The sequence below is a fragment of the Parapedobacter sp. GCM10030251 genome (genome assembly GCF_042666505.1).
Lineage (GTDB): Bacteria > Bacteroidota > Bacteroidia > Sphingobacteriales > Sphingobacteriaceae > Parapedobacter.
The window spans coordinates 461,374-576,716 of the sequence record NZ_JBHTDN010000002.1; the positions used below are offsets into that span (position 1 = coordinate 461,374).

Here is a 115,343-nt window from a genome sequence, read left to right on the forward strand (position 1 = left end):
ACCGAACCACGTGCGAATGGTTAGGGTTTATTATTTGTTAAATTTGGCATCCTAAGCATTTACGAAAATACAGGTTTAAATTGTTGGAATACCTACCCAAAACGGGTGGTTTTCGAAAATGCTTAATATTTGTTAATAAGTTCCGTCCGGGAATTGATCTGCAGCTTACTGTAGATATTACGGATATGGAACTTTACCGTATCAATACTTATAAAAAGACGCTCAGCGACCGTTTTATATGACGCGCCGTGCTGGAGCATTGATATGATTTCGATTTCCCGCGCTGTTAACTGATCAACTTCCCTGGGTTCCACCTTATCCAACAAGGGATTAAAATATCCAATAACCATTCGGGCGACCAGCGGACTCATGACCGAGCCCCCATTCATCACTTCAATAAGCTGTTCTTCTATTTTGGGTAGCGGGGTATCCTTGAGCAGGTAACCGGAAGCCCCCGCGCACAGCGCCTGAAAGATTGTCTCTTTATCTTCGAACACGGTGAACATAACCACCTGGGTCAAGTAGGATTTACGCTTAACATGCCAGGTCGCCTCGATGCCGGATTTACCCGGAAGGCCAATATCGCAAAGGACAAGGTCTAAACGTTGATCTTTCCATGAACTGATAAACTCTTCGGTTGAAGTTGCGGTAAACAAAGGCTCAAATTGGGAGGTTGCGCCAAAATACCCCTCCAACGCTTTCAAAATAATGGGATTATCTTCAATTATAGCCAGCTTAAATTGATTGCTTTTCATAAATTAACGTAAATATTATCCCGTGGTCAGGAACGGTGTTTTCACAGATGGCTGTAAAGATAGTTGATTTCGACAATGATTATCCCACCCTTTTGGTGTAGTTTTAAAAAAGAATCCATTCATTTCGTTCGCACCTCATCGATTAAAGCCCATAAATGGGTTGCATAATGTGCTTATCAGCGCGGAACTTAAAGAGGTTTCCGTTGGGAACCAGCATTGTATTCGCTGGTAACTAATCGCAGGGTAGACACAACGTGCTTTTCATTGGTAGATGCGCCCAAAGATAGAAAATTCGCGAACAGACTTGAAACTATCTTCAAATTAATATAGGCTTTTACCACGGATGAGTAAATCCTGCCGCTCCCGGTGGCAAACCGCATAAGAAAATCCTTTTTGCAACGCAAAAGCTCCATATTCACCTTCTTTATTCAACGCTAAGAACCCCACCTGTATCTGCTTGGCCATATCCGGCTTTTTTTTGGCAATCCGGACGACGGCCTCGCGGCAGGCTTCTTCCGGGGGATATCCCTGCCGCATGAGTTCAACAACCAAAAAACTGCCGACCGTACGAATCACTTCTTCACCAACTCCGGTTGCCGTAGCGCCCCCGACTTCATTATCTACATACAGCCCAGCTCCGATAATGGGACTATCGCCAATCCGACCGCGCATCTTAAATGCCATCCCGCTGGTTGTACAGGCGCCGGATAAATTGCCCGTTGCGTCCAATGCCAACATTCCGATGGTATCATGGTTGTATTCATTTCCCGGCAGTCTCTCGGTGGTAAACGATGTATTTTCGATATTGATAATCGGTTGGTATTTTTTTTCTTTTAACCATTCCTTCCATGCTTTCTCTGCCTCAGGCGTCAACAAATTTTCTCGTTTGAACCCGTTATCGAGAGCAAATTGCAAGGCTCCTTCGCCAACCAGCATAACATGGGGTGTCTTTTCCATCACCAACCGCGCTACGGAAATGGGATGGGCGATGTATTCCAATGCCGCAACGGAACCACAATTCCCCTGCTCGTCCATGATACATGCATCCAACGTTACATGACCATCCCTGTCGGGATATCCACCTTTCCCTACTGTAACGTTTTTTAGGTCGGCTTCGGGCACACGCACACCTGCTTCCACGGCATCGAGTGACCTCCCGCCGTTTTTAAGCACCTTCCACGCCGCCCGATTCGCCGCTACACCAAAATCCCACGTAGCGATGACAACGGGCTTATTTGCCGTTCCGATGTCGGTGTTTTTATCGTCCGGGACAGGCACCCGTCCACGCAGAGAAAGTGCAGATACACCGGCGGCGCCCGATAGGATAAATTTTCGTCTGCTGATCATAATTTCAACTAATTGGCTGATGTGATAAATGTATTCATTGCAAGGTACTGATTTATATCCTATCTTAGGCAGAAAGTTACCCAGACATGAGATTCCTGCTGTTATCCCTATTTTGTTTGACCCTAAGTATGGCAAGCTGGGCGGAAAGCCGTTTGCCGGATTCTGCCGAATACAAACGGATTTTCGATCTTGCTGAACAAACCATCCGGCACGTTATCCCCGACAAACGTACTGCTGTTTTCGAGTTAACGCGCGCTAGCGGCGCCTCCCCTTTATATCGCGTAATCACCACCGAAACAGAAGCTCAAACGTATTTCACCCGATTGTTGGCTAAACACCATATCCCACATACAAAAGTAGCGATAAATCTACTGCCCGATAGCAGCGTGGGAGGAAAAGTTACCGGGATCGTAAATCTTTCCGTGGCCAATCTTCGCGTATCCCCCAGCAATCAAGCGGAACTGGCGTCTCAGGTACTGTTGGGAACGCAACTCGATCTCCTTCAATATAGAGATGGTTATTATCGTGTAAGGACACCAGAAGGTTATATCGCCTGGGTCAGCGAGTCATCGGTTTCGCCCAAGTCTGCTTCCACGCTAGCGCAATGGCAAACAGGCGACAAAATAATAGTTACGGCCGATTTTGGACATGCGTACAGTCAACCTGACGAGCAATCTTTGCGGGTTTCAGATCTGGTTATGGGCAACCTCCTGAATGTGCTGGGTACGTCTGGTGAATTTATTCACGTTTTGTATCCGGACGGGCGAGACGGCTTTATCAAAAGCCAAAACGTGCAGCCGTTTACCACTTGGCTTAACACGCGCCGGCTAACAGCGGAAAATGTGCTCAAAACCGCTAAAACCATGATGGGATTACCTTATCTTTGGGGTGGCACTTCGGTAAAGGGCGTGGATTGCAGCGGCTTTACCAAAACGGCCTTTTATATGAACGGACTCATCATTCCCCGCGATGCATCGCAACAGGTACTCGCCGGTCAACCGATCGATATTTTATCCGACGACACCTTGAACGTTGAAAAGGCGCTACGGAATTTGATCCCCGGCGATTTGCTTTTTTTTGCTTCGGGCACGGGCCGCTCCTCTGATGCCCGGGTCACCCATGTAGCGTTGTATCTGGGTAACGGCGAATTCATTCATGCCGCAGGCATGGTACAGATCAACAGCATGGTATCCGGCTCCGCAAATTATGGCGCACTTGATACCCGTACGCTGATAGCTGCCCGCCGATATATCGGACAACCGGATTCCGCGCTTCAACCCATGGACCAGCACCCGTTTTATACCTCTTTAGGCCGACATTAATAAAAATGAATGCAATTATGACTGTCCGTAATTTCGGAAAATTCACCCTGCGTTTCAGACCCTATACGTTGGAACTCCGACACGTATTTACCGTTTCTACCGCTTCGCGCACGACAACCCCGGCGGTTCTGGCTGAACTCGAATTTGAGGGAGTGACGGGATATGGAGAAGCCGCCATGCCTCCTTATTTGGGCGAATCTGAAGCCAGTGTACTGAAATTCCTGAACCAAGTGGACTTTTCCGGCTTCGACGATCCATTCCTTACTGCTGATATACTTCACTATATCGACGGCATCGCTCCGAAAAACACGGCCGCCAAAGCTGCCATAGATATCGCATTGCATGACCTGCTCGGAAAAATAATGAATCGCCCCTGGCATCGCATTTGGGGGTTCAATCCCGCCAGCACGCCGTATACTTCTTATACCATCGGTATTGATACGGCCGAAATGGTCAGGCAAAAGGTACGTGAGGCAGCACCTTATAAGTTATTAAAAGTAAAATTGGGTCTGGATACCGACAAGATGATGATTGAAACGATCCGGGAAGTAACCGATAAACCGTTGTGTGCCGACGTAAATCAAGGATGGAGGCATCGGGAAGAAGCGCTCGAAATGGCGCACTGGCTATCCGAACGAGGTGTCGTTTTCCTTGAACAGCCTATGCCCAAGGAGCAAGTGGATGACAACGCGTGGCTCACGGAGAACAGTCCCATTCCGACGGTTGCCGACGAAGCCGTACAGCGGCTTTCCGATGTCCGGAAAGCATTCGGTGTCTACAACGGTATCAACATCAAACTGATGAAATGTACCGGTATGCGGGAAGCGCATCAAATGGTCGAATTGGCGCGTGCACTGGACATGAAGGTAATGCTCGGCTGCATGACGGAAACGTCGTGCGCAATTTCCGCGGCGGCACAGTTGGCGCCGATTGTCGATTGGGCAGACCTGGACGGTGCATTATTGATCGGAAACGATGCCTTTCAAGGCATGGAGGTCGTTGATGGGAAAATTACGTTGCCAAACCGACCTGGCATCGGAGCGGTTCCTTTATCAGCCGCTCACCAAACCCAGTAATAACGCCGGCCCCGCCTCCCAGAATGGACGGGGCCGACGTCGGAAACCTACGGAGCGGCTACGGTTTCAGCCTCTGCTAATGCTTTGGTAGTCAAATAGTATTTAGCCAACATGTTGGGCACCTCCCATTCAGGCATCGTGCCTGATTGCAGGAAGTCGAGGTATTTCTCGGTCACCTGAGCAAAATGCTCTTCATGAGAGGTCACCAACGACGGATCTACACTGATCCGGTAACGTCCCGCTGCTACCTGTTCAGATTTCAATCCAGCATAAGAACTGCCCAATTGCTCGATGGCTTTAGCAAGCGCTGCTTCAAAGGCTTGCGCATCTCGCTCCCCGGTCGATTCTACATACAATACGGGTTTGTATTGCTCTTCTGCGCCCTGTTGGACAATGAGGTTTGCATATTTTCCGCGCATGATGGAATAATGGAGATCCCCGGCTCCCTTGGGGGCTTCGAAATTCCAGATCACCGATACTTTGGCATGTGTGCCTTTCAATGTATAATTAATTTCACCGTTGGCAAATACGGCGAGATTTCCCTGATTATCCACAGACCCCGAGAGAAACTCAGGAAATTCCCGGAGATTTGTTGACCGCTCGAATTGAGCCGCCGTAACGGTCGTAGGCCAACGTTTTGCGCCAACCAACTGAATGTCCTTTTCGTAATCGATGACTTGATCCGGAAAGCATTCCCACTGTACCATATCCACCAGGTGCGTTGTCACGTCGACGATGCCTTCTCCCTGTTGTTTCGTGTCATAAAACCATGCCGGGCGGGAAAGGGGTTTACCCGACACTTCTTTGAAAAAATGGTGTACGCTTTCTTTCGTGATCGCGGGATTATCAGCACTCCCCGTTACCAGTCCGCCGAAAAAATCAGGCAGTTGCGAAAAGGCCTTCTGAAGCATGGTATTGATCTCGTACCGCTCAGTCATGATGTCGTAAAGCAACACTCCTTTCTCGGATGCGGTTGAAAATGCCTGTTTCAACTTCGGAAACCCGTCGGCGTCAATAATCATTGGCTTATCAGCCAGTACGTTCAGTCCTGCGTCCAGGGATTGCGTGATATAGTCGATTTTATGCTGGTTGTTGCCTGCCAATACTACCACGTTACCCTTTCGTTCCTCCAGCATTTTCTCAAGGAAATCATTTCCCTTATACACCTTTTCTTCCCACGACGTAGGATTGTCCGTCCGTGTATTATATTGGTCGATGAGTGCTAAATACGCGTCGATTTCCGGCCCTTCTGGCGCGTAGACGTGCACGACACTATCTACCTGCGGATACATGGTTTTTTGCACCAGCGCCGCATGGAAATGGCCCGGTGCCACGGTAATCAATTGGACATCCTTTTTTTGCATAGGTTCTTTTGCTGGATTACATGCCGCGAGGCAAGCGACGGTTGCTAACGTAATCAGGCTTTTTTGCTTATTCATTTATTTTCTGTTTTGTTTATAGTGCTATTCCGTTACGTATCCTCGCGAAACTTGTCTTCAAAACCGGCGAAACGGATCGTACAATCTACCCCGGCATTCACATACCCATGCGGCCCAAGGTGTGCCCGGCAACCGGGCATAACGCTCCAAAGGATAAGGAAAATGCCATCACAACGGTCTTCAACATGGTTAATGCAGACTTACCCTACGTATTCCAGCAATAAAGGTATTAAATCCTAGCGGATAACGGAATTAACTGATCGCTCTTTCTTTACCTAATTCCGCATATTCAGGGATTTAGCCCCCATTCAACCGTTATACTAAAATATGTAATTCTTTAAGTTTTGGGGTTGCTTCTGGGCCGACAGGTCGATCAGGTATCCATTGATAACCGCATACGCCGGCTTTCCGTCGCGGGCCAGAAAAAAATTGGCAGCACTTCCCAAGCTCGGGCTTGCGGCGAGAGGCTTCCGTTGGTAAAACATGATCAACGGGAGCTGATGATGACGGTTTTCGGGCATCTTGGCCACTTGAACGGCGTGATACCCCTGACGCAAAAAGTCCATCGCCTGCTCAGGAGAAATCTCGTCCACGCTATTGACTATCCGGGGATGGATCCGGCCTTGCATGAAATGGTACCCTTCCGCGTCCAATTCGTCATATCCGTAAACCTCCTGCAGATCGCCGACATCCGCAATGTGGGATTGCACGTAGTAGTTGCGGTCGTCCGTCTGTTCATTCCGATTGACGGACAGGTCTATTTTATAGTCTATTGAATCTCGCGAAACCCCTACGTGCCGCAAAACTACGTCTGAAAGCTGCGAGGCACTGAAAGGTATGCCCTCGTATTCAGCAATGCTGTATTGATGGAAGCTTCCCTGAGCGATCTCTATCAGTGAATTAAGGATGATTATAAAATTAAGTTTCCGGATGAACTGCTTTTCGGGGTCTCCCCGGTAACCTCCCGATTCGATCAAAACGGTGCTCGCTCCCCAGCTTTGAAAATTATCACCGAAACTACGGGGCGAATACGTGTCGTCATACTTGGCCACGCCGTTCGGTATATACCCCTGTAAGAGACGGTTAATCCCGGCAGCAATTTTCATGGCATCGGCACGCACCTCGTTGATTTCCCGTTTTTCGTTGTAAGCAGGCGCTAGCAATGCAATGGTTGCTGGATTGGGCGTGCCGGGTACATTATAATAAATATTCATGTCGTGCAGATTGAACCCGTAATCGGGTTGCACGGTTTTGGCAGCCTGAATCAGCAGCCGTCCCTCCACTGTTGCACCTGCCCGCGCATCGCGGTTCAGATCAATGTCCATAGCATTGCGACGTGTATATACGTCTGCGCCATCAGGATTGAGCATCGGGATAAAATACAGGCTTGTCTCCGTTTTCAGCAGGCTGCGTATGCTATCCATACCATCGCCCTCACCTTCCAGGAAGTTGAAAAGATCCATCAACGCCATGGTTGCCGTCGGCTCATTGCCATGCATTTGGGACCATAGCATCACTTTCTTGGCCCCCCTTCCGTACGTTAATTGATAGATGGGCTTTTTCAGTACCGAGACTCCCAACTGAGTTACGTCAAAGATTCCTGTTCCCTTGCGTTTGAGAATGAGGGGCTCGATATCCGCGTGTTTGAAGCGCCGATGGGCAATGGTAGGTTCACGATATATTTCGAAGGCGCCGTTCAGGGCCGTCGTATCGGGCACATAGCTTATGCGGCCCTGCCCACTGCCCTGGCAGGCCGTAGCGGCCAAGATGACCGCAATTATATAAGCGAACGGCTTCATGTCCTCTTGAAAATGGGTTCGACTACACGGATACTGCCTTCTGTCGCATTGATACGCACCCTTGCCCCAACGGGGAGCATAAATTGTTCATCGATGTGCCCGATCAGTGCTCCCTGGAAAGCTGGTATCCCCAGTGGCCTGATGTAATCATGCAATATCTGTTCCACGGTTAACGAGTTCGCCGGACTTTTGGGTTTACAGTCTGAACATTTGCCAAAAACAAATCCTTTGATTTTTTTTAGAGCGCCTGTCAACGCCAATTGACTGAACATCCGATCGATGCGATAAGGTTCTTCACCAATCTCTTCCAGGAAAAGAATACCACCCTCGAAATCAGGAAAATAGCGGGATCCGGCAATACCGGTTAATACCGTGAGGTTCCCCCCAAAAAGTTTGCCTTCGGCCGTCCCTCCGGTTATCGTCTTGACAGGCGAACGGTCGGCCGTATACGTGGGCAGCTTGCCTTCGTAAAACAATTCCTCGAATTGCCGGATGACCATGGGCGTCCAATGGCTGTTTGCCACCGCTCCATGGAAAGTAATCAATCCGGTTTGCGTATAGATAGCTTGATGAAAGGCCGTGATATCACTATATCCAAGAAAGATCTTGGGGTTCCGTGCAATCAATGGGTAGTTCAATCGATCGAGCAATCTCGCAGCTCCCGACCCACCGCGTAGGCATACAATGGCCTTTACATCCGGATCGGCAAACATATGCTCGATGTCCGAGAGCCGCTCCGCATCCGTTCCCGCCAAATGCCCGTATCTTTTCCCAACATTTGCTCCCCACTTAATGCGGAGACCCAAGCGGGAGAAATTTTCATCAGCAAGCTCATAACCCTTTTCGTCTACCAACGGCGATGATGGCGTAATGACGCCAACCGTATCCCCTCTCCGGATGAGTGATGGGAAAATCGTTACGTGCCCCTGAGCGCGGTTATCCAACCTCGTTGTCGTTGACAAAGGCAATGCCGCCATTCCCAAGCCGAAAGTCTTGATGAATGTCCGTTTGTTCATACTACCCAATGTTTTATCGATTAAATATCAGTCGTTGCGCATTGCCGTCTTCGACAATCCTGCCATCCGAATACACACGACGTCCTGACACGAAGGTATGCATAACCGTTGAGGCGAATGTATGTCCCTCGAAAGGCGACCACCCGCACTTGGATAAAATATTACCTCGTTCTACCCGGTACGGCTTGTTCAGATCGACCAGCACCAGATCTGCCCAGTACCCTTCGCGGATAAACCCTCTGCGGTCGAGCTGAAAACAAATGGCTGTATTGTGCGCGGTCTTTTGTACCAATTGCTCAAGCGAAAGTTTCCCTGCATGATGCATATCCAATAGGGCTTGTAACGCATGTTGTACCAGCGGGCCGCCTGACGGTGCCTGTACGTACGGTTGCGTTTTTTCGGCTAAAGTGTGGGGCGCATGATCGGTGGCGATGACGTCGATACGCCCGTCGAACACGGCCTGCAACACCCCGTCACGGTCCTCCTTCGTTTTTACCGCAGGATTCCACTTGATGAGATTGCCCTTTTCCGCGTAGTCTTTGTCACTGAACCACAGGTGGTGGATACATGCTTCGGCGGTAATGCGTTTATCCTGCAGCGGAACGTCACGCTCGAATAACGCCGTTTCCCGCGCCGTTGAAATGTGAAGAACATGAAGGCGGGAACCATGTTTCCTGGCCAGGGCGACGGCCCGGGAAGACGAGATGTAACAGGCCTCCGCCGAACGGATTAAGGGGTGCATATCCGCGGTCAGCGCGTCGCCGTACGTCTCCTGGTACCGAGTTAGATTCTGCCGGATCGTTGCCTCGTCTTCGCAGTGGGTAGCGATGAGCATCGGTGAATTGGAAAATAGGCTTTCCAGGGTCCGCTCGTCATCCACTAACATATTACCCGTGGAAGATCCCATAAACACTTTAATGCCACATACATCGTGGGGATTGGTTCGCAGCACCTCCTCTAGATTATCGTTGGCTGCCCCCATATAGAACGAATAATTGGCCAGCGATTGGTTTGCGGCAATGTCGTATTTATCCTGCAAAAGCCGCTGCGTAAGTGTATTCGGAACGGTATTGGGCATCTCCATAAAAGAAGTGGTACCGCCCGCTACTGCCGCGCGGCTTTCGTGCCAGATATCCGCTTTATGGGTTAATCCGGGTTCACGAAAATGCACCTGATCATCGATCAAGCCGGGCAATAGGTGTAAGCCTTCCGCATTAACTTCGGTATCGGCAGGTACAGAAATCTGAGGAGCTATCTTTTCAATCCATCCGTTGGAAATCAAAACGTCAGCAACAGTTATCCGCCCTTCGTTAACAATGGTAGCGGCCTTAATAAGGGTAGTCGGCATGCCTTTGGTTTTTCAGCAAATTTACATCAAGTTTTCGTAAACTGCATACAGACGCATGAAAATGTATATAGGACATAACACGGACCTTGCTGCGGCCGATGTTGGCCGCAGCAAGGGTTTAAGACTATGCGTTGTACGACGGGAAATAACCGCCCCCCTTATAAGGGCAGGTTTGCCATAAACTGCACATTAAGTGCTCCGATATCCAACCCTACCATAAACGAAGGCATTGTCGGTGCAAATACCCAGGCACTGTTCCTGAGGTAGACGTACCCTCTTCGATACGGGTCATAATACGTACGATATCTCGGAAAATAAACGTATTCGGTATGTCTATGAAACCGGCGCCCGTAATACCAATCATCGTGATCACGGTAGCGGAGTCCTTTTGCCTTGACGTATCGCTTATACGCCCGATCACGTGCTTCATAATATTTGCGATACGAATGATCGTGCTTCGCATAGTTATGATATGCCTTTTCACGTTTTTTATGAAACTTTACGTATTCCTTCCTTTCCTTATCCCGATGTCCCTTACCCCGCTTTTGGGCATTGGCGTCGACCGAGGAACCTAACACAAATACAAGGGCGGCGATACAAATCAATAACTTTTTCATGGCATTCATCTACTATGTATAACATACGATTCAACTTCTATCAGTAGGACAGCAGAAGTTATGCCAAGGTTTAAAATCAATTCTTCAACAACCGTTGGATTTCGTCCAGTTTCATCAGCGCTTCCACCGGAGTGAGGGTATTCACGTCAAGGTTATTGAGCATATCCCGTATTTTCACGAGAATCGGGTCATCAATGGAAAACATCTGCAATTGATAAGCCTGCTTCTGAATTTTCTTGATACTGTCTTTTATGCGCTCTCCGCCCGTGCGTTCCTGTTCCAATCGCTTAAGGATTTCGTTAGCCCGCTGGAGTAACTTAGGCGGCATACCCGCTAATTTGGCCACATGGATACCAAAGCTATGCTCGCTTCCGCCCGGCACCAGTTTACGCAAGAATATGACCTTATTATTGACTTCTTTAACAGACACATTGAAATTCTTAACTCTGGGGAACGACGTTGCCAGCTCGTTCAGTTCGTGATAATGCGTAGCAAACAAGGTTTTAGCTCGGGCGGTTGGGTGGTTATGGAGGAATTCGGCGATGGCCCAGGCGATCGATATGCCGTCGTACGTACTGGTACCCCGTCCAATTTCGTCCAACAAGATCAGGCTTCTTTCGGAGAGGTTGTTCATGATACTGGCCGTTTCATTCATTTCCACCATAAAAGTGGATTCGCCCGACGATAAGTTGTCAGATGCCCCTACGCGGGTGAATATCTTATCAACCAGTCCGATAGACGCCTCTTTAGCAGGAACGAAGCATCCGATCTGCGCCATGAGGACAATCAGTCCGGTTTGACGCAATAACGCAGACTTACCGGCCATATTGGGGCCGGTAATAATTATAATCTGTTGGTTATCGTTATCCAGGAAAACATCATTGGTAATATAATCCTCGTCGACGGGCAGGTTTTGTTCAATTACCGGATGACGCCCCCCTTTTATATCAATCGTTTTTCCAGTGGTTACTTCCGGCCGTACATAATGATTTTTTTCAGCAATAAACGCGAAGTTGAGCAACACATCCAGTTGGGCAATCAACTGTGCGTTGAGTTGTACCGGTTTGATATACTCGGCAACAGCCGCAAGTAATTCCGCGTACAGCCGCGTTTCTAATGCTTGTATTTTTTCTTCAGCACCGAGTATCTGTTCTTCGTACTCCTTAAGTTCTTCGGTAATGTATCGCTCAGCATTGACCAGCGTCTGCTTACGTATCCATTCGGTAGGAACTTTGTCCTTATGCGCGTTGGTTACCTCCAGGTAATAACCGAACACATTATTGAATGCAATTTTGAGCGACGGGATACCCGTGGCCTCCGATTCGCGCTTTTGAATTTCAAGCAGGTAATCTTTGCCGCCATAGGCCACTTTCCGAAGTTTGTCCAGTTCTTCATTTACCCCCGCAGCTATTACATTGCCCTTGGTGATCGATACGGGCGGATCGGGAGTTAAGAACGTATCGATTTGTTCGCGGATTGGGATACATAAATCCAATTTCTCAGCGATCCTTCGCAGCGATTCTGTGTCGGTTTGACCGGTAAGTATTTTCAATTTCTCGATTGCCTGCAGCGCTCGTTTTAGCTGAACAATCTCTCTAGGATTCGCTTTCTGCAGGCCGACTTTGCTGATCAGGCGTTCCAGATCTCCGATTTGCTTAATTTCGCGGACCAGTTCGTCACGCAATTCCCGATGCGTATTAAAATATTCCACCACATCCAGTCGCTCGTTGATAGCGGACTGATCTTTCAAAGGCATGACCAGCCAGCGTTTAAGCAGGCGGGCACCCATTGGAGAGGCCGTTTGGTCCAGTACATCGGCTAATGTCACGGCATTTTCATTGGCCGATCCGATCAATTCCAGATTACGGATGGTAAACCTGTCGAGCCACATGTACCGGTCTTCTTCGATGCGCGAAATGTTGGAGATGTGCTGTAAGTTGCGATGCTCGGTTTCATTGAGGTAATGCAACGCCACCCCGGCCGCGATACTTCCCAGGGGAAGACGGTCAATGCCAAATCCTTTCAACGATTTGACCTCGAAATGCTTGAGCAGGGTTTCAATGGCATAGTCGCCCGTATACGGCCATTCGTCGAGTGTATACGTATAAAAATGGGTTCCGTAGTGTTCCACAAACATCTTATAGTGACGTTTGCCCATAATTACCTCGGTCGGTTTGAATCCTTGCAAAAGTTTGTCAATGTAGGTCAGGCTGCCCTGCGACACCAAAAACTCGCCTGTAGAGATATCGAGAAAGGCGATACCCACCTGCTGTTTATCAAAAAAGACGGATGCCAGGTAATTGTTTGACTTTTGTGGAACGATGTTGTCGTTATAGGATACCCCAGGTGTTACCAGTTCGGTTACCCCGCGTTTTACGATGGTTTTTGTTGTCTTGGGATCTTCCAGCTGATCACATATCGCTACGCGCTGTCCGGCGCGCACCAGCTTGGGAAGATACGTTTCCAGTGAATGGTGCGGAAAACCCGCCAAAGCGGTTTCGGATTCGCTGCCATTACCCCGTTTGGTAAGCACAATTCCCAATATCCCCGCAGCCTTTACCGCGTCCTCTCCAAATGTCTCGTAAAAATCGCCCACACGGAAGAGCAATAACGCTCCAGGGTATTTCACCTTGATGCTGTTATATTGCTGCATCAATGGGGTCTCTTTCTTTGCTGCCTTTGCCAACGTAGGTATTTTTTGCGTGGCGGTAAAAATAGGATTATTGGGGCGCTTTGACAAGTTTCTATTTGTATATTCGCGTCACGAAAACTATGGCAGCCAAGCAAAAACGCAACAAAAAGACTAAACGATTATTCCGGTTCGTTCCCACAGTCAGGAATGTTTACCTGCGTTGGGCGCTGCGCGTTGTTGTTGCATTTTTTGCGATCACCATCACATGGGTGGCTTTACTGCGCTTCATCAATCCCCCTATCACCTGGTTGATGGTGCAGCGAGGGTTTGAGCGCAAAGGCGAGGGTAAAGAATGGAAAATCACAAAAAAGTGGGTACGGTATGAAGACCTTTCAGACAACCTCAAGCGTGCCGCGATTGCCGGCGAGGATGCCCGTTTCATGGATCATTGGGGACTCGACCGGGAAGCGATTGCGGATGCCTACCAACGCAACAAGGATGGGGGCAGGTTACGCGGTGGCAGCACCATCAGTCAGCAAACGGCCAAGAATGTATTTCTCTGGCCCAGGCGTTCGTGGGTCCGGAAAGGTTTCGAAACCTATTTCACGTTGCTGATTGAATTATTTTGGGGCAAAAAGCGAATTCTTGAGGTATACCTCAATGTCATTGAAACCGGCGATGGCTTATATGGTGCGGAGGCTGCGACGCAGCATTATTTTGGCAAATCTGCGCGAAGTTTGACGAAGCGACAAGCGGCTTTATTAGTTGCAGTGCTACCTAATCCACGTCGTTGGTCGCCCGCAAAGCCTACTGGTTTCATCAATCGTAAGGCCAATACCATTGTCAGGTATATGGGGTATAGTGAAATTCCGCAGGGAAAATGAAGGTTGAAAGTGAAAGTTAAAAATTGCGTATTAAAACTCTCAAATCAACTCAATTTCAACCTTCAATTCAAAAACACCTTTGCGTGCCAGCTTTCCCGTAGAGGGACTTCCCAAGCGGTTTTCAATTCCGGATATGAGGCGATCAGGTTATTGAATACCAAGGTGCCGTCCGTCACTTCGCCAGCCGCTATTAATCGCTCAAACTCCTCGCGCGGGACGACCTTAACACCATCGCCATCCCGGTAAGCTACCTGCATGCGATCAAAAAGGTTTAACCCGGTTTCCATTTCAATTTCTTTCAGCAAATGTACGGACTTATCAATGGAGCAGCCTGTGGGAGGAGCCACGCCGTCATCAACCATCAAGATAATAAACCGGTTATGCCGGATTTCCGCTTTTGCCGCCAACGCCTTGCCGTGTGCCTTCCACTGTGAAGTAAAGCCGCTCAATTTATCCAATATATGTTCTTTCTCGCCTTCGGTCAGTTCCCGATCTGCTTGATATATCCAAATACGTTCCATATAATAACAAAATTACAGAAATTTTAAGGGAACACGGTAAAGTACACGATGGATTTCTGTTTTCACTCGCGAGGTGGTTGCGAGCTACCAGCTTCCTCAACTCCCGTAGTATGGAGAGATCATCAGATAAACAATAACCCCCGTTACGGCGACATATAACCAAAGGGGAAATGTAATCTTGGCCAGTTTCCGATGCTTGGCAAAATTCCCCGAAAGCCCCCGTACAAACGTGACCAATACAAAAGGAATAATCACGATGGACAGCAGGATATGGGTTATTAAAATAAAGAAATAAACATACCGGACGGTTCCCGTTCCTCCGAACGGAGTAGACTCGGCGGTCATGTGGTAGGCGACATACATGATCAAAAAGGCAGCCGAGCAGCCTATGCAGATCTTCACCAGGGTTTCATGCAACTTCCGGTTTCCTTTGCGGATCGCAAGCACTGCCCATATAAGCAACACGGCAGTCACGCCGTTGATCGTCGCATAGATAGGCGGCAGAAAGGTAAGGGGCTTCACATCGTATCCGAGATCCCGCAGGTTCACTCCGAATAAAATCGCTACCACGAGTGGTATGGCAATCGAAAGAACAACAATCCACTTGTTAAATTTCCGTTCAATCAAATCCGGATCCCCTTGCATTTCAAACCTCCTGTTTATCGCCTTCAAATTTTCGTCTTTATATTTTCGCTGCTTACTTGTACGGGCTTTTCTCGCGGATTTCTTCCACCAATAGCAGCTTCAGCTCATCAATCAACCGGTTCACTTCATTTCTATGGTTAACGTCATAGTAGCCACGGATGTGCCTTTTGGAATCCACCAGTATCAGGGAAGAGCTATGGATAAAGCCCGCCGTCCTTGTTGTATCTTGTATGGCATCGACCAAAAAACCGTTGCGTGCGACGTCGTATACATCATCACTGCCTGCCGTCAAAAAGGACCACTTCTTGGATTCAGGGCGGTACGCTTTCGCATAGTTATCCAGTACCTCTGGCGAGTCGTAAGCGGTATCTACCGTAATCGTATAGAAGTTGACCAATCCATTGTCTATGAAGCGCTCCGCCACGCGATTCATTTCATCATTCATGTGTTTGCAGAAGGTCTCGCAACGGGTATAGAAAAAATTAACTACCGCTACCGATGTGTCATTTGCCAACACATCAACTTGCCGTCCTTGCTGATCGGTCAGCGAAAAAGGCTTGATTTGATGAAAAAGCGTATCAGGTACTTTCTTACCCATACGGTTGCTATAGGTACCGGTCAGAATCTTCTCTCCGTAGATTGGCAGGCTTTTATAGCGGTTTTCGCCTTTTCTTTCCAATAAATAATATAAAAATCCTGGCAGTATTAAAATAACAGCCAGGATAATAATCTTTTTTAACCCGTTGGTTTGCCTGATGGTTTCCATTAGGAGTTAGGCCAGAAAGGGAATGGATTAAAATGTCCTTTCATATAGGTGCCTTCCGTAAGCATCAATGCAATGAAATAAATGACGAAAAGGAATACGACGGTAACCGACATAATAAATCCAAATGTCTCGAATTTAAGGTGCATGAAATAGGCAACGATGTAATACGCTTTAAGCAACGTCAGCAGGATATAAACAATGTTTACGCCCAGTCCTTTGCTGATAACCCCACCATGTACTAAAACCAGCGCGATAAAAAACTCCAGCGCGGTAATAGCGAGCAGATAAAAGAAAACCCGCCATATTTTACCTTTTGACATACCTTCGTGGTGTTGCCCTTCTTCGTGTCCTACTGTATGATCGTGATGTTGAGAAGCCATAACTAACTATTATGTTTTAAATCGACTAAACCAAATAAAAGAATGTAAATACAAATACCCATACAAGATCCACAAAGTGCCAGTAAAGCCCCACCTTTTCGACCATCAGGTAAGAACCGCGGCGCTCAAATGTGTTGGCCAGCACCATTCCCAGTACAATAATGTTGAGCAGGATCCCTACCGAAACGTGGAATCCGTGAAACCCGGTGATGGTGAAGAAAAGATTCGCAAACTGCAATGCAGAAACCTCGGAAATTTCTCTGGAGAAATACGGCGCAAGGGTAACCTCCGGGGATACGCCTTCCTGGAAAGGAATGCTACCCCACCAGAATCCCTGATGGTGCAAGTGCGTCCACTCTAAAGCCTGGCAGCCGACGAACATCAGACCGCCAATAATGGTAGCGATCATCCAATTGACCACTTCCTTTTTAGCATTGCGGTGTCCTGCCTCGACTGCAAGCACCATGGTCACCGAACTCATGATCAGGATAAAGGTCATGATTCCCACAAAGACCAACGGATATCCATGATCCGCCACGAATGGTATGGATTGGAATACCTTATCGGGATCCGGCCAGGTAAGGTGGGCAAAACGCTGCGTACCATAATAAATTAGGAACGCGGAAAACGTAAAAGCATCTGAAGTAAGAAAAAACCACATCATGATTTTGCCATACTCCACATTGAAAGGCGATCGACCCCCGTTCCACCGTCCGGTTTTTACCTTATCCAATTGCGTTACAGTTGTACTCATTGTTCAGTGTTATTGATTCAAAAGTAAAAAAACATAAATATAAATCCATAGAATGCCCAGAAAATGCCAAAACAATGTGGCCAAGTCCATCCGGAAAATGTTGTTCACCTGGGGAATATTGCGAATACGTCCTACTAACGCCCTGACCAATACCAAAATACCTGCTACAATGTGTGCCAGGTGCATCCCAGTAAATACATAAATGAATGACTGGGAAGCATTACTGTTTACAAAGACAATTCCCCGGTCATTAAGTATTCCCCAAGCGTGAACTTGCATCGCAAAAAATCCCAGTCCCAACAAGATGGTAACACCAAGCAGGGCTTTTTGCCGACCAAATAACGTCTGTTTTGCTGCAGCATAAGCCAGTTGCATCGTCACACTGCTCAGCACGATTAAAATTGTGCTGTAAATAAAGGCGTCGGGTAGTAGCGTCTTTATGCCACGATCCACACCGCCCGCCGTGTATACGATAAACCCACTTGATAGGGCTGCAAACATCATGAACATGCCGATCATGCCCAGCCAAAGGTTGAACTTCTTTGCTTTCTGCTGAGTCAGATCCTCTTTATTTTGCGTATATTGTGCCATGGCGATCATAACGCATTAAAATCAAATAGTAATATTAACTGGATCAACGGCAGGTAAAAAAACGAGGTAAACATCACTTTACGTGCTGCTGCCAAATCACGCTGTAAAAATAATTTCAATCCGTACCAGCTGAACAAAAGTCCGCCCGCAACAGAAACCAGTGATACCACGATCCCCCCAAAGCCGAAATAATAAGGCAACAAACTTACGGGTACCATCAAAAGTGTTGACAAAAGCACCAGGAATGCGGACACCTTATCACGCTTCATAGTGGGCAACAAGCGAAATCCCGCCCGTTTGTAATCCTCGTCCAGCACCCAAGCGATGCCCCAAAAATGCGGAAATTGCCAGATAAACTGGATCAAGAACAACACCAGGGGAATGACGATAATAGCCGCGGCGTTTTGTTGGCTATAGAAAGCCAGGTCGTTTTGACTGAATGCCGCATAGTAACCGATCATCGGCGGCAGAGCACCCGGAAACGCGCCGACGAATACCGCTATCGGCGACTTCCGTTTAAGCGGTGTGTAAATAAACGCATACAATAATATAGAGAATACAGATAACAACCCCGCAACGAAATTGAGCGTCACCAATGTATAAGTACCTGCAATCCCCATCAGCAAGCTCAGTACCAGCGCCTGTCCGGTGGTCATGCGGCCTGCCGGAATCGGCCGGTCCGCTGTTCGTTTCATCAACTTATCCAGATCGCGCTCTATGATCTCGTTAAACCCGTTTGCAGATCCGGTAACCAAAAATCCACCCGCCGTCAAAATGAGCCAATGAAGCCAATTGATATCCCCTTGCTGCTTACTACCGATCAGGAAAGCGATCGAAGCCGAAAGTACGACGGTCATTGTGAGCCGGATTTTCACCAGCTGCTTAAGATCCGCCATAAATGACGTAAATTCACCCCACACATGCCCCTTACTTGACTTGTGCACGGCGACATTCCCCCCTACTTTTCCAGACGATATATTCTGATTCGATATTTTCATTTACTAACCTTCCCTTATCAAATTTACTTCCACGTCACCTTCCCTAACAAAAGCATCAAATAATATTGCGTGCCAAACAACAAACTTGCTAACACCAAGTGTACCGTCTGCGCAAACGGAGGGACATCAAAATATCCCAGCACACCTGCGCTTATCATCTGCAATAGGAGCAGCAGCAACAACAGGTTGGTAAACCGACTTTGATGTGTACTGGGAGCAAATCGTGAACGGACGACGAAGAAAAGCAGCACAATCACGACTGCCGATATCAACGCCAACGTACGATGCATGTCAAACACCCCACTCAGCTGTTCCAACCACTGGCTCCGATCCAATCCGCGGGTTGGATCCGAAATCAAATCAATTTCCTCCCGAACCCCGGTACCGACACCCACCTGAACAACGATCAGGAGCAGTGAAATAGCCGCCAACCACTTTATTCCGCTTGAGGTGTGGTTGATTAGCAGGTCCTTGTCGCGCAACGAACGCGCTTTGAAATACGTATAAATACTGATTCCAACAATAACCAGCGCTAACAACATGTGCACCGTAATGATCCAAGGCATTAAATTGGTAGACACCACGATCGATCCTAGCCACGCCTGATACCCAACAGCCACCACATTAACGACACTCCATATAAAAATGGATCGTTTTGTTTTAAAGAACGTTACCGAAAAAATGGCGCAGCCTAAAATCAACACGCCTGTAACGGCCCCTACTAGCCGATTGACGTATTCCGTCCATGTTTTCGCTGCATTAAACTCTTCATGCTGAAGAATGCTTTCGTCATGTCGTATGCGATCCGCCAGTTCCGTCTGTCCAAATCGTTCCAGCGTGGCCGCAAACCGTTCATTCTTCGCTTTTCTTCCAGCAATGTACTTTTCTTCATAGCCCGGAGGTAACTGGGAAGCATCTGTAGGCGGCACCAACCGATCAAAGCACTTGGGCCAATCCGGACATCCCATACCTGATCCGGTGCTGCGTACAACTCCACCTGCCAGTATCAACACAAACAACGAAACGATCGTGATCTTGTTGACCCATAAAAACCTCTTCTCAGCAGGCGGAAACATCCGTTATTACTCCTTCTCTCTTTCGGGCTCGACGCTGGCACTATTCGCCAACTCCCACTCCCGCTGTATACGTTCGGCTTCCACGTTCCCCTCAAAATCGTGCGGAAGGTTCGAACTCATTGTCTCCGAAAATGGAACTGTCTGCGGAATAAAATCCTCGTGATGTCCAGGCTTGCTATAGTCATACGGCCAACGATAAACGGTCGGAATCTCACCCGGCCAGTTTCCATGGATGTGTTTCACCGGTGTAGTCCACTCCAAAGTATTCGAGCCCCAAGGGTTTTGGGTAGCCACTTTACCGGTACGCATCGAAGCGAAGAAATTCCAAATGAAGGCAATCTGTCCTAAGCCGGCAATGATAGCTGACCAAGTAACGAACACATTCACCGATATCCACTTTTCCATAAACGGAAATTCGGTGAAAGCGTAATAGCGGCGGGGAACCCCGTCGATTCCCATAAAGTGCATGGGGAAGAACACAAAGTATGCCCCGACAAAGGTGAGCCAAAAATGCAGGTACCCCAATTTCTCGTTCATCATCCGGCCAAACATTTTGGGATACCAATGGTATACCCCGCAAAGCATTCCGAATATGGACGCCGATCCCATTACCAAGTGGAAGTGGGCTACGACAAAATAGGTGTCGTGCAGATTGATATCCAACGCCGAGTTACCTAAATAAAGGCCTGTTAATCCACCGGAGATGAAAAAGGAAACCATGCCGATGGCAAAAAGCATGGCGGGTGTAAACCGGATATTTCCGCGCCATAACGTCGCCAAATAGTTAAACGACTTCACAGCAGAGGGAACTGCGATAATCAAGGTGGTAATCATAAACACCCCGCCCAAAAAGGGATTCATGCCCGTTACAAACATGTGGTGCCCCCAAACGATAAACGAAAGTACAGTAATACCGATCAGTGAATACACCATGGCGTGATAACCAAAGATGGGCTTACGTGAATTGGTAGAGATTACCTCTGACGTAAGGCCGAGTGCCGGCATCAATACGATGTATACCTCGGGGTGTCCCAAAAACCAGAACAAGTGTTGGAACAAAATCGGGCTTCCTCCCTCGTTGGGTAAGATCTGCCCCTGTACGACCAAGTCTGACAAATAAAAGCTGGTGCCGAAACTCCGGTCAAAAATGAGGAGTACCACGGCCGACACCAAAACGGGGAATGACAAAAGACCTACGATAGCCGTCAGAAACAATGCCCATATGGTCAATGGCATTTTCCACAGATCCATACCTTTGGTCCGCATGTTCAATACCGTACTGACATAGTTCGTACCCCCGAGTACCTGAGAGGCAATGAACAACACCATACTGATCAACCACAGCGTCATACCCAACCCAGAGCCGCTGATGGCCTTCGGTACCGCCGACAGGGGTGGATAAATGGTCCAACCCGCACTTGCCGGACCGCTTTCAATAAAGAAAGAGGAAATCATAATAACACAAGCCGCAAAGAAAAACCAGTACGACAGCATGTTCATAAAGGGTGACGCCATATCCCTCGCCCCTAATTGATAAGGGATCAATAGATTGGCAAATGTACCGCTAAGTCCGGCAGTTAGCACGAAAAAGACCATAATGGTACCATGTATGGTAACCAATGCCAGGAAAAACTCCGGATTGATACGACCACCTTCGGCCCATTTTCCCAGAAAGACCTCCAAAATGGGGAATTCTTTGTCGGGCCACGCAAGCTGGATCCGAAACAAAATTGATAAGATCATGGCGAAAACCGCCATGACAATACCGGTAATCAAAAACTGCTTAGCAATCATTTTGTGATCCTGACTAAACACATATTTAGTCCAAAATGATTCATGGTGATGCCCATGGTCACCATGGTGATCCACATTATGCGTACCTACGCTTGCTATACTTGACATATCTGTGTATTAAATACGTTATTCCTCAATCCCTATTCTTGTACGTTCGCCACGTTTGCCAGCAACTTATCGGCAGTAGACTTTTCGTCTGCCGCTTGCGACACTTTAAATTCCTTCCTCAGATCTTCTGTAAAGAAATAGGGCTGTTCGTTAAGCCACGCTTGATATTCTTCTTCCGTCACGATCCGAACTTTTTTCTGCATATTGTAATGCCCCCCACCGCAAATCTTCGCGCAAAGCATCACATAATCGTAGTTATAGTCACCCAACCGATCGCGCATCTCTTCCGTTGTGACGGTCGGTGTAAACTGAAAATACGTTTTCATACCCGGCACCGCATTCATCTGTACACGGAAATCCGGCATATAAAAGCTATGCAAAATATCTTTTGAACCAATCTGTACACGTACCGGCTTATTTACCGGCAGCACGATTTCGGATCCCAATTGGTCATCCCAGTTCTTCTTGTCATTAAAATCCATACCCAGGCTATTCAAGGGCGTTGTGAGTCGGTAATTACGTTCACCCAATTGACCGTCCCGACCCGGATACCGAACCGTCCACGTAAATTGCTCCCCTACCACCTCAATATGCAGTGCATTTTTCTGGTCCTCTTCCGGCACGTTGGTGATCCCCCGCCAGGTAAAAAATCCAAACAACACCAAAACTGTCAAAACAATGGCAGGCGTAATCGTCCAGATTTTTTCGATCGTGTTGTTATGCGGGTAAAAGTACGCTTTCCGTGTAGGACGAGCGCGGTATAAGTAGGCAAAAGAAAAAAGGCCGATGTGCATAACCACCAATACGATCGTACAGATGATGGTCGTAATGATGAACATGGTGTCAATGTCTTTACCATGCTCCGTGACGGCTTCGCGAAACGACTGGCCACCATGGTGTACGTAAGACCAATACACACCATACAACCCCAATATCAACGCGACTAAAAACAGTACGGCATTGAAGTTAGATAAATAATACGTAGTGTCCTTACCATTCATCCGCCTGGTCAGCTCATACACCTGCAGAATCTTGCCAATCACACCCACCAGCACACATATCAAAAAGATCAACAATACCCCATAAAAGAAATTCTTGTAGACCTGCGGATCGATGTTCACCCCAGCATCTGCTTCGGCCGTTGATTCAGCCGCGGGTTTGTCCGCTTTCGCAGCGGGCACAGATGCCGTCACCGTGTCGGGCGAAACCGGTGCAACCTCACGGGCACCGGCCGTATCCGTCGCAGTGGTATCCGCCGTCACCGCCGTTGCCGTATCGAGTTCCTGAGCAAAGGCGTGGCCAACCAGCGTGATTCCCACAACGAATGCTAGTATCAAAACTGTTTTAAACTTACTACTTTTTATAAAGCCCATCTCTATTTATAACGATTATCCGTGTTTTAATATTACCCATCAACCTATCACCTTAAATCTGGTGATGCAAACTCTCTTCGAGGAAAGGATGTTTGTTAGGGGCCAAAGCATGCTTACTTAATTTATTAAGCACCAAGAATGCAAACAACCCTACAAAACCAAGCGCCGTTCCCACTTCAATCCATCCAAATCCGCGATGCGTTTCAACGGTTCCGGGCATGACCATAATGTAATAATCCAGCCAATGGCCCAGCAACAACAATACGCACACAAAGGCCAATACTTTGCTATTCCGAACAAAATCCCTGTTAACCAAGATCAAGACAGGCGCCACGAAATTAATCACCACATTTATCCAAAACCAAGGCTTATATTCGGGCTCCCAACGCTTATAGAAATAAACGGTTTCCTCTGGAATATTGGCATACCAAATCAACATAAACTGGGCAAACCATACGTACGTCCAAAAAATCGAAAACCCGAAAATTAATTTCCCTAAGTCATGCAGGTGATTTTCATTCACCCAAGACATATAGCCTGATCTTTTTAACAGAATAATAATCAGGGTGATCACACAAAGTCCACTCACCCACATCGCTGCGAAATTGTACCAGCCAAACATGGTAGAGAACCAATGAGCTTCCAACGACATGATGGTATCAAACGACCAAATGGGCGTAGTAAATCCGAAGATCACCAAAAACAGCGCAGACAATTTAAAGCTCTTTTTGTAGGAATTAAGTCCGCCGTCGAGATCCTCCTGATAAGAATACTTAGCCAGCAGCCAAGAGCAAATACTGTATGCTCCCATAAATACAACCTGGCGGATCAAAAACCCGGGCGCGTTCAAGAAAGCGGATTTACCGGCCACCAATGCATCATAATTAGGGCTATTCGGGTCGGTAAGCCCTTCTGCATACCAATGGTGATACAAGTTATGTGAAAACAATCCCGTTGCGGTGATCACCAATAGAATCAACGATGCGATCGGCAGTACACTCGCCATGGCCTGTGGAATCCGGATCATACCTGACGACCAACCTGACTGGGTTACATATTGTATGGCCAAAAAGAAACCGCCCGCTGCACACACACAAGTGAAATAATACCCCATCAGCAATAGATTTGCGTAGGTCCGCTCCACCACAATGTGGTCGCTGGAAAGCAAGCCTATGGCGATTGCCACAACACCTACGGCTAAAGCAACCAGGCTCAATACCTTCGCTTTCCCCGTGAACGTAAATTGCTCGCTGAAGTTATAATCGTGATGATGACTATGATTTCCCATTTAATATAGCTGATATAATATTAATTCTTTTGTAATTCCCTAACATACATAACCACTTTCCAACGTTCCTCGGGTGACAGCTGTGATGCGTGGGACCCCATCATGTTCAATCCATAGGTGATCGTATGGTAAATCTTTCCGTCGGTCAAATCAGCCATTCGTCCACCCCGTGATGAGTTAATCGAATCGGATCGCGCATACGAAGGCGGAGGAGGATAATTCTCTAGCTGCCGTGATTCCGCCTCCAACGTCCGATCTTTGGTAATGGGACCATCGCCGTGTCCTTCAGGCCCATGGCAAACTGCACAATATACCTGGTACAATGCCTTACCTTGTGCAAGGGTTTCTTCCGTGCGCGCAAGTGGATTAACCAGCTCGGCCCCAGCCCGTTCGTAATCGGCGTTGCTTGCGGAATAGGGAAAGCGTTCAAACCCTACCGGAACTGTGCCGGCGGGCGGTATCTGAGCCGTTTTTCCATCCTTGAAATTTGCATTCGGCTGATCGGGATTGTAACCGATAGGATCATACATATTTCGTGAAAACTCCCAGCCCCTGCTACGCGTGGTCTGATCACCGCACGAAGCAACTACGGCCGCAATTGCAACCGCTGTGCCCACAGCGCCAAGAAGTTTGATCTTATTCATAGCTAACATATTTTCGTTCATTGTACTTCACTTCTACAGCGCCTGCTTCTTTCAACAACGACTCGATCTTCGCGTGGTCGGTGTTGTCGTTCGCGTCGACAGCCAGGATAAACCGGTCGTCAGTTGCACGCAAGTCCATTACCCGGGGCGCACGCCCTGGAAACAGGTGATTGCGATAGAAAAACGTAGCCACCATACCCAATGCCGTGATTAGAATGGTACATTCAAATGTCACCGGCACGAAATCCGGCAATGGCAATGCAGGCTTTCCACCAATATTCATCGGCCAATCGTAAAACATCGTATAATACAAAAGGCTAAATCCCAATGATCCTCCTAACAACCCGAAACAAAATGCGGCAATGGGAAGGCGGGAAGGCTTTACGCCCAACTTTGCTTCGATACCGTGAATGGGCATCGGCGTAAAACAATCATAAATGCTGACGTTATTGGCCTGTAGCCGGTCGATCCCGTCCATCAGTTCGTCCGGATCTGCAAAACTTCCGATGATATACTTGAAATTACTCATTGCTACTTAACTTCTAATTCCTTGATTTCCTTTTCCGTCACCGAATCGTATTTGGTCAGTGAATTTCTAAAGAATTCCACCTGCTCTTTATCGAGATGCCCTTCCTTGATCAGTTTGGTTTTCTGCTGTAAACTGGCGCTCTTCAACAACAATTTCACCTCGGCGATCGCAATACCGGGCAAGAACCGCAGGAACAGCAGGAATAACGTGAAGAACAGGCCGATAGATCCGACAAACACGCCAACGTCTGTCCAAGTCGGATAAAACATGGCCCAGCTGGATGGAATGTAATCGCGATGGAGCGAGGTTACGATAATCACGAAACGTTCAAACCACATCCCGATATTCACCACGATGGACAACACCCACGAAATCGGAATACTCGTGCGTATCTTCTTAAACCAAAACAACTGAGGTGAAATTACGTTACAGGTCATCATCGTCCAGTAGGCCCACCAGTAGGGACCTGCAATCCGGTTAGCAAAGGCGTACATTTCGTATTCAGATCCCGAATACCACGCGATGAACAATTCTGTCAGATAAGCGATCCCCACAATAGAACCCGTAACCATGATGATTTTATTCATGGATTCGATGTGGAACATCGTAATATAGTTCTCGAAATTCAATACCTTACGCATCACTAACAAGAGGGTCTGCACCATGGCAAATCCGGAGAAAATAGCTCCTGCAACAAAGTAAGGCGGGAAGATGGTCGTATGCCATCCCGGAATTACGGACGTTGCAAAGTCCATGGATACGATGGTGTGCACCGAAAGTACCAGCGGTGTAGAAATACCTGCGAGAATCAAGGAAACAATCTCAAATCGCTGCCAAGTCTTTACCGAACCATTCCATCCAAAAGATAAAATGGAATAAATACGCCGCTTCAATCCGGCTGCCCGGTCACGTACCGAAGCAATATCCGGCAACAGGCCGCAGTACCAAAAAACCAATGAAACGGTAAAATAAGTCGAAATTGCAAAAGCATCCCATACCAACGGTGAATTGAAGTTTACCCAAAGGGAACCGAACTGGTTGGGCAACGGGAAAATCCAATACGCCAGCCAGGGGCGGCCCATGTGAGCAACTACATACGTAGCCGCACAGATTACGGCAAAAATCGTCATGGCCTCTGCCGAACGGTTAATGGAATTCCGCCAGTTTTGCCGGAACAACAATAACACGGCAGAGATCAGCGTACCGGCGTGACCGATACCTACCCACCACACAAAGTCCGTGATATCCCACGCCCAACCTACCGTTTTATTGAGCCCCCAAGCGCCAATACCTGTCCAAAATGTGTAACCCACACTAAACACCCAGAGCAATGCGCCCAGTGCTGCCAAGGTAAATCCGATCCACCATGCCCTGTTGGGTTTATTTTCTACCGGAAGCAGGATATCATCGGTTACCTTTGCATAGGTGATGTCCTTACCGGTTACCAGGGGTTCTCTTAATATTGATTCGTTATGCGATGACATAGTCTATTTTTTCAAGAATTGATTAAGCCTCAAACGTATTTCTCACCTTCGTCATGTAACCAATACCAGGCTGCACATTGATTTCTTCCAATACATAATACACCCGTTCATTCTTCAATGCTTTGGACACCTCCGAATTCGGATCATTGGCATCGCCAAAGATGATTGCGTTAGCCGAACATGCCGAGCTGCAAGCTAGGGTAATATCCCCATCCTTCAGCGGACGTTTCTCGATCTTGGCTTTCAACTTGCCCGCTTGAATACGCTGAATGCACATGGAGCATTTTTCCATCACTCCGCGTGAGCGGGAAACCACATCCGGATTCAGTACCAATTGGGTAAACTCGTTATTCAGGTAATTGTCGAACCGTGAATCGTTCCAATAGTTAAACCAGTTGAACCGGCGCACTTTGTACGGACAGTTATTGGCACAGTAACGGGTACCGAAGCAACGATTGTATGCCATGTGGTTCAATCCCTCTGACGAGTGTACCGTAGCCAGTACCGGACAAACCGTTTCACAAGGCGCATGTTCGCAATGCTGGCACATCATGGGCTGGTGTACGACCGACACGCTTTCCATATCGTCAAGATCCCTGATCTCGTCTTCCTTGGTATACGAGTTACCGTTCTGCTCGATTGCATAATAGCGGTCTATCCGCAACCAATGCATCTCGCGGCGGCGGCGCACTTCGTCACGACCCACGACAGGTATGTTATTCTCAATGTTACAAGCCACGATACAGGAACCACAACCCGTACAAGCATTCAGGTCGATGGCCATTACCCACTTGTGACCGGGCTGCTCGTATTTATTCCAAAGGTCGTAGGTTTTGTGCGAATCTGTCCATCTGCCTGCATTGTGACCTGGGTTCTCCTTGTACTTCGCAAACGTAGTTTCGCGGATAACGTTCCGGCCCTCTATGGTGTGGTGGGTTTGTGTCTGTGCCAATTCATAGGTACCTCCCGCTTTGGAAAGCTTGGCAGTTGTATTAAATTGCAGGGTACCGTTTACCAATTTTGCGAATGGATACGCATTTTTCCCGACGCCGTTTCCGGCTTTGCCCACTTTTGTACGGCCATAGCCCAACGCGATAGAAACAGTTCCCATCGCCTGACCCGGCTGCATGAGTACGGGAAGGGTAATTTTATAGCCGTTATCGTCCGCCACTTCGACCAAGCTATTCTCACCCAAGCCGAGCGATTCGGCAAACTTTGGATTTAACGCAGCGTAATTATCCCATGTCACCTTGGAAACCGGATCGGGCAATTCATGCAGGTAGGCGTTGTTACCTTGTTTACCGTCTTTAAGCGCTACGCTTTGATACAGCTGCACTTCAACATCCTTGGCCAGCGCTTTGCTTTGGGAAGTAATTGCATTCGCTATTGCGCCGAGCGTTGAAAAATCGAAACTATAGGCCGTTGCAGGTTGATCGCCTTTAAATTCAAATCCGGTTTGCAACACATCCTTCCACGTTTTGCTGCTGCCAACGAGAAGCTGTTGCTCCCAGTTGTTCTTTACAAACGTGTAGTAGTCGGTCTTCTCGCCCGCCCACAACAGTAAGCTGTGCTCGGCTTGACGGGTGTTATACACGGGATTTATGGTCGGTTGTACAATCGTATAATAACCTCCACGTGGATTTGCATCGCCCCAGGACTCCAAAAAATTATGGCTTGGTGCGATGGCATCAAGTTCCGACGCCGTTTCATCTTCCCGGTCGGAAAACGACAGCTTGAATTTGATCTTACCCAACGCCTCTTTCACAGCAGCCACGTTGGGGTAGCTATATAACGGGTTGCTATCCAAAAATAACGCCGCGTCTACATCGCCGCGGTTTGCCTCGGCCAAGAATGCTGCGAACGCTTCGTCGTCCCCTTTATATTGATAAGATGGATTATCCAGGTCAATGGTACTACCGTAGCTTTGCAACGCCACGTTAATGGCATTTGTCAACGTCTGCATTGCGACGTCGTTAGCCCCTGTAACCACCACCGCGCGCCCACGTGCTTGTTGCAGTTCCTGAACAACAAGCTTCAAAGCGGTCTGTGCTTTCTGATTTGCATTGAGCGCACCCGGCAAATTGCTGCCCGTGATCGCATTGTAAAGGGCAATCAGTAACGGCCCTTCCTCAGACGGTTTAATGGCCACACGCACATCCGCATTGGTGCCTGTAAGGCTCATTCCACCTTCAAATTGAATGTGGCGCGACATCTTACCTTTTTGAAGGCTTTTGTAGTCGCGATTGCCAATGTATTGCTGGGTATGTTCCTCACCGCTTAACCAAGTACCCAAGAAATCGGCAGCAACGCTGACAATGACATCCGCATTGTCAAAACGGTAGTGGGGCACAACGGCTTTACCAAAGCTATTCTGATTGGCTTTGATGATACCGCTATAAGACACCGTATCCACCTCAATTAAACGGGCGTTCGGATACTTTTGGGTAAAGCGTGCGATTGCCGCGATTGCTGAAGGACTATTGATGGTCGACGAAATGATCCGGATTTGCTTTCCAGCGGCTTGCGCTGCATCCAGGGCGGTAACCACATGCGTGTCCAACTCGTCCCAGGAAATATCAGCGCCGTTAAATTTCGGCCCTTTCAGTTTGGAGGTGTCGTAAAGGTCCAATACCGAGGCTTGCGCGGAAGCATCCGTACCGCAGTTCAATCCTACGGCCGAGGGGTTAGCCTCCAACAGGATGGGGCGGCCTTCGCGCGTCCTGACCAATACGCTCTGCCCTTTGAAACTGGACGCATAGAAGTTGGGGATTCCCGGTGTTATTTCCTCCGGCTTAATCAGGTAAGGAACCGCTTTGTGTACAGGAGTACGTTCGCAGGCTGCCAAAGTCACGGCCCCCAAACCAAACCCCAACGCTTTCAGGAAATCCCTGCGGGGCGTCCTGGTACTCAAGCCAGCTTCGTTCAAAACATCTTCTACGGGAATCGGTTCGGCAAATTCACCTTTGCTTTTTTCTACAAAAGCCGGTGTCTGTTGCAATTCTTCCAAACCCTTCCAATATTTCTTATTGCTATCCATTTAAGCTATATCTAAGTATTGCGTATGTCTGTATAACGTATTTAATTAATAGTGGCATTTGCCGCATTCAAGTCCACCCAGCATAGCTGCGGTTACTTTCTCACCCTTCTTCAACTTCTCGTGTGCCGCGATCAGCTGATCGTAATAAGCGTTACCTTCGTGGTTAACCTCTGTTTTCTGGTGGCAATCCACACACCACTTCATCGTAAGCGGTGAGTATTGGTATACTTCGGCCATGGTTTCAATAGGCCCGTGGCAAGTTTGGCATTCTACACCGGCTACCACGACGTGCTGCGAGTGATTGAAGTAAGCAAAATCAGGCAAATTGTGGATCCGTACCCATTCGATCGGACGTTGATTCGGGCCGTACTCCATGGTTTCCGGATTATAATCCAGTGCGCGGTAAATCTTCGCGATTTCCGGAGATAACTCGCCATCGTATTTATCGCTGGCTGTAATCGCCTTATGGCAGTTCATACACACGTTGGCCGATGGTATAGAAGCGTTTTTGGATTTATACGCTCCACCATGGCAATACTGGCATTCGATCTGGTTAACGCCGGCATGCAATTGGTGAGAGAATTTAATGGGTTGTACCGGCTGATAACCTTCGTGCACCCCCACATTCCAAAGGGTTTTCCAACCCGCTGACCCAAGGAAAATGGCCACCATCAATACGGTAAAAAATACCAGCTTTTTGTTCTTCGCAAGTTTCTTTAATTTGCCGAGGTAATCCTTGCCCGCTGTGTCAGCGCTTACAGGTTCAGGGATCAAGTCCTTATTGTTCGCTATGACACGTTCCAACGTCCGGATTACCCGGTTTAGCACGAGAATTACAAGAAACGCCAATGCAATCACGGCTACCAAGCCAATGATCATGAAATTGTTGGCATCGCCACTTCCAGCCGCTGCTCCGCTACCGCCACCACCGGTCGTTCCTCCACCTGCATCACCAGCGGCTTTCTTTTCCTCCTCCGATTTTATATAAGCTAAAATGCTTTTGATCTGGCCCTCTTGAAGCTGCGGAAATGCCGTCATCGCTGCTGATGGGTACTGGGCGTCCAATTCCAGGGCTGTGGGATCACCCGAAGCGATCATCGCGGGTGCATTGTGAATCCATTTCAGCAACCAAGCTTCGTCGCGCCGCTCGTTTACTCCCGCCAGTTCAGGTCCCAAGAATTTACCGAACACTTTATGGCAAGAGGAACAATTCGCTTTGAAAATTGCTTCCCCTTCTTTCGCATCCTGAGCTTGCAACGAAGAAACCGCAAGCAACAACACCAACGCAACGGATATCGGCCTGACAACTCTTCCAAAAACTAATGAGATATTTCTCATATCGAGCACTTTATACAAATTATGATAAACGTAAAAAAATGGGTTTTATGAATCAACGGAACTACACCCTTTTAACAATGCCACAAAAGTATAACTTATTGCCGTATCGGTGACAATTGGATGACCGAATTTAATAATTTATAATCGTTCTAAATTGAAGAAAAGACGCGATTCCAGAACGTATGACGTATTTTATGACAAATGCCAATCCCGTATGTTTTCCCAAATCGCTTTTTTAAATTTTGTTTTTTAATTTTTAATTTTTATACATGGAAACAGATTCAATGGAAGCCCCTCACTCAAGAAAAGCATTCTTGAAAACTTTTTTCCATTTTTAGTGTATATCAGGCATAGACGGGTTGCTGGCAATCTGGAAAGAGACTATGATGATGGACACCGTAAAATACAATGAACTGACACCGGAAGAAGCGTATGTTATCATCCATAAAGGCACCGAAAGACCTTTTACCGGAACGCTACTTAGCAATAAATCCCAGGGGATTTATGTATGCAAACGGTGTGACAATCCGCTCTTCCGTTCGGAAGACAAGTTTGAATCCCATTGTGGCTGGCCGAGCTTCGACGATCAAATTGAGGGCGCTATCACACGTGTGCCAGACCTTGATGGGCGACGCATAGAGATTGTCTGCGCGAATTGCGGCGGACACTTGGGACATGTATTCCTCGGTGAACGATTTACCCCCAAGAATACGCGTCACTGTGTCAATTCCCTGTCACTGAAATTTGTTCCAACGAAGACTCCCGAATAATCAATTTTGAAGGCAATATCACCTGTTTCGTTTCTTTACCTTTCCCTTCCAGCTGATTCAGCAACGTGTTGATCAACTCGTCGGCAATGGCTTCGATGGGCTGTGATACCGCGGTAATCGTCGGCGTAAACAATTTAAAAAGCGTATGGTCATCGTAAGAAACCACTCCGGGCATGGGTAGATTACGCTGTTTAAGCGCTTTTAGTCCCCCTATCGCCAGGTAATTAGTTGCGAAAAAAATTGCATCCGGCTGCTGATCCTCCAAAAACGTTTGGAAATCTTGAATCACCGCCTGCTCATCGTCGCCCATATTCACTTTCTTGACGTAGGGTTGCAATTGATAGGTGTCTATTGCCCGCATGTAGCCGTTCATGCGATCCCGCATCTGGGTCTGCGACGAATAGAGCGTAACGAGCGCAATCCGCTTGTACCCCCGCTGGGCGAGATGTGCAGTTGCATCATACGCCCCTTTTACGTTGTCAGAAATTACATAATTCGCATTTAACCCCGGGATATAACGATCAAATAACACCAGGGGTAAATGACTGGCAAGCAACGACTCCACGGTATCCCTTACCCCCTCCGAGGGCGTGATGATATACCCATCCACGTGACGATCCCGAAAAAGTTCGATGAGCTCAACGGTTTTCCCGGGTTGATTATCGGTACTGCAATACAAAATCCGATAACCTTTGGCGTACGCCTTTGCCTCAATTAGCCGGGCGATATTGGCGAAAAACGGATTGGAAATATCTTCAATAACCAACCCGATAATCTTGGTTTTCCCAGTACGTAAACTCTTAGCCAGTTCATTGGGTTTGTAGCCGACCTTTTTGACGTAATCCAGTACGCGTTTGGTTAACCCGTCGCTAATACGTTTCTCCTTAGCCTTCCCGTTGAGGATGAATGACACCGTTGTGACCGATACGCCGAGATCCCTCGCAATGTCACTGATCAGTATTTTTTTCTTCATATTTTTTGTTTCAGCGTGCAGTAATCGATCACCAGTTTTTTGACTCTTTAGCAAAACCTGCGTCCAACTTTAGCAAAAACCGCTTTATGTTTAGCATCAGGCACAAACGTATGGATTTTTTGGTTAAGCTGAAATAATAAATTAGCTTTACTGCAAATTACGCGAATGCTCAACTGAATTGATTATGCTAATACGTTTAAGCGCTTTTGCGGTATGGATAGGGTTTAGTCTGTCTACCCAAGCTCAGGACTCGTTAATTTCCCAGGTGGATCCATTTGTCGGCACAGGAGGCCATGGCCACACATTTCCGGGGGCCACGGTTCCATTCGGTATGGTACAATTGAGCCCTGATAACGGCCGTGGCGGCTGGGATTGGTGCAGTGGATACCATTATAGCGACAGCCTCATCGCAGGGTTCAGTCATATGCACTTAAGCGGTACCGGCATCGGCGATTGGCTGGATATTTCGGTATTGCCATTGACCGAGCCGCTTGACGACACGACACAGCGCGTCGCGCTGCATTTCAGCCACGATAACGAACGAGCCTCTCCAGGCTACTACGAAGTTTTACTGAGTAACGGCGTCAATGCCGAACTGACCGCCTCCGAACGGTGTGGATATCATCGGTATACGTATCCGCGTGGCAGCACACGGATCATCCGATTTGACCTGGGTTTCCATGTCAATTGGGATACTCCCACAGAAACACACATCAGCATATTGAACGATAGCACCCTGATTGGGTATCGGTATTCCACCGGATGGGCGAATGTCCAACGTGTCTATTTTGCCGCTCGTACCTCCGCACCGATTGTACGAAGCATCCTTAACGACGGCCAATCGGCTTCGGATATGAGCGACATGGTGGAAACTTATGACCCAGGGAAGGGCGCCTCTATTCAACTTTTCTTTGACGGGAATACCCACCAAACCATTGAAATGAAGGTCGCCCTATCCATGACCGGCTATGACAAGGCTCTCGGAGCATTGCGTGAAATCCCATCGTGGAGTTTCAACAGCGTCAAAAAAGCAGCCGAAGACCAATGGGAAAAAGAATTGCAAAAGATCAAAATCCACACGTCCGATGATCGATTAAAGCGCATTTTTTATACGGCTTTGTATCACACGGCCATCGCCCCGACCCTTTATTCGGATGCCGATGGAGCCTATCAAAATGCCCATGGAAATCTGCAGACAATGCCTGAAGGAACCCATCGGTATACGTTGTTCTCGCTTTGGGACACGTTCCGCGCCCTGAAGCCGCTTTTCACCATTACACAGCCCGAACGTTATACCGACATGCTCAACAGCATGCTGGCGTTTTATGACGAAAACGGATTGCTTCCAGTATGGGATCTCAGCACCTGGGAAACCAATACCATGACCGGGTACCACGCTATTCCGGTACTGGCCGACGCTATCCTCAAAGACTGGCCCGGACTGGACGCCGAGCGCGCCTATGAGGCCATGCAAAAAAGCGCCTACCAAGACATCCGCGGCGTACCGGATTACATCGAATACGGCTACCTTCCGCACGACAAAGCCGGCGGCAGCGTCACGATAACGCTGGAATATGCGTTTGATGACTGGTGCATCGCACAGGTAGCCAAGAAACTGGGCAAGACCGCGGACTACGCTACGTTCATGAACCGTTCGCAGTCTTACGCCAACCTCTTCGATGGCCAAACGGGTTTCATGCGTGCAAAAAACAGCGATGGGCAGTTTGTGGAGCCATTTGATCCGTTTTGGTCGGAACATGACTTTGACAAAAGCCAATACATTGAAGGCAACGCCTGGCAGCATTCGTTTTTTGTACCTCATGATGTACGTGGCCTCGCCAAGCTGCATGGTGGCAACGAAGGGTTAAGCAGTAAGCTGGACGAGCTATTCTCCGCACCGTCGGAGATGACCGGAGAAAACATTTCACCAGATGCGAGTGGCTTCATCGGCCAGTATGCCCACGGCAACGAACCAAGCCACCACATTGCTTATATGTATAGCTATATCGGTGAAGCCTGGAAAACGCAGGAACGGGTACGCCAGATCGTCGATTCGATGTATTACGACGGACCGGACGGGTATGCAGGAAACGAGGACGCCGGGCAGATGAGCGCCTGGGCCGTGTGGAGCATTGCCGGACTCTACCCGGCAAACCCCGCCAGCGGCGAATATGTGTTTGGAAGCCCGTCTGCCGATGAAACCGTGTTCTCCATGCCAAACGGAAAGACTTTCACCATCAAGGCGCAAAACAACAGCGAAAAAAACGTGTATATCCAATCCGCGACGCTGAACGGCAGGCCATATGAGCGCACCTATGTCACGCACGATGATCTATTGAAAGGCGGCGAGCTGGTGTTCAAAATGGGGCCAAAGCCAAGCAAACGTTTGGGGCAAAAACCGGAAACCTGGCCCGGTAGCGATCAAAACCGGTACCCAAATCCGGCTTCTAGATAACTCTGACTCGGCGAGCCGGATCCCAGCAACAACGCCTGGTAAGCAATGTTGAGCTCAAACCGCTGGTTAAATGCATAGCCGATGACCGGATTCAGCGCAACTCCAAAACGGCGATGCAGCCCATTGTAGGCGCCACCTGCATTAAACTCCAGGTACGCAGCATTGTTAGTTATGGGCGCAGTTGCGGCAGATCGCCAGCCTTTGTCAAACAGATTGACCCGATATCCCACCATGAGATACACAGAACTGATGTTATCGTATTTTCCGTTGTCAAAAGCTGTGAAGAAAGGTCCATCTGCCGGGCCGGTATGGGTGGCCTTTGCGGAAAAAAGGAAACGGTCGCCGCTGGCATGATTTGTAGGCAATAACCATTTAAAATGACCGCTGAGCCCTAAACGGTAATTTTCCGTATGATAATGCCCCAAAAGTCCGATAGCAAATCGGTGGCTGGGGTCTTGCTTATCTTGCGCAAACAAGAGAGACTGGGCCAACATCGCACCGGCCCCGATTAATATTGCTTTCATATTAGACATTTTTGTTAGAACTAGACGACGGCACGCCCGTCGTATTAAAAACTAACAAAAAAAAAATGCCCTGGTTTTCAGGACATTTTTTTATAATGCTTAGAAAGCCGTTAAGCCTCTTTCTTTTCCGGTTTGGGCAGCAATACTTTCCGCGAGAGCTTCAGCTTGCCCTGCTTGTCGATATCGAGCAGTTTTACCGTTACGAGATCTCCCACGTTGAAGATACCATCCATGGTTTCAAACCGTTTCCAATCAATTTCAGAAATATGAAGCAATCCGTCCTTGCCGGGGATAATTTCGATGAATGCACCAAACGGCATGATCGATTTCACCTTACCCTCGTAAACCTCGCCCACTTCCGGCTTAGCGGCAATGGCCTTGATCCGCCGTACCGCATCGTCGATCGAAGCCTTGTTCTCCGCAAACACCTGCACGACGCCTTTGTTATCTACTTCTTCAATGGCGATCGTCGCTCCGGTCTCACGTTGCATCTCCTGGATAATTTTTCCACCCGGCCCGATAACTGCACCAATAAACTCCTTATCGATTGTAAAACTCACAATACGTGGCGCATGGGGTTTGTAATCAGCTCTTGGCTCTGCGAGCGTATTCTTCATCTCGTTAAGAATATGCAAACGAGCTTCCTTCGCCTGTTCCAACGCTTGGGTAAGTACTTCCCATTTCAGCCCGTTTATCTTCAGGTCCATCTGGCAACCCACGATACCCTTTTCGGTACCCGTCACCTTAAAATCCATATCCCCAAGATGATCTTCGTCCCCCAGAATATCGCTCAATATCGCATACTTGTTGGTCTTTTCATCAGTAATCAGGCCCATTGCAATACCTGATACAGGTGCCTTGATCTTCACCCCAGCATCCATCAAAGCCAATGTACCGGCACATACCGTAGCCATTGACGATGACCCGTTGGACTCAAGGATATCCGAAACAACCCGAATGGTGTAGGGGTTTTCTTCACCGGATGGCAATACTTGTTTCAACGAACGCATGGCCAAATTTCCATGTCCCACTTCGCGTCGACCCGGGCCCCGGTTTGGGCGCACTTCCCCCGTGGAAAACGCCGGGAAGTTATAATGCAGGATAAATTTATTGTATCCGTGGATAAATGCTCCGTCGATCATCTGTTCGTCGTCCTTGGCCCCTAACGTTACAGAGGTTAGCGACTGCGTTTCACCGCGCGTAAATACAGCAGATCCGTGAGCTGCGGGCAGATAATCCACTTCACTCCAGATCGGGCGCACGGTACGTACGTCCCGTCCATCCAACCGGATACCTTCATTCAAAATCAGATTCCGCACCGCTTCATACTGCACATCGTGGTAATATTTTTTTATCAGGAATGCGGTATCATCGTCGATCTCGGTCTCGCCAAATGTCGTCTCGACGAATGCTTCCCCGATTTGTTTGAACTGTTCACTCCGATCATGTTTTGCTGAAGCTGATTTAGCCACTGCATAAACCTGGTCATAGGTCGCCGCAAAAATCTGGTCGCGCAACTCGGGATTGCTCGGCTCGTGGCTGTATTCACGTTTTGCTGTCTTGCCTACCAACTGTGCAAGCTCTACTTGAGCCTGCACCTGCTTTTTAATGGCTTCGTGTGCAAACTCAATGGCTTCTACCATTTCAGCCTCTGATATTTCTTTGGCCTCGCCTTCGACCATCACGATGTCGTTGGCAGAACCCGCTACAATGAATTCGAGCGTTGCCTGCTCCAACTCACTTAATAGGGGATTGATAACCAGTTGCCCATTGACTTTTGCCACCCGCACTTCCGAAATCGGCCCGTTAAAAGGAATATCCGATACAGCAATGGCTGCGGACGCCGCCAAACCCGCCAGCGCGTCGGGCATGATTTCCTTATCTGCCGATATCAAGCTAATCATCACCTGTGTATCTGCATGATAGTCGTCAGGGAATAGCGGACGCAAGGCGCGGTCTACCAAGCGTGAAATCAGGATTTCATAATCGGATAGACGTGCTTCCCGACGCAAAAATCCACCCGGAATACGTCCGGTAGCTGCATATTTCTCTTGGTAATCAACCGAAAGCGGCAAAAAATCCGTTCCGGGTTTGGCTTCCTGTGCAGAAACCACCGTAGCAAGCAACATCGTCTTTCCCTGCTTCACTACCACCGAACCGTCCGCCTGTTTGGCCAATTTTCCGGTGGAAATCTCGATCTGGCGACCCGCGCCCATATCGATTGTTGTTTTGATCTCGTTGTAACTCATTTGTTGTTTCATTCGATGTGCTGTTTCGTCTTCTTAAAGCACATCATTGTATAAGACTTTTATTTTGGCACAAACTTAGATAAACGTCACAGCATATGCAAGTCTTATAAAAACCGCAACCCGGCGTTTATCGATATGAAACCCACCATGTCAGCACCTAACCCAAAAGGTGATGGGAACGCAGGTTCCATGAGGCCTTTAAACTAATTATTCACGAGTGAAAAGCAATAAAAATAAAAAGCCATCCGTCTACTGGCGGATGGCTTCATTGAAAATTTTACGTGAAAGCTATTTTATGATATCACGCAAGCCCAAGGCCTTGATAATCGCGCGGTAACGCTCGATATCCTTGTTGTAAAGGTATTTCAACAAGGAGCGGCGTTTGCCGACCAGCTTTTGCAAAGAACGTTGCGTAGCAAAGTCTTTCCGGTTTGATTTCAAATGCTCCGTCAGGTGAGCAATCCGTCTGGTGAACAAAGCCACCTGGCCTTCCGCGGAACCGGTATTGGTTGCCGCTCCGGCAAATTCAGCGAAGATATCCGCTTTGTACTCTTTACTTAAATACATTACTTGAATAATATTAAAGCGTTTAAACTAATTAACGGGCGCAAAGATACGTTAATTTCCAACAACTTCCAAAGTGATAGCTATTTTCTCTGTAGGGAGCGCCTGCTTCCGTGCTGCATCCCGCTTCGGATCTGGAACTAGATAGCACTGCGTTCGCAGTTACACCTTGATATAAATCCCCTTACGATCCAGCACATAACCGATGCTCCAGCAGATTCCCAGAAACACCAAGGCATAACAAAAAGACCCGATTTCGGGAGGCCCAGGTGCTTTTGCACACACTTCAGTATAAAACCATCTCAATGGTGTGGTATACAGTGGATCGCCCGCCTCTCCCACACCGGCTTCGATACGGAATAAGCCCAGAAGCCGGGGCAATATGCCACTTAACACAAAAATAAACAGCGGGTTCTTCCCAAATACGTCAAAAAAACGTGTCACTGAGTTACGTATATTCAATACCTCAATAAACCAGATCGCTACGCCCAAAACAAACAACGCCAACCCCGACGTATACAGTACGTAGGAACTGGTCCATATTTTCTTATTGATCGGAAATGCCAGCCCCCAAAACAACCCGCCGATATACAACAGCACCGCGATTGCGAACAACCCGGCCAGCATTTTATAAATCGGCACATCCAAAACCGGCAATTTTGGCCACAACCACCCTACCTGTCCATGTGTCCGGATGTAACTGCCCATCAGGTATCCAATTACCACTTGGACGATCGCAGGAAGGGTACTCATGAGCCCTTCCGGATCAAAGGGCACGCCCTCTCCCCTATACATATGCGCAACCCCGAGTATCCGTTTGTCAATAGCTGTACCGAACCACCCCGCTAAGCTATACGGATCGTCGCCACCAAATACGACATATAGCATCCAATATACCAGCAAAATCAGGATGGAAACCGCAATTATCCACTTTTCCCGAAGGTAATAAACCAAAATAGATGCAAAGCAATAGGCCAGTGCGATCCGTTGCAGCACACCGAGAATCCGAATGCCGCGGTCGGGATTTTCGGGATTTACCCAATGTTTGAATACCAAGGAATCCCCGTGCCGCTGCACAAAAGGCCACCAGTTGAGAAACAGCCCGATTCCAAAAATCAGCACGGTCCGTTTCCCTATTTTTTTCCAGAAAGCGGCATCGCCGGATTCGCGCAAGCGGGGCATGACAAAAGCCATCGCGTTTCCCACCGCGAATAAGAAAAACGGAAATACCAGATCGGTAGGCGTGCAGCCGTGCCACCGGGCATGCGCCAGCGGCGAAAACAAGTGCGACCAACTACCCGGATTGTTTACCAAAATCATCAATGCGACTGTTGCGCCACGAAATACATCAAGCGAGTAGTACCGTTTGTTCATCTCTCTGTCAATGGATACCACCAATAAATAACCTTGTTTTGTAAGAAAGCCGCACTTTGCCGTCCTCCTGATATAGATTGAACATCTTCGTTATTTCTTCCAGCAGTTCTTCGTAAACAGGCGACGTTTCCCCGGGCATAAATGAATAAGAAAGCATCCGCCCGCGCAGTTGCTCGAACGTCAGATCATCCGCATGTTCAAAAACCCGATATTCCGGTGAGTCCGGCGCAAAAAAAGACAATACTTCTTCAGTATCCATCCGCCGTTGGCTTAAGCTTAGGTAATCCATTCCATACGTACGAATCAATGACTCATACGCCTGCTCAAATGAACTATCGGTATTGCGCAAATTCCATACAACCGCCACCAAGAGATTATGCCGTCCGATACGTTGGAATTCTGCCTTCGTTTTCGTGAGATCGAACCAGTGAAAAGCCTGTGCCGAAACGATGAGGTCTATCGACTGACTAGGCAACCCCGTGGATTCAGCGGTTCCGTTTACAAAAACACAATTTTTAAATCCGCTAAGCCTCCGCCGTGCCAACCGGCTCATTGCACGGTTGGGTTCCACAACAAACACGGGATTTCCCCACTGTGCAATCTGTTCCGTAAATATCCCTGTTCCTGCCGCGATATCCGCCACCGTCTTCCCTGGATCAGGCGCGATAGACGCTTTAAGAAAAGCCACTAACTCAGGCGGGTAATGTGGCCGGAACCGATCATAAAGCGCCGCCTTATGCGAAAACCGACTAACGCTATCCCTTGACATAAAAGCGGATTGGGTTCAGTATGTTGACTTTGGTAAGGACTTTCCCATTCATTGGAGTAAAAATAGCATAAATATTTTAAATTGCACATATATCCGAATTATACCCCTTGTCTACCGCTTCTTAGGGGGCGGAGATTCCCTATAAGAACATGGGAGGTACCGGGAAGGGACGTCGAAGGTACAACGGCCCACGTACGGAGTTGAACGGACTTTTAACGGACTTTTAACGGGGTTTGAAAATGTACGGGAGATTTTTGTCTAGGTTGTCAGCCATTACTCAACGAGGTTCCGATAAATTATACTTACAAAGGTACCAAATCATACCATACGATTCCAATCAAATTGGACAATAGATTAATATATTAATAATCAATTATTTAAAAAATCTTAATAATTATTTTTAAAAAGTACTTGCATATATTAATAATTGTTTATTAAGTTTGCCTAAACGATGAATTATTAACCTTTTGCAGAACAGATTGTGAAATACGAACGGCAGGATTTACTTAAATTATCCGTGTTTAAGCTACTTTATTATAACGGTCCTTTATCGCTAGCTGAATTGAGCGCCTATACTAACAAAAGTGTCCCTAACATCACGAGTATTATCAACAACCTCGTGAAAGAAGGGTATGCAGTGCAGCACGGGTTAGCACCCTCCACCGGGGGGCGCAGACCGATCAAATACAAGCTCAATAGCAAGAAGAAGCAATACATTCTAGCGGTAGCGATGGATCAATTTGTTAGTCGGATCGTTGCTTATAACCTTGCCAACGAAATCGTAAGTCCCGAGGTGTCAATTGTGTTGCCCCTAAAAGACAATGATGCGGCACTTGATCAACTTTGCCAATTCATTCATACTTATACTGCAAAAGCCGGTATTAAACACGAGCATGTACTCGGCATTGGCATCGGGATGCCCGGATTTATCGATGTAGAAAAGGGAATCAATGCCTCGTTCCTTCCTACCGATACCAAAGAATTGGGACTCCGTGACAAACTGACGGAGTCGTTGGAATTGCCTGTCTATATCGAAAACGATTCCAGTGTAATTGCCATTTCTGAATTACATTTTGGCGCCGCCCGCGGACTGAAAGACGTCATGGTGGTGAACATGGGATGGGGCATTGGATTGGGAATGATTGTCAACGGCACCCTCTTTCGAGGCCACAATGGGTATGCCGGAGAGTTCAGCCACATCCCGCTATCGCACACCAACAAACTTTGCTCCTGTGGCAAACGCGGCTGCCTGGAGGTAGATGCATCACTTTTAGTAGCCGTAGAAAACGCCAAACAGGCGATGGAGGAAGGAACGACTTCCAATTTGCAAAAACTATTTTCCGAGAAGCAAAAAGCGGAGGGCGACCTGCTTATTGAAGCTGCTCAAATGGGCGACCAACTTGCTGTGGAGTGCCTTTCTGATGCAGCATTCATGGTAGGAAAAGGCATTGCCACCCTGATCCACATTATGAATCCGGAACGAGTTGTGCTCAGCGGCCGGGGCGCCGCAGCCGGCAAATTATTGCTAGCGCCCGTGCAACGCGCTATCAACGAATTTTGCATTCCGAAACTTGCCGAACAAACGGACGTCGCTATTTCAAATTTAGGTTATCAGGCTGAACTACTGGGCGCCGCGAGCCTGGTAATCGAAAATTGTGAATTACACAAAAAAGCTCTTTCCAAACTCGAAAATTAACAGGATTTTTAACTAAAACCTCAAAAGTACATTTCACTAACCGAACACGCATTTTCGTTATTCGGCATCAGCCCAATAACCTGACATTTCAATTCAATTAATCTAATTACTGGACTTAACCAATTTACAACATGAGAACTTTGTACATGAAATGCTGCATGGTAACCTATGCACTGCTGGGGGCGGTGCTGGGCGTGTATGCACAGACAACCGTCACAGGAACCGTAACGGATGTCAACGGACCACTCGCCGCGGTAACGGTACAAGTACAAGGCACCAGTCGCGGCACACAGACCGATGCCGACGGACATTATTCGATCGAAGCCTCTACCGGAGAAACCCTTCAATTCAGTGCACTGGGATACGTTACGCAGTCTGTAGCCGTAGGCACATCCAACGTCGTTAGCGTTACACTCGAAGTGACCAGCGGTGAAATCGGTGAAGTGGTGGTTACGGCGATGGGTATCCGCCGGGAAAGCAGGTCCCTAGGGTATTCGGTCCAAAAAGTTGGCGGACAAGATATCACAAATGCCAATGCACCAACAGTAGCAACCGGATTGATGGGTAAGGTTGCGGGCCTGAACATCAGTGTCCCCAACGGTATCGAAGGTGGCTCGCAGCGAATTGTTATTCGGGGAAACACGTCTATTTCTGGAAATAACCAGCCACTGTACGTCATCGACGGCATGCCAATGGATAATAGCCAAATCGCCAGCAGTGGCAACGACATTAACAAGGTTGCGGGATCATATCAGGATTGGGGATCAATCTTGAATTTTATCAATCCGGACGACGTGGAAGAAATCAGCGTGTTGAAAGGTCCGACCGCGGCAGCCTTATATGGTGCGCGGGGCGGAAACGGCGTGGTACTAATCACAACAAAAAAGGGTAAGCTGAAAGATGGCTTGGGCATAGACTACAGCTATTCCATGCGGTCGAACCAACCGTTCAGGTTCCAAGAGATGCAAAACGTGTATGGTTTCGGAGGTGCTATCGCACTTTATTCCGCCACCCCCACCTTACCGACTACAGCAACCGGCCAACTGAGATACCCGGGGCAAGATCCATGGGCAGGCTCGGGTATCGAGGATCAACGATGGCTAAGCCAAGGCGCTGTACCTGGCGGGAGAAACACCTGGGACTACTTTAGCTGGTATGGCACTGGCGCTTCCTGGGGCGCAAAGATGGAAAACCAGCAAGTACTCTGGTGGGACGGCACCTTACGGAGTTATTCACCACAACCCGACAATATCCAATCGTTCTACCGGACGGGAAACACGCAAACACATAATGTAGCGTTTAGCGGCGCGAATGACCTCGGCAGCATCCGTGTTTCATACACCCGACAAAATAACACCGCGATCATCCCCAACAGCAACTTCAATAACAACACGTTCAACCTGGGTAGTAGCATTAAGATATCAAAAAAAGTGACAGCAGATATTACCACAAGCTACATTAACTACAATCGGCACAATTCACCCAACGTGGGTGACAGTAACAATTCATGGGGAAAATTCGCCACGTATGGTATGTCTCGCGATTATCAAAACATTGAACAGGATCTTTATCGAAACCCAGATGGAAGCCGGAACCTCCTTGATGGATCTGTTTATTCCTTGGGATATCCTTATGGTCAATACGGTCGCGATATCTATTGGAATACCTATATGAATAACCAAATATTGAACAGAGACCAGTTGTTGGGAACAATCAAATTGAACGTCGAGCTAACCAATTGGCTTACGGTCATGGGGCGCGCTTCTGGTAATTTTTCGTCAGACGAACTGGAAAAGAAGAATTATCCCACCGACCTCGAAGGGGTAAACGGGAAATATGGACATGAACTGTACAAAACCACCGATAGAAACCTCGAATTCTTAGCAACGGCACATCAGGACAATATCAATGGCTCTCTTTTTAGTGGCAGTTTCTCAGTTGGCGGTAGTGCCTGGAATACGAATTACAGGGCAGTACAGGGCTGGAATGACGGACCATTTAATATCCCATTCCTATTTTTTCTAAAAAACATCAATCGCCCCAATGTGAATGCGACTGATTTCCTACCTAATGAAGACAGGGCTCACCAAAAGATAAATTCACTATTCGGGATTGCCAATATTTCATACTCCGACTACCTATTCCTCGAATTGACAGGGCGGAATGACTGGTCTTCCACACTACCTACCGGCACAAATAGTTATTTCTATCCTGCGGCGTCATTGAGTTATGTGTTTTCTGAAAACTTGACAAATAAACCGTCTTGGCTCGATTATGGCAAATTGAGAGTTGCTTATGCGGGAAGCGCTAGCGGAACCTCTCCTTACCAGACCACTTACATTTTTGATTCAGGCACGTTCGGCGGTCAGTCAACTAGAAAGATCCCTGAAAAACTGCTTCCGCTGGATTTACTCAAACCACAACGTTCGAATTCCTATGAGTTAGGTACCGACCTGAGTTTCCTTCAAAACAAATTTGGGCTGACGTTTACATTCTATCAAGTAAACTCAACCTCACAGATTATAGACCTCAATGTTGCTCCTTCCTCCGGCGTAAAAAGCGTTCGAACAAACTCTGGCGAGCTCTTAAATCGAGGATTTGAATTCACAGTACGGGCCACCCCAATCAGATCTGACAATTTTTCTTGGGACTTAACATTGAACGGCGCACATAACAACAACAAACTCATCAACTTAGCCACAGGCATTGATGAATACTACTTGGATGAGATGTTCGGCAACAACGGAGTAACCATGAAAGTTAAAGCAGGTGACGAATACGGCACAATCTACGGGCATGATTTTACCTACAAAGATGGCCAACGTGTCGTAGAACGCGTATTAGATGGCAACGGCAATATCGCCGGAACCCGTTATGTGGTGACGTCCGAGCAAGTTGCAATTGGCAATGCAACACCCAAGTTAACGGGAGGACTTGGAACCAACCTCCGCTACAAAAACTTCTCGTTATACGGCTTGCTCGATTTTAAATGGGGTGGAGATATTTGGAGCGGAAGCTACTCGACAGCTATGGGCAACGGCTTAGCGCCAGCAACATTATATGAAAGGGAAGGAAACGGGCTTCCGTACACCTATCCAGACGGAACAACAGCAAATCATGGCGTCGTCCTCGATGGTGTGTTTGTGGATGGAGAAACTGGTGAAGTCGTTGGCGAAAACACTGATGTAGTTCATTACATGTGGAAATACGCCGGCTCCTACGCAGCATGGTCTAGTATCAACATGCCGAGGAGCTTAGCTGTACTAGAAAATTCTTGGCTCAAGCTGCGGGAAATCCGATTATCGTACCAAGTCCCTCCTTCTGTTATCAAGAATACTAAATTTATACAAGGATTGAATCTATCGCTGATAGGCCGCGATCTATTTTACTTGTACACCAGTTTACCTGATCAATTAAATCCCGAAGCGATAAACGGCATCGGAAATGCACAAGGCATTGAGTTTGGTGCTTTACCCAGTGTACGTTCGTTTGGTTTCAGCGTCAGTGCATCGTTCTAAATTATAGTGTCATGAAAAAGGTAATAACAAAATATACTACATATCTCCTTCTCGGCTGCATCATATCGGCCATTTCATCTTCCTGCACTAAGGATTTTGAAGAAATCAATAAACCATGGAAGGAAGACCAGGCAGCTAATATTAATAATATGTTCAATGGCGTTGTTGCCAGCCTCGAACTAACGTGGAATGAACAAAGTGTAGCAAACTCATGGATCTATCCGATCACACAATTAGCGACTGTCGTTGGTTCTTCGGGCTACCGGATGGAGGCTGCGAGTAATGATTTATGGAATAATTACTATCGAACTTTAATCAGTATTCGGAAAATTGAAAAAGATATCGACGCGTCACCGGATGTAGCAAAGTTGCAACATATAAAGAGTATGCTTACAATCTTAAAAGCATACAAAACATTCAAAATAACCGATATTTTCGGCGATATTCCCTTTTCCGAGGCCGGACGAGCTGACGAAGGGAGTAGCTACTATGCCGTAAAATTTGATAAGCAAGAAGAGATCTATACCATGCTGCTAACAGCGCTGAAAGAATCCGTTGCCACATTGTCGACAGGCGGCGACCAAATCAGTTTGGGTTCATCTCAAACATTATTTAACAACGACATCGCTATGTGGCGTAAATTCGGGAACTCTCTCCGACTACGTTATGCAATGCGCATAAGTGAAGTAAACCCATCACTGGCAAGCGAGCATATCCAAGAGGCACTCACACTCCCGCTATTGGAAAACACTGAACATGTTGGCGTCTCACCGGCTGCACAAGGTTTCACTGGCGAAGGCAGGGAATGGTCGTTCAACTCCGGTTTGTATCTTCGTATGGGATCTACCGCTTGGCAACTGATGAGCGACAACAATGACACTGACGGAAGCGGAATATTCGATCAACGCGCCCGAATTTTCTTCGAGACCAACGTAAACAATCAGTGGATTCCCAAAGAGCAAAACTTAAGTGCTTCAGATGGTGGTGAGCCTTACAATGTTAGGCGAGACGACAACTGGAACAACAAGGGGGCGGGCAATTTACTATCAAACTTCAACTACTATTTCGGGCGAGACAAAAATATACCCGAGCTGATTATAACTGCCGCCGAGGTATACTTCCTGAAAGCGGAAGCGGCAGTGCGCGGTATCGGAGGAACTGCTAACATGGCCAATGCCAAAACCAACTACGATGCCGGCGTCCGCTCTTCGGTCAATTTTTGGACAACCATGGCGATGAACAGTAACGTGTGGGTAGTGAATAAACCTTCGGCCCTACCTACCACCGAACAGCTCTCCTGGATAACAACAAATCCCAAAGTAGCCTTCTCGACCGACCTTTCTGAATCTGCAGCATTATCATTGATTTATGCACAAGCATGGCTTGATCTGTTCAGACAGCCTTATGAAGCATGGGCATTGCAACGAAGAACCGACCAAACCCCCAAATCTGAGATATCAGATAACCTATGGCAGAATGAATATGGCAATTACCTGCGTCTTAACTACGCCGATGCAGAGTATCAATACAACCGCGACAATGTTAGCGCTATAACGGGAGATAAATCCGCCCAAGACTGGATGGCGACCCGTGTATGGTGGGACGTAAATTAGTCTGCGGCATAAGCCGGGTATCGAACGGGCAGGAGGAATATCGTATTCTTCCTGCCAGTTTTTTTAAGATCGATGTTTCGGAATCTATGCGAAGCGCAGGTCTTGCCAACGCGTAAACTACTCATTAGGTACTCCTTCGTCCAAAACACAAATAATATTAAGGTTTTTCTCACGTCAAGTCAGGCCCCTATTTATGTATCCGTGATTGTAGACCCCCTGTTTTCTCCGGGATTTCATGTTGATTAATATGGACAGTATGTTGATTGTGAATTATTGCATTGGCCGCAAATTACCTAATGAATAGCAATAGACTGCTCTCAAGTAAACGAAACCCCACCCTCATCCTGCTGAAAAGCGGATCAAGGGCCGTTATGAACCACACCCTATCCAAATATATAATTTTATCTGAAAATCAGATAATTAAAATGTCTTAATATTTTTTTTTAAAAAGTTTTTCAACAGAACACATCTTTTTATTAAGTTTGTACTGATAAATATTATTAAGGTACTTAGCCCTGATAGTTAACCAATTTGAAACCTCCCATCAAATTTGAGTGGCAGGTGAATTAACGTTAAAAAAAGTAATTTATGAAGCGGCAAATATGATATTGCTAACTGCCCAACTTATATAATTGACAAGTGCAACATTAAACACCCGAAAATATCATTTAAAAACAAAAGTATGGAAATTAAACTTTTACAAAAACGATGTGCCACCATGTTGTTTACTTGGTGCATTGCTATTGCATCTTTTGCTCAAGGAACCTTAACCGGTACCGTTACAGACGGCACTCAACCGCTCCCTGGCGTCAGTGTCACGGTAAAAGGCACTAACCGCGGAACGGCCACAAATGGGGAAGGTAAATTCACGATAAGTGCCGCAACAGGTGAAATTATTTTGTTTAGCATGATTGGCTACACCTCAAAAGAGGTCGAGATCGTTTCTCAACGAAACATCGATGTCGTTTTGGAATTGGCCACGGGAAATCTCGAAGAAGTAGTTGTCACCGGGCTTGGTGAGTCTAGGGAACGACGACAGCTTGGATATTCGATGACACAAATTTCAGGCGAGGACATTGCCAAGACAAATGCCATTAATCCAATCGCGGCCTTGCAAGGGATGGTTCCAGGAATGCAGGTCAACGTCGGCACTGGTGGACCTCAAGCCACTCCCCGATTTCTCATCAGAGGAGCTGGTTCATTGGACCCTTATGGAAATACACCACTCATCGTAGTGGATGGAATCATAATGGATGATGATGTAGTTCTTCCAAATCGAGGCAGCGAGCAAGATTTTGGTAATATTCTGAAAAATTTCAACTTGGATGACATTGAATCCATATCAGTGCTTAACGGTGGTTCAGTAACTGCACTGTATGGGAGCCGAGCCAGTAATGGCGTGATATTAATTACGACAAAAAAGGGGTACTCCCAAAGGGGAATTGGCGTGTCGTTCACCCATACCCAAGGATTTGACGATCCCTATGCCACCGTGGACTTTCAAGACAAATATGGAACGGGCCAACTCCCGACTCAAACGTATCAAACCGACAACGAAGGCATTGAAATACTCCCCAGCAATCTCTTCGGCTGGAGTTTTGGCCCTGCTTTTGACGGCCGTAGAATTAAAGATCCTGCTGGTCATGAAATGCTATTTCAGCCCAACAATGACATCTTGGATCTATACGAAACCGGCCGTTACGTTAATTCCAACCTTGCGCTTTCAGGTGGAAACGAGCAAACTACCTTCCGGGTCTCGTATTCAAATTCCTATTCCAAAGGTGTCATTCCTAAAAATCGATTTGACAGAAATAGTATTGCGCTGCGCGCAACTCACCGGATCCGTAATGCAGTAATTCTTGACGCCGGTGCAACTTATGTTGGCAGTGACAGCTTTAATCCAAATCGCTCCGGCGGTGGCAACAACCTGATGTATGGGTTGACTTGGGGCATGCCCCGCGAATATGATTTATTGTATTGGAAAGATCAGTACCTTGATCCGGTAAATGGGGGGACAAGTGATCTCGACCCAACGGCTTCGCAGGGGGTGTTCTTTACCCTATATGAGCAGCAACAAAGGCAAAAGGAGGAGAATTTTAGAGGTAGCATCAATGCGCGAATCAACTTTACAGATTGGATTCAGCTCGAAAACAACTTCAGCGTTAATTTGCTGACGGTGGGAAATGAGCAAAAAAACCGGGGGCAGAACGATGGATTTAATGGAGGAAGCTATAGTACAGATCAATTCCGCATATTGCAAAGCCGCTATCGAAGCAATCTAAACCTAACCAAAAAATACGGAGATTACGAAGTATTGATTCAAGGCGGTGCGGAATTAAACCGCTCAGAAGCAAAGGGACTTAATGCATGGACAAATGGCATGCGTATCCCCGATATCTTTAGGCTGTCAAACTCAACGAATGCTATTGGTTTCTCAGAAAGAAAGCCTTCTATTGCTCAAAGCTTCTCTCTTTTCTTTCAAGGAGCATTAACCTATAAAAATTGGCTCACGCTCAACCTTTATGGTCGCAATGATTGGGATTCAACCTTGTTATATCCAGATGCAAGCGGAACTTATCAATATTTCTATCCGGGCATGGACCTTGCTTGGACTTTCCATGAAGCGCTTCGCCTACCTTCAACGGTATTTGATTTCGCAAAATTACGTTTCTCCTATAACCAAGTTGGAAAGGGAACCGATCCTTATCGCGCAATGACCGGCTATTATTTACCTCAAGGCAATTATATAAGTGCCGAACACGGAGAAATTACGCGCTACGGGTTTGATTCGAATAATCTGGGAAATAGGAATCTTGTTCCTGAGCGAAGCTCAACCTGGGAAGCGGGTACCGAAATGAAATTGCTCCGTAATCGCCTAGGTCTCGATTTTACATTCTATCAAAAAAACACAAAAGACCAAATTATTAATTTACCAGTTGCGCAGGAATCTGGTGTCAGCAACGCTTTAATTAACAGTGGACATATTCGAAACCAGGGTATCGAAGCCCGCCTCTACGGCACTCCCATAGAGAAGAATTACTTTTCTTGGAATGTCGCGTTAAATTATACGCGTAATCGAAGTAAAATTATTGATCTGGCTCCGGGAGTTACCGTCGCAGGGTTGGAAGGTGATGATGGCATCCGGGCCATCGCAGAAATCGGCGGAGAGTATGGCATCATGGTGGCACCTTATGGGCATGCAAGGTTTCAAGCACGTGACACAGAGGGAAACCCTATCGACCATCCGAGCAATGGCAAATTTGTCATGTCACCAACCGCAACAGGCGCCTATTACCTCCGATCTCAAAACTATGCACACGGATTAGAACGTGAAGTTAAAATCGGATCAACAATGCCTAAATTCCTAGGCAGCTTGGTTAATACATTTAATTATAAAAACTTTGCATTAAGCTTTATGCTTGATGCAAAATTTGGTGGATATGTTTGGTCACCAACCTACCATTATGGTTCTCAAACGGGCCAAATAGCCAGTACATTATGGGGAAGAAAGGGAGAAGAAGGGGGCATAAGTTTTACCGACGCTAACGGAAATGAGGCTTGGGGACTTATTCCTGATGGAGTTTTCGCTCAGGGAACGATAATAAATGGACAAGATGTTAGCGGGTTAACCTATCAGGAAACGGTCGACTTGGGATTAAAAAACCCGATGCCAACCTGGGCCTTTTATAACAATTCATTTAATTGGGCAAACGGAATCCGTGAGAGGGCTGCATTTGAATCGTCTTGGGTGATGGTAAGAGATGTCTCCGTAAGTTATGACCTGCCACGGGAAACGGCCGCTAGAATAAAATTAAACAATCTGCGGTTGACATTAACAGGAAGGAATCTAGGCTATTTATATAACAACCTGCCCGATAATATTAATCCGGAAGACCTTCGTACAACCGGCGCTACTGCGGCATTCCTTGGTGGTGGTACTCCGCTCATCCGGAATTTTGCAATCACGGTAAACACTAATTTTTAACCGTTAAAAAGTTTGAAAGCTATGAAACCAACTTTAAAATATAAAACTCCCCTGCTCCTTGTCGCATTATTTTTTATTGCTGCGTGTAGCAGGAAAGATTTCGCAGAGTACAACACCGATCCAGATGCGGTCGTCGATATCACACTGCAACCGCTTTTTGCCCGGGCGATAACCTATGTGCATGATAATGATTTCGAAGCATTCTATGATAATTACAATTTTATCCCGAGATGGTCTAGAGCATTTCTCCAACGGACGGGCAACGGTATCACGGTTTCCGAATCAGCCGCAAACACCAATAATCGGTATGGCCGGTTCTATAGTGGTGTCGGGCCATTGCTGATAGATATCCAACAAATTGTCGATAAAATGCCTGAAGAAGAAAGAGCACGCTACATCTATATGCGCACTATTCCCACTATTCTGAAAGTGTATTATGCATGGTATGTTTCTGATGTAAATGGTAGCCTCGCGTACACGGAAGCATTTGGAGCACGTTATGGAGGTACACTCACGCCTAAGTATGAGACCCAAAGTGAGTTGTATGCTATTTTTGATCAAGAATTGAAGGAGGCTGTCAATATTCTTAAAACGCCCCAACCGGTCGAACAATTCAGCTATGAAAACAGCGACCTCTATTTCCAAGGCGACATTGGCAAATGGGTGAAAGCAGCAAACTCGCTCCGTATGGCAATTGCACTGCGTCTTTCTAAAAGAGATCCGCAACGCATGGCGAACATTGTACAGGAAGTACTTGCTGACGATGGTGGCGTAATCAACAATGCAGAAGAAGAATGGGTATTTTATCCAGGCGCACAGTTTACCGGAGGCGGCAACTGGAACATTACCGGAAACGGCAGAGCTTTTGTTGGTGATCATGACGTAGTGGACTACATGTGGAATAATCAAGACCCTCGCCTCCGTTTTTTCTTCGTGAAAAATATGTGGAGTGAAGAAAATTTCGAAATTGCCAAGCAACAAGGCATTATACCGGCAAATGCGACATTTGACAACAGAAGATATTACGGCCAATATTCCAGCCCATCTTCCGCAGAAGAGCCTTCTAAATCCCGTTTTTTCAATCCGTTGCAAATCGAAAACGGTGAAGAAGAAATTACGCTTGACACCGTATCTCGTATCCAAGATCGTCTTTTCCAACCGGAAAATAATGGAGGTACCGGACTTGGCACTATGCCAGTAATCACCTATGCGGACGTTTGTTTTATGCGAGCGGAGCTAGCCCAAAGAGGAGTGACTAGCGAAAATGCAGAAGAATGGTATTATAAGGGAATAGAGGCTTCTTTACAGTTTTATGACGACGCAGCTAACCGAGCAATGGTATACGACTATTCACCATTAACCGTGGAAGAAGTTGCCAAATTCAAAAGTCAGTCAGATATCGCGTTTGACCCAGCAAAAGGCCTCGAACAAATTATCATGCAGGCTTACTTGAATTTTTTCAGAAATTACAACGAGGCTTGGGCCATCGTGAAAAGAACGGGAATGCCTAATGCGAACACTGCCATTGCCTTTGAACCTTGGTATGTCGACAATCAGCCAATTCAAATGCCTCGACGCTTTGTCATCAGTTATCCGTTAGCCGGTGACTACAATTATCAAAACCGGTTTGACGCAGTAGAAGAAATGCGGAAGGATCCAGATTTTGGCGAACCGACCAGTATACTTGGACGAGTCTGGTGGGACAAATCTGAGTGATAAAACTTAGTTACATTAACTCAATCTGCCCGCATCATGGCGGCCAGATTGAGTTTTTGATCTTAGAAGATGCAATAAAAGGAAAATATTCAAATGGAGATCATAAAAAATTGTCACCTGATTATCTTTTCAGCTCTTTCTAGCATACTAATATGGATGTCTATGTCGCAAATCGCAAGGTCGCAATCCTTGTCAATAGCTGGTCTTACACTTACAGACGTCCAAACTGGTAATTCATTTCTCCTTTCAAGCGGCACCGATTCAGCAACTGTTTTTGTGTTTTTATCACCTGAATGCCCTTTATGCCAATCGTACACCAAAACAATTAGGGAGCTATCTACAAAATACCGCAACCGAGTTCGATTTATTGGTGTTTTTCCTGGCAATTCCTATTCCCGCGAAAAAATAACATCTTTTGTCTCCAGATATCAATTACAAATACCCGCGTTTTTGGACGCTGATTTTTCGACCGCAAATGCCATGAATGTAAGCGTTACGCCTACTGTCGTTTTTGTTAAACAGTCCAAACTAGTGTATTTCGGAGCAATTGACAATTGGGCATCTGGTCTCGGGAAAAAACGCAACTTGATTACGGAGCATTATCTTGCCGATGCGATCGCTCAAAGCCTTTCGCATCAAATCGTTACCGTAGTTCGTACCGAGCCGATAGGTTGTGGTCTTAACATGTATTGAAATGCTTTTTGTTCGGCTATTTTGCTTTCTGCTACTTACAAGTCAAATCCAAGCGCAGACTTATTACCAAGACGTAAAACCGATCATCACCGCTAAGTGCATTTCCTGTCATCGATCTGGCGAAGCAGCCCCATTTACGCTCACCTCTTTTGAAGATGTGGCCAAACGCGCTAACTTCATCAAAAAAGTGGTACAAACACGTTACATGCCTCCATGGCAAGCCGACAATGGATATGTGCATTTTGCAAATGACAGGTCATTGACGTCCAAAGAAATCGAAACAATTGTTAAGTGGGTCGACAAAGGGGCAAAAGAAGGAAAGAAAACAAACGAAACTCAAATACAAGAAGTGTACAGCCTGACTGCCTACGGCCGTTCACCAGACCTTACTTTTACAACGCGAGATACGTTTGTTGTCAAAGGAAACAACACCGAACGTTTTGTGGAGTTTAAAATACCGTTCGAATTGGACAAACCGTGTAATGTGGAAGCAGTGGAGTTCTTTAGCAACAACAAACGCCTCATACACCATGTAAATTATGCAGTGCAAATGATTGCTGACTCAACCATAGATATTCATCAAGCACCCTCGTTTGCAAATTATACCGATGGTGGGAAACTGTACAATGACCCTTACAGAATCTTCAAAAAGGACCTAGCCTACTATGGAGGATGGATCCCCGGCAGTTCGTTTGAAACATATCCGTCGAATGTGGGATGGATTATGCCTAAACGTGGCGTAATCCTCATGACGATCCACTTTTCACCGACACCGATCGACGAGGCTTCAATTAATGGTATCAATCTCTTCTTCACCGATAAACCGATTGAACGCGAAGTAACGGTTGTTAGCTTTGGATCTGGTGGGTTGGGTGAAAATGATATCCGTCCCTCGTTTTTTATGATCCCTGCCAACAAGATATCCGAGTACTCCCTTAAATTCACTAATCCAAAGGAAGACTTATCTTTGCTCTATATCTGGCCACACATGCATTATATCGGCAAATCATTCAAAGCCTATTATACAACTGCGCAAGACACCGTACCTTTAGTAAATATCCCAAATTGGGACTACCGATGGCAGGAAATGTATAGATATAAGACCTTTATGAAAATCCCAAAAGGATCTACCATCCATATGGAATGCTCCTATGACAATACCGCAGACAATCCGTTCAATCCGTTCAGTCCACCACAGCCTATTTTTTCTTATTCGAATATGAAGTCTGATCAGGAAATGATGACACTTTTGTTGATATACGTCCCGTACAGGAAAAACGACGAATTTTTAACCACCAACAATTCCCAATAATCATGCGAATAGACTATCCCAATTTTCATCGAGCTATTAGCCTCTTTTTACTCTCCTGCATCCCGTATATAGCTGTATCCCAACACCACAACGTCTCTGCGGGCTACCTCCCTCCTTCCGATCCCCTGGTGCAACAGAATCTCTCCGAGTGGCAGGACCTCAAATTCGGGCTTTTCATGCATTGGGGTACCTACAGCCAATGGGGTATCGTGGAAAGCTGGAGCCTCTGCCCGGAAGATGAAGGGTGGACGGTACGGCGCGGCCCACACGCCCAAAATTATTTTGACTACGTAAAAGCCTACGAAAACCTACAGACGACGTTCAATCCCACGCAATTCGATCCCAAAAAATGGGCCGATGCGGCTAAACAGGCCGGCATGAAATACGTCGTTTTCACCACCAAACACCACGATGGTTTTGCCATGTTTGACACCCAGCAGAGCGATTACAAAATCACCGACCCGAAAACGCCTTTCTCCAGTAATCCAAAAGCCAACGTAACCAAGGGCATTTTTGATGCGTTTCGCACTGACGGTTTCAAGATCGGAGCCTATTTCTCTAAACCCGACTGGCATTCCGACGACTACTGGTGGCCTTACTTTCCACCCAAAGATCGAAACGTAAATTACGATCCGACTAAATATCCCGAGCGGTGGGAAAACTTTAAAAACTTTACCTACAACCAGATCGAGGAACTGATGACCGATTATGGCAGGGTGGATATCCTGTGGCTGGATGGCGGTTGGGTTAGGCCTTTTGCCACCATTGACACGACGGTGGAATGGCAACGCACGATCAAAGTGGAACAGGATATCGATATGGCCCGCGTCGCAAAGATGGCCCGCAGTCATCAGCCCGGCCTTTTGATAGTGGATCGCACCGTGCCCGGTGCATATGAAAACTACGTGACTCCCGAACAGCAGGTCCCATCTGAACCGCTCGACATCCCCTGGGAAAGCTGCCTCACCTTGGGCAACTCTTGGAGTTATGTACCGAATGATTCCTATAAGCCTGCTCGGCAAGTCATACATACACTTATCAAAATCGTTTCCCGGGGGGGCAACTATCTCCTAAATATCGGCCCCGGACCCGATGGCGATTGGGCTCCGGATGCATACGATCGCCTGAAAGCCGTGGGCGAATGGATGGCACTCAATGGCGAAGGGATTTACAGTACCCGAACCGTCACCCCTGATGCGCAGGACCGCGTTTTTTATACCCAACATAAAGATGGCCGTAACAGCTACGCCTTTCTGCTTTCCGACGACGATAGTGACCTATTACAACTTCCCTCTACCCTCCAACTGACGCTACCCGGTGGCAAACCCGTAAAACAGGTCGAAATCCTCGGACTGGGTAAGGTACCTTTTAGAATGAAGGAGAAGATAGTGGAAATTGTTATCCCCAACAACAAGCGTAACCATGTCAATCTACGTTACGCTGCAGCCATCAAATTAAGCCATTAACATCAAATTTACCTGATTATGCCAACACCTTACTTCTATGCTAGAATCGCTTGGTTCGTCATTGCTGTTTGCTATACGTTTTCCGGGCTACACGCTCAAACGACTCATCTGTTTACAGATGGCCTTTATGTTCAAGTACCCGCGAACTACGGCCGTGAAGCCATTTATACCGATGTATTGTTATGGCATTATTATCAAGGCACCACACGCCCGCCTCAATCCGGACAGGCGCTCTTTGAACAGGATGGCGAGGAATCTCCGATTTGGGCACCTATCACAGCGGACACATCGGGCTTTTTTCGGCCCCAACCAGATGCCGGTGGAAACCTCAACAGCCCCAATAATCCCGCAGGCCCCGGACGGATAGACCGCCCAAGCAGCACTACGCAACCGGCCCAGCCACGTCGCGGGTGGGGGCCAAGCTACCTCTACCTCACCTATCAATCGCCCAAAACCCAAGTTGCCCTACTTAACATTCGAGGGAACAGCGCCGTATTGGTAAACGGTCAATTGCATACCGGCGATCCGTATCGGATGGGTTGGATGCACATACCTGTACAGTTGAAAAAGGGGGTGAACGAATTTTTCGTCCGCGGTTTGTTTGTAGCCGCAGCGCTCCAATTCCCTCAAAAACCGGTGTACCTGAATACCGACGACCTTACCCTTCCAGACATTGTGCAGGGGAAAGACAACAGCCGCTTGTTGGCGGGAGTTGTCGTTATCAATACCTCGTCAAAAACCTTACGCGGATTGACCATCAGCAGTACTATTCAGGGACAGGTCGCAGAAACCGCCCTACCCGACATCGCTCCGTACGGCACACGAAAAGTCGCCATCCCGATCAATGCCACGCGAGTGACCACAACCGGCGATATATCAAGCCAAATCAAGCTAAGTCAAAAAGGAAAAATGATCGATCAACAGGAGCTGTTACTGCGTAGCGTGCCCCCTGACGTGCCTTACCGGATAACCTTCGTAAGCGAAATCGACGGCAGCCTCCAATATTATGCTGTCAATCCTGCTACTGGAGGCGAGAAGCCGGGTAACGCTTTATTCTTTTCGGTACATGGCGCCGGTGTGGAGGCGATCGGGCAAGCCCAAGCTTACACCGCCAAAGATTGGGGCACGCTTATAGCCCCTACCAATCGCAGACCGCGGGGATTCAACTGGGAAGACTGGGGCCGTATCGACGCACTGGAGGTACTCGCATTGGCACGCAAAACGCTCCAGCCCGATACCCAACGCATTTACCTTACCGGACATTCCATGGGTGGCCACGGCACGTGGTTCCTTGGTGCTACCTATCCCGATAAATGGGCAGCCATTGCCCCCTGTGCCGGATACCCGACACTCAAGGGTTACGGTTCGGCCGATGGGCTGATACCCGAAAAGGGGCGAAATGAGATGGAGAATCTCTTGTTGCGTTCCAGCAACCAAAGTGACGTGATTGCGTACGCGTCGAATTATAAACCGCTGGGTGTATACATATTGCACGGCGATGCCGATCGCACCGTACCGGTCACGTACGCCCGTCAGATGCGCGCGATCCTGGGTGAATTTCACCCGGATTTCAACTATTATGAATACCCCAATGGCTCACATTGGTATAGCAATGAGAGCGTAGACTGGAAACCGCTGTTTGACTATTTTCGATGGCACCGTCGCAAGGCAGACACTGCCGTGCATACCATTGATTTTAAAACCGCTAATCCCGGCATCTCGGCTTCCTACTACTGGGCTACTGTCTATCAGCAGCAGGAACCTTTGAAATTTTCCCGGCTTATCCTATCCCGCAATATCGACCAAGGAACGATCACCGGCAAAACTGAGAACGTCCAGACCCTACAGCTGGATATCAGCGCGTTTCCTACTACGCAATCCATTCGCATCCAGCTGGATAGCCTGCCGGAGGTAATTCTGGAAAAACCGGCAGCTACTCCGTTCGTGTACCTCAAAAAACGAGGCAGCTATTGGCAAGTGGCTGAGCGGCCTTCGGCCGAAGAAAAAGGGCCTCACCGCAATGGGACCTTCAAGGAAGCCTTCAACCGTCGCATGGTATACGTATACGGCACACACGGCTCAGAACCGGAAAACCAATGGGCAATCGAAAAGGCAAGGTACGATGCGGAGGCCTGGTATTACCGCGGAAATGGTGCGTTCGATCTCATTGCTGATCGAGATTTTGATGCCATGGCTTATGCTGATCGAAACATCATCTTGATCGGCAACGCCAAAACAAATAGCGTGTGGAATACGGTACTGGCCGATTGCCCCATCGCGGTTAATCCCGGAACGATTCGGGTCGGCGGAAAACAATACGAGGGCGACGACCTTGGCGGGTATTTTATCTGGAGAAAGCCCGGCACCTCCACTGGGTCGATAGGTGTCATTACTGGCACTGGCCTCAAAGGGATGCAGGCGGCAACAGCTAACCAATACTTCGCCGGTGCCAGCGGCTTTCCGGATTACCTATTCTTCAAACTGGATATGTTGAAAAATGGCCCTGAAAGCGTTATTGAGGCTGGATTTTATACCAATCAATGGGAGGTAGCCCAATGAAAGTCTCCAATCCTTTTTTTCGCACGGGCATATTGGCCGTGCTCATATGCTACTCGTGCGTTGTGAGTATGGCTCAGCAGAAATCAACTAAAGCAACCACCCGTATGCTGGTGCAAAAAGCGCTGGCGGCTGCGCTGGAAGCCTATCGGCCAATGGCCGAACAACAATGGGTCCACAAACAAATCATTCACCCGGCAGACAGCGCAGTTCTCCGTTTTGAATACCGGATATTCGGCGATAAACCGGCCGATGGGCGCAGCCTCTACATCTCTCTGCACGGTGGCGGTAATGCGCCCGCCGAAGTGAACGACCGGCAATGGACCAACCAAATTTCGCTTTACAAGCCAAAGGAAGGGGTGTATGTGGCACCACGCGCCCCGACAAACACCTGGATGCTATGGCATGAAAACCACATCGATGCCCTATTTGACGAACTGATCAAAACAGCCATCGTGATGGAGGATGTAAACCCTAACAAGGTATATCTGCTGGGCTACTCGGCAGGGGGCGATGGGGTGTTCCAACTGGCACCGCGTATGGCCGATCGATGGGCCGCCGCTTCTATGATGGCCGGGCATCCTGGCGATGCGTCAATCCTCAATTTGCGTAACCTCCCGTTTGCCATCTTTATGGGCGGCAAGGATGCCGCATACAACCGCAATGGACTGGCAGCCGAATGGGGAAAGAAATTAGACAGTCTGCAACAAAGCGACTCACAGGGCTACCCACACTCGGTTAAGATTTACCCTGAAGATGGCCATTGGATGCAACGGAAAGACACCATTGCAATTGATTGGATGGCAGGCTACCATCGCAAACCTAATCCGAATAAGGTGATCTGGGTACAGGATGACCGGCTACACGATCGGTTTTATTGGCTGGGTGTACCGCAGGACAACGCTGCAACGGGAAAGACGTTAATTGCTTCGATCAACAAACAAACCATAACCATCGAACACAACGATTACGACACGTTTTACCTGTACTTAACGGACGGACTTGTTAATTTCAACAAACCGGTCAGGGTAATTTTCCAAGGAAAGCAGCTTTTTAAAGGGAAAGTCAAGCACAATCCACAGGTAATTACCGAAACAGCCGAACTACTGGACGAAGGGAAAGTGGCCGTTGGTAGACTTAACTATAGCAATGGGAAAATAATGCAGTAACACCACATTCTGCTTCCGTATGTTAGGCTGCGGCCGAAATCACCATTCGCAACTACGCAGTAGATCCATTCCGGATTGGAAAAAAAGAGAACTCCTGTGCCAAAAATAAGGTATATAGGAAATTTTTAAGGAGGCTACAGCAGTATATTTGGCGCTATTGGTAAATCAAAATTAAGCAGAAATTTATGAAGATCATCAGTAGCTTTATGGCCGTATTCCTTTTTCTAATCCCTTGCCTGGCCTGTGAACGGAGCGATTCCACTGCTACAAAATCACGAGAAGAGGTTCCCTCAACACCGGAAGAACCGGCAGCCGAGGTCACAACTCCTATTCTGGGCGAAGACGGCCAATATCGGATTGAATGGAAAGGGATTACCTGGCTCGTCAAACACGCAACCAACCGGGATGAGCCGAGGGGGCCGGGCGAGAATATTTGGGACAGCCAGAATGTATGGGTGGATAACCAGGATAGGCTGCACCTGAAAATCACCCGGCAGCCGGATGGCCGTTACTTGTGTGCGGAATTACGGAGCGAGAACGCGTATCAGTACGGTACGTACACCTGGAAAGTCGACAGTGATCTCAGCGGAATACAGAAAGACGTGATCTTTGGCCTGTTCCAATATGGAGGAACGGATTACATCAATGAAATTGACTTCGAATTTACACGCTGGAATAATGCTTCCGCCAACTGGTGCAATTATACTGTATACCGAAGCCGGATAACGACTTCAAACCCGGAGATAAATTATGCACACATCGATTATTCCGAACCCCTGGAAGGAACGTACACCACCCACACGTATACGCGGGAGGCCGACAAAATAACGTTCAAAAGCTACCACGGTCATGGCACGACCTCGTCTTTTACCAATCTACCAGGCGGTGCTGCGGGATGGGTGTTTGACGAACCGGATAATGTTCCGACGAAAGCCATGCCGGTCTATATACAGCTATGGACGAAATATAAAAACGTCGGAAACTACGCACTTAACAGTCCGAGCGTGGAGGTCGTCGTAAACGATTTCACGTTTGTCCCATAATCCAAACTTAGCTATATTGCATACCTGGCAAATTTAGCCGGTTTGTATATATCCGATATGAATAGGATTTTGTTCCGTTGCTGCCTCGTATGGGTCTGCTTAAGCAGCTGCACGTTCGCTTGGGCGCAATGGGATTATTTGAAATTCAAACAGCTGAAGACCTCTGACGGCCTTTCTCAAAACACCATCCAGACCATCTTTGAAGACGACCTGGGCTTTCTCTGGTTCGGCACGCAGGATGGAATCAACAAGTACGACAGCTATCAATTCCATATTATCCGAAAAGCACCGGACAGTGAGCATACACTGCAATCTAACGATATCAAATCCATTGTTCAGGATAGAGACAAACAGCTATGGATTGCCACTTCCGATTCGGAATGTCCCAACATCTTCGACCCGGTCACCCGGCAAATCAAGCGGGCCGACATTTATCTGACCGGTAACGACACGGATCTGTCCAACGTCATTTCGTTTTCAACCACCCGGGAAGGCAATGTGCTTCTTTGCAGCCGGTTATCCGGATTGTTAATTTACGATCACCAACGAAAAAAGATTACCAGCACGGAAGTCGATTTTCCGGTCACCTGCACCGAACAGGATCCTCAGGGAAATTTGTGGGTAGGCACTTACCAGCATGGCGTGGTCGTTACCGACCGGAACGGCCGTATACGCCATAGATACGACGCACTCAGCGATGGACCCATCACAGACATTCACGTCGATCAGTCGGGGCGGGTCTGGGCAAGTTCAGCGGCGTCTGGTATATACTATTACGATGCCGTCAATGACCGTTTTAGCAACGCCCATCTTGGTTTCGCCGGAAAACTCGTCGGACAGACCAAGGTTTTATGCATCGGTGAGGACATCGATGGACAGATTTGGTGCGGAACCGAAAACGAAGGGTTACATATCCTGAATCTGCAACAGCAGCGCTGCATCAATTACCGGCCGGATAAGCAGGATGCCCAAAGCATTGCAAGCAATTCGATCAATTGCATCCGGCGGGATCGGAAAGGAAACATGTGGATCGGAACGTCCGGTGCGGGCATATCGATGGTCAACATCGACGAAATCAACATTTTGCATTTCCGGAATACGGGTAATCCCCATAGCCTGAATAATAACATCATCAATTGCCTTTTTCAAGATACGAAAGGCAACATCTGGGTTGGCACGGATGGCGGTGGGCTGAACCGATTCGACAAGGCCGAAAATACGTTTTCCAACGGACGGGATATTCCGTTTCAACAGCCGGAGGCGGGGCGCTATGTCGTTTCGATTACTGAAAGTGACAAGGGCGAACTGTGGGTTGGCACCTGGGGAGAAGGAATCTATTGCTACCATCTTGGTAAAGGAGGCTCAAAACGGATAAATACGGCCAACACGCCGCAGTTGAGAAGCAACAACATTAACAGCATGTTGAAAGACCGGATCGGCCGGATTTGGATCGGCACCTATGGAGGTGGGGTAACGCGATATGATCCGTCTGAAGACCGGTTTCAACATTATGGAACGGGCAAAGGCAGCAATGACATCAATAGCAACCACATACTTTCCCTGTTCGAGTCGTCGGATGGGAAAATCTGGATGGGTACCGAAGGAAGTGGCATCGGCGTGTACGACACGGAAACAGGAACATTCGATGTAATCACAACCGATTCAGATCTGGCCGGCAGCCCGCTTTCCAACAATACCGTGAAAAGCTTCGCGGAAGACCGGCACGGTAACATGTGGATCGGGACCTCCTATGGACTTAACAAGTTGGATTATCTACGCAAGCGGAATGATGTGTATTTTACTTCCAATTCCGCTATCCAAAGTGACATTATCAATGCGATCGTAACGGATAATTACGGGCACATCTGGGCGGCGACCAACAAAGGCATTACGAAAATCGATGATCGCACACAGGCGATGGTCAACTACATGCCTTCGAACGGGCTGCAGGGCGATGAATTCAGACGTGTAAAGCTCGTGGATCGAGAAGGTAATCTCTATTTCGGTGGGGTCAATGGCTTGAACGTTATCAACAAATCCGGCGTCAAACCCCGAAATTACACGCCCTCTCTGGTGTTCACGAATTTTCAGCTAAGCAATGTTGACGTTCCTATCAGCACTCCTGAACACCTTACCCCCTTGCTTCAGGACATCAACTATACGGAAACCATCACGCTGGATTATACACAAGCCAATTTTTCACTCGAATTTGCATCGCTTAATTACGTGAATCCGGCTCAAAAAGCGTACGAATACAAGCTCGATGGAATGGATAAAAACTGGCTGCCATTGGGTGACAAAAACATCCTTTCGTTCAACAACCTTCCTCCCGGAAACTACAAGTTATTAGTCAGAGGAACCAATAACAACGGCAGCTGGTCGGATCATCCCGCCAATATCCAGATCGTAATTACACCGCCTTTCTGGTTGACGTGGTGGTTTAAAACCCTTGTGGTGGTTTTGGCCCTGATTGCCATCTTCTCCATTTATTACTACCGACTGAGAAATATCCGCCGGCAAAATACCTTACTGGAACGGAAAATCGCCGAGAAAACGACGCTGCTTTACAATGCCAATAACGAACTGCAGGCAACCAACCAAGAGATCAGGAACCAAAACACCACGCTTGCACACAAAAACGAAGAAATCAGTCAGCAGCAGCAAAAGATTATTGAGCAAAACAGCAAATTGGAAACGGTCATCAATGAACTGGAAACGAGCAATCAAATGAAGGACAAGTTTCTGTCTATTCTCGTACACGATCTGAAAAATCCTTTGTCCGCACTCACGGGGCTCACCGATTTACTGAAAGAAAACCTTCCGCATCTCTCCAGAAAAGAGATTGCTGCGTATATCGATGACCTGAGCCTGTCATCCAATTCGTTGAGCAACCTGGTCATCAACTTGCTGGAATGGGGAAAAACAAAGACCAACAAATTGCATTTTTCGCCGAAGTCGTTCAATCTGTATGACCTGATCCAAAAAAACATTTATCTTTTCAACCTACAACTCCAAGGCAAGCAGATACAGTGCAGTGTATCGGTGGATCCCGGAATCCAGTTATTCGCCGACTATCAGATGGTCAATACCATCATCCGGAATATTTTAAGCAACTCCATTAAGTACTCCCATATAGGCGGACGCGTAGGATTTGAATGCATCACCGATCACGAATACGTCCACATCAAAATCCGGGACAACGGGGTAGGCATGAACGATGCCCAAATCGAAAGCATCTTCCAGGACAAATCCGATTCAACCATCGGTACCAACGGCGAAACGGGCACGGGCCTGGGCTTCCAGATATGCCGGGAATTTATTAAGGCCCACAGCGGTGAATTATCCATACAAAGTGCCAAGAATAAAGGATCTGTTTTCACCATTTCCCTGCCGAACGTACAAGCTAAAGCGGTAAATCCGCAACGGGAACTGGCCCGCCCGTCTCCCACAGTGACCGAATCACTGCATAAGTTTGCCCGTGTACGCATCTTGGTAGTCGATGACAACCAAAGCATCCGGTCGCTGCTTCGTCACATCCTGGAAAACTATTTCGAAGTGGAAGAAGCCGGCGACGGACAAGGAGGGCTGGATATCGCCCGAAAGACGCAGCCGGATTTGATTATTACCGATTTGATTATGCCCGGTGTCGATGGACTGTCGTTGACAAAGTCGATAAAAAGCGATATCACGACGTCACATATCCCGGTATTATTGTTAACCAGCGAAGATCAGGAAGCCAGCCAGCTTTTGGGTTACAAAGCAGGTGCGGATATATACCTCACGAAACCAATTCACGCCGATCTGTTACTCGCCGTAATCGGCAATTTTTTGAACAGGCCCAAGCCAACGCCAAAAGACCTGATCGAAGAAACCACGCCCGTAGTCGCGGAATTGGGATTGTCCGAACTCGATAAGGCATTCATGGAAGAGGTACGGGATTTTGTGGTGACACATATGGCGGAATATGACCTTGACTACAAAAGTCTATGCCGCCAATTCGGGATGAGCCGCTCTGTCCTCTACGCAAAATTCAAGGCCATTACCGGCAAGGGGGTACACGATTACATTAAATCCATCCGTTTGGCCGAAGCGGAGAGATTACTGCACGAGGGCAAATTAAATGTTAGCCAGATCGCCTATTCGGTGGGATTCAATTCGGTATCTTACTTTTCCAAATCGTTTTCGAAACAGATGAACGTTTCACCAAAGGCCTATCAGAAAAACACGAAATAAATGATCAAAAAAAGGATGATATGGCTTTTTGGATTGTCGGGATCCGGCAAAACGACGCTATCCCGACTGCTTGCCGAGAAATTGGAAAGCCTGGGGCGGACGGTCATACGCCTGGACGGAGATGAATTAAGGGCCGGCTTGAATGCTGATCTGGGATTTTCAAACGAAGACCGGGCAGAGAACATACGGCGTGCCAGCCACCTGGCTAAACTATTGGTGAAGCGTAACATCGTCTGCATTGGTAGCTTTATCACCCCCTTGGATGTCCATCGGCAAGTGGTATCCCGCATCCTTGGCGAGGAACTGCTACTTGTGTATTTGGACTGTCCGGCTGATGAATGCGAACGCCGGGACGTAAAAGGCCTTTATCGCAAAGCCCGGAAACACCTTATATCCGAATTCACCGGTGTATCCGCTTCCTTTGAGTTACCTCCACCTACGATTTTATCCATCGACACCAAGCGTTACACGCCCGAAGAAAGCGTGGAAATTCTATGGCGCAGGTTGGCGGAGTAACACACGAAGCTCCCATTTACCAAACTGCGTTTGTTGTATACAAATGCACTGCCGTCCGGTTGGGTCATCCGGGCACCGCTGGCAACGGCAATGGCATGCCCCGCCGCCGTATCCCACTCCATGGTAGGGCCGTGTCGGTAATATACCTGGGCTTTCCCCTCCGCAATCAGGCAAAATTTCAATGAGCTCCCGATGCTAACTACCTTCTTAACGCCGATGGAAGCAAAAAAAGCTTCTTCTTCCACGGTTTTGTGCGACTTACTACCCACGGCGACCGGCTGACCGCCTCCGCCCGCCTCAATACGCCGGGTACTTCCCCCGGTTGTTTTAAAACTGCCTTGGCCTTTTGCACCATAATACAACACGCCGGTTACCGGCACGTAGATTACGCCGAAAACAGGTTCATTCCCGGCGATCAGCGCGATGTTAACCGTAAATTCCCCGTTTCGGGAAATAAACTCCTTCGTTCCATCCAACGGGTCGACGCACCAATAGCGGGCCATGTCCTTCCGGCTTTCGTAAGGAATATCTTTTCCCTCCTCCGATAAGATAGGGATGGTCGGGAAGAGGTCTCTCAACCCGTCGTTGATGATCTGATGAGACAACGTGTCTGCACGTGTAAGGGGTGAGTGATCATCCTTCCGCTGGACTTCCCAAGCATCAGTATCCGTATGATAGACGTCCAGGATGGCCTTTCCAGCCTTCCGCGCAATATCGGCCACGGCGATGAAGTCCTTTTCCTTATCCATAAACACTCAGCTCGGTTTCCTTAATGCGCCTAATCAGGTCAAGCTGCGGTTGCCTCTTTTTTTCATCGTCCCGATGGCCCCTGAATGCGCGCTTTAGCTCGTTATTCTTTGCATGAAAGGCTTCGACATCCTCAACCGTAAAACGGATTACGTCGGCCGATGAAGTAACAGGCTGATACCCCAACGCAACCAAGCTTTCAAAAGCCACGGATTCAAAAATGCGGATGTCGCTGGCGGACATCTCGCGCAGAAACTTATTGGCGTTATCCTGCATAACCGGCTTAGTCAGGTTGGTCCACATGGCACCACCTTCAGCGGTCCGCCGGGATTCGTCCGAAATATAGTAATGCAGCATGGCATCCTGAAAGTCGATTCCTAAAAATGCGCACAATTGCCGGATGGTTTGCTCAGGATGCTGGATTAACTGCTCGTAGTTCAGCACGAAGAACCGGTCGGTGGGTACCCGATCTCGCAGCCGTAGACACGCTTGCTGATCGGCGTGCCACTGCTTGGCGATGTGATAATTGTGCTTTTCACCGACAATGGCCTTTTGAAACGATAGCGCCACATCACGCCCATCACGGTAAAGGTAAATATATTTTAGATTGGGCGATACCTTTTCCAACGCATCGGAAAAGTACATATTGCCCATGCTCTTGCAACACCAATATCGGGCACCACATTGCATAGCCAGAAATTCGTAAATGTTCTTGTTCAATTCAAACAAACTGAATTGCCTGGCCATCCGATAGATGGCGTCTTTATCGAGGCGCACGCCCCAGTCGACCGGATTGACGTGGATATAATCCACCACATCCTCCACAAGGTGCCGGTAGGAAACGGCATCCAGCACACCGTAATAAGGTAACAACGGCACAAAATTGGCCAACACATGCGCAGGATGTGGGGACACCAGTTGGTCAGACTGGTTGAGAATCACCCGGAGCAGGTTGGAGCCCGACCGCTGGGTACCGATGATTTGTATGCCTTGTATCTCCATCGTTAAAAAATAAAGTCCATGATAAATCCCAAAAGAATCAAGTAAATCGGATGGAAGCGACCGAAAGATATCGCCGCCAATCCCGCTATTCCAAACAGGACGGCATCCCATGAAAAATGCGGCATAGCCAGCACCAACTGGACCCCTGCGGCCAAGATCATTCCGATGACAACCGGACGGATACCTTTGAACACCGCTTTAATACCTGTGTGCTGATAGTTAATGTATTGTGCAAGCACAATCATCAAGCTGGCTGAAGGGATAAAAATTGCCAAGGTAGCGAGCAAAGCGCCAAATACACCGGCAATTTTATAACCGATAAAGGTAACACTGACCAGGATGGGACCCGGTGTAATCTGCCCGAATGCGATGGCATCCACGTACTCTTTTACCGGAAGCCAGTGCAACTCATCAACCAGGATGGATTGCATATAAGGTATGATGACCATGCCCCCGCCAAACAGTGTTAAACTCATGCCGCTGAAAACCGACAACACCTGCCAGGGTCCATTGGGAATGAGCCGATACCCGCCCAATAGATATCCGACAAGAACCACAGTCAGCAGGATGATAACGCATATATGTATAGCAGACCGGGGGGCGGTCCGCGGCATAGGGGTTGCCGGTTCCACGTTCTTTCGATAGGTGACATAGCCTATCGCTGCACCCAATACGATCAAGGCCACCGAGCCGGCAAAGCCACGATACAGAAGGGTCGTTGCAAACGCCAATATACACAGCATCAATCCGGTTGCATCCTTGCCGATCTGCTTTTGATACAACGCCGTTCCGGTAGACAAGACCACCGCCGCAACCGCAAGCAGTACAAACCGGCCCGAACCTTGCGAGCCGAAGTGTCCGGCCGACTGATAGTACCAGACTGCAATCGCGATCATCAAAAGCGTCGGCGGGGCAGTAATTGCAACGAAAAAGGCAAGTGCCCCCAGCCAGCCATGCAGTCGGTATCCCAAATAGCACACCACATTAACGGCGAGCGGGCCGGGCAGAAGTGTTGCCAGGCTCATGCCGTTTAATACCTCTTCACTGCTCAACAGCTTTTTCTGGCTTACCAAATATTGTTCTACCATCACCACCAAGGCAGCATGGCCTCCAAAGGCCAACGCACCTACCTTGAAGATGCCCCAAGAGAGCCGCAGGAGCGAATCGGCGGCCGTTCGCCTCGTGTTGTGCGTTATTGACTGGCTATTCATGGTGCTGCGATTAAGGGAACTTCCTCTATACGGTAAGGATCGCCTCCTACACTGATTTTCCAAAGCAGGTTGCCCGCAACGTCAGAAAGCACGAACAGCCGGGGATCGGTTAAGCAAGTCAGCACTTTACGCTCACCCAACAGGGCCGAATTACCTTTTACCGACGAAAAAAACGTGGGTGGGTATGTGATTTCCATAGTACGCCGATACTGCCTATTGACCTCATCCAGTTTGAAAGACAGCGCCCTCGACTGTTTACGCGTAATCCCGTTATCCAACATCATCAACTCCCCACGGCGATTTATGTGGGCATAATGCTGGGCGAAGAACCGGTCGTCTTCCTGCATGGGAAAATCACCCCCCTCACCAAACTTCCACACCACGTCGCCGGTCTTCCGACTGATTTTCCAAACTTGGTTTAAATCCCGGAATGACATCAAAAAGAATCCATTTCCGTCATCATACAACGCGTTTCCATGCACGAGATCGCCTTTGTCCTTCAAGATGGTTGGATAGTGCAGCACGTCGAGGTGGTCCAGCACCGACCATTCCCAGATTTTGCGCCCCTCCGGATTGAACACCACAATTCCGTCGGCCTTAACTGTGTCTGTACGGCTTCCCCCCACGGAACTCAGGTCGAACACCTTCCAATCAAAGGTAAGGGCATAAATATTGCCCTCAGCATCTTTCCGGACTTCATGATGTACTCGCTTGTCCATATCTCCCTTGCCTACCTTAAAGTGTCGCACATATTCGCCTTTGAGGTTTACCTCCACGATTTCGTCGCCGCCCGACGATGGTATGTCTTCCGAACCGACAATGCAAAGCACGGTACGATCGGCTGTCCAGGAGGAAACTTTCACGCCTTTTGAAAACGGTTCATACCACACCATCTCCCCCAGTCCGTTGAGAATCACCGCAGCACCGGGTTCGGTAAGTATTTGCGTAAGGAAATACCTGCCTTGCATGTCCTCACGGATCGATTCGGCTACGGTGTCCAGCGTAAAATACGGCGTCGTGTGGTAAATGGACTTGGTTTCAATGGTATAGACGTTGCTCCAATCGACATCGGATCCCCGCTGTGCCATTACCTGATAAGCATACTGACGTTGGGGAAGTAAGTTGTACAGGATTACGGCGTGATCAAGCCGGTCGGCATAGGTATCCGACCATAACGTATCCCTGCCACCTTTCAACCAATATTTGATCTGCACCGACGAAGCCTTGTTTGTCGCGACGTTAACCCGAACGCGTAGCCGGTTATCGGGCAAGTAATGCAGCTCGATTCCGTTAATATTTAAGGGCTGCATGACGCGGTAAAGAACTATGGCACCGATAACCATCAGCACGGCAATAAGGATATAGACGGTGGCAGGAATCCGTTTCATCCGATTATTGTCTTACCCGGCCTTGGTTAATACTGACATCCAGCGATGTATTTGCCTGTATTTCCTGGATGGGATACGGAAAAAGGGCGTAGTTAACCGCATCCGAATACGTATTCTGGTCCCGTAACATCGGCCTCACCTTCTCTTTAAATTTCAGCAACGGATCAGCGCCGTTGGTCGTACTGCGCCCCCAACGGATTAAATCGTCCCGGCGGCGTCCTTCCATAAACAATTCCAATCCGCGTTCTTCAAAAATAAAATCACGCAAGGACTCTTTCGAAGGAAAATCGGACAACAGAATGGCTGACGCATTACTCCGTTCCCTCACTTCGTTGATCAACGATACCGATTCGTCATTCGGGCCGTTCAGTTCATTAAGCGCTTCGGCCCGCATCAGCAAGATATCCGAATAGCGGATGATGCTGACATTGTTGTACCCTGCATAATTATAGTTATTCACGTGAGGATATTTGAGGCCGAAGGTAAATTGCGCCTGAACGGTATCGGGCAAGCTTCCACCCTCTCCGCCAAATTCCTTCGGCAGCGTAATAATCTGTCCGTACAGCGCTTTATACGTACCCAACAACAATTTGCGCCGCTGGTCTTGTGGACTGAACTTCGCGTAGAACTCCCGATGAATCGGGAAATTACCCCAGCCGCGGTTGTAGTCCCAAGGCACGGACTGAATGCCGAAACTATTGGAAAGGATACCATAGGAACCGGGTTCGCTGGAAGATTTCATCACGAAGATAAATTCGTTATCCGACCGGTTCATATTATCAAACAAAGCAACGACACCTCCCTCGCCCGCACCGCGCAGGTCATATACACCATCGGTGATGATCTCGCCGCATTTATCTGCGGCTTTCTGCCACTCGCCCCGCCGCATATATAACCTTGCCAGCAAGCCCTGCGCTGCAGCTTTGGTAGCCCGGCCGTTTAATTCCACGGGATAACTACGCGGAAGATGGCCCTCGGCAAATTGCAGGTCAGCAATCATCTGATCTTCGATAACACCCTGTGCCACCAAAGGTGGATTCTCGTCCGCTTCCGTAAAATCAGCAGACGATTTAAGGTTGAGTGGTACGTCTCCCCAGAGCGATGTCGCGTCGTAATACGCAAGGGCGCGTAGGAACCGTACCTCCGCCAGGTGTTGCATTTGGACTTCCTCCGATTCCCCGTTACCTACATAGTCGATCTTTCCAATGAGGTATTCCGATTCGTTGGCTCGTGAAATCAACCGAAAGATGCTCGCCCATACATCGTTGATAATAGAGTTGCTGGCATCGTAAGTCAACTGGTCCAGTTGGATTCCCTGCCGGCTGTCGGGTTTCGTCGTGACGATGTCCGATGGGTATTCCGTCAATTGGTGCAGGTACCCTGCGTAATACCCGTTTCCACCGTTATCCCGGAGTGCTGCGTATACACCGCGCACTCCCTGCAAGCCGTTTTCCGGCTTGGTTAACGTAGTCTCATCAAAGACAGAATACGATTCTTCCTGCAAACCGTTCTCGCAGGAGATCGGTAGAAGTGAACCAAGCAGGAACATATATAAGGTTGGTTTTACGTAACGTTTCATTAGATTATAGTTTTTTTATCGCCTATTTGAACCTGCATTTCAACGCGTTTTTTGCGGCCGGCACTGACATGGCAGGTTTCATCACGATTCGATTTCTAAGTTAAAAGGTCAACCTCAGTCCAAAGATATACATTTTGGCGAGTGGATAGGCGTTGAAATCAAGGCCCCTTCCGACGTTTCTATTTTGTTGGTCGTTCGATACCAGGTTGCCGATTTCCGGATCCAACCCGGTATAAGGCGTCCAGGTATGAAGGTTTTGCGCATTGACATAGAGTTGCAGTTGGGATACCCGGATTTTTGACAACCAAGTTGCTGGAAGCCGGTAAGCCAGCGTCACGTTTTTCACCCGTAGGAAGTCTGAGCTTTCTACAAACCGGGAATTGACCCATCCGCCGTGGCTCGTGCCATAAAAGCCCCGCTGGGGTAATGTGCCGCCCGGATTGTCGGGCGTCCATGTTTCCGTTTCCGTCGAAGCCAGCACATTTCCGGTCGATAACGGGTCCATCATATCCAGTTTCTGCACATTCACCAGTTTGCCGCCGGCTTGGCCTTGTAACACGACCGTCAGGTCAATCCCTTTATAACTAAGGCTGTTGGTCATACCGAAAAACGAAGTGGGCACACCCGTACCCAACACCACACGGTCATCCGTGTTCAGGATTCCGTCGCCATTTACGTCAACGTATTTAGGATCGCCCGCTTCGGCATTGATATGCGTGGTCTCCAATGCCGGATCGCCCGGCTGGAGGATGCCCTCATAGAGATAACCATTGATGGAGCCGATGGGCTCCCCTACGCGGATAATGAACGGGTCTTCAAAATTGGCGGCACCGTCGGGTTTGACAGACCCCACATAGATGTCTGCATTGTTGTTACCTAGTTCGCGAACCCGGTTTCGGTTATGGGAATAGTTGACGGAAGTGCTCCATTCGAAACGATCGTTTCGGATGTTGACCGTCTGCAATGAAAATTCCCACCCCTTATTGGATACCGCTCCGGCATTGCCCGTTCGGAATAAGAATCCGGTTGATGGCGAAATGTTTCGGTCGAGCAACAAGTTATCGGTATACTTATCGTAATAATCGGCTACGAAAACAATCCGGTTATCGGCAAAACCCACGTCTACACCTAAATCCAACGCCTTTGTACTTTCCCATTTTAATTCCTGATTTGAAAGCCGGGTTATGGCAATCCCGTTGACGGTAGTCAGACCGTCTTCGGTGTATTTGGTGGAATTGTTACTTGCATAGGTCGCCAGCGAAATGCCCGGACTGACCCGGTCATTGCCTGTGAGGCCATAACTGGCGCGCAGTTTAGCTTGCGACAACCAGGTCACATCTTTAGCAAATTGCTCATTTTTCACATTCCATGCGGCAGCCACCGAAGGAAAGTATCCCAATTTATTGGACTTGCCGAATACCGAGGATCCGTCGATGCGATAGGTCGCCGTCAGACTGTAACGGCTATCATAATCGTAATCAACGCGACCAAACCAGCTGGCACGATTGGTACGGTTACGAGCCGAGTAACTGGTAAAATTCTGTGCGGTGCTCAAGTTATTATACCCCAGATTGTCACTGGCAAAATTTGTCGCGTTGGTTCCGTACTCAAAATACAGATACGTCTGGTAATTATACCCGGCCAATAGTCCGACGTTGTGTTTGTCAAAGGTACGGTTGTAACGGGCCGTGGGATTAAAGATCAGTTCTTTGGCATCGAACGAAACGATGGATCCCCTGCCTTTGGTGGCCGATGCATTGGGAACCGTGGAAGGCGCAAAATAAAATTGTTCCGTCTTATTGAGATCGGCACCGAAATCTGCCTGTAAAAACAGGTTTTGGACCGGTTCGTACTTCATCGAGAAATATCCATTTGTACGATAACTGGTGTTTTCCCGGTCTTCGGCTTCTACAAAGTGCAGCGGATTCTGCGCATCCAGCCGCGGGGGTACACCGGAATCAAATGTCGATGCCGGATTGGCGCTCATCACCTGCTTCAAAAAGCCATTGATGGTCGACGGAGCCAAAGGAAGATCGTTCTGGATTCCGTAATTTCCAAACACGCGGCCGGAAAGCGTAAACTGGTCGCTGACGTGGTGATCCACATTGATACGTGCACCGATTCTCCGGTATTTCGAGTGAACGACGACCCCTTCCTGCCCCAGGTAGTCGAAACTGGTATATACACCGGTTTTGTTGGTGCCGCCAATGAAACTGAGGGAATGATCATTGACGCGTCCTACCCGGAATACCTCGTTCTGCCAGTCGGTACCCAATATTCCCGATTGCAACGAATCCAAACGACCCGACGAATAAGGGGGCAGCTCTCCGTTTGCTTCGGACATTCGGTTGCGTCTTAACGCAAAATCATAGGGACCCAACAAGTCATAGCGATCGATGACACGTTGATATCCGACTGAACTGTTAACATTCAAATTACTCTTTTTGTCAGTCCCCTTTTTGGTGGTCACCAATACCACGCCATTTGCGCCCCGCGCACCGTAAATGGAGGTGGACGCAGCGTCTTTCAAGATGGTAATGGTTTCGATATCCTCGGGTTTGATGGTCATTCCGATTCCTTCGGACGCTGGGAATCCATCGATCACATACAGCGGCTCACTATCGGCGTTGATCGAGTTTGTCCCCCGGATACGGATAGACAGCCCGGCCCCCGGTGTTCCATTATTTTGGCTTACCTGCACTCCTGAGGCCCGTCCCTGGAGCATATTAGCCACCGAAATGGACGACTTATTCAGGTCTTCGACGTTCAGTGAAACGGCCGAACCCGCGAACAAGTTTCGGTCGCGCGTACCGTAGCCCACGACAACCACCTCATCGATGGTTTCCTGCGCAGCGGTGAGGGTAATGGTTAGTCCGGAGACAGACGTGCTTCCGGCCTGATGGGTCTGACGGGCGTATCCGACGCGCGAGAACACCAGCTGGCTATTGGATGGTGCGACAAGCGTAAACGTACCCGATTCCGTTGATTTGGTCAAGGTTGCACCGCCAGCGATTCCGATATTCACATCGCTGAGCACCGTACCATTCTCATCAATAACAGTACCTGATACATGGACTTGGTTTTGGGCGCTTACCAGGAGGGGAATTCCCAGGGCCCATAGCCACACCAGCAGGCCTGCCACATGAATAAACTTGGGTTTACAATTTACCATAGTGTTTTGTTAATTATACGTAGTACATTTGGAATTTAGGATATCATTGGTTTTACCAACAACATATCCACAAATTTACCGTCTTAACATCTACTTAAAATTCCTATAGTCCGTTTTTTTTGTCCATTCATCCGAATCTGAAGTCGGACTGCAGCCCAAGTTTTCAGGAATAGGGAAAAAAGGGTTTCGTTGCGGCCGATTAGTTTTGCTTCCCATATGAAAACGAACGCACCGATTATTTTGTTGGTTTGGGGGCTTCTTTGGTCCGCCTGCACGACAACAGGCCAACGCGCTCCGCAAGGTTTTACATACCACGTCGAAATCCGCCCGGACACCAACGGGCAACTCGCACCGGCTTATTACGTCAACTTGGATATTCCTGCATCACATGATTTAAACCAGAAAAACTGGAAGCTTTATTTTAACTCGTATAAAAATCCGCAGATTGACAGTACCGATGTTGGCAAGTTTACGATTACCCACGTCAATGGAGATTTAAACTACATTGAACCGACCGCCGTTTTCCATATGGATCGTAATCGGCTGCGCATCCCGATCAGACAGGCCCGACTGCGGAACATTTCCGATTTCCCGACCGGATTCTACCTGGTCTACAACGATCAACCGGACCAATACTTCCCGTTCACCAACGAAGACCCAGCGTATGACCGCCTGGTGGTGCCCGAGAACGCATTAGCAGAAGAAATCTACGAACGCAACGAGTGGTTGTCACCGCTAGCGACCCCGGATTTGGAAAACCAGCTATTACCCTCCCCAAGGGCTGCGAAGTCCAACGGACAGGCGTTTACGCTTTCCGACGGTTCATTGATCGTTGCCGATAATCCCTTTGCGGGACAGGCAGCCTATTTGGCGGATGAACTAAAAAAATATACCCAGCTCGGCGTCCGCTTGGTTAATGACCCGAACAAAGCGGGCATTAAATTGAGGTTTTGGAACCTTGAAGAAGAAGCCTATCAACTACGCATCGGAAACACGGGTATTGAGATCAATGCGGGCTCAGCTTCCGGCATGTTCTACGGCATTCAAACATTGAAAAGGCTGATTCTTGATCACTACCGCGATGGAGAATGCGTTCTCCCGGGCATCGAAGTTGACGACGGACCCCGCTTCAAGCATCGGTCGCTCATGCTCGATGTCGCACGTAACTTTCTACCGAAAGAAAAGCTATTGCAGGTATTGGATAGGATGTCGGCCTACAAAATCAATGTCCTGCATCTCCATTTCAACGACGACGAAGGTTGGCGTATTGCCATTCCAGGATTGCCGGAATTAACCGCTTTCGGCGGATACAGGGGTCATACCGACGTTCCAGGCGATCACCTCCCTCCATCGCACGGTTCGGGACCCGACTCGGCCTCAACACGGGGCAGCGGGTTTTACAGCCGGAAAGATTTTGTCGAGATACTGTCCTATGCGAAAGATCGGTTTATTACCGTTATTCCGGAGATTGAAACCCCGGGGCATGCGCGTGCTGCCATCAAATCGATGGAACACCGATACCATCGGTACGCACAGTCGGATCCTAACAAAGCAACCGAATACCTGCTTAGCGACCTTCAAGACCGCTCGGAATACCGTACGGTCCAAGGGTGGCGCGACGATGCCATTAACCCTGCACTGGAATCTACCTACCATTTTATTGAGAAGGTGATCACCGAATTAGCCCTCATGTACCAAGATGCCGGAGCCGAGTTAAAGCTCGTCCATATGGGGGGTGACGAAGTACCCGCCGGCGTATGGGAGCGGTCTGCGGCCGTGCAGCACCTCCTCCGCGAAAACGATTCTTTTAAAACAGCCGATGATCTCTGGGAATACTTCTACAATCGGGTAGGCGGAATTCTGGCCAAAAAGGATATCCGCATGCAGGGATGGGAAGAAATCGGAATGAGACGGGTGGATGTAAACGGCCGGAAAAAGATGGAGATCGTTCCGGAACTTCGGAAAAACGGATACCTGCTCGATGTATGGAACAATGTATACGGGACAGGTGCCGAAGATTTGGCCTATCGGCTGGCCAATCAAGGCTTTGATATCGTGCTGTCCAATGTGACCCATATGTATCTCGATTTGGCTTCGACAAGAAGCTTTTACGAGCCGGGGATGTACTGGGGCGGATATGTCAACCCCGAAAAAATCTTTTCCTTCATGCCGGAAAATTATTACCGTACGTTTCTACGTGACGACACCGATCGACCTATTGACACTGCGTCATTGCATGACAAAGCCAGGCTGAACACACAAGGAAAGAAACATATTTATGGATTGCAATGCGCGCTATGGTCCGAAACCCTCATTCACGAAAGTAATTTTGATTACATGCTGTATCCCAAACTGATCGCTTTCGCCGAACGTGCGTGGGCGCCACAGCCGAAATGGACAACAGCGCCGGATGCAATCTTCGAGAAGCAGTACCGCGAGGCATGGCAGCGATTCAACACCCTACTGTGGAACAACGAACTGCCGCGATTTGATCGGTATTGGAGCGATGTTCACTACCGGATACCTGCGCCGGGAATCAAAATAGATAGCAACCAGGTTTTGGTAAACACAGAGTCCCAGGCATTGGTCGTACGCTATACCTTGAATGGAGGCGTACCTTCAAACGCCGATGCGGAAGTCAAAGGCCCGTTGACCGAAAAAGGCGTCTATCGATTCAAGGCATTTCACAGAAAAACAGGCCGGTCCAGCAGGGCGATGACCGTCAGTTATCGCTGACGTTTTGGATTTCGTGGGCAATGGCATCTACCATTCCTCCCTGTTCTTTATCCAACGTCAGCTCCCAAAACATGATACCTCCCAGCTTTTTGCGAAGTGCATATCTGGTCTTTGCTTTGACGGAGCGAATATTATCGCCTGTAGCGTACTGACGGGTTCCGGCGTTGTACCAATAGGGGGCTTCCGCCTGCTCATCGTAAAAGTATTTCCACCCTTTTTCCGCTGTCAGTTCGGTTTCATACCGCTTAAAATCAAATCCGCGGGTATGCTCACCGGTTTGATAGCGACCATTGTCCGTAGGGGCAACGTGTTGCCAAACCCGGGTATAAAATGCCGCACCGATAACCAATTTTTCAGCCGGTACTCCCTTGTCCAATAGGTATGAAACCGCCCGGTCGGTCGATTCTTCGCCGACGCGCACGCCATAAATCGGTGTATGGTGACCGGTGACCGTTGCATAGCCATTTACCAAATCATAACTCATAATATTTACCCGATCAACCAACGGCATCACCTTTTCCCAGTCGATCGAATGATCGAGAAATTTCTGAAATCCACCCGCAGCAAAACTCAATTCGTTTGTATTGCCAAGCACCGTTCGCAATTCGACCACCAACTCGGTAAAATTTTTTCGGTCCTCTGGCTTGTAAGGATGTTCCGGAAACCCTTCAATTGCGGGGTATTCCCAATCTAGATCAATGCCATCGGTACCGAAATAATCATTAATTTCTTTAACCGATTGTGCAAACCGTGCCCTGCCCGCTGGGGTTGAAAACACACCGGAACACGGCTCGCAGCCACCCCAACCTCCTAACGAAAGCATGATTTTCAAATTTGGATGTTCTTTTTTCAGTCCTACCAAATGTTTGATCGTGGCTGTATCTCGCGCGTTGGTAATATGAAAACGGCCGTCTCTAAGATGGCCAAAACTGAAAATGATGTGGCTCAATTTATCGACCGGATAACGGTTTATGACTTGGTCGTTGCCCGTGTAGTAGGCAATAACCGAAAAATCCTGACGCTGTTGGGCAATTCCCGTAGTACTGCTTAAAGCCAGAATGGCAACAGCCCATAATACTGGTCTTTTTATACGAATCATATCCGACAATTTAACATTTTTTAACGTCACTATTGGCATATTAGTTGTATGTTTGCACAAACTTCGACCGTTTAAGAGAGGTTTTTTTCTTGCAACTTCAGAAGCGAAAGCAATATGCATATAGCTCATCATGAGATAACGATTTTGGTTTGTTTTAATTAGGTAGGAAGACGCCGGTTGCCTCCCCGGCAATCGGCCCTTCTATGTTCACCGTTAGATAGACCTGGTTTTTTTGGCAAGCCACTGCCGCTCTTCTTCGTTCAAATGCGGAGCCAGCTTCTGGTAAACCCTCACATGATATTGATTCAGCCAGTCAATGTGCTTTAGATCCAGCAACGCTTTATCCACAAGATCGGTATCGATGTAACCCAAAGTCAACGTCTCAAATGCCAGAAAGCGGCCGAACACCGTGTCTTGAATTTCGATCGTGAGGACCAAGTTTTCAATCCGGATGCCATAATTCCCTTCTCGATACACACCCGGTTCAATCGAAGTTATCGTTCCCGGCGCAATCCCGATATCCACCGCTGCGGTGTTAAAAACATGCGGCCCCTCGTGTACGTTCAGGAAGAAACCTACGCCGTGTCCCGTACCATGGCCGTAATTCCGGAAGTGATCCCAAAGAGGTTTGCGCGTAATCGCATCCACCTGGTATCCCCGCGTACCGCTTGGAAACACGACTGTACTCCCCTCAATCATTCCTTTGAGCACCAGTGTATAATCCGTCCGTTGCGCTTCTGTAATGTTCCCCAGCGATATCACCCGGGTGATATCCGTGGTGCCGGTAGTGTATTGTCCACCCGAGTCCACCAAGAGCAACCCTTCAGATTGCAGGGTACTGCTGCTAATCGGTGTGGCCTTGTAATGAGGTAGTGCGCCATGCGCTCGGTAGGCGGCAATGGTATCAAAGCTTTCACCCACAAAGTCCGCTTGCTCCGCCCGGAATCGGCGCAGTTGTTCAGCCAAGGAGATTTCCGTGATCGGCTCCCTGCCCAAAGTTTCTTCCAACCATTTAAAAAACCGGGTCAGTGCCACACCGTCCTTCACCATGGTATTCCGCGTATGGTCTATTTCTACCGGATTTTTGATGGCTTTAAAATACGTCGTTGGATTCGTTTGCTCAACGATCGAAGCCGACGGCGCTGCGGCCCGGTAAAGCGAAAAACAGGTGCGTTTCGGATCCATAAGCAACGAAGTCCCTTCCTCCAGATGCGTCAAGGCGCGCCTGGCCTCGGCATAGTCGGCCAATTCCACGCCTGCATCAGCCAAACGTCTCCGGTCTTCCGTTTGAAGCTTCTGTCGGTCGATAAACAGAATGGCTTTTTCGACCGTGACGAGTCCGAATCCCAATACAACCGGGTTACAGGCTACATCACTACCCCGAATATTGAACAGCCATGCCAAATCGTCCAGTGACGAAATAAAATGCGCATCTACCCGGTTTTTTTTCATTTCTTCGCGCAACCGCTGAAGCTTCGCACGGGTCGATTCTCCGGTAAGAGTTTCGTCTAGCACGTAAGCGGGCGCGGTGGGAAGGGCGGGTCGGTTCTCCCACACGGGAGTGAGCAGATCCACGGATCCACGCACATCTGCACGTAAAGGCCCCAACTTGTTAATAAGCACTTTCGCCAAAGACACCGAGGTTAGCTCACCGTCAAAGGCAACCACCGCATTTTCCGGCAGCTTTCCTGCCAGCCAATCGGCATACTCAGGAGCATGTTGTACCTGGAGTTTGACCAACGCAAAACCGCTCCCTTCCAGTTGTTCCTCGGCTTGCACGAAATAGCGGGAGTCCGTCCACAATCCTGCAAAATCTTGAGTGATAGCCAATGTACCCGCAGATCCGGTAAATCCCGACGTCCAAGCTATGCACTTATAACGGTCGGGCAGGTATTCGCTCATATGTGGATCAGACGAAGGAATGATATACGCATCGATATGTTGTTGTTTCATGAGGCTGCGAATAGCAGCCAGTTTTTGTGCATGGTCCATTGCGTCTACGTTTTGAGTGATGCAAGTTACAAAACTTTCCGGCATGTGAATGCCCGCCTTCTGAACACGCGATCATTAAAATGTTACGTCGCCGGAGGAAACATTCTTATTGACTGCGCGTTATTATACTATGAATGTTTTTCTATGGGCGCTGATTTCCGCGCCGCTCATCCAACAAGATTCTATCGAAAAAAAACTGCTCGACTACAAATGCAACAAAGAAATACCTTCGGTGATCGAACGACAGACATTGATTGCATTGTCGCATTATCCGGAATTGAAAAATACCAGAATTCGATTTATATTCACCCGAAAACTCAAGCGGTCGGTCATGGCTGCTCGACCGATGATTTCATCTTTGTTAAAGAAGCGGGAAAAGCGTACCTATGACGTATTGATTAATCCGGTTTTTAAACTTGAACACAGCTTTGAAACCATCCGTCAGATTCCAGACAGCGTAATGATCGGATGGATTGGCCATGAACTCGGTCACATCATGGACTATGAGAACAAGAGTACGTGGGGAATCCTGGGCTTTGGTATTTCGTACGGTTTTTCAAAAAAGTTCATCCGTAAGGCCGAGCGTATCGCAGATCGGTTTGCTGTTGAGCGCGGATTGGGCGAGCACCTGGTAGCAACCAAGTCGTTTATTTTGGATCATACAGAATTGCCGCTGGCCTACCAGGAGAAAATTGCGGCCCTTTATTTGTCGCCCGACGACATTGTAGAACTCGTGGCCGAACTCGAAACCGAGGAAGATGAAAACAAAAAGGAAAAACGATTGCTGAAAGAAGAAAATGTCATCCACGAAGCCGAGTCGGAGTTGAATGAGGGGCAAGCTCCGGCTTCCTAGCCGAGGGTTTTGACGAAAGCTTCAAACTCTTCAAAATCTTCCGCTTTCATCACGCGGGGTATTTTTGTCTGTCCGCCCATCTTTTTAGTGGTTTTGCTCCATTGATAAAAATAATCTACCGGAATCACCTCCATTTTTACGTCCTTCAACGCCTTGTTCCGCGCTACCCGATAGTTTTTATTGCTGGCTTCCAATTCGCGATCCAAAAACGACACTGCATCTGCGGTATCCAGCGCCCCCTCCGTGCCAAGATACCATTTATTGATGTAGTCTGCGCCGTCACGTACCGCCGCCACGGTAAATTCCAGTACCTCGACCCCAAATCGCTCGGCCAGTTTTTTGATGGCGGTGTTCATCTGATGCACGGACAGCTGCTCGCCTACCACGTTTAAAAAGTGTTTCGTGCGTCCCGTAATGATGATCTCCGCCCGTTCGACGTCGGTGAACATGACCGTGTCACCGATCATGTATCGCCATGCACCCGCCACGGTGGAAATAAGCAACACATATTGAACATGAGGTTGCACTTCTCCAATCGTCAGCACTTCAGCATCCTGCCGCACCCGACCGTATTCGTCCATATTATCTTCAACAAAAGGGACGAACTCAAAGAATACCCCATTGTCTACAATCAGCGCCATGGATTGCGTGTCCGGCCGTTTCTGGGTCGCTAAATAGCCTTCGGAAGCAAGGTAGGTATCAATGTATGTAAGTGGTTTGCCCAGTAGTGATTCAAAACTTTTTTTATAGGGTTCAAAAGCGACACCACCGGAGGTATACACCTGTAGATTGGGCCAGATATCATGGATGGTATTCGCCTTATTGTAACGGATAATTTCCTTCAGCAGCAATTCCGACCATGAGGGTATACCGGTCATGCTTCCTATATCCCATTTTGGTGCATATTTGGCAATCTTGCGTACACGCTCATCCCAATTTCGTGTAGCGGCAATACGAGCACCCGGTTTGTAATAACGTCTGAACCAAAAAGGAATGTTAGCCGCACTGATGCCGCTGATTTCTCCTTCAAGAAATTCGCCGTTGGCGGTCAATGCGGTGCTACTGCCCAGCATCATGATTTGTTTTCCAAAGAAATCGCCCGGCAAGTCGAAATTCCTGAGACTCATAATCTGTTGGATACCTGACCGCTTGATGGCATCCAGCATATCGTTCGTTACCGGGATTGCTTTGCTGTTCGTGGTGGTCCCACTGCTCAAGGCAAAATAACGCTGCCCTCCTGGCCAAGTTACATTCTGATGCCCCTTATGTAAATAATGCCACCATTCCGCATACAATTTATCATAATCATAAATAGGCACAGCGCGTTGAAAAGACTGTACCGGATCCGCATCGGCAAGCACAGCCTCAAAATGATAGTTTTTCCCGAATGCCGTATGCTTTGCCTTTTCCAACAATTCGAGTAACACCCTTCGTTGTGCTTTTGCTGGCTGCGGATCTCCACTGATATACCCGGTTACGTCGATTGTTCGTTTGATTATTTCGCCAATGATCGCCATTTTGGTCTTCTATTTGTTGTGAGACAACAGCCCAATCGCTTTTTTGTTGACTGCAATCTTTTGGGAACTTTGGTTAAATTCGCCACCGAAAACCATTTGGATATGCAGAAGTTATTTTCGTTTTTATTGTTCCTGTCGTTTTTGGCTCATCATACAAACGCTCAGCCATTAACGCAAAAGATTGCCTCGGCTTTCCGTACATTTGAGTCGCACGAGAGCCTTGCGAATGGGATGGCGTCGCTCGTCGTTCTCAACGCCGCCTCCGGCCAGGTGATTTTTGCTAAAAACGAGAAACTAGGTTTGATACCCGCTTCTACGCTCAAGACCGTTACCTCAACGGCTGCATATCACGTATTAGGAGCTGATTTTACATTTGAGACCACCCTGTTGTATACAGGGGAGGTGGATGCTTCAGGTACGCTGAACGGCGATATCGTCATCCGCGGAACCGGAGATCCTTCATTGGGCAGCGACCGATTTCCGCAAACGGCGGATACCGCTGTGCTGTCGGCCTGGATCAAAGCAATTCAAGCTGCTGGCATCCGAAGAATTGACGGCGGGATTGTGGCAGACGATCGCGTGTATAATGGACAAACTGCCCCGCGGGGATGGACCTGGCAGGATATGGGTAACTACTATGGCGCAGGCGTGTCTGCACTCAACTGGCGCGAAAATTCCGTGGGAGTGGATTTCGTGCCGGGAGCTACGCCGGGCACACCCACCCGCATTGCGGGCTCCACCGCCGATATCAGCTACCTGCAATTGGTTAATGAAACGATTACCGGTGGAAGAGGCACAGGCGACCGAGTGTACGCCTTTTCGGCGCCTTATTCTTCGCGGATTTACCTCCGTGGATCCTACGGCATTGATCTGAAAAAGACGGTTTACCTGTCCCTACCCGACGGGGCTTATGATGCAGCTCATCAGCTGCATAACGCTTTAGCACAAGCTGGGATTACGCAAACCCATACGCCCACCACCACACATCTTTTGTTGTTGGCGGGCAGCGAAGTTCCAAGTGGCGGCACCATTCTGCATACTCACACGTCGCCAACACTCGGCGAATTGATTTACTGGTTCAACCAGAAAAGCATCAACTTATATGGCGAAGCGCTGTTGAAAGCCATCGCTTACCGATTGGAGGGCAAAACCGACACACGCGATGCCGCAGAACTGCTCCAAAAATTCTGGATGGACAAAACCGGTATTCCTGAGGGAGAGCTTCGGATTATGGATGGCAGCGGCCTCTCGCCCGAAAACCGTGTGACTACCAACGTATTGGCCCGTATTCTTTTGGCGGCAAAAAAAGAGCCATGGTTTGCCAGCTTTTTTGAGAGCCTTCCGGTGTATAATGGCATGAAAATGAAAAGCGGAACCATCGGGGGTGTGCTGGGTTATGTAGGCTATCAAACCAGCGGGGATGGAACCCCTCTTGTGTTCGCCCTATTGGCAAACAATTACAAAGGGACGGCAACGCCGATGCGGCAACGGATGTTCCGGTTGCTGGACCATTTGAAGTGATGCAGCCCCACTTGCCCCCGTTTCAGGGCTGCATTAAATTCAGGATTCCAAGGTAGGCTTCTCTGTTCCAAGCATGAACCCCATCTTTATTACCGGATAAAGCCAAAAAAATCACCAAAAAGTCCTATCTTGCCCAACCTAACGAAATTTTCCCTTTTATACAGCAGATTACTATGCGGTTAACACCTGATCCGTATTCGCTTTGTACTGGCTTCGCCATGATAGCATGGTTATTTTATAATAAATCCATAATGATTCCATAAAATACGGTAGAATAATGGCCTTATTATGGAGTCATTATGGACTCATTATGGACTCATCTCGAAGATAACCCTAAAATGGTACGGACAAAAATCAAAGGAATGGAATGGATGGGGTGGGAATGAGTGGTGGCGTAAAGTTACAACCTTCGGGCAACAATTCCAATAGCAGATGTTAAACTTTTGCGATCAAAAAAAGTACCTTTGCACCGAATGGCTACTGAAAAACCAATGCAAAACATGAATAAAACAAATCGTAAACAAGATGCTTTGGACTACCATGCAAATGGAAGACCCGGTAAAATTGCTGTTATCCCCACAAAACCCACACATTCACAACGAGATTTATCATTAGCCTATTCTCCAGGTGTGGCCGAGCCTTGCCTCCGGATTGCGGACAATACGGAAGACGTATATAAATACACCGCAAAGGGCAACCTCGTAGCGGTGATCAGTAACGGCACCGCGGTACTGGGATTGGGAGACATCGGCCCAGAAGCAGGTAAACCGGTAATGGAAGGCAAAGGATTGCTATTTAAGATATTTGCTGACATCGACGTATTTGACATCGAGTTGAACACAAAAGATGTCGACGAATTCGTCCGCATTGTCAAGTGCCTGGAGCCCACCTTTGGCGGTGTCAACCTCGAAGACATAAAAGCGCCTGAATGCTTTGAGATTGAGCGTAGGCTCAAAGAAGAACTGAACATTCCGGTCATGCATGATGACCAGCATGGCACGGCCATCATTTCGGGTGCCGCGCTTATTAACGCTTGCGCATTGCAAAAGAAAAAGCTTGAAAAAGTTAAGATTGTGGTTAATGGCGCAGGTGCCGCAGCCATCTCCTGTACACGGATGTATATCGCACTGGGTGCTCGCAAGGAAAATATCATTATGTTGGATAGCAAAGGTTGCATCCGACATGACCGCGCCAACCTTGATCCGACCAAAGCCGAGTTCGCCACGACGCAAACCGTCGATTCGTTGGAAGAGGCATTAAAGGGTGCCGATGTGTTCATCGGTCTTTCCATTGCAGACGTGGTGACACCGGAAATGTTGAAGAGCATGGCAAAAAACCCGATTGTATTTGCCATGGCAAACCCGAATCCCGAAATTTCCTATCCCTTGGCCATTGAGACCCGCAAAGACGTCATTATGGCGACGGGGCGATCCGACTACCCGAATCAGGTGAACAATGTGCTGGGGTTCCCTTACATTTTCCGTGGGGCGCTGGATGTCCGGGCAACGGTCATCAATGAGGACATGAAAATTGCCGCGGTAAAAGCACTTGCTGAACTGGCGAAGAAACCTGTTCCGGAAGCAGTTAACCAAGCCTACGATACACACAACTTGAAATTTGGCCCAGAGTACATCATTCCGAAGCCTACGGATCCGCGGTTGATTACCGAGGTCTCGCTTGCCGTTGCCAAAGCCGCCATGGATTCCGGCGTCGCACGGAAAGCAATTCCGGATTGGGATAAATACGCGGAAATCCTGCGCCAACGCCTTGGACAGGATGACCGGATTATGCGGAACCTGACGGAAGCGGCCAAACGCGATCCCAAACGGGTGGTGTTTGCCGAAGCCGACAATTACAAAACACTTCGTGCCGCACAAATCGTAAAAGAAGAAGGCATAGCCATCCCCATCTTGCTGGGCAATAAAAAGAAAATCCAGCATCTGATCGATGAAAACCTGCTGGAATTGGACCAAGTGGAAATCATCGACCCCTTGGAAGAAAAAGGAAGTCCCCGATTCCTCAAATACGTCGACTTTCTGTATACCAAGCGACAACGTCGGGGCATGTCTTACCTCGACGCGCAAAAGGCGATGCTCGACCGCAATTATTTCGGGGCAAGCATGGTTCAATTCGGCGAGGCCGACACCCTTATTTCCGGACTGACCAAAAATTATGCAACGACGATCCGGCCTGCCTTACACGTGATCGGATCCCAACCGGGTAGCCGCGTTGCCGGTATGTACATGATGCTTACGCCCAAAGGCCCGGTATTTTTCGGGGATACCACCGTCAATGCCAATCCTTCCGTTGATGAGCTGGTGGACATTACGCTATTATTGCATGAGGCGGTTAAAAAGATGAACATTGTTCCCCGTATTGCGCTTCTCTCCTATTCCAACTTCGGCTCAAACGACGGAGAAGTCCCCATAAAAGCGCGCGAAGCGGCACGCTTGCTTCATGAGCGGCATCCGGAAATCATCGTAGACGGAGAGATGCAGGCAAATTTTGCAATGAACAGTGATCTATTGGCTGCTAATTTTCCATTCAGCTCACTGAATGGAAGTCCCGCGAACACCTTGGTATTCCCCAATCTGGAATCGGGCAATATTGCTTACAAATTGCTTCAGGAAATCGGCAATGCAGAAGCCGTGGGTCCAATTTTGTTAGGGATGGACAAGCCGGTACATGTACTCCAGTTGGATAGCTCGGTGCGCGAAATTGTTAACATGGTCACCATTGCCGTGGTTGATGTACAATCGAGGGCGCCGCTAACCCACAAAAAGAAATAAATCGGCTATGTACGCATACTTAAATGGCAGATTGGCTTATAAAGCCCCTACCCATGTGGTGATTGATGTGAGTGGCGTGGGCTATCATGTCCACATTTCGCTTCATACTTACTCGCAAATCAAAGACCGCGAGCAGTGCAAACTATACATCAGCTTTCAGGTGCGTGAGGATGCACATACGTTATTTGGCTTCGCAGATGAAGGTGAACGTCAGTTATTTGAGCACTTAATCTCCGTGTCGGGAATCGGCCCCAACACGGGGCGAATGATCCTTTCTTCCATCACACCGGAGGAAATTCAATCGGCCATTATTCAAGGAAATGTGCCACTTATTCAACGGATCAAGGGAATTGGGCCCAAAACCGCCCAGCGCATGGTGCTTGAATTGCAAGACAAGCTCAAAAAACAAGGCCCCGATGTATGGGTAGCGTCGCCTACGCGGCAAAGCGTTCCCGAAGAAGCACTCAGCGCGCTGGTGATGCTCGGATTTGCACGTGCGCAGGCAGAAAAGGTACTGACCGGCATCATTCGAACTGCGCCCGACTTAACGGTAGAGGCGCTCATCAAGGAGGCCTTAAAAAAGCTTTAATGCGCCTTGGGTGTTGTTTCAGAATTTTGACTAACTTGGCGGCGTAAAATAAAACATCTAAAAACATTTACCACTTGGACAAGACGTTCTCGCTACGCTTTTGTTTGTCTTTGTTGCTTTTCGCGGTAACCGTGATAAGCAATACGTATGCACAGACCCGTGCTGACTCGCTCCGAAGAGATAGCTTGAAACTCAAATATCCGCTTAAAGACCTCCCTTTTCTCAATTTATACCAAAAAAGGAACGCTTTTGACCTCGGACTGCCTTCCAATATCGACCGGGAAGTGATCTTTGATCCGCTGACCCGGCAGTACATCATCCGCGAGAAATTGGGAAGCCGATTATATCGACCTCCCCAATACCTCACCATCGATGAATACCAAGCCTATGAGAGCAATTTGCTCAAACGCAACTATTGGCGGGAACTTTCAGACCAACAGTTGACGAACTACCGACAGGACCGGCTGATCCCGACCATTTATGTCCAAAGCGAGGCGTTTGAAAAGATTTTTGGCGGAAACACCATTGATATCATCCCCCGTGGAAGCGCGGACATCAGCATCATGGCGCAGCATAACAAGAACGCGAACCCGATGTTCAACGAACGGCAACGCAGGCAGTGGGGTTTTGATTTTGACCAGCGCATCCAGATGAATATGACGGGGCAAATCGGCGACCGGTTGAAGTTAACCACCAATTACAACACCGAGGCGCAATTTGATTTTGAAAATCAGATCCGGCTCGATTACACCGGAAAAGACGATGACATCATCAAGCGGATTGAATTGGGTAATGTGAGTATGCCCCTCAATACCACCCTGATCAATGGAACGCAGGCACTATTCGGCCTTAAGACACAATTGCAATTCGGAAAACTGAATGTGACGGGGATTTTTTCACAACAACGCTCCCAACAACGTGAAATAACCATTAAAAACGGTGCGCAGGAAAGCGAATTCGCCCTTAAGGCCGATGAATACGAAGACAATCAGCACTATTTCCTCGCCCAATATTTCCGCGAAAACTTCAACCGGGCGATGGCCATTGCACCGGTTCTTACCACGGATGTAAACATCACGCAGATTGAGGTGTGGGTCAGTAACCGGAGCAATTCGGTGGATGACTCGCGGGATGTATTGGCGTTGATGGATTTAGGTGAGTATCGACCTTACAATACGACCTTAATTGCGCAAGGAAACACCCGGTATCCGTCAACCGGTATACCGGGTGAACCGGCACAATGGTACGCCAACAACCTCTTGCAGGTGCTTCCCGAAAATGCCCGCCTTACGCAGTCGAATGGCGCCCAAAGTTTCTTTCAGGCCTCGGGCGGCAATGACAACTATGCGAAGCTCACCTATGCCCGGAAGCTCCGCGAGGGCACGGAATATACCGTAAACAGGCGGCTGGGGTTCATCTCCCTTAACATGCCGCTTAATAACGACCAAGTATTGGCAGTAGCCTATCGGTATACCGCAGGTGGGCGGGAGTATCAGGTAGGTGAGTTTTCGACGGATGTTCCCGTAACGCCCTCTCAGCCCCGGATGTTGGTTGCGAAGTTGCTGAAAAACGAAATCCTGAAAACCAACCTCCCGATCTGGGATCTGATGATGAAAAACATCTACTCGATCGGCGCATATGGCGTAGGACAAAACAACTTCCGGTTCAATATTTTCCGCATCGAAGACGAAAGCGGCGTTGAGCGGCCCGCCATGTACGAAGGGCAGAATACCCAAAATAAACTATGGATTCAACTTACGGGGCTGGATCGATTGAATCCTCAAAACGCCCGGCAGCCGGATGGTTTTTTTGATTTCTTACCCGGCATTACGATCGATCCCGAACGCGGGCGCATCATGTTTCCTTTAATTGAGCCATTCGGAAGCGATCTAGCCACCCAATTTATGTCAGGTGCCGAGCAAGCGCTGATTGATAAATATACCTACCAAGCGCTGTATGACTCGACCAAGGTGATTGCTCAGCAGTTTTTCCCCAATCAAAACCGCTACCTGATTAAGGGTTCTTATGAATCGGAAGTGGGCACCGAGTTTCAACTGGGCGCCATCAATATACCGCGCGGATCGGTCCAGGTATTTGCCGGTCCGGCTCCTCTTCAGGAGGGGGTGGATTTCATGGTCGATTACGACATCGGCCGGGTCCGCATTCTTAACCAGGCATTGTTGCAATCCGGACAACCCATCCGCATTAAGATGGAGAATAACCAGTTATTCGGTCTTCAGCAACGCACCATGCTGGGTGGAAGACTCGATTACCTGGTGAATGAAAAGCTTCAGTTGGGCGGTACGATCATGAACCTTACGGAGCGACCGCTTACGCAGAAAGTTAACATCGGTGAAGAACCCATATCCAATACGATGTGGGGATTAGATCTTACGTACAATTCTCCCTCCCGCTGGCTAACGCGGATGGTCGACAAAATTCCTTTTCTGGATACCAAAGAACCGTCATCCATCTCGTTCTATGGCGAATTTGCCCAATTGTTGCCTGGTCATCCGCGCGCACTCAACTTCGCGGGTACCCGCAGCGGCATCACGTACATTGACGATTTCGAAAACAGCCGCTCATTCATTGACATCAAGGGTGCCTATAACTGGCAACTATCCGGTACGCCGCAGCTGTTTCCCGAATCTCAATTGATGGACGACCTGGAATATGGGTTTAACCGGGCCCGACTGGCATTTTATAACATCGATCCCATTTTTTATCGGAACATCAACCTCACGCCGAGTAACATCAACAGCACAGAGCTTTCCGACCACCGCGTTCGTGAGGTGCTCGAGCAGGAAGTATTCCCTTTCCGTGAATCGACCACAGGCTTACCGATCTTCCTATCTACCTTAGATTTGGCCTTCTATCCCACGATACGCGGCCCGTACAATTATACCCGAACCGGCGTCAATCCGGACGGCACCTTAGCCAACCCCCGCAGCCGTTGGGGAGGTATGTTCCGTAAGATCGATGCACCCGATTTTGAAGCGCAGAATATCGAGTTCATCGAAATATGGATGATGGACCCGTTTTTGACCAATCCGGGTTCACAAGGTGGCGATCTGTATTTTAACTTGGGGAACATTTCGGAAGATATCCTGAAAGATGGACGGAAAGCCATGGAAAACGGCATGTCCCCATCCGGTGATCTCTCGCAAATCGATGAAACCAATTGGGGCCGGGTTCCGCGGAAACAGCCGGTGATCCAAGCATTCGACAACGATCCGGTTGCACGTGCGCGTCAGGATATTGGATTGGATGGGCTAAATGATGTCGATGAACGCGGCTTCCATGGTGATTTTCTAAGCCAAATGCAAGGACTGCTAAATCCTTCGGCTGCACAGGAGCTGGGCAACGATCCCTCGGGCGACAACTTCCAGTATTTCCGGGGTCCGGAACTCGACAACCAAAATGCCGGCATCCTCAAACGTTATGAACGGTTCAATGGGCCGGAAGGAAATTCCAAAACACCCGAACAGTCCGTAGGCGTAGAAACATCGGCTTCGACCCTTCTTCCCGATGGAGAAGACATCAACCGGGACAACAACATGAACGAGGCCGAGGAATACTATCAATACCGGATTTCGTTGCGCCCTCAAGACATGCAAGTTGGTCAGAATTACATTTCGGACATGCATACGGCCGATGTGGAATTACGCGATGGCCGTAAAGCGCAAGTAAAATGGTATCAATTCCGCATTCCCCTCTCACAATACCAGGAACGTGTAGGCGACATCCGTGATTTCAAATCCATCCGATTCATTCGGACGTTTATGACCAACTTTTCGGATACCGCCGTTGTCAGGCTCGCCCAGATGCAATTGGTGCGCGGCGAATGGCGCCGGTATAATTCCGAGAACAACAATGCCAAGGTCATTGCGGATCCGGCGATGGGCAACGTACCGCTGGATAATTCGACCGTGGAGGTCGCCGCCGTAAATATCGAGCAGAATGGCAATCGCCAACCGATTCCGTATGTAGTGCCTCCGGGAATTGAGCGCCAACTGGATTGGGGAAATCTGAATAACAACGTCCAGCTCAACGAACAATCGTTATCCCTCGATGTGAAAAACCTACGCGATGGGTATGGTCGGGCGGCTTATCGTACGGCAACCAACGACTTCCGGGCCTACGGGCGACTGGAAATGTTCATCCATGCAGAGGGCCTGTATCTGCAGGATGGGGATTTCAGGGCTTTCATCCGTGTAGGAACGGACGATCAATATAATTACTATCAGTACGACATCCCACTTAAGATTACGCAGCCAGGTACGAGAGACGCAGAATTGATCTGGCCCCAGGAAAACCGGATGAATATCCGTATCAGCATTTTCCAGCAAGCTAAGGAAGCCCGTAACCGGGCGACCCGCGACGGCCAACCCTGGCCCATCAACGAGCCGTTTACCTTCTTTGATGGCGAAAACCGAGTGACGATCGTGGGCCAACCGGATATCAGCAAAGTGCGCTTTTATATGCTGGGGGTAATGAACCCGCTACGGGATAGCGAGGTAGCCAATCCCAACGACGACGGATTGGACAAATCGGGTCTGTTCTGGTTCAACGAAATGCGGCTTACCGATTTTGACGACAAGGGCGGATGGGCGGTCACGGCACGCATGAACGCACAACTGGCCGACTTTGCCAATGTAACCGTTTCGGGAAGTAAAAGCACCGTCGGCTTTGGCTCCATCGAACAGCGTATCGGTGAGCGAAGCCGCAGCGACGATTTGTACCTGGACCTGGTTACCAATGCGGAGCTGGGCAAATTCTTCCCCGCAGACTACGGATTGCGGATTCCGCTGTTTTTCAGTTACACCCGCCAGGTAGGTACACCCGAATACAACCCACTTGTGCCCGATATTGAGCTGAACAGTGCGTTGGCGAACCTGTCGCGCAACCAACGCGATTCGCTGCTCCGCGTGACGCAGGACTTCACCATACGCCGGAGTTTAAACCTGACGAACGTGCGAAAGATACGCACCAACATTGAAAAGCCGGTACGTCCGTGGGATATCGAAAACTTCAGTGCCACGTATGCATACTCGCAAAACTACCACCGCGACTACCTTACCGAAGTTTCGCTCCAAAAAAATTACCGGGCGGCACTTGACTATACATTTGCCAGCAGTGATGACCTCGTATTCGAGCCTTTCAAGAAATTTATTAAAAATAAGCACTTGGGTATTCTCAGCGATTTCAACTTCAACCTCATGCCCTCGCTGCTCAATTTCCGTATCGATGTAAACCGCATTTATAACGAGAATACACTGAGGGAAAACAATTCGGCTGATAATTTCCTTCCCAGCATGGGTACGTTGTATAACAAGAATTTCACCATGAATCGCATTTATGGCATTAGTTGGAACCTCTCCAAATCCTTAAAGCTGGATTTCAATGCCACGAATTATGCTATCGTCGATGAACCGGATGGACGTATGAACGGCCTGAAACGGGATACGCTCTGGGAAAACTTCTGGCGATTGGGGCGCACGACGGACTATAACCACATGATGAACATTACCTATACCGTGCCTATTCATAAGCTTCCGGGTCTGGATTGGGTAAATCTGGATGCGCGCTATGGCACGCAATTCAACTGGCAGACCGAGCCCCTACTATCGATGCAGAGCCGGGATATCAACTTGGGCAACAGCATCCAGAACTCACGCACCATTCAGGTGAACCCTACCCTGAACATGGCCGGATTATACAATAAATTCGGTTTCATCCGCAACAATACGGGGCTGGATGCCTCTGGTCCGGCGGCCTTTTTTACGGGACTGCTCACCAGCATCAAGAATGTCAATGCGGCTTATACACGGGTGCAAAACACCTTCCTACCTGGATATACGCCCGGTACCAACGTTCTCGGGTATGACTTTGACCACAATGCACCGGGATGGGGCTTCCTTTTCGGTAGCCAACGGGATATCCGTGAGCGTGCAGCCCGCAATGGGTGGATCACTACCGATACGCTACAAACGCAGCTTTATATGACATCGCTAACGGAGGATCTATCTGTGCGTGCCATCCTGGAACCTTTCCGTGATTTGAACATCGAACTGACTGCGGTAAAGCTGAACAACCAAAATTATACGACGTCATTTCAATATTCAGGACAAACGGAGGATTTTGAAAGCCTGACTCCCGTAACGACCGGTAATTACAGCATTTCATACCTAGCGATTGGTACATCCTTTAAAGATCACGAGGCGCTATTCCGTACATTTGAACGCAACCGGCAAACCGTTTCCCAGCGATTGGGCCGGTTAAATCCCAATTCGTCGGGACAAACGGGCGGCTTCGCAGACGGATACGATCAGACGGCACAGGATGTCGTGGTGAATTCGTTCCTCGCTGCCTACCGCGGGAAGGATGCCGAACGCATTAAACTGGGAAGTTTTCCGAATATTCCGATTCCGAACTGGAATGTTACTTACAACGGACTGAACAAGATTCCATTATTCAGCGAATTCCTCACGTCACTTACCCTGCGCCATGGATACAATACACGATACTCCATCAATGGCTATAATTCGCTGATTCGGTACATGGAAACGAATGGGTTTCCTTCGGAACGGGACGCTAACGAAAATTTCCTTCCGGAATTCCAGTTTCAGCAGGTTTCCATTTTCGAACAGTTTGCTCCGTTACTCGGTTTTGATGCCCGTTTCAAGAACAACCTGACTGCGAATGCGGAGTATCGGCGGGCACGTACGCTGAACCTGAGCCTGCAAAACAGCCAGCTGGCTATGCTCAGCGACCAGTCGTTCGTGTTCGGTGCGGGCTACCGGGCGACCGGATTCCGGATGCCATTTGGATGGTTCAGTAATTTCAAAATGAACAACGATCTAAATTTCCGATTGGATGTATCGCTGAATGACCTCAAGACACTTGTTTACCGTTCGGACATCAACGAATCAGAAGTATCGGCCGGCAATAAGAGTATTTCCTATCGCCCTTCCGTAGATTACGTCATTAACCAGCGGTTCAACATCCGCTTATTCTTCGACAGTAATTCGGTCAGGCCGTATACTTCACAGACCTTTGCGACCTCGTACGCTAACTTTGGATTTAATTTAAGGTTGATGTTGCAGTAATAGGCGGTTAACGCAGTAGACAGTTAGAAAGTCCAACGGACGGTAACGCTCATTTTGTTCACGTCACTAGGTTCCTTTTGGACTTTCAAAACGGCTTAAAGGGGGATTAATCTTAACCTGCTACGAGCCAACTTGAGAGATCCTACAACGGACTCCAGTTGATTTGCAGCAGGTTAAAACAATTAGGGTTTTATTTTGCCAACGTTCCCCAAAAACTGATTTCAGCAAGTAAAATACGCGGGGGTTGAGTAGGATTGAAATGCTCGAGGCTTCTGAACCGGATGTACCTTACTGTTGCATCGGGATCGGCCGAATTAGCCGGTACAAATTCAAATTCTAACCCACTATCAGAAAGCGCAATATCTTCACTCGTAGGCGCCTGCCAAGGATTAGCCGTTCCGTTGCCCGACGGTTGCACACATTCAAATTTGCCCAAAAGTGTCCAGCTATCGTCCAGACTTCCATCTGGATTGGGGGCTAATGATCCGTATATTTCAAATACCCTTGGATGACCTCTGGTCCAACGATCGTCATTGTTGTTCCGCGGCCACAGTTTCATCCTACTCAGCTTTGCTTTCAGGCCTAGATCCCATGTCATGGTACCAGGTAAGGCTATAGGATCTGCCGAATGCATGAAATTGGTGGTGTTTCCGTCCCATAAATTCGGCAAGGGAAAACCACCATTCATTCCCATATCACCCGGCATCGCCTTTTCAGCCCAGGTAGTCTTCGGAATCAATACCACCGGATCAATCATGGTTTCGACCGCTGGCGCCTGGAATACATCAATTGCCAGCGAGTCCGGTTTATGTGTCGTACTGTAGGATAACGGCTTATTGATGTTAAAATTTGGAAGCAGCGTTTCGGTTTCCGATGTATCGACATCTGTGGTACGGCTTTCACCGTTTATATCCGTCCAAGTCAGCTTAATACCGACTTCAGAACTTTCGCCTGTTCCCCAATTCAGTTTAACATCTTGTCCATCATAATAGGTACTCTTCAACAAACGATTGGTCAGCATGCCCCGGTAATTATCGCCATACACCGTACCCATTACTTCAATAGGGATAGACACGTTCCCTTCGTCGTCATAGGTATGAATCATGAATGAATAGGTATTTTCACTAATCGGTTCGATAATATAGCTGACCGTATCCATGTCTGCAGCCACCGGCAGCTCAACCGAGTCGGTGTAATTATTCCAGAATATCTTTGCTTTCTGTATTCTGGGATCGGTACCTCTCAGCCACGATATTTTGATGCGATTATTGCCCGGATGTGCAATCGGTTCAAGTGCCGGCCCCGGATATATCAATCCGTTCGGAACAATATAGCCTTCGTAAATATCCGTTTGGCTATCGCATGAAGAGAATCCCAAAATGACCCCAATAAAGATGACAAATAGTGCATTCTTCATCATAAATGATTTTTAATGAATTAAGTTTAATTGATTAATTCTCCCCAAAAGCTCAATTCCAAAACGTGAACCGTCGAAAATGATGCATTGGCATAAGTAGATACGGTTCTGAACCTAATATACCTGACTGGGGTGAAAGGATTTGGGGCGAAATCAGTCACGCCAAATTCAAATTCGATGCCCTCATCGGCGAAAGCTTTGTCTTCCTCGGTGATCTGTGCTCCAGGCCCGGATGGTTTCAAACTCTCAAATCGCCCAAGCGGTATCCAACTGTCGTCAAGTTCTCCCGTAGGATTGGGTGAAACAGAACCCCATATTTCGAATACTTTGGCATGTCCTCTGGCCCATCTGTCATCCGTATGCTTGCGCGGCCAATATTTCAACCGACTTAGTTTGACGGTCCTTCCCAGATCCCACGTGATATTGTGAGGAAGCATTTGGGTTTCCAAACCATGAAATCCGTCCTGATCATAGTTCTCATCCCATATTCTTGTCGTTGGGTAACCCGAATTAACCGGAGGTATATCGCCAGGCAGGGTATACGCGTTCCATGTAGATTTGGGAATAAACTCTTCAAACCACGGTGTCACCTCAGCGGTCACGGTATCGGATAAATTGCCCCATCTATCGCGAATGTACATCGCAAATTCTTGTTTCTCGGGATCCAATCCGTCAACACCGCGATAGGTAAACGTTCCTTTTGGCGTAGAAGTATAGTATGTGATTAATTCGCTCATATACCCCAAATTTGCCGTATCCGCCATCAACACGATGGCCAGATTTTCTTCTTCAGGGTTTTCGAAATCGATTGCTACCCCTCCGAACGTATCCCTGAACTTCTTCGTTGCCAGCTGTACGGGCGCCGTCGTTGGGTTAATTTGTACAATATAAGGCGTTGATTCTTTCTCATTTTTACCGACCGAAAATAGTTTAACGTCGTACGTGTCCGGGGTACCGAATCCTTCTAGCACCAAGGAATCTTTGAAGTATGAAGATTTTGTTTCACGTATTACGCCCGGTTTGATTTCATATTCTGCACGAACATAAAGCAGATTCCGATCTACGGGCAACGTATATTTCAATACGGCTCCTCCCGGTCTGTTTTCTACGGTTACATTGGTCACCTGACCGGGGGCTTCCGCAGTATCGTCGATAAAATCAATACGACCCTCTTCCTTGCAACTGATCCATAGCATCGACATTAGTAAGATACTGACAGCTATAATCCTATTTTTCATGATGTATTATGTTAATCGTTACCACCCAATATTTTGCACTAAGTTTGGATTCACTTCAATATCGCTGGTTCTGATTGGCCAGAAATAATCGCGGATACCAAATTTTTGATTTAATAAAAGCTGTGGTTGGTACATCATCCGGTTGACTTCTTCCTCCGTCCCATCAACGGTGGACACCGTCATGTTCCACCCTTGCAGCGGGGTGTGGTATTCGGTCGGCGCAGTTTTCCAACGTCGTATATCCCAAAAGCGTTGTCCTTCGAACGAAAGTTCAATTAAGCGTTCCTTTTGTACAATTGAACGCATACCAGCCTGAGTGTTGTATTTCTGGTTATTGGTGTAGTTATCCCACGATTCCTTCACTCCTTTTAAGCCGGCACGGTTGCGAACCAAATCGATATATCGAAACAGTTCTGCACTATTGGCTCCGTTAGGACCCTCGGCTTCGTTTATCGCTTCAGCATATAATAGATACAGATCGCTCAACCGCATGACAGGCCAGGCATAACTGGGTGAAGATATGCTGTTGATCGCATTAAACTGTGCCTCATACGGGATGAACTTTTTGGGGATATAGCCGGTCCAGTTACCCTGTCCCTGCGAGCCGTCTGTTTCGCCCACTTTAAAGGCCAGGTATCGCAACGACGATGCATCCTTATCGTTATATTGCCCTGCCCCGAACCACACACCGCCATCGAAGCCAACCCATGCGTAAAAACGGGGTTCACGGTCGAAATGCATATCGATCGTGGTTCTTCCCTGCCGTATATAAAGTTTATCCGCTGCCTGTGCGGTTCTTAAGTTATAAAGATCCCCGATATTTCTCGTCTTATCTTCGGCAAGCGGTACGCCATTTTCCGTATAAAACATTTCGGCAATTTTGATCGGCATACCTAACCACTGGCAAACGTCATTACTATTGATATAATCCGGATTTAGTTTGGGCATGGATGCATGGATCATTCCCCCACTTGTGGGAATTGAAATCATTTGTGTGTTTGCCCAGATAACTTCGCTATTTGAACGCAAATTAAACGCGTTCCGGAGGGTGACATTCAAGACGGTTGTATCGTTGTATCGGTCAGCCGCATCTTCAAACGTATACAACATCATCCCTGCTTCATGGCAAATATCAATCGCTTCCTTACATGCGGCCATTGCGGCGGCCCATTTTTCGGACTTGAATTCGGCGTCGAACAGGGGTGTACCGTCATGGTTCCTCAATGTCGCCTGATCATTATTACCGTTGAACAAGGGGCTTGCCGCCGTTACCAATACTTTGGCCTTCAGCGAGAGCGCGATGGGTTTGGTAATACGTCCGTAATCGCTTGCCGGATCGAGTACGATCGTGGGCAACATATCGCCGGCACATGCTTCATCCAGTAATTGCACGATGTAATTGAAACATTCATCTACCGGTTCCCGTTCGACTTTCACCGCATACACATCCGCGTCCACCGGCATATTTTCCCGGATCAGGGGTATGGGACCGTACATCTGCACCAAACTGAAATGATAATAAGCCTTTAACACTTTCGCCTCAGCGGCCCATTGTTCCCGCTCCCAAGCTGGTAAGTCAGGGACTAAATCGACGTTTTCCAAAAACGTATTGCAGACACGTAATGCCTCATACATACCGCCCCATCTGGCAAGCACCGGATTGGTCGCATTTTGTAATCCTTCGCTTATATCCAGACCGGCAAGTGAAAAACGATTAGCAAAATGGGTAGTTCTTCTCGTCCAGATATCGTCGCCTCCCAAGGTGGTCGGATCGCCAGCTCCACCATTTTTTGGCATATACGAATAACAGGTCGCCAAATATTTGCGGGCTTGTGTTCTCGAATTGAATGCCATGTCTAAGGTAGCAATCCCGTCGGGTACAACGTCCAGCCAATTGCCGCAAGCGGTTAAGCCCAATACAGCGGCAAATATTATAAATCTTAATTTTTTCATGTCGCTTATACTTAACTAGTTGAAAGCAAAATTTACCCCGATATTAAACACTCGCTGATTGGGATATCCCAAGCCATTGCCGGCCATTTCCACGTCCCACATTTTAAATTTACTGAAAACAAGCAGGTTGGTTCCACTGAGATAGATCCGGAGATTATTCATCTTGATCCGTTCGGTTAACTGACTGGGTACGGTATAGCCCAACTCCGCCTGCTTAACGCGCAGGAAATTACCATTGCGCATAAACCAGGTGTTGCGTTGGTCTGAGGGCCATTGTTGTACACCGTTTCCGTCAACATAAGCTCCCGGGACATTGTTGGTGTTGACCGCAATATCCAATCGGGGCCAGGTAGCATATAGATTTTGGTTTTCCTCCGACCAATAGCTGTCGGCATAGGCTTGAAGAATCTGTGCGTCACCAAGAAAGGGGGCTGTACTGTGCGCGTTTATCCAAAACGACTGCCGGGCAGCACCCTGTAGAAACACCGAGAAATCAAACCCTTTGTATCCCATGGAAACCCCAAATCCGTAAACGATTTCAGGAACCTCAGGGTAACCCAAGGGTACTTTATCCGCTTCGGTAATCTGACCATCCCGGTTCACATCCAGGTATTTGATATCACCGCCACCATATTTAGAAGTACCTACTTTTTGCGGAGGCGAACTGGCCGCTTCTTCATCGTCGACAAAAAGCCGTTCGGCAATGTACCCGGTTGCCTGACTTAGCGACATGCCAACTCTTGAGCGCCAGGGTTCTTTGTATTCCGGTTCTTCATAGACATCAAATTGGCTGGTTGCATAGGTGAAATTTGCGCGTGCCGAAGACCAAAAATCGGGATTCCAGCTTTTTTGGTATTCCAGCATCACATCCACACCTTTGCCTGATGCCTCCCCTACGTTTGCTCGCGGAACGGCAGTCAAGCCCATGGTATTGGGGATACTTGCCCGCGTCATCAGGATATTGTCTCGTTTTTCGGTAAAATACTCCGTAACAATATTCAGTTCATTCCACAAACCCAATTCAAGCGCGAAATTCTGTTTATAGGATTTTTCCCAAGAGATATAGGGGTTGGCGTACCGGCTGATGGTGATTCCGTTATAAACGGTGTTGTATTCCGATCCGAAAATGGCTCGTCTTCCGGTATTATCCATGTTCACTTCGGAAAGGTAAAAAAAACGGTCTTCGGCTGAACCGATCTGGTCGTTCCCGATTAAGCCGTATGTATAGCGCAGCTTCAGGTTGCTGACCACGGGTTTGATATCTTCCCAGAATGCTTCGTTGGAGATGAGCCATGCCGCGCCCGCCGATGGGAAAAAGCCGAAACGGTTATTGATATCAAAACGTTCGCTTCCGTTGTAACCAAAGTTAAACTCAGCAAAATAACGGGAGTCATACGAATACGTTACCCGCCCCGACAAACCCACATTCCGGGAAGGAAGCGACAACTGTAACGACCCTGCATTGGCGGTCAATGTTTCCCGTGCCTGGAACACCAACATACTGCTGAGGTTGTTTTTCCCGAAATCACGGACGTAGTTTAAGGCCCCTTCAAAATAAAACGAAGAATACTGTTGTCTTTCCCCGGGCAATTCGCCGTATCCCAAATATTCAGTACCAATCTCGGTTTCTACTAACTTGTAATCTCCTGTCAGTCTGTTATAGCGGCTGATTTCGTGATAAAATGGGTTGTATGACCGGTTGACCGCAAATTGTGATAAGCGGCTGATATTTAGCATCCCCCGGCCAGACAATCCCTCCGTAAGAAAATTCAGATCCTGCTTCAACTCGACCTGCGCCAATATCTGTGAGCGCGACCGCTCTTTATAACCGCGAACCATTTCCGCATAGGGATTGATTTTGCTGTTGTTGAAATTGCCGAACAGAATATGCTGCGCATATTGGAAATCTTCGTCGGCCGGGTAATAAGCAGGGAAAAGCACCGGATTGGAATGCACCATTAAATTATACATTTCGGCTCCTCCACGCAAAGGCCCGCTGTATTCTTCGAAATTAGCACTCAGACGCACAATCAATTCGGTGGTATTGGTCAGGTCAATGTTCACATTGGATCTCAAATCGTAATTATTGATGGCGATGTTGTTGTTGAAATTATTGCGTTTGTCGACGTTGAGGATGCCGTTGTCGCGATTGAATGAGCCGGCAACGTAGTAACGTGCGACGCCGCCACCGCCGCTGACATTCACATTACTCCGCTGATTCATCGTATACTCCTTAAACAGCATCTTCTGCCAGTCGTTCGCGGGATAAATGAGCGGATACCTACCTGCATCCGTCATTTCGATTTTTTCCTGCCGGTATAGGATTTCTCCTAGGGGATCCCGGGTAAGGATGGCCTCGTTATGCATTTTCATATACGTCACCGGATCAGCGACATCAACCGTCCGCGTTGGCGCCGATATCGAATTTTCGAAGCGGAATGAAAATTTCGCCGGACCTTCCTTACCTTGTTTGGTAGTAACCAGAATCACCCCGTTTGCACCGCGGGAACCGTACAGCGCTGTTGCGGTGGCATCTTTCAATATGGAGAAACTCTGAATATCGTCTGGCCGGAGGCGGGCAAGATCATTTGGTGTGAGTTGTATCCCGTCTATCAGTATCAGGGGATTGGTGTTTGTGCCGAATGTCGTTATTCCCCGGACAAAGAAATCGGCATTATCCTGCCCGGGTTCCCCGCTGCGCTGATAGGCGATAACACCCGCCGCCTGCCCCGCCAGCGCGGTGGTCAGGTTGCTGGAAGGCACCCTCAGGTCGTCGGGGCTGACGGACGTGACCGAGCCGACCATTTCCCTCTTCTTCTGTGTACCGAAGCCAACCACAACCACGTCGTCAAGCATGGAAGCCGATATTTCCAATACGACATCGATTTGTTGCTGAGTGCCTACGACCACTTCCTCCGTTTGATACCCGACCATCGTAAATACCAGAACGGCATCTTTAGGTACTTCCAACACATACCGCCCGTTTAAGTCGGTACTCGTGACCATACTTGTCCGATCTTTCACCGACACCGTTACGCCGGGGAGTGGGGTTCCAGACGTATCAACAACAATTCCCTGAACCGTGGATTGTTGCCGGAAGTTTGCAAGAAGCCGCTCCCGATGTGTCTTTGTGGCACCTCTTTTTAGAATAACCACCTTCTCGTTCTCCTTCACCACAAAATCAAGGGGAAGGTCTTTCAAGCTTTCGGCCAGCACCTCGCTGATGTTATCGGATTCGATGGAAATACTGATTGCATCGAGCTCCTTGATATCGTTCCGGTTATACAGAAAGGCATATCCGGTTTGCCGCTGTATTTCTTTCATCAATGCCGTTACACTGCCGTTGGACATATCCAGGCGGACCGTTTGCGCCACTCCCTTTGCATGGATTTGAAGGGAAGCGAGTACAATAAAAAACGCGGTGATTTTCAAATACAATAAAAAACTAGTGACAGGGGATACGTATATATTTCTCCCCATAAAAGAAAAAAATTGCATAATTTTGATTTCGTTTAGCTATATAACACATAACCTAAAAGTGATCGCAAAGCTTTATAGGTGTTACTGAACTGGACGAATCAGCCACACCGGTTGCCTCCGGTGTGGTTTCTCCAGGTTTACATGGGTAGTATTTTTATGTCATAACGGTAATCCTCCTCCCCTCGATTAAAAACTTGACGTGACCTGTCAATTCCAGCAGCTCCAACAGCTTGGAAATCGAAAAGCTCCTGGGAAGCATCAGTATGCTGAATTGCTCGGTAATCTGTGTTTTGTATTCGACATCTACGTCGTACCACCGGGCAACCTCCGTCATGATCGTCTTTAACTCTGCATTTTCAAAGTTAAAGTAACCGTCTTTCCAAGAAGTTTCCGCGCTTAATTCTACTTTTCGTTTTAACAACACGGGGTTCGATGCTTGCGTAGCCAGCTGTACTTGTTCGCCGGACCTCATCAACAGTGCATCTTCACCAGCTTTGAACTTTACACTGCCTTCTTCCAGCGTTGTCTTTATGGTTGTATCATCCGGGTACGCCTTCACGTTAAAGGACGTTCCCAGCACTTCAATTTTTGCAAGGCTGGGAAGATTGACGATAAAAGGCCGCGCTTTGTCCGAGACAACGTCGAAATAGACTTCTCCCTGTATTTCAACTACGCGCTGTTTTTGATCAAAAAACGAAGGGAAGCGGATGCTCGATGCTGCATTTAACTTTGCCGAGCTACCATCCGGTAAGATAACCCGATATTGACCGCCCTCTGGGGTCTTAACCGTGTTAAAACCCCGTGTTTTTTCGTTCTTTTTGGGTAAATATCTGATTTGACCTTCCGAGAATTCGACTCCTAGTGCGTCACGTCGCAGCGACCCATTCGTGGTTGATGGATCGCCGAGGAAAAGCGTGTGGCCATCGGCAAGAGTCGCTACAGCTTTATTTGAACCCGCATCAATATCGTTTCTGTACCGTTCTTTTCGAGTTAAAGAGCTGATCTCTTCGGTATGGCTTCTGTACAACCAAACTGCCGCGAACGTCGCAAGAAACAACGTCAGGCCGGCGACCAATCGGGTCGAAGAAAAGGAAAATAAAGTTTTAGCGTCCGAAATCTCTTTGGGCTTTTCCTGTTTAGGTCCGGCGAAATCAGCCCATTCACGAATCAAAAAAGAATCGTCGTCGCCAAGCTCCGTGTACAGCGCGTTCAGCTCGGGATACTTCTGTAAATATCCTTGCAATTCAATTCGCTCTAACTCGGTTAAACTACCGTCAATAAACAACCTGAATAATTCTTCTATCCGCTCCGATTCGGGGTTCATATTTGGTCCTTTACCTACTATAACAACTGACGAGGAAATTCAACCCATTGAATCGAATTTTTTCAAACGAGGCTTTTGGATGTCAGTGATTTCTTAAGCAGGTTGAGCGCACGGGTTTTCACATTTCGGACATTCTGTTCCGAGGTATTTAGTTTTTCTGAGATCTCCTTTATTGAAAGGCCATCGCGATAAATCAGGTTGAAGACTACCTTGACCTTATGGGGCATTTTTTCGACTTTGTCATAGATGTAACCGAGGAGTTGGGCCTTTATGATTTTAGTCAGAATAAAATCTTCGGTGTTTTCGGACAAATATAAAATCTCGGTATGTGCCGTAGACCGTACCTTCATGGATTTCAAATAGTTAATGGCGGCATTTTTAGCTGCTTTGTACAGAAAGGCTTTCACGGACGCCAGTTCATCGAAGTTCATTCGATTAGCCCACACCTTTTGGAAGCACTCCGAAGCGATGTCCTCGGCCTGCTGTTCATTGTTTGTCAGTTGGAATACAAAGTGACAAATAGGCCGATAATATCGCTCAAATATTCCATTGAAGGTATGTTGGGATATTCCCATTTTATTGGACAACATTTGCAAAATCGATTTATTTCCTATGGTTAGTCCGTGAGGGCAGAAACGTCCTACACATTTATCTGCCACAATGCTATCTAAAATGAAACAGAAAACTATCCTGCGGTGTCCTGTAACAAACGTGTTATTGGATTAAAACGCATGGCCATGGTCGCTCTCCACAAAGATAAAGAATTACCTACAACAAGTCAATATAAAACATGACTTTTTATTGCCATTTTATTTTCAGCTTTCCCTGATGGAAACAATGGCAATCGGAGAATTTAAAATTAAAATGGGTAAACGCATCAGGCAGCTTCGTAAAGCGGCAAAACTTAGCCAAGAAAAACTAGCGATAAAAGCGGGGTGTAAGGACAAACAAATCATCAGCGAATATGAAGTCAACGGAGCAAACCCAACCGCTTATACATTAATGCAATTGGCACCTGCTTTAAACGTTGCCATTAATGAGCTATTTGATTTTTCGGATTTACCCGAATAATTCAGGATACGTTACGGTTTATTCAGTGACACCCGGTATAAATCTTTTCGTCGATCGAGCAGGTTTTTCACCGTTCCGTATTGATTGAGCTCTTTCAATAAATTCAAATCTACATCCACTACCAACACCATTTCGGTATTTGGCGTAGCCTCAGCCTTGACTGCGTTGTTGGGGAATGCAAAATCGGAAGGCGTAAACACGGCCGACTGCGCGTATTGGATATCCATATTGTTGACTTTGGGCAAATTGCCTACCGAACCGGCAATGGCTACGTAACATTCATTTTCGATTGCCCGCGCCTGCGCACAGTTCCTAACCCGGATATAGCCATTTTGCGTATCTGTCAGAAAGGGCACGAACAAAATCTGCATTCCCTGATCCGCCAGTATTCTGCCGAGTTCCGGGAATTCCACGTCGTAACAGATCAAAATACCGATTTTTCCACAGTCGGTATCAAAGACACGAACTTCATTGCCGCCATACATCCCATAATATTTGGTTTCGTTCGGCGTGATGTGCACCTTTCTGTATTCTTCGATCTTTCCATTGCGCTGGCAGAGGTACGACACATTATACAATCTATTAGCGTCATCGACAAATGGCATGGATCCTGAAACGATATTCACATTGTAGGAGACCGCAAGTTGTTGGATTTTCTCCTTCGTTTCCCCGGTCAGTTTAGCCAGTTCACGCATTGCCTCTGTAGTAGGCAGATGGTTATAGGGCTCCATCAACGGCGTGTTGAAAAACTCCGGAAACAACGCGAAATCGGCGCCGTATCCGCTCACAACATCTACGAAAAACTCGACCTGTTCATGAAATGCCGCAATATCCCGGAACGTGCGCATTTGCCACTGTACCAACCCCAAGCGGATCGTTTGTTTGGTAGGTGATGCCGCTCGTGTTTTTGGTTCGTAATAGATGTTATTCCACTCCATCAACGTGGCATACTCCCGGGATTCGATATCTCCCGGCAGATAGTTTTTCAGCACTTTTTTGACGTGGAAGTCATTGGCCAGTTGAAAGGTGAGCGCCGGATCATAAATTTCCTTGAGTTTGACCTTGTCGATATACTGCCGGGGTGATAATTCGTCCGCATGTTCATGGTACTTAGGCAGGCGGCCACCAAGCAGGATACCTTTCAGGTTCCAATGTTCACACAATTCCTTGCGCGCGTCATACAGCCGCCGTCCCAGCCGCAAATCACGGAATTCGGGATGCACAAAGATCTCGATGCCGTAAAGTACATTACCATCCGGGTCGTGGGTAGAAAACGTCCCTTCCGCGATGATCTCCCTGTAGGGATGGGTGATATCCGTCTTCCGTGTATCGATCACGATGGCCAATGCGCAGGCAACCACCCGGCCATCGACATCCACACACAGCTGACCGTCGGGAAACATGCCGATTAAATCTCTGATATTATTCCGAGTCCAGAGCCCCCCTACTCCGCCGTAAGCCTGGTTCATGGAATCAATCAAATCGTTGTAATCCTTGAGTGATAATTTTCTGACCTGGATGTTCATTTGAAATAATTGTTGTAAACAGTCCGCACGTTCGCCGCTTTTGTTCAAAGCGATGATACGGCAAGCTACCGAATCCTGCCTTAAACGTAACAAATCATTTTGAAAGCTACAAGAAGCTCCAGGAGCATTACGGATATCCCGGGAGGGCTTGTGGCGGCACGGACCGACGGGTGCGGCGCAACGTATGCGTATCCGAGGCTATCCATCGCGTCGTGGCCTACTTACGGAGCCCGGACGCGTTTTGGCTAATCAATGGCATCGTATTCGCCCTGTAATGCGTACCACCCGAAAATACACAAGCCACCTGTTATGATGGGCATGAGAATAAACGTGTAGATGATTGCAGGAACCAGATCCTCGGTTTTACCGCTTGTAAACTGCGGTATGGCTTGGCTAACGATCAGGTAGTATCCCGCAGCCAATCCAAGAACGATCCAAACAACACCTAATATTCGCTTGATTATGTTCATGGCCTATTGGATATTTTGATTTTTATTTTTGAGATACAGCAATCCGATAATGAAACTAACACCGGCGATCAGTATGGGATACCATAACCCTGCCAGATGCGGTTTGGCATAGGGCGCCGCTTCCGATACTTGCTGCATAGCTGTATTGGTCACTTGCGCTTTGGTTACGAGATAGGTTGCCACGGCCGGCAATAACCCCCCAAATATACCATTTCCAACGTGGTAAGGCAGCGACATGGAGGTATAGCGGATCCGCACAGGAAACATCTCCACCAAAAAAGCAGCGATCGGACCGTACACCATGGTCACGTACAATACTTGGATGAATACCAGCAACACAAGGGACCAAAATGCGCTTTGCCCGACATGCACGGTCGTCTTCGTCGTTTCACCTTCCGTTACGGAGGTAGCTGTACTTCCGTCGTCGTATACTTTTACCGTCGTGTTTCCTTCTTTGCGCTGCTGATCCACCAATTCCTGTTTGGAGGTGATATCTGTAAGCTGATACATGCGATCATAAATTGGCCGGTAGGTCAGGATAGCCAGCAGCATGCCCGCCAGCATCACAGACTTACGTCCAATCCGGTCGGACAACCATCCGAAAAAGACAAAGAAACCCGTACCTCCCAGTAACGCGGCACCAATAATGAAATTGGTCTGATCGAAATCCACATGACATACGTTCTGAAGGAAAGACAACGCATAAAATTGACCGGTATACCATATCACCCCCTGTCCCATCGTTGCGCCGAACAGCGCGAGCAGTACGAATTTAAAATTGAACTTATTTCCGAACGATTCCTTCAAGGGATTCGTCGACGTGTTTCCCTCGCTCTTCGCCTTTTTAAATAACGGAGATTCGTCCATATTACGCCGGATAAAATACGATACAACCACCATCACCGATGACAGCAGGAAAGGGAGGCGCCATCCCCAATTATCGAACGCCTCTGACGACATACTACTCTTTGTGAGCATAATAACTGCAAGGGAGATAAATAGCCCGAAGGTAGCTGTCGTCTGTATCCAAGAAGTCCGAAAACCTCGTTTATGCGGTTCGGAATGCTCGGCCACATAGGTTGCCGCACCACCGTATTCTCCGCCGAGAGCAAGCCCCTGCAATAGGCGTAGCACGAGTACGAGTACCGGTGCGAGAAAACCGATCGTTTCATACCCCGGCACGAGTCCGATAGCACATGTCGACAAGCCCATCAATAGCAACGTAACCATAAAGGTATATTTCCGGCCGATGATATCCCCTAGGCGACCGAAAAATAAAGCTCCGAAAGGCCGCACCACAAAACCGGCAGCAAACGTCGCTAACGTGGATAGAAAGGCGGCGGTAGGGTTGTCCGGTGGAAAAAACTTGGTAGAAATGATGATGGCAAGGCTACCAAAGATGTAAAAATCATACCACTCGATTAACGTGCCCAATGAAGATGCACCAATCACTTTCCATAAAGTCTTTTTGGAGGACGCGGGAACGCTTCCAACAGAGTTTTCTTCCATAAAATCGGTTTATAACAGAATAAGTAGCTATCTAAAAATTGTTAACGCGCTAAAGTAAGATTATTTACGGAGAAAGTCTCCTAATTTTGATATTCCTGAAATAAGCAGCGTCATGATGATCCTGCAGGAGGATGTACCCGGCATCCGCCTCCCCATACGACGTCCGATATCCACTAAACTTCGTATCCGCAACCCGCTTCCTGAATTCCGGCGAACCGCGTTCATACGTGAGCACCTTCCGTCCATTCAACCAATGTTCCACATACATACCTTTGGCGACGATCCTGGCTTCATTCCACTCACCCTGCTTGAGCATCTTCCGTTTGGGCCGGTATAGGAGATAAAGAGAGGCCGTACTGGTCTCCGGACTTTTGCCGTTTTTGACAGATGCATGTTTAAAATCATCAATCAATTGGTATTCCGGACCATTTAGTTCCACTTTTCCCTTGGCATTTTCAAGCGGCGCAACGAAATACTTGATACCCGTATTTGCAGAATCGGCCAGCTTGAAATCGAGCACCAATTCGAAATCCGAGAATTGCTCACGAGTAACGATGTCACCGCCTGTTGGCCCGGGTAACAGCGTCAGCACACCGTCTTTGACCACCCAGTCCGTCGAAGGAAATCGGTCGCCCTGCACACTCCGCCACCGGATCGTTGGATCCTGTCCATCAAAAAGCAATTCCCAGCCCTCTTCGCGTTCTTTTTCGGTAAGACGCGTAACACCGCTCCCTACGGCATCGATGGCCACCTTGGGTTGCTTTCCCTGAAGCTGCAGCATACCGACGGCATAGCGCCGCCCATATTCAGAAGCCGAAGGACTGTCGAAATGCGTGCCATCGCCATGGTGCCACAATCCTTCCGAAGAGACCACCCTGGTATTCGGCACAGCATCCGGTAACTTCGGCAGTTGCTTATTGACCGCCTCATAGTTTTTTCGGTATCTACCCAATTCTCCCACAACAAAGGGTAAACTCGGGTTGCCGACCACTGTCCGTATCCGCTGAATAAATTCAGTCAGCCGATCCATATACAGCGATGCGGCTTCCGGATTACTATCCCCTTCGCCCTGGTGCCAGATTACGCCTTTTACCACGCCATATTTCATCGCTTCCATAATGCGGATCACCGCATCGTTATAGGGATAGGTATCCGATGGTTTGTCATATACACCGGGAGCCCATTTGGTAATCGCTGTCCCTCCCACGGCGCAGGGCACCAATCCAATGGTAGCGTCCGGGTAAGCTTCGGCCATGGCAATGCCAAACGAAAGCCCCGGGCCAACCCCCGCCACTTTGGGCTTATCGAAATGCAAAGGATGTGCTGCCGGCAGCCATTGCTGATGCTTATCAAACATCCGTACCCGCTCATGTCCCATGGATTTATACGCTTCGGTCAGCGGTCCACGGCCGGCCATATTCGATTGTCCCATCAAAATGTAGAGGTGCAGGCTGCTATCCCGCTGCTGGGCAGAACCCACTAAAGGGATTACCATCCAGATGCCAAGTAACCATTTGAAAGCGATATGGAAAGTCGAGTTCATTTTTTTGTGCGTTTGAATGCGTCCGGCGCTTACAGCAAATTTGCACTTTCCCGGTCAATAAACAATGTCGCATCGGGGTGCGTCCTCAGAATTGTTGAGGGATATTGGGGCGAAATTTCGGCATTTAATGTGTGTCTCACGGCCGCCGCTTTGTTCGATCCCGGCACCATGCAGAAGATGAAGGGAGCCGCCATTAACGCAGGAATCGTCAGTGTCAGCGCATGCGTAGGCACCGCCTCCAGTTCGGCGAAACAACCGTCGTTGACCTGTTGCTGCCGACAGGCCAAATCGAGGTCGACAACCTTGACCTTCGCATCATCGTTAAAATCTGCTACGTGTGGGTCATTGAATGCGATGTGGCAATTTTCACCGATTCCCATGCAGACGATGTCTGTAGGATGATGTGCCAGCAAATCTGTATATCGGAGGCATTCCTCCTGAATGTTGGCAGCGTTTCCATCAAGGTAATTAACCGATCGAAACGGTACATTCGCGAACAGCCGTTCATTCAAGAATTGACCAAAGCGTTGAGGCGCGTCCTTGGGAAGGCCGATGTATTCGTCCATATGGAAGGCGTTGATCCGCTCCCACTCAATCCCGGCCTGTCCGACAAGCGCTTCCAGAAATTCATTTTGGGAAGGCGCTGCCGCAAAGATCATATTTACGGTTTCCTGTTGGCTGAGAAGTTCCCGTATTTTGGCTGTTACCGCATCAGCTGCTACTTTTCCCATAGCGGGGCGATCGTCAAATTGGGCCACCCTCAATAAATCGACTTTATCCGTTGTCATACTCCTTAAATCGTAATCTTTTCCTGAAAAGTATTTTTTGCATCATGCGCATGGGAATCGTAAACAATACGACCTTGCACGATAGTCATTTTAATGCGTATATCCTCATCAAAAATAACGACATCGGCATCTTTCCCCGGCACCAACGTTCCAATGGATCCCTGAAGCCCCAATATCCGAGCGGGCGTTGCAGTCATCATGCGTACGGCATCCAAAAGGGGTATACCGGCCAGACCCCGCATTGTCCGTATCAATCGATCTGCGGTAGCGGTACTGCCTGCAAATGCTGAACGATCAGGCAATTTTGCCACGCCATCTTCAACGAGTACTTCCATTCCGTCGGTGAGGCTGCCTAGTATACTATTCCCTTCCGGCATGGCTGCAGCGCGCATTGCGTCGGTAATCAGCGCTGCACGATCGGGTCCTTTTATCTTATAAACCAACCGGAGCAATTCAGCCGGTAAGTGTTTTCCGTCGGCGATGATTTCCACGTCCAGCTCGTCGATGAGGTAAGCCGCCTCGATGACACCCCCGTATCGGAAAGCGTTCCGCCGCGTGACACCGGACATGGCAGAATAGAGGTGGGTCACGAGCGAGTACCCGTTTTCGAATGCGTCGGCGACGTCGCTATACAACGCATCGGAATGAGCGATGGACGGCAAAATGTTACGCTCGCGCAAGATCTTTCCAAACGGAATGGCTCCCTTTTTTTCGGGTGCCACGCTCCATCGTCTGATTGAGGATGAACTATTTAAAATCTCAAAGTACTCAGCCGGATCGGGATCGCGGATATACCGGGGATCCTGGGCACCGCGCTGTTCCATCGAAAAATAGGGGCCTTCGATGTGAACGCCTAAAAACCGCGAACCGCGGGTATTATCCGCCGCTGCCTTTTCGTATCGCTCCAGGGATCGAATAATTTCCGCTTTGGTGCTGGTTAATACCGTAGGCAGCATAGCGGTCGTACCGTATCGGACGTGAGTTTCGGCCACCCCCAGAAATGCTTCGACCCGGTCGTCCATAAAATCACTACCGCCTCCGCCGTGTACGTGAATATCGACGAATCCCGGAGCAATGTATTGACCGTTAGCGTCAATAATTTGCGCGTCGGGCGCATCGATACTTGTTTCGCTTACTGCTTCAATCTTACCATTCCGCAAGAACAATTCCCCACTTTTTATAATACGGTATGGGGTGATAATCGTACCGTTTATGATTTTTATATCGCTTTTCGACATGGATGTTTTTATGTGTTTTAATGCTGCTGCGGCCTCGGTTTACCACCTGCGAAGTTTGTGTCCCCACATTGCATAATAAATCAAATACAGGTAACACGGCAATAATACCCAGTACGCTTCCCGTAAGCCGATCTTGTCGGCGAAAAAGCCATAAACCAGCGGTAAAATGGCATTTCCACACAGGCCCATGATCATTAAGGAAGCGCCTACCTTGGTGAAACGGCCAAGTCCATCGATTGCCAACGGCCAGATACCGGCCCAGGTAAGTGAATTGGGGATTCCCAATAAGACCACAAACCAGATGGAGACATCGGTTTCATGCCCAAAAATCGTCACCTCACCTTTGGTAAACACAATAAGCAGGGATAGTATCGCCCCCATGAAGGTTACTACGCGCAGCATATTTTTCTGGCTAATCCACCGAGGAATGACTGAAATTCCCAATACATAACCTACGATGGCCATACCCAATGTATACGAGGGGAAAACTTTTGCCTCAATCAGCGATATGCCCATGGAACCGGCATAATTGATTACCGTGTCGATGGATATCACTTGGGCGCCCACATGGATGAAGATCGCTATGGCTCCCAAAACCAAATGCGGAAATTGAAAAATATTCGTTTTCCCGGAATTCGAATCGGCAACACTGGATTCCTCCTCCTCCGTGTCGATTTCGGGCAGCGGAGAATAGCGCACTCCGATACCGATGAGCAACAATGCGGCACCCACAACCGAATAGGGAACGATAACCCTTCGGATCAACTCGTCAAGCGTTGCGGCGCGTACGTCATCCGCCATCGAAGCCAAGCTATCGAACAACGCCTGGTCGGTCGGCCGTAACACCGCTGCAGCGAACAACAAGGGTGCAACAATCCCGGCAAACTTGTTGCAAATGCCCATGATGCTGATGCGTTGTGCGGCGCGTTCTTTTGGACCAAGGATCGTAATATATGGATTAGCCGCCGTCTGTAGGATTGCCAGACCGATGCCGATCGTAAACAAACCAAGCAGAAATACCTCGTAGGTACGCGTCATCGCGGCGGGCACAAAGATGAAGGCCCCTAAACTCAGTGCGAAAAAACCTACCATCATACCCTTCTTAAACCCTACTGCCTTCAACAGGTACGAAGAAGGCACAGACATCACAAAATACGCAATGTAGAATGCAAATGCCACCAAATAGGACTGGAAATGGGTAAGCTCGCAGGCAATTTTAAAATACGGAATTAGTATTGCATTGATCCAGGACAAGAATCCGAAAATAAAAAACATCCCGGCAATGATGATAATGGATACTGTTGTATCCCGGCGTGACAGCGATGCTACGCTGACCGTCGTCTTTATTGATGCTGCCATTTACGTGTCGTGTTTACTACGCCCTCAGGCTTTTGGTTCCCAGCCTTTTTCGTATTCACGACTCCATAACTTCCGCGCTTCTTTGTTGTTCAGGATGTGGCCGTTCGCCGGATCCGTTTCCAAAAATCCACCGCTGCGTTGCGCGATATTGCCTAGCTGGACAAGCAACGTACTGATGTGGCCGCTTTCGATATCGGAAGCCAGCTTCTGCCCATTTTTGATGCCTTCGAAAAAATTCTGTATATGAATGGCGTCCAACGCTTGCGACGGATTGGTCAGGTTACGGGCGTCGATGGTGAAGTCGTTCTTTACCTCTTTCACCAGTTTGCCTTTCAAGTCGAATACTTTATACGCGTTCCCCCCATCAA

At 48.2% G+C, this 115,343-nt stretch carries 79 protein-coding genes (1 of these 79 running past the window's edge); 26 read left to right on the forward strand and 53 right to left on the reverse strand.

The window, feature by feature from the left end; genetic code table 11:
- Nucleotides 1–122: 122 nt before the first annotated feature.
- Together ACFQRK_RS07810 and ACFQRK_RS07815 are read right to left on the reverse strand one after the other, a co-directional pair.
- Nucleotides 123–755, reverse strand: a complete 633-nt coding sequence (locus tag ACFQRK_RS07810) for a response regulator (protein WP_379005297.1) — start codon at nucleotides 753–755, stop codon at nucleotides 123–125.
- Nucleotides 756–1,076: 321 nt separating this feature from the next.
- Complete coding sequence (locus tag ACFQRK_RS07815) at nucleotides 1,077–2,102, reverse strand: N(4)-(beta-N-acetylglucosaminyl)-L-asparaginase (RefSeq protein WP_379005299.1); 1,026 nt, start codon at nucleotides 2,100–2,102, stop codon at nucleotides 1,077–1,079.
- Nucleotides 2,103–2,230: 128 nt separating this feature from the next.
- On the opposite strand from ACFQRK_RS07815, the gene ACFQRK_RS07820 reads away from it, so the two are divergent.
- Both ACFQRK_RS07820 and ACFQRK_RS07825 read left to right on the forward strand, forming a co-directional pair.
- Complete coding sequence (locus ACFQRK_RS07820; protein WP_379005301.1) at nucleotides 2,231–3,424, forward strand: NlpC/P60 family protein; 1,194 nt, start codon at nucleotides 2,231–2,233, stop codon at nucleotides 3,422–3,424.
- A gap of 17 nt (nucleotides 3,425–3,441) precedes the next feature.
- Entirely contained in the window at nucleotides 3,442–4,500 is a 1,059-nt protein-coding gene (locus ACFQRK_RS07825) for a dipeptide epimerase (RefSeq protein ID WP_379005303.1), read from the forward strand.
- Nucleotides 4,501–4,547: 47 nt separating this feature from the next.
- Here ACFQRK_RS07825 and ACFQRK_RS07830 read toward each other — a convergent pair whose 3' ends face one another.
- The 6 genes from ACFQRK_RS07830 to mutS all read right to left on the reverse strand — a co-directional run bounded on the left by ACFQRK_RS07830 (nucleotide 4,548) and on the right by mutS (nucleotide 13,405).
- Nucleotides 4,548–5,939 carry a putative oxidoreductase C-terminal domain-containing protein gene (locus ACFQRK_RS07830; protein ID WP_379005305.1) on the reverse strand — a complete coding sequence of 464 codons (1,392 nt, stop codon included), beginning with the start codon at nucleotides 5,937–5,939 and terminating at the stop codon, nucleotides 4,548–4,550.
- 320 nt (nucleotides 5,940–6,259) lie between these two features.
- Nucleotides 6,260–7,738 carry a M14 family zinc carboxypeptidase gene (locus ACFQRK_RS07835; protein ID WP_379005307.1) on the reverse strand — a complete coding sequence of 493 codons (1,479 nt, stop codon included), beginning with the start codon at nucleotides 7,736–7,738 and terminating at the stop codon, nucleotides 6,260–6,262.
- Nucleotides 7,735–8,754 (reverse strand): LD-carboxypeptidase, encoded by a 1,020-nt coding sequence (locus ACFQRK_RS07840; protein ID WP_379005309.1) that lies wholly within the window; start codon nucleotides 8,752–8,754, stop codon nucleotides 7,735–7,737. The genes ACFQRK_RS07835 and ACFQRK_RS07840 overlap by 4 nt, the downstream gene beginning before the upstream one ends.
- A gap of 13 nt (nucleotides 8,755–8,767) precedes the next feature.
- Entirely contained in the window at nucleotides 8,768–10,102 is a 1,335-nt protein-coding gene (locus ACFQRK_RS07845; RefSeq protein ID WP_379005311.1) for a dihydroorotase, read from the reverse strand.
- Between the two features lie 158 nt (nucleotides 10,103–10,260).
- Nucleotides 10,261–10,719, reverse strand: a complete 459-nt coding sequence (locus tag ACFQRK_RS07850; protein ID WP_379005313.1) for a hypothetical protein — start codon at nucleotides 10,717–10,719, stop codon at nucleotides 10,261–10,263.
- A gap of 76 nt (nucleotides 10,720–10,795) precedes the next feature.
- A complete protein-coding gene (gene mutS, locus ACFQRK_RS07855) occupies nucleotides 10,796–13,405 on the reverse strand; it encodes a DNA mismatch repair protein MutS (RefSeq protein ID WP_379005315.1) in 2,610 nt (869 codons plus the stop codon).
- Nucleotides 13,406–13,491: 86 nt separating this feature from the next.
- Between mutS and mtgA the strand changes: the two genes are divergently transcribed.
- On the forward strand, nucleotides 13,492–14,235 hold the full coding sequence (mtgA, locus tag ACFQRK_RS07860) for a monofunctional biosynthetic peptidoglycan transglycosylase (protein WP_379005317.1): 744 nt from the start codon (nucleotides 13,492–13,494) through the stop codon (nucleotides 14,233–14,235).
- Nucleotides 14,236–14,297: 62 nt separating this feature from the next.
- On the opposite strand, the gene ACFQRK_RS07865 is transcribed toward mtgA, so the two are convergent.
- The 16 genes from ACFQRK_RS07865 to ACFQRK_RS07940 form a co-directional block, all read right to left on the reverse strand.
- Nucleotides 14,298–14,756, reverse strand: coding sequence for an ABC transporter ATPase (locus ACFQRK_RS07865; RefSeq protein ID WP_379005319.1), 459 nt, complete (start codon nucleotides 14,754–14,756; stop codon nucleotides 14,298–14,300).
- A gap of 96 nt (nucleotides 14,757–14,852) precedes the next feature.
- Nucleotides 14,853–15,428, reverse strand: a complete 576-nt coding sequence (locus ACFQRK_RS07870; RefSeq protein WP_379005320.1) for a DUF420 domain-containing protein — start codon at nucleotides 15,426–15,428, stop codon at nucleotides 14,853–14,855.
- 25 nt (nucleotides 15,429–15,453) lie between these two features.
- The gene (locus ACFQRK_RS07875; protein ID WP_379005322.1) at nucleotides 15,454–16,167 is read right to left on the reverse strand and encodes an SCO family protein; all 714 of its coding nucleotides are present in this window, start codon (nucleotides 16,165–16,167) and stop codon (nucleotides 15,454–15,456) included.
- Nucleotides 16,167–16,547, reverse strand: a complete 381-nt coding sequence (locus tag ACFQRK_RS07880) for a cytochrome C oxidase subunit IV family protein (protein WP_379005324.1) — start codon at nucleotides 16,545–16,547, stop codon at nucleotides 16,167–16,169. Before ACFQRK_RS07880 ends, ACFQRK_RS07875 begins: the two co-directional genes overlap by 1 nt.
- 25 nt (nucleotides 16,548–16,572) lie before the next feature.
- A complete protein-coding gene (locus ACFQRK_RS07885; RefSeq protein ID WP_379005326.1) occupies nucleotides 16,573–17,301 on the reverse strand; it encodes a cytochrome c oxidase subunit 3 in 729 nt (242 codons plus the stop codon).
- A 9-nt stretch (nucleotides 17,302–17,310) separates the two neighbouring features.
- The gene (locus ACFQRK_RS07890; RefSeq protein WP_379005328.1) at nucleotides 17,311–17,892 is read right to left on the reverse strand and encodes a heme-copper oxidase subunit III; all 582 of its coding nucleotides are present in this window, start codon (nucleotides 17,890–17,892) and stop codon (nucleotides 17,311–17,313) included.
- A 5-nt stretch (nucleotides 17,893–17,897) separates the two neighbouring features.
- Nucleotides 17,898–18,788 (reverse strand): heme o synthase, encoded by an 891-nt coding sequence (gene cyoE / locus ACFQRK_RS07895; protein ID WP_379005883.1) that lies wholly within the window; start codon nucleotides 18,786–18,788, stop codon nucleotides 17,898–17,900.
- Between the two features lie 125 nt (nucleotides 18,789–18,913).
- Nucleotides 18,914–19,966: a heme A synthase gene (locus ACFQRK_RS07900; RefSeq protein ID WP_379005330.1), complete on the reverse strand. Its 1,053-nt coding sequence runs from the start codon at nucleotides 19,964–19,966 to the stop codon at nucleotides 18,914–18,916.
- Nucleotides 19,967–19,972: 6 nt separating this feature from the next.
- Entirely contained in the window at nucleotides 19,973–21,868 is a 1,896-nt protein-coding gene (locus ACFQRK_RS07905; RefSeq protein ID WP_379005332.1) for a cbb3-type cytochrome c oxidase subunit I, read from the reverse strand.
- Between the two features lie 32 nt (nucleotides 21,869–21,900).
- A complete protein-coding gene (locus tag ACFQRK_RS07910) occupies nucleotides 21,901–23,205 on the reverse strand; it encodes a cytochrome c oxidase subunit II transmembrane domain-containing protein (protein ID WP_379005334.1) in 1,305 nt (434 codons plus the stop codon).
- An 88-nt stretch (nucleotides 23,206–23,293) separates the two neighbouring features.
- Nucleotides 23,294–24,529, reverse strand: a complete 1,236-nt coding sequence (locus tag ACFQRK_RS07915) for a quinol:cytochrome C oxidoreductase (protein ID WP_379005336.1) — start codon at nucleotides 24,527–24,529, stop codon at nucleotides 23,294–23,296.
- A 20-nt stretch (nucleotides 24,530–24,549) separates the two neighbouring features.
- Nucleotides 24,550–25,173: a c-type cytochrome gene (locus ACFQRK_RS07920; protein ID WP_379005338.1), complete on the reverse strand. Its 624-nt coding sequence runs from the start codon at nucleotides 25,171–25,173 to the stop codon at nucleotides 24,550–24,552.
- Nucleotides 25,166–25,702 carry a DUF3341 domain-containing protein gene (locus ACFQRK_RS07925; RefSeq protein WP_379005340.1) on the reverse strand — a complete coding sequence of 179 codons (537 nt, stop codon included), beginning with the start codon at nucleotides 25,700–25,702 and terminating at the stop codon, nucleotides 25,166–25,168. Before ACFQRK_RS07925 ends, ACFQRK_RS07920 begins: the two co-directional genes overlap by 8 nt.
- 2 nt (nucleotides 25,703–25,704) lie before the next feature.
- Nucleotides 25,705–27,186: an NrfD/PsrC family molybdoenzyme membrane anchor subunit gene (gene nrfD, locus ACFQRK_RS07930; RefSeq protein ID WP_379005342.1), complete on the reverse strand. Its 1,482-nt coding sequence runs from the start codon at nucleotides 27,184–27,186 to the stop codon at nucleotides 25,705–25,707.
- Nucleotides 27,187–27,208: 22 nt separating this feature from the next.
- Nucleotides 27,209–30,223 (reverse strand): TAT-variant-translocated molybdopterin oxidoreductase, encoded by a 3,015-nt coding sequence (locus ACFQRK_RS07935; RefSeq protein WP_379005344.1) that lies wholly within the window; start codon nucleotides 30,221–30,223, stop codon nucleotides 27,209–27,211.
- Nucleotides 30,224–30,268: 45 nt separating this feature from the next.
- Nucleotides 30,269–31,561 carry a c-type cytochrome gene (locus tag ACFQRK_RS07940; RefSeq protein WP_379005346.1) on the reverse strand — a complete coding sequence of 431 codons (1,293 nt, stop codon included), beginning with the start codon at nucleotides 31,559–31,561 and terminating at the stop codon, nucleotides 30,269–30,271.
- Between the two features lie 383 nt (nucleotides 31,562–31,944).
- On the opposite strand from ACFQRK_RS07940, the gene ACFQRK_RS07945 reads away from it, so the two are divergent.
- Nucleotides 31,945–32,331: a methionine-R-sulfoxide reductase gene (locus ACFQRK_RS07945; protein ID WP_379005348.1), complete on the forward strand. Its 387-nt coding sequence runs from the start codon at nucleotides 31,945–31,947 to the stop codon at nucleotides 32,329–32,331.
- Here the strand turns inward: ACFQRK_RS07945 and ACFQRK_RS07950 are convergent.
- Nucleotides 32,285–33,304: a LacI family DNA-binding transcriptional regulator gene (locus tag ACFQRK_RS07950; protein ID WP_379005350.1), complete on the reverse strand. Its 1,020-nt coding sequence runs from the start codon at nucleotides 33,302–33,304 to the stop codon at nucleotides 32,285–32,287. The two genes, ACFQRK_RS07945 and ACFQRK_RS07950, sit on opposite strands and share 47 nt — an antisense overlap.
- A gap of 178 nt (nucleotides 33,305–33,482) precedes the next feature.
- Here ACFQRK_RS07950 and ACFQRK_RS07955 point away from each other — a divergent pair, with 178 nt between their 5' ends.
- Entirely contained in the window at nucleotides 33,483–35,759 is a 2,277-nt protein-coding gene (locus ACFQRK_RS07955; protein ID WP_379005352.1) for a GH92 family glycosyl hydrolase, read from the forward strand.
- Here the strand turns inward: ACFQRK_RS07955 and ACFQRK_RS07960 are convergent.
- The 5 genes from ACFQRK_RS07960 to ACFQRK_RS07980 form a co-directional block, all read right to left on the reverse strand.
- On the reverse strand, nucleotides 35,726–36,283 hold the full coding sequence (locus tag ACFQRK_RS07960; RefSeq protein WP_379005354.1) for a hypothetical protein: 558 nt from the start codon (nucleotides 36,281–36,283) through the stop codon (nucleotides 35,726–35,728). The two genes, ACFQRK_RS07955 and ACFQRK_RS07960, sit on opposite strands and share 34 nt — an antisense overlap.
- 110 nt (nucleotides 36,284–36,393) lie before the next feature.
- On the reverse strand, nucleotides 36,394–38,532 hold the full coding sequence (pnp, locus tag ACFQRK_RS07965) for a polyribonucleotide nucleotidyltransferase (protein ID WP_379005885.1): 2,139 nt from the start codon (nucleotides 38,530–38,532) through the stop codon (nucleotides 36,394–36,396).
- Nucleotides 38,533–38,820: 288 nt separating this feature from the next.
- A complete protein-coding gene (gene rpsO, locus ACFQRK_RS07970) occupies nucleotides 38,821–39,099 on the reverse strand; it encodes a 30S ribosomal protein S15 (protein ID WP_379005355.1) in 279 nt (92 codons plus the stop codon).
- Between the two features lie 159 nt (nucleotides 39,100–39,258).
- The gene (locus ACFQRK_RS07975; protein ID WP_379005357.1) at nucleotides 39,259–40,470 is read right to left on the reverse strand and encodes an acyltransferase family protein; all 1,212 of its coding nucleotides are present in this window, start codon (nucleotides 40,468–40,470) and stop codon (nucleotides 39,259–39,261) included.
- 7 nt (nucleotides 40,471–40,477) lie between these two features.
- Complete coding sequence (locus ACFQRK_RS07980; RefSeq protein ID WP_379005359.1) at nucleotides 40,478–41,239, reverse strand: class I SAM-dependent methyltransferase; 762 nt, start codon at nucleotides 41,237–41,239, stop codon at nucleotides 40,478–40,480.
- Between the two features lie 517 nt (nucleotides 41,240–41,756).
- Between ACFQRK_RS07980 and ACFQRK_RS07985 the strand changes: the two genes are divergently transcribed.
- The 13 genes from ACFQRK_RS07985 (at nucleotide 41,757) to cysC (ending at nucleotide 66,755) form a co-directional block, all read left to right on the forward strand.
- Nucleotides 41,757–42,935: an ROK family transcriptional regulator gene (locus ACFQRK_RS07985; protein ID WP_379005361.1), complete on the forward strand. Its 1,179-nt coding sequence runs from the start codon at nucleotides 41,757–41,759 to the stop codon at nucleotides 42,933–42,935.
- Between the two features lie 131 nt (nucleotides 42,936–43,066).
- The gene (locus ACFQRK_RS07990; protein WP_379005363.1) at nucleotides 43,067–46,453 is read left to right on the forward strand and encodes a SusC/RagA family TonB-linked outer membrane protein; all 3,387 of its coding nucleotides are present in this window, start codon (nucleotides 43,067–43,069) and stop codon (nucleotides 46,451–46,453) included.
- Between the two features lie 11 nt (nucleotides 46,454–46,464).
- A complete protein-coding gene (locus ACFQRK_RS07995; protein WP_379005365.1) occupies nucleotides 46,465–48,066 on the forward strand; it encodes a SusD/RagB family nutrient-binding outer membrane lipoprotein in 1,602 nt (533 codons plus the stop codon).
- A 682-nt stretch (nucleotides 48,067–48,748) separates the two neighbouring features.
- Complete coding sequence (locus tag ACFQRK_RS08000; protein ID WP_379005367.1) at nucleotides 48,749–52,051, forward strand: SusC/RagA family TonB-linked outer membrane protein; 3,303 nt, start codon at nucleotides 48,749–48,751, stop codon at nucleotides 52,049–52,051.
- Nucleotides 52,052–52,072: 21 nt separating this feature from the next.
- Nucleotides 52,073–53,767: a SusD/RagB family nutrient-binding outer membrane lipoprotein gene (locus tag ACFQRK_RS08005; RefSeq protein WP_379005369.1), complete on the forward strand. Its 1,695-nt coding sequence runs from the start codon at nucleotides 52,073–52,075 to the stop codon at nucleotides 53,765–53,767.
- Between the two features lie 93 nt (nucleotides 53,768–53,860).
- Nucleotides 53,861–54,460 (forward strand): redoxin family protein, encoded by a 600-nt coding sequence (locus ACFQRK_RS08010; RefSeq protein ID WP_379005371.1) that lies wholly within the window; start codon nucleotides 53,861–53,863, stop codon nucleotides 54,458–54,460.
- A gap of 1 nt (nucleotide 54,461) precedes the next feature.
- Nucleotides 54,462–55,772 carry a c-type cytochrome gene (locus ACFQRK_RS08015; RefSeq protein ID WP_379005373.1) on the forward strand — a complete coding sequence of 437 codons (1,311 nt, stop codon included), beginning with the start codon at nucleotides 54,462–54,464 and terminating at the stop codon, nucleotides 55,770–55,772.
- Between the two features lie 2 nt (nucleotides 55,773–55,774).
- Nucleotides 55,775–57,238 carry an alpha-L-fucosidase gene (locus tag ACFQRK_RS08020; protein ID WP_379005375.1) on the forward strand — a complete coding sequence of 488 codons (1,464 nt, stop codon included), beginning with the start codon at nucleotides 55,775–55,777 and terminating at the stop codon, nucleotides 57,236–57,238.
- A gap of 18 nt (nucleotides 57,239–57,256) precedes the next feature.
- Nucleotides 57,257–59,797, forward strand: a complete 2,541-nt coding sequence (locus ACFQRK_RS08025) for a prolyl oligopeptidase family serine peptidase (protein WP_379005377.1) — start codon at nucleotides 57,257–57,259, stop codon at nucleotides 59,795–59,797.
- Nucleotides 59,794–60,963, forward strand: coding sequence for a dienelactone hydrolase family protein (locus tag ACFQRK_RS08030; RefSeq protein WP_379005379.1), 1,170 nt, complete (start codon nucleotides 59,794–59,796; stop codon nucleotides 60,961–60,963). The genes ACFQRK_RS08025 and ACFQRK_RS08030 overlap by 4 nt, the downstream gene beginning before the upstream one ends.
- Nucleotides 60,964–61,148: 185 nt before the next feature.
- On the forward strand, nucleotides 61,149–62,006 hold the full coding sequence (locus ACFQRK_RS08035; RefSeq protein WP_379005381.1) for a glycoside hydrolase family 16 protein: 858 nt from the start codon (nucleotides 61,149–61,151) through the stop codon (nucleotides 62,004–62,006).
- A 57-nt stretch (nucleotides 62,007–62,063) separates the two neighbouring features.
- Nucleotides 62,064–66,239, forward strand: a complete 4,176-nt coding sequence (locus ACFQRK_RS08040) for a two-component regulator propeller domain-containing protein (protein WP_379005383.1) — start codon at nucleotides 62,064–62,066, stop codon at nucleotides 66,237–66,239.
- A complete protein-coding gene (gene cysC, locus ACFQRK_RS08045) occupies nucleotides 66,240–66,755 on the forward strand; it encodes an adenylyl-sulfate kinase (protein ID WP_379005385.1) in 516 nt (171 codons plus the stop codon). It begins immediately after the preceding gene.
- Here the strand turns inward: cysC and cysQ are convergent.
- The 6 genes from cysQ to ACFQRK_RS08075 all read right to left on the reverse strand — a co-directional run bounded on the left by cysQ (nucleotide 66,704) and on the right by ACFQRK_RS08075 (nucleotide 75,854).
- Nucleotides 66,704–67,504: a 3'(2'),5'-bisphosphate nucleotidase CysQ gene (gene cysQ, locus ACFQRK_RS08050; protein ID WP_379005387.1), complete on the reverse strand. Its 801-nt coding sequence runs from the start codon at nucleotides 67,502–67,504 to the stop codon at nucleotides 66,704–66,706. The genes cysC and cysQ overlap by 52 nt on opposite strands.
- The gene (locus ACFQRK_RS08055; protein ID WP_379005389.1) at nucleotides 67,497–68,504 is read right to left on the reverse strand and encodes a sulfotransferase family protein; all 1,008 of its coding nucleotides are present in this window, start codon (nucleotides 68,502–68,504) and stop codon (nucleotides 67,497–67,499) included. The genes cysQ and ACFQRK_RS08055 overlap by 8 nt, the downstream gene beginning before the upstream one ends.
- Nucleotides 68,505–68,506: 2 nt before the next feature.
- The gene (gene chrA, locus ACFQRK_RS08060; RefSeq protein WP_379005391.1) at nucleotides 68,507–69,715 is read right to left on the reverse strand and encodes a chromate efflux transporter; all 1,209 of its coding nucleotides are present in this window, start codon (nucleotides 69,713–69,715) and stop codon (nucleotides 68,507–68,509) included.
- Nucleotides 69,712–71,103 carry an aryl-sulfate sulfotransferase gene (locus ACFQRK_RS08065; protein ID WP_379005393.1) on the reverse strand — a complete coding sequence of 464 codons (1,392 nt, stop codon included), beginning with the start codon at nucleotides 71,101–71,103 and terminating at the stop codon, nucleotides 69,712–69,714. Before ACFQRK_RS08065 ends, chrA begins: the two co-directional genes overlap by 4 nt.
- 4 nt (nucleotides 71,104–71,107) lie before the next feature.
- Nucleotides 71,108–72,682, reverse strand: a complete 1,575-nt coding sequence (locus ACFQRK_RS08070) for a RagB/SusD family nutrient uptake outer membrane protein (RefSeq protein ID WP_379005395.1) — start codon at nucleotides 72,680–72,682, stop codon at nucleotides 71,108–71,110.
- Between the two features lie 100 nt (nucleotides 72,683–72,782).
- Nucleotides 72,783–75,854 carry a SusC/RagA family TonB-linked outer membrane protein gene (locus ACFQRK_RS08075; protein ID WP_379005397.1) on the reverse strand — a complete coding sequence of 1,024 codons (3,072 nt, stop codon included), beginning with the start codon at nucleotides 75,852–75,854 and terminating at the stop codon, nucleotides 72,783–72,785.
- A 216-nt stretch (nucleotides 75,855–76,070) separates the two neighbouring features.
- Between ACFQRK_RS08075 and ACFQRK_RS08080 the strand changes: the two genes are divergently transcribed.
- Nucleotides 76,071–78,590, forward strand: coding sequence for a family 20 glycosylhydrolase (locus ACFQRK_RS08080; protein ID WP_379005399.1), 2,520 nt, complete (start codon nucleotides 76,071–76,073; stop codon nucleotides 78,588–78,590).
- On the opposite strand, the gene ACFQRK_RS08085 is transcribed toward ACFQRK_RS08080, so the two are convergent.
- On the reverse strand, nucleotides 78,577–79,689 hold the full coding sequence (locus ACFQRK_RS08085) for a glycoside hydrolase family 18 protein (RefSeq protein WP_379005401.1): 1,113 nt from the start codon (nucleotides 79,687–79,689) through the stop codon (nucleotides 78,577–78,579). The two genes, ACFQRK_RS08080 and ACFQRK_RS08085, sit on opposite strands and share 14 nt — an antisense overlap.
- A gap of 213 nt (nucleotides 79,690–79,902) precedes the next feature.
- Nucleotides 79,903–81,681 (reverse strand): aminopeptidase P family protein, encoded by a 1,779-nt coding sequence (locus ACFQRK_RS08090; RefSeq protein ID WP_379005403.1) that lies wholly within the window; start codon nucleotides 81,679–81,681, stop codon nucleotides 79,903–79,905.
- A 130-nt stretch (nucleotides 81,682–81,811) separates the two neighbouring features.
- On the opposite strand from ACFQRK_RS08090, the gene ACFQRK_RS08095 reads away from it, so the two are divergent.
- Nucleotides 81,812–82,534, forward strand: a complete 723-nt coding sequence (locus tag ACFQRK_RS08095; protein WP_379005405.1) for a hypothetical protein — start codon at nucleotides 81,812–81,814, stop codon at nucleotides 82,532–82,534.
- On the opposite strand, the gene ACFQRK_RS08100 is transcribed toward ACFQRK_RS08095, so the two are convergent.
- Entirely contained in the window at nucleotides 82,531–84,051 is a 1,521-nt protein-coding gene (locus ACFQRK_RS08100; RefSeq protein WP_379005407.1) for a GH3 auxin-responsive promoter family protein, read from the reverse strand. The two genes, ACFQRK_RS08095 and ACFQRK_RS08100, sit on opposite strands and share 4 nt — an antisense overlap.
- 102 nt (nucleotides 84,052–84,153) lie before the next feature.
- On the opposite strand from ACFQRK_RS08100, the gene dacB reads away from it, so the two are divergent.
- The 4 genes from dacB to sprA all read left to right on the forward strand — a co-directional run bounded on the left by dacB (nucleotide 84,154) and on the right by sprA (nucleotide 96,059).
- On the forward strand, nucleotides 84,154–85,572 hold the full coding sequence (gene dacB / locus ACFQRK_RS08105) for a D-alanyl-D-alanine carboxypeptidase/D-alanyl-D-alanine-endopeptidase (RefSeq protein ID WP_379005409.1): 1,419 nt from the start codon (nucleotides 84,154–84,156) through the stop codon (nucleotides 85,570–85,572).
- A 500-nt stretch (nucleotides 85,573–86,072) separates the two neighbouring features.
- Nucleotides 86,073–88,361, forward strand: coding sequence for an NADP-dependent malic enzyme (locus ACFQRK_RS08110; RefSeq protein ID WP_379005411.1), 2,289 nt, complete (start codon nucleotides 86,073–86,075; stop codon nucleotides 88,359–88,361).
- A 7-nt stretch (nucleotides 88,362–88,368) separates the two neighbouring features.
- Entirely contained in the window at nucleotides 88,369–88,950 is a 582-nt protein-coding gene (gene ruvA / locus ACFQRK_RS08115) for a Holliday junction branch migration protein RuvA (protein ID WP_379005412.1), read from the forward strand.
- Between the two features lie 74 nt (nucleotides 88,951–89,024).
- The gene (gene sprA / locus ACFQRK_RS08120; protein ID WP_379005414.1) at nucleotides 89,025–96,059 is read left to right on the forward strand and encodes a cell surface protein SprA; all 7,035 of its coding nucleotides are present in this window, start codon (nucleotides 89,025–89,027) and stop codon (nucleotides 96,057–96,059) included.
- A 190-nt stretch (nucleotides 96,060–96,249) separates the two neighbouring features.
- Here the strand turns inward: sprA and ACFQRK_RS08125 are convergent, their stop codons facing one another.
- From ACFQRK_RS08125 to ACFQRK_RS08150, 6 genes are all read right to left on the reverse strand, one after another.
- Nucleotides 96,250–97,479 (reverse strand): DUF4998 domain-containing protein, encoded by a 1,230-nt coding sequence (locus ACFQRK_RS08125; protein ID WP_379005416.1) that lies wholly within the window; start codon nucleotides 97,477–97,479, stop codon nucleotides 96,250–96,252.
- A gap of 23 nt (nucleotides 97,480–97,502) precedes the next feature.
- Nucleotides 97,503–98,714 (reverse strand): DUF4959 domain-containing protein, encoded by a 1,212-nt coding sequence (locus ACFQRK_RS08130; protein ID WP_379005418.1) that lies wholly within the window; start codon nucleotides 98,712–98,714, stop codon nucleotides 97,503–97,505.
- 18 nt (nucleotides 98,715–98,732) lie between these two features.
- A complete protein-coding gene (locus ACFQRK_RS08135; protein WP_379005420.1) occupies nucleotides 98,733–100,667 on the reverse strand; it encodes a RagB/SusD family nutrient uptake outer membrane protein in 1,935 nt (644 codons plus the stop codon).
- 15 nt (nucleotides 100,668–100,682) lie between these two features.
- Nucleotides 100,683–104,147 carry a SusC/RagA family TonB-linked outer membrane protein gene (locus tag ACFQRK_RS08140; protein ID WP_379005422.1) on the reverse strand — a complete coding sequence of 1,155 codons (3,465 nt, stop codon included), beginning with the start codon at nucleotides 104,145–104,147 and terminating at the stop codon, nucleotides 100,683–100,685.
- A gap of 154 nt (nucleotides 104,148–104,301) precedes the next feature.
- Entirely contained in the window at nucleotides 104,302–105,471 is a 1,170-nt protein-coding gene (locus ACFQRK_RS08145) for a FecR family protein (protein ID WP_379005424.1), read from the reverse strand.
- Between the two features lie 62 nt (nucleotides 105,472–105,533).
- Entirely contained in the window at nucleotides 105,534–106,061 is a 528-nt protein-coding gene (locus tag ACFQRK_RS08150) for an RNA polymerase sigma-70 factor (protein ID WP_379005426.1), read from the reverse strand.
- A gap of 238 nt (nucleotides 106,062–106,299) precedes the next feature.
- Between ACFQRK_RS08150 and ACFQRK_RS08155 the strand changes: the two genes are divergently transcribed.
- Nucleotides 106,300–106,542: a helix-turn-helix domain-containing protein gene (locus ACFQRK_RS08155; protein ID WP_379005428.1), complete on the forward strand. Its 243-nt coding sequence runs from the start codon at nucleotides 106,300–106,302 to the stop codon at nucleotides 106,540–106,542.
- Between the two features lie 11 nt (nucleotides 106,543–106,553).
- Here ACFQRK_RS08155 and ACFQRK_RS08160 read toward each other — a convergent pair whose 3' ends face one another.
- Nucleotides 106,554–108,068, reverse strand: coding sequence for a GNAT family N-acetyltransferase (locus tag ACFQRK_RS08160; protein ID WP_379005430.1), 1,515 nt, complete (start codon nucleotides 108,066–108,068; stop codon nucleotides 106,554–106,556).
- 99 nt (nucleotides 108,069–108,167) lie between these two features.
- Between ACFQRK_RS08160 and ACFQRK_RS08165 the strand changes: the two genes are divergently transcribed.
- Entirely contained in the window at nucleotides 108,168–108,317 is a 150-nt protein-coding gene (locus ACFQRK_RS08165) for a hypothetical protein (protein WP_379005432.1), read from the forward strand.
- Here the strand turns inward: ACFQRK_RS08165 and ACFQRK_RS08170 are convergent.
- The 7 genes from ACFQRK_RS08170 to ACFQRK_RS08200 form a co-directional block, all read right to left on the reverse strand.
- On the reverse strand, nucleotides 108,314–108,538 hold the full coding sequence (locus ACFQRK_RS08170) for a DUF6814 family protein (RefSeq protein WP_379005434.1): 225 nt from the start codon (nucleotides 108,536–108,538) through the stop codon (nucleotides 108,314–108,316). The two genes, ACFQRK_RS08165 and ACFQRK_RS08170, sit on opposite strands and share 4 nt — an antisense overlap.
- A gap of 3 nt (nucleotides 108,539–108,541) precedes the next feature.
- Entirely contained in the window at nucleotides 108,542–110,047 is a 1,506-nt protein-coding gene (locus ACFQRK_RS08175; protein ID WP_379005436.1) for an MFS transporter, read from the reverse strand.
- Between the two features lie 64 nt (nucleotides 110,048–110,111).
- Nucleotides 110,112–111,590, reverse strand: coding sequence for a sialate O-acetylesterase (locus ACFQRK_RS08180; protein WP_379005438.1), 1,479 nt, complete (start codon nucleotides 111,588–111,590; stop codon nucleotides 110,112–110,114).
- A gap of 29 nt (nucleotides 111,591–111,619) precedes the next feature.
- Nucleotides 111,620–112,378: a glucosamine-6-phosphate deaminase gene (locus tag ACFQRK_RS08185; protein ID WP_379005440.1), complete on the reverse strand. Its 759-nt coding sequence runs from the start codon at nucleotides 112,376–112,378 to the stop codon at nucleotides 111,620–111,622.
- Between the two features lie 5 nt (nucleotides 112,379–112,383).
- Nucleotides 112,384–113,616, reverse strand: coding sequence for an N-acetylglucosamine-6-phosphate deacetylase (nagA, locus tag ACFQRK_RS08190; protein ID WP_379005442.1), 1,233 nt, complete (start codon nucleotides 113,614–113,616; stop codon nucleotides 112,384–112,386).
- A 39-nt stretch (nucleotides 113,617–113,655) separates the two neighbouring features.
- Nucleotides 113,656–114,975 (reverse strand): sugar MFS transporter, encoded by a 1,320-nt coding sequence (locus ACFQRK_RS08195; protein ID WP_379005444.1) that lies wholly within the window; start codon nucleotides 114,973–114,975, stop codon nucleotides 113,656–113,658.
- A 24-nt stretch (nucleotides 114,976–114,999) separates the two neighbouring features.
- A protein-coding gene (locus ACFQRK_RS08200; protein WP_379005446.1) for a Gfo/Idh/MocA family oxidoreductase crosses the window boundary here: on the reverse strand, nucleotides 115,000–115,343 show its end. Its footprint extends 997 nt past the window's final position; only the last 344 of its 1,341 coding nucleotides appear in the window; its start codon lies off the right edge, out of view — the gene reads right to left on this strand; it ends in the stop codon at nucleotides 115,000–115,002.

Bases quoted from the DNA above. Each gene is read 5' to 3' on its own strand.
- ACFQRK_RS07925 (WP_379005340.1), bottom strand. From the start codon at position 25,702: ATGAGTAATTTCAAGTATATCATCGGAAGTTTTGCAGATCCGGACGAA.
- ACFQRK_RS07825 (WP_379005303.1), top strand. From the start codon at position 3,442: ATGACTGTCCGTAATTTCGGAAAATTCACCCTGCGTTTCAGACCCTAT.
- ACFQRK_RS08005 (WP_379005369.1), top strand. From the start codon at position 52,073: ATGAAACCAACTTTAAAATATAAAACTCCCCTGCTCCTTGTCGCATTA.
- ACFQRK_RS07850 (WP_379005313.1), bottom strand. From the start codon at position 10,719: ATGAAAAAGTTATTGATTTGTATCGCCGCCCTTGTATTTGTGTTAGGT.
- ACFQRK_RS08035 (WP_379005381.1), top strand. From the start codon at position 61,149: ATGAAGATCATCAGTAGCTTTATGGCCGTATTCCTTTTTCTAATCCCT.
- ACFQRK_RS07945 (WP_379005348.1), top strand. From the start codon at position 31,945: ATGATGATGGACACCGTAAAATACAATGAACTGACACCGGAAGAAGCG.
- mtgA (WP_379005317.1), top strand. From the start codon at position 13,492: ATGGCAGCCAAGCAAAAACGCAACAAAAAGACTAAACGATTATTCCGG.
- ACFQRK_RS08055 (WP_379005389.1), bottom strand. From the start codon at position 68,504: ATGGAGATACAAGGCATACAAATCATCGGTACCCAGCGGTCGGGCTCC.
- ACFQRK_RS08090 (WP_379005403.1), bottom strand. From the start codon at position 81,681: ATGGACCATGCACAAAAACTGGCTGCTATTCGCAGCCTCATGAAACAA.
- ACFQRK_RS07935 (WP_379005344.1), bottom strand. From the start codon at position 30,223: ATGGATAGCAATAAGAAATATTGGAAGGGTTTGGAAGAATTGCAACAG.
- ruvA (WP_379005412.1), top strand. From the start codon at position 88,369: ATGTACGCATACTTAAATGGCAGATTGGCTTATAAAGCCCCTACCCAT.
- ACFQRK_RS07845 (WP_379005311.1), bottom strand. From the start codon at position 10,102: ATGCCGACTACCCTTATTAAGGCCGCTACCATTGTTAACGAAGGGCGG.
- ACFQRK_RS08195 (WP_379005444.1), bottom strand. From the start codon at position 114,975: ATGGCAGCATCAATAAAGACGACGGTCAGCGTAGCATCGCTGTCACGC.
- nagA (WP_379005442.1), bottom strand. From the start codon at position 113,616: ATGTCGAAAAGCGATATAAAAATCATAAACGGTACGATTATCACCCCA.
- ACFQRK_RS07880 (WP_379005324.1), bottom strand. From the start codon at position 16,547: ATGGCTTCTCAACATCACGATCATACAGTAGGACACGAAGAAGGGCAA.
- ACFQRK_RS08140 (WP_379005422.1), bottom strand. From the start codon at position 104,147: ATGGGGAGAAATATATACGTATCCCCTGTCACTAGTTTTTTATTGTAT.
- ACFQRK_RS07815 (WP_379005299.1), bottom strand. From the start codon at position 2,102: ATGATCAGCAGACGAAAATTTATCCTATCGGGCGCCGCCGGTGTATCT.
- ACFQRK_RS08015 (WP_379005373.1), top strand. From the start codon at position 54,462: ATGCTTTTTGTTCGGCTATTTTGCTTTCTGCTACTTACAAGTCAAATC.
- ACFQRK_RS08170 (WP_379005434.1), bottom strand. From the start codon at position 108,538: ATGAACATAATCAAGCGAATATTAGGTGTTGTTTGGATCGTTCTTGGA.
- ACFQRK_RS07995 (WP_379005365.1), top strand. From the start codon at position 46,465: ATGAAAAAGGTAATAACAAAATATACTACATATCTCCTTCTCGGCTGC.
- ACFQRK_RS07975 (WP_379005357.1), bottom strand. From the start codon at position 40,470: ATGAACAAACGGTACTACTCGCTTGATGTATTTCGTGGCGCAACAGTC.
- ACFQRK_RS07830 (WP_379005305.1), bottom strand. From the start codon at position 5,939: ATGAATAAGCAAAAAAGCCTGATTACGTTAGCAACCGTCGCTTGCCTC.
- ACFQRK_RS07920 (WP_379005338.1), bottom strand. From the start codon at position 25,173: ATGAATAAGATCAAACTTCTTGGCGCTGTGGGCACAGCGGTTGCAATT.
- ACFQRK_RS07900 (WP_379005330.1), bottom strand. From the start codon at position 19,966: ATGTTTCCGCCTGCTGAGAAGAGGTTTTTATGGGTCAACAAGATCACG.
- ACFQRK_RS08130 (WP_379005418.1), bottom strand. From the start codon at position 98,714: ATGAAAAATAGGATTATAGCTGTCAGTATCTTACTAATGTCGATGCTA.
- ACFQRK_RS07890 (WP_379005328.1), bottom strand. From the start codon at position 17,892: ATGGCACAATATACGCAAAATAAAGAGGATCTGACTCAGCAGAAAGCA.
- ACFQRK_RS07835 (WP_379005307.1), bottom strand. From the start codon at position 7,738: ATGAAGCCGTTCGCTTATATAATTGCGGTCATCTTGGCCGCTACGGCC.
- ACFQRK_RS08040 (WP_379005383.1), top strand. From the start codon at position 62,064: ATGAATAGGATTTTGTTCCGTTGCTGCCTCGTATGGGTCTGCTTAAGC.
- cysC (WP_379005385.1), top strand. From the start codon at position 66,240: ATGATCAAAAAAAGGATGATATGGCTTTTTGGATTGTCGGGATCCGGC.
- ACFQRK_RS08010 (WP_379005371.1), top strand. From the start codon at position 53,861: ATGGAGATCATAAAAAATTGTCACCTGATTATCTTTTCAGCTCTTTCT.
- ACFQRK_RS08185 (WP_379005440.1), bottom strand. From the start codon at position 112,378: ATGACAACGGATAAAGTCGATTTATTGAGGGTGGCCCAATTTGACGAT.
- ACFQRK_RS07980 (WP_379005359.1), bottom strand. From the start codon at position 41,239: ATGTCAAGGGATAGCGTTAGTCGGTTTTCGCATAAGGCGGCGCTTTAT.
- pnp (WP_379005885.1), bottom strand. From the start codon at position 38,532: ATGAGTTACAACGAGATCAAAACAACAATCGATATGGGCGCGGGTCGC.
- ACFQRK_RS07960 (WP_379005354.1), bottom strand. From the start codon at position 36,283: ATGAAAGCAATATTAATCGGGGCCGGTGCGATGTTGGCCCAGTCTCTC.
- ACFQRK_RS07950 (WP_379005350.1), bottom strand. From the start codon at position 33,304: ATGAAGAAAAAAATACTGATCAGTGACATTGCGAGGGATCTCGGCGTA.
- ACFQRK_RS08095 (WP_379005405.1), top strand. From the start codon at position 81,812: ATGAATGTTTTTCTATGGGCGCTGATTTCCGCGCCGCTCATCCAACAA.
- ACFQRK_RS08025 (WP_379005377.1), top strand. From the start codon at position 57,257: ATGCCAACACCTTACTTCTATGCTAGAATCGCTTGGTTCGTCATTGCT.
- ACFQRK_RS08085 (WP_379005401.1), bottom strand. From the start codon at position 79,689: ATGATTCGTATAAAAAGACCAGTATTATGGGCTGTTGCCATTCTGGCT.
- ACFQRK_RS07840 (WP_379005309.1), bottom strand. From the start codon at position 8,754: ATGAACAAACGGACATTCATCAAGACTTTCGGCTTGGGAATGGCGGCA.
- ACFQRK_RS08000 (WP_379005367.1), top strand. From the start codon at position 48,749: ATGGAAATTAAACTTTTACAAAAACGATGTGCCACCATGTTGTTTACT.
- ACFQRK_RS08065 (WP_379005393.1), bottom strand. From the start codon at position 71,103: ATGAAACGGATTCCTGCCACCGTCTATATCCTTATTGCCGTGCTGATG.
- ACFQRK_RS08145 (WP_379005424.1), bottom strand. From the start codon at position 105,471: ATGAACCCCGAATCGGAGCGGATAGAAGAATTATTCAGGTTGTTTATT.
- ACFQRK_RS08135 (WP_379005420.1), bottom strand. From the start codon at position 100,667: ATGAAAAAATTAAGATTTATAATATTTGCCGCTGTATTGGGCTTAACC.
- ACFQRK_RS07820 (WP_379005301.1), top strand. From the start codon at position 2,231: ATGGCAAGCTGGGCGGAAAGCCGTTTGCCGGATTCTGCCGAATACAAA.
- ACFQRK_RS07875 (WP_379005322.1), bottom strand. From the start codon at position 16,167: ATGGAAACCATCAGGCAAACCAACGGGTTAAAAAAGATTATTATCCTG.
- ACFQRK_RS08150 (WP_379005426.1), bottom strand. From the start codon at position 106,061: ATGTTGTCCAATAAAATGGGAATATCCCAACATACCTTCAATGGAATA.
- dacB (WP_379005409.1), top strand. From the start codon at position 84,154: ATGCAGAAGTTATTTTCGTTTTTATTGTTCCTGTCGTTTTTGGCTCAT.
- ACFQRK_RS08075 (WP_379005397.1), bottom strand. From the start codon at position 75,854: ATGGTAAATTGTAAACCCAAGTTTATTCATGTGGCAGGCCTGCTGGTG.
- ACFQRK_RS08175 (WP_379005436.1), bottom strand. From the start codon at position 110,047: ATGGAAGAAAACTCTGTTGGAAGCGTTCCCGCGTCCTCCAAAAAGACT.
- ACFQRK_RS08125 (WP_379005416.1), bottom strand. From the start codon at position 97,479: ATGATGAAGAATGCACTATTTGTCATCTTTATTGGGGTCATTTTGGGA.
- ACFQRK_RS08110 (WP_379005411.1), top strand. From the start codon at position 86,073: ATGAATAAAACAAATCGTAAACAAGATGCTTTGGACTACCATGCAAAT.
- ACFQRK_RS08070 (WP_379005395.1), bottom strand. From the start codon at position 72,682: ATGAAACGTTACGTAAAACCAACCTTATATATGTTCCTGCTTGGTTCA.
- ACFQRK_RS07990 (WP_379005363.1), top strand. From the start codon at position 43,067: ATGAGAACTTTGTACATGAAATGCTGCATGGTAACCTATGCACTGCTG.
- ACFQRK_RS07905 (WP_379005332.1), bottom strand. From the start codon at position 21,868: ATGTCAAGTATAGCAAGCGTAGGTACGCATAATGTGGATCACCATGGT.
- cysQ (WP_379005387.1), bottom strand. From the start codon at position 67,504: ATGGATAAGGAAAAGGACTTCATCGCCGTGGCCGATATTGCGCGGAAG.
- ACFQRK_RS08030 (WP_379005379.1), top strand. From the start codon at position 59,794: ATGAAAGTCTCCAATCCTTTTTTTCGCACGGGCATATTGGCCGTGCTC.
- ACFQRK_RS08020 (WP_379005375.1), top strand. From the start codon at position 55,775: ATGCGAATAGACTATCCCAATTTTCATCGAGCTATTAGCCTCTTTTTA.
- rpsO (WP_379005355.1), bottom strand. From the start codon at position 39,099: ATGTATTTAAGTAAAGAGTACAAAGCGGATATCTTCGCTGAATTTGCC.
- cyoE (WP_379005883.1), bottom strand. From the start codon at position 18,788: ATGGCGGATCTTAAGCAGCTGGTGAAAATCCGGCTCACAATGACCGTC.
- ACFQRK_RS08160 (WP_379005430.1), bottom strand. From the start codon at position 108,068: ATGAACATCCAGGTCAGAAAATTATCACTCAAGGATTACAACGATTTG.
- chrA (WP_379005391.1), bottom strand. From the start codon at position 69,715: ATGAATAGCCAGTCAATAACGCACAACACGAGGCGAACGGCCGCCGAT.
- ACFQRK_RS08155 (WP_379005428.1), top strand. From the start codon at position 106,300: ATGGAAACAATGGCAATCGGAGAATTTAAAATTAAAATGGGTAAACGC.
- ACFQRK_RS08080 (WP_379005399.1), top strand. From the start codon at position 76,071: ATGAAAACGAACGCACCGATTATTTTGTTGGTTTGGGGGCTTCTTTGG.
- ACFQRK_RS07915 (WP_379005336.1), bottom strand. From the start codon at position 24,529: ATGGGAAATCATAGTCATCATCACGATTATAACTTCAGCGAGCAATTT.
- ACFQRK_RS07865 (WP_379005319.1), bottom strand. From the start codon at position 14,756: ATGGAACGTATTTGGATATATCAAGCAGATCGGGAACTGACCGAAGGC.
- ACFQRK_RS08100 (WP_379005407.1), bottom strand. From the start codon at position 84,051: ATGGCGATCATTGGCGAAATAATCAAACGAACAATCGACGTAACCGGG.
- ACFQRK_RS07810 (WP_379005297.1), bottom strand. From the start codon at position 755: ATGAAAAGCAATCAATTTAAGCTGGCTATAATTGAAGATAATCCCATT.
- nrfD (WP_379005342.1), bottom strand. From the start codon at position 27,186: ATGTCATCGCATAACGAATCAATATTAAGAGAACCCCTGGTAACCGGT.
- ACFQRK_RS07885 (WP_379005326.1), bottom strand. From the start codon at position 17,301: ATGAGTACAACTGTAACGCAATTGGATAAGGTAAAAACCGGACGGTGG.
- ACFQRK_RS07940 (WP_379005346.1), bottom strand. From the start codon at position 31,561: ATGAGAAATATCTCATTAGTTTTTGGAAGAGTTGTCAGGCCGATATCC.
- ACFQRK_RS08180 (WP_379005438.1), bottom strand. From the start codon at position 111,590: ATGAACTCGACTTTCCATATCGCTTTCAAATGGTTACTTGGCATCTGG.